The sequence below is a fragment of the Bartonella sp. B12(2025) genome, from assembly GCF_053795135.1.
In genome coordinates this window covers 230686-346028 of sequence record NZ_CP200031.1, presented here as the reverse complement: position 1 = coordinate 346028, position 115343 = coordinate 230686, and the positions used below count along the sequence as shown (strand labels likewise).

Annotated in this window: 87 protein-coding genes, 3 tRNA genes and 5 pseudogenes (2 of these 95 only partly in view); 36 read left to right on the top strand and 59 right to left on the bottom strand. The window is 37.4% G+C overall.

What is annotated here, in order from left to right:
- Window positions 1-118, top strand: the end of a protein-coding gene (locus V3564_RS01450; RefSeq protein ID WP_455481077.1) for a DUF1214 domain-containing protein. The gene continues 479 nt to the left of window position 1, outside the view; only the last 118 of its 597 coding nucleotides appear in the window; its start codon lies beyond the left edge, outside the window; its stop codon occupies window positions 116-118.
- A complete protein-coding gene (locus V3564_RS01445) occupies window positions 111-650 on the top strand; it encodes a DUF1254 domain-containing protein (protein ID WP_455481076.1) in 540 nt (179 codons plus the stop codon). Before V3564_RS01450 ends, V3564_RS01445 begins: the two co-directional genes overlap by 8 nt.
- On the opposite strand, the gene V3564_RS01440 is transcribed toward V3564_RS01445, so the two are convergent.
- Window positions 640-822: a hypothetical protein gene (locus tag V3564_RS01440; RefSeq protein ID WP_455481075.1), complete on the bottom strand. Its 183-nt coding sequence runs from the start codon at window positions 820-822 to the stop codon at window positions 640-642. The two genes, V3564_RS01445 and V3564_RS01440, sit on opposite strands and share 11 nt — an antisense overlap.
- A gap of 969 nt (window positions 823-1791) precedes the next feature.
- On the opposite strand from V3564_RS01440, the gene V3564_RS01435 reads away from it, so the two are divergent.
- Window positions 1792-2577 (top strand): DUF1499 domain-containing protein, encoded by a 786-nt coding sequence (locus tag V3564_RS01435; protein WP_455481074.1) that lies wholly within the window; start codon window positions 1792-1794, stop codon window positions 2575-2577.
- A gap of 1198 nt (window positions 2578-3775) precedes the next feature.
- Here V3564_RS01435 and V3564_RS01430 read toward each other — a convergent pair.
- Window positions 3776-3850, bottom strand: a tRNA-Gln gene (locus V3564_RS01430).
- Window positions 3851-4821: 971 nt separating this feature from the next.
- Between V3564_RS01430 and V3564_RS01425 the strand changes: the two genes are divergently transcribed.
- Window positions 4822-5424, top strand: a complete 603-nt coding sequence (locus V3564_RS01425; protein WP_455481073.1) for a superoxide dismutase — start codon at window positions 4822-4824, stop codon at window positions 5422-5424.
- 85 nt (window positions 5425-5509) lie between these two features.
- On the opposite strand, the gene V3564_RS01420 is transcribed toward V3564_RS01425, so the two are convergent.
- On the bottom strand, window positions 5510-7603 hold the full coding sequence (locus V3564_RS01420; protein WP_455481072.1) for a S9 family peptidase: 2094 nt from the start codon (window positions 7601-7603) through the stop codon (window positions 5510-5512).
- 962 nt (window positions 7604-8565) lie between these two features.
- On the opposite strand from V3564_RS01420, the gene V3564_RS01415 reads away from it, so the two are divergent.
- The gene (locus tag V3564_RS01415; protein WP_455481071.1) at window positions 8566-9003 is read left to right on the top strand and encodes a MucR family transcriptional regulator; all 438 of its coding nucleotides are present in this window, start codon (window positions 8566-8568) and stop codon (window positions 9001-9003) included.
- A gap of 100 nt (window positions 9004-9103) precedes the next feature.
- Here V3564_RS01415 and V3564_RS01410 read toward each other — a convergent pair whose 3' ends face one another.
- Both V3564_RS01410 and V3564_RS01405 read right to left on the bottom strand, forming a co-directional pair.
- Window positions 9104-9514 carry a SufE family protein gene (locus tag V3564_RS01410; RefSeq protein ID WP_455481070.1) on the bottom strand — a complete coding sequence of 137 codons (411 nt, stop codon included), beginning with the start codon at window positions 9512-9514 and terminating at the stop codon, window positions 9104-9106.
- Window positions 9515-9623: 109 nt separating this feature from the next.
- Complete coding sequence (locus V3564_RS01405; RefSeq protein WP_455481069.1) at window positions 9624-9983, bottom strand: DUF5330 domain-containing protein; 360 nt, start codon at window positions 9981-9983, stop codon at window positions 9624-9626.
- 910 nt (window positions 9984-10893) lie between these two features.
- Between V3564_RS01405 and V3564_RS01400 the strand changes: the two genes are divergently transcribed.
- On the top strand, window positions 10894-11736 hold the full coding sequence (locus tag V3564_RS01400) for a peptidoglycan-binding domain-containing protein (RefSeq protein ID WP_455481068.1): 843 nt from the start codon (window positions 10894-10896) through the stop codon (window positions 11734-11736).
- Between the two features lie 233 nt (window positions 11737-11969).
- Here the strand turns inward: V3564_RS01400 and ppdK are convergent, their stop codons facing one another.
- From ppdK to V3564_RS01385, 3 genes are all read right to left on the bottom strand, one after another.
- Window positions 11970-14636, bottom strand: coding sequence for a pyruvate, phosphate dikinase (gene ppdK, locus V3564_RS01395; protein ID WP_455481067.1), 2667 nt, complete (start codon window positions 14634-14636; stop codon window positions 11970-11972).
- A gap of 180 nt (window positions 14637-14816) precedes the next feature.
- The gene (locus V3564_RS01390; protein ID WP_455481066.1) at window positions 14817-15473 is read right to left on the bottom strand and encodes a DsbA family protein; all 657 of its coding nucleotides are present in this window, start codon (window positions 15471-15473) and stop codon (window positions 14817-14819) included.
- A gap of 90 nt (window positions 15474-15563) precedes the next feature.
- Window positions 15564-16058 (bottom strand): DUF721 domain-containing protein, encoded by a 495-nt coding sequence (locus V3564_RS01385; RefSeq protein ID WP_455481065.1) that lies wholly within the window; start codon window positions 16056-16058, stop codon window positions 15564-15566.
- A 210-nt stretch (window positions 16059-16268) separates the two neighbouring features.
- Here V3564_RS01385 and mutY point away from each other — a divergent pair, with 210 nt between their 5' ends.
- Complete coding sequence (mutY, locus tag V3564_RS01380) at window positions 16269-17327, top strand: A/G-specific adenine glycosylase (RefSeq protein WP_455481064.1); 1059 nt, start codon at window positions 16269-16271, stop codon at window positions 17325-17327.
- A gap of 51 nt (window positions 17328-17378) precedes the next feature.
- Here mutY and V3564_RS01375 read toward each other — a convergent pair whose 3' ends face one another.
- The gene (locus V3564_RS01375; RefSeq protein WP_455481063.1) at window positions 17379-18515 is read right to left on the bottom strand and encodes a DNA methyltransferase; all 1137 of its coding nucleotides are present in this window, start codon (window positions 18513-18515) and stop codon (window positions 17379-17381) included.
- Window positions 18516-18845: 330 nt separating this feature from the next.
- Here V3564_RS01375 and V3564_RS01370 point away from each other — a divergent pair, with 330 nt between their 5' ends.
- From V3564_RS01370 to V3564_RS01340, 7 genes are all read left to right on the top strand, one after another.
- Window positions 18846-19547 carry an HAD family hydrolase gene (locus tag V3564_RS01370; RefSeq protein WP_455481062.1) on the top strand — a complete coding sequence of 234 codons (702 nt, stop codon included), beginning with the start codon at window positions 18846-18848 and terminating at the stop codon, window positions 19545-19547.
- A 974-nt stretch (window positions 19548-20521) separates the two neighbouring features.
- Window positions 20522-20878: a hypothetical protein gene (locus V3564_RS01365; RefSeq protein WP_455481061.1), complete on the top strand. Its 357-nt coding sequence runs from the start codon at window positions 20522-20524 to the stop codon at window positions 20876-20878.
- Window positions 20879-21070: 192 nt separating this feature from the next.
- Entirely contained in the window at window positions 21071-21439 is a 369-nt protein-coding gene (locus V3564_RS01360) for a hypothetical protein (protein ID WP_455481060.1), read from the top strand.
- A 203-nt stretch (window positions 21440-21642) separates the two neighbouring features.
- The gene (locus V3564_RS01355; protein WP_455481059.1) at window positions 21643-22011 is read left to right on the top strand and encodes a hypothetical protein; all 369 of its coding nucleotides are present in this window, start codon (window positions 21643-21645) and stop codon (window positions 22009-22011) included.
- 597 nt (window positions 22012-22608) lie between these two features.
- Window positions 22609-24006, top strand: coding sequence for a threonine synthase (gene thrC, locus V3564_RS01350; RefSeq protein ID WP_455481058.1), 1398 nt, complete (start codon window positions 22609-22611; stop codon window positions 24004-24006).
- Between the two features lie 83 nt (window positions 24007-24089).
- Entirely contained in the window at window positions 24090-25352 is a 1263-nt protein-coding gene (locus V3564_RS01345) for a M16 family metallopeptidase (protein WP_455481057.1), read from the top strand.
- A gap of 462 nt (window positions 25353-25814) precedes the next feature.
- Complete coding sequence (locus tag V3564_RS01340; protein ID WP_455481056.1) at window positions 25815-28700, top strand: EAL domain-containing protein; 2886 nt, start codon at window positions 25815-25817, stop codon at window positions 28698-28700.
- 45 nt (window positions 28701-28745) lie between these two features.
- Here V3564_RS01340 and V3564_RS01335 read toward each other — a convergent pair whose 3' ends face one another.
- The gene (locus V3564_RS01335) at window positions 28746-29330 is read right to left on the bottom strand and encodes a YqgE/AlgH family protein (RefSeq protein ID WP_455481055.1); all 585 of its coding nucleotides are present in this window, start codon (window positions 29328-29330) and stop codon (window positions 28746-28748) included.
- 70 nt (window positions 29331-29400) lie between these two features.
- On the opposite strand from V3564_RS01335, the gene V3564_RS01330 reads away from it, so the two are divergent.
- Window positions 29401-30282, top strand: a complete 882-nt coding sequence (locus V3564_RS01330; protein WP_455481054.1) for a protein-disulfide reductase DsbD domain-containing protein — start codon at window positions 29401-29403, stop codon at window positions 30280-30282.
- 23 nt (window positions 30283-30305) lie between these two features.
- On the opposite strand, the gene rnhA is transcribed toward V3564_RS01330, so the two are convergent.
- From rnhA to cyoE, 4 genes are all read right to left on the bottom strand, one after another.
- Window positions 30306-30773 carry a ribonuclease HI gene (rnhA, locus tag V3564_RS01325; protein ID WP_455481053.1) on the bottom strand — a complete coding sequence of 156 codons (468 nt, stop codon included), beginning with the start codon at window positions 30771-30773 and terminating at the stop codon, window positions 30306-30308.
- 4 nt (window positions 30774-30777) lie between these two features.
- Entirely contained in the window at window positions 30778-31737 is a 960-nt protein-coding gene (locus tag V3564_RS01320; protein ID WP_455481052.1) for a homoserine kinase, read from the bottom strand.
- A 23-nt stretch (window positions 31738-31760) separates the two neighbouring features.
- Window positions 31761-32792, bottom strand: coding sequence for a 4-hydroxy-3-methylbut-2-enyl diphosphate reductase (ispH, locus tag V3564_RS01315; protein ID WP_455481051.1), 1032 nt, complete (start codon window positions 32790-32792; stop codon window positions 31761-31763).
- A gap of 189 nt (window positions 32793-32981) precedes the next feature.
- Complete coding sequence (gene cyoE / locus V3564_RS01310) at window positions 32982-33899, bottom strand: heme o synthase (RefSeq protein WP_455481050.1); 918 nt, start codon at window positions 33897-33899, stop codon at window positions 32982-32984.
- Window positions 33900-34298: 399 nt separating this feature from the next.
- On the opposite strand from cyoE, the gene V3564_RS01305 reads away from it, so the two are divergent.
- The gene (locus tag V3564_RS01305; RefSeq protein ID WP_455481049.1) at window positions 34299-34841 is read left to right on the top strand and encodes an invasion associated locus B family protein; all 543 of its coding nucleotides are present in this window, start codon (window positions 34299-34301) and stop codon (window positions 34839-34841) included.
- A gap of 103 nt (window positions 34842-34944) precedes the next feature.
- Complete coding sequence (tldD, locus tag V3564_RS01300) at window positions 34945-36363, top strand: metalloprotease TldD (RefSeq protein WP_455481048.1); 1419 nt, start codon at window positions 34945-34947, stop codon at window positions 36361-36363.
- 65 nt (window positions 36364-36428) lie between these two features.
- Here the strand turns inward: tldD and V3564_RS01295 are convergent.
- The 9 genes and pseudogenes from V3564_RS01295 to V3564_RS01255 form a co-directional block, all read right to left on the bottom strand.
- Window positions 36429-37614, bottom strand: a pseudogene (locus V3564_RS01295) (class I SAM-dependent RNA methyltransferase).
- Window positions 37611-38354 carry a TlyA family RNA methyltransferase gene (locus tag V3564_RS01290; protein ID WP_455481047.1) on the bottom strand — a complete coding sequence of 248 codons (744 nt, stop codon included), beginning with the start codon at window positions 38352-38354 and terminating at the stop codon, window positions 37611-37613. The pseudogene V3564_RS01295 and the gene V3564_RS01290 overlap by 4 nt, the downstream one beginning before the upstream one ends.
- Window position 38355: 1 nt before the next feature.
- The gene (gene dxs, locus V3564_RS01285) at window positions 38356-40278 is read right to left on the bottom strand and encodes a 1-deoxy-D-xylulose-5-phosphate synthase (RefSeq protein ID WP_455481046.1); all 1923 of its coding nucleotides are present in this window, start codon (window positions 40276-40278) and stop codon (window positions 38356-38358) included.
- A 31-nt stretch (window positions 40279-40309) separates the two neighbouring features.
- Window positions 40310-40595, bottom strand: a pseudogene (locus V3564_RS01280) (1-deoxy-D-xylulose-5-phosphate synthase N-terminal domain-containing protein); the annotation flags it as partial.
- Between the two features lie 160 nt (window positions 40596-40755).
- Window positions 40756-41010 carry an exodeoxyribonuclease VII small subunit gene (locus V3564_RS01275; protein WP_455481045.1) on the bottom strand — a complete coding sequence of 85 codons (255 nt, stop codon included), beginning with the start codon at window positions 41008-41010 and terminating at the stop codon, window positions 40756-40758.
- 7 nt (window positions 41011-41017) lie between these two features.
- The gene (ribB, locus tag V3564_RS01270) at window positions 41018-42124 is read right to left on the bottom strand and encodes a 3,4-dihydroxy-2-butanone-4-phosphate synthase (protein WP_455481044.1); all 1107 of its coding nucleotides are present in this window, start codon (window positions 42122-42124) and stop codon (window positions 41018-41020) included.
- A 15-nt stretch (window positions 42125-42139) separates the two neighbouring features.
- Window positions 42140-43228 carry a chorismate synthase gene (aroC, locus tag V3564_RS01265; protein WP_455481043.1) on the bottom strand — a complete coding sequence of 363 codons (1089 nt, stop codon included), beginning with the start codon at window positions 43226-43228 and terminating at the stop codon, window positions 42140-42142.
- A gap of 132 nt (window positions 43229-43360) precedes the next feature.
- Window positions 43361-44179 (bottom strand): enoyl-ACP reductase FabI, encoded by an 819-nt coding sequence (gene fabI, locus V3564_RS01260; RefSeq protein ID WP_455481042.1) that lies wholly within the window; start codon window positions 44177-44179, stop codon window positions 43361-43363.
- A gap of 122 nt (window positions 44180-44301) precedes the next feature.
- The gene (locus V3564_RS01255; RefSeq protein ID WP_455481041.1) at window positions 44302-45204 is read right to left on the bottom strand and encodes a DnaJ C-terminal domain-containing protein; all 903 of its coding nucleotides are present in this window, start codon (window positions 45202-45204) and stop codon (window positions 44302-44304) included.
- 317 nt (window positions 45205-45521) lie between these two features.
- On the opposite strand from V3564_RS01255, the gene pdxH reads away from it, so the two are divergent.
- Complete coding sequence (gene pdxH, locus V3564_RS01250; protein WP_455481040.1) at window positions 45522-46145, top strand: pyridoxamine 5'-phosphate oxidase; 624 nt, start codon at window positions 45522-45524, stop codon at window positions 46143-46145.
- 513 nt (window positions 46146-46658) lie between these two features.
- On the opposite strand, the gene ubiA is transcribed toward pdxH, so the two are convergent.
- Window positions 46659-47663 carry a 4-hydroxybenzoate octaprenyltransferase gene (ubiA, locus tag V3564_RS01245; RefSeq protein ID WP_455481039.1) on the bottom strand — a complete coding sequence of 335 codons (1005 nt, stop codon included), beginning with the start codon at window positions 47661-47663 and terminating at the stop codon, window positions 46659-46661.
- A gap of 91 nt (window positions 47664-47754) precedes the next feature.
- On the opposite strand from ubiA, the gene purD reads away from it, so the two are divergent.
- Window positions 47755-49029, top strand: coding sequence for a phosphoribosylamine--glycine ligase (purD, locus tag V3564_RS01240; RefSeq protein WP_455481038.1), 1275 nt, complete (start codon window positions 47755-47757; stop codon window positions 49027-49029).
- Window positions 49030-49542: 513 nt separating this feature from the next.
- Here purD and V3564_RS01235 read toward each other — a convergent pair.
- The 7 genes from V3564_RS01235 to V3564_RS01205 all read right to left on the bottom strand — a co-directional run bounded on the left by V3564_RS01235 (window position 49543) and on the right by V3564_RS01205 (window position 56467).
- Window positions 49543-50076, bottom strand: coding sequence for a DUF6101 family protein (locus V3564_RS01235; RefSeq protein ID WP_455481037.1), 534 nt, complete (start codon window positions 50074-50076; stop codon window positions 49543-49545).
- A 147-nt stretch (window positions 50077-50223) separates the two neighbouring features.
- Window positions 50224-51633 (bottom strand): FAD-binding oxidoreductase, encoded by a 1410-nt coding sequence (locus V3564_RS01230; RefSeq protein ID WP_455481036.1) that lies wholly within the window; start codon window positions 51631-51633, stop codon window positions 50224-50226.
- A gap of 2 nt (window positions 51634-51635) precedes the next feature.
- Complete coding sequence (locus V3564_RS01225; protein ID WP_455481035.1) at window positions 51636-52598, bottom strand: L-threonylcarbamoyladenylate synthase; 963 nt, start codon at window positions 52596-52598, stop codon at window positions 51636-51638.
- Entirely contained in the window at window positions 52595-53236 is a 642-nt protein-coding gene (locus V3564_RS01220) for a ribonuclease HII (RefSeq protein WP_455481034.1), read from the bottom strand. The genes V3564_RS01225 and V3564_RS01220 overlap by 4 nt, the downstream gene beginning before the upstream one ends.
- A 210-nt stretch (window positions 53237-53446) precedes the next feature.
- A complete protein-coding gene (locus V3564_RS01215) occupies window positions 53447-54355 on the bottom strand; it encodes a 4-(cytidine 5'-diphospho)-2-C-methyl-D-erythritol kinase (RefSeq protein WP_455481033.1) in 909 nt (302 codons plus the stop codon).
- 254 nt (window positions 54356-54609) lie between these two features.
- A complete protein-coding gene (locus V3564_RS01210) occupies window positions 54610-55458 on the bottom strand; it encodes a S49 family peptidase (RefSeq protein ID WP_455481032.1) in 849 nt (282 codons plus the stop codon).
- A 217-nt stretch (window positions 55459-55675) separates the two neighbouring features.
- Window positions 55676-56467 (bottom strand): tRNA1(Val) (adenine(37)-N6)-methyltransferase, encoded by a 792-nt coding sequence (locus V3564_RS01205; protein ID WP_455481031.1) that lies wholly within the window; start codon window positions 56465-56467, stop codon window positions 55676-55678.
- Window positions 56468-56647: 180 nt separating this feature from the next.
- Between V3564_RS01205 and V3564_RS01200 the strand changes: the two genes are divergently transcribed.
- The 4 genes from V3564_RS01200 to glyS all read left to right on the top strand — a co-directional run bounded on the left by V3564_RS01200 (window position 56648) and on the right by glyS (window position 62778).
- On the top strand, window positions 56648-57724 hold the full coding sequence (locus V3564_RS01200) for a polyprenyl synthetase family protein (protein ID WP_455481427.1): 1077 nt from the start codon (window positions 56648-56650) through the stop codon (window positions 57722-57724).
- A gap of 94 nt (window positions 57725-57818) precedes the next feature.
- A complete protein-coding gene (locus tag V3564_RS01195) occupies window positions 57819-59507 on the top strand; it encodes a tetratricopeptide repeat protein (RefSeq protein WP_455481030.1) in 1689 nt (562 codons plus the stop codon).
- 104 nt (window positions 59508-59611) lie between these two features.
- Entirely contained in the window at window positions 59612-60556 is a 945-nt protein-coding gene (locus V3564_RS01190; RefSeq protein ID WP_455481029.1) for a glycine--tRNA ligase subunit alpha, read from the top strand.
- Window positions 60556-62778 (top strand): glycine--tRNA ligase subunit beta, encoded by a 2223-nt coding sequence (gene glyS, locus V3564_RS01185; protein WP_455481028.1) that lies wholly within the window; start codon window positions 60556-60558, stop codon window positions 62776-62778. Before V3564_RS01190 ends, glyS begins: the two co-directional genes overlap by 1 nt.
- 653 nt (window positions 62779-63431) lie before the next feature.
- Here glyS and V3564_RS01180 read toward each other — a convergent pair.
- The 8 genes from V3564_RS01180 to V3564_RS01145 all read right to left on the bottom strand — a co-directional run bounded on the left by V3564_RS01180 (window position 63432) and on the right by V3564_RS01145 (window position 71391).
- Window positions 63432-63926, bottom strand: a complete 495-nt coding sequence (locus tag V3564_RS01180; protein WP_455481027.1) for a F0F1 ATP synthase subunit B — start codon at window positions 63924-63926, stop codon at window positions 63432-63434.
- Between the two features lie 11 nt (window positions 63927-63937).
- Window positions 63938-64504: a F0F1 ATP synthase subunit B gene (locus V3564_RS01175; protein WP_455481026.1), complete on the bottom strand. Its 567-nt coding sequence runs from the start codon at window positions 64502-64504 to the stop codon at window positions 63938-63940.
- 136 nt (window positions 64505-64640) lie between these two features.
- Window positions 64641-64871 (bottom strand): F0F1 ATP synthase subunit C, encoded by a 231-nt coding sequence (locus V3564_RS01170; protein WP_004860748.1) that lies wholly within the window; start codon window positions 64869-64871, stop codon window positions 64641-64643.
- A gap of 54 nt (window positions 64872-64925) precedes the next feature.
- Complete coding sequence (locus V3564_RS01165; RefSeq protein ID WP_455481025.1) at window positions 64926-65684, bottom strand: F0F1 ATP synthase subunit A; 759 nt, start codon at window positions 65682-65684, stop codon at window positions 64926-64928.
- 7 nt (window positions 65685-65691) lie between these two features.
- Window positions 65692-66117: an AtpZ/AtpI family protein gene (locus tag V3564_RS01160; RefSeq protein ID WP_455481024.1), complete on the bottom strand. Its 426-nt coding sequence runs from the start codon at window positions 66115-66117 to the stop codon at window positions 65692-65694.
- A 961-nt stretch (window positions 66118-67078) separates the two neighbouring features.
- Window positions 67079-68503, bottom strand: coding sequence for a ribosome biogenesis GTPase Der (gene der / locus V3564_RS01155; protein WP_455481023.1), 1425 nt, complete (start codon window positions 68501-68503; stop codon window positions 67079-67081).
- Window positions 68504-68507: 4 nt separating this feature from the next.
- Window positions 68508-69179: a DUF2659 family protein gene (locus V3564_RS01150; RefSeq protein WP_455481022.1), complete on the bottom strand. Its 672-nt coding sequence runs from the start codon at window positions 69177-69179 to the stop codon at window positions 68508-68510.
- Between the two features lie 439 nt (window positions 69180-69618).
- Window positions 69619-71391: an SLC13 family permease gene (locus tag V3564_RS01145; RefSeq protein WP_455481021.1), complete on the bottom strand. Its 1773-nt coding sequence runs from the start codon at window positions 71389-71391 to the stop codon at window positions 69619-69621.
- Between the two features lie 367 nt (window positions 71392-71758).
- On the opposite strand from V3564_RS01145, the gene V3564_RS01140 reads away from it, so the two are divergent.
- Window positions 71759-73444, top strand: a complete 1686-nt coding sequence (locus V3564_RS01140; protein WP_455481020.1) for a hypothetical protein — start codon at window positions 71759-71761, stop codon at window positions 73442-73444.
- A 144-nt stretch (window positions 73445-73588) separates the two neighbouring features.
- On the top strand, window positions 73589-74941 hold the full coding sequence (nhaA, locus tag V3564_RS01135; protein ID WP_455481019.1) for a Na+/H+ antiporter NhaA: 1353 nt from the start codon (window positions 73589-73591) through the stop codon (window positions 74939-74941).
- 906 nt (window positions 74942-75847) lie between these two features.
- Here nhaA and V3564_RS01130 read toward each other — a convergent pair.
- Window positions 75848-77104, bottom strand: coding sequence for an aspartate kinase (locus tag V3564_RS01130; protein ID WP_455481018.1), 1257 nt, complete (start codon window positions 77102-77104; stop codon window positions 75848-75850).
- 193 nt (window positions 77105-77297) lie between these two features.
- Here V3564_RS01130 and ubiG point away from each other — a divergent pair, with 193 nt between their 5' ends.
- On the top strand, window positions 77298-78044 hold the full coding sequence (gene ubiG / locus V3564_RS01125; RefSeq protein WP_455481017.1) for a bifunctional 2-polyprenyl-6-hydroxyphenol methylase/3-demethylubiquinol 3-O-methyltransferase UbiG: 747 nt from the start codon (window positions 77298-77300) through the stop codon (window positions 78042-78044).
- Window positions 78045-78060: 16 nt separating this feature from the next.
- On the opposite strand, the gene grxC is transcribed toward ubiG, so the two are convergent.
- Window positions 78061-78318 (bottom strand): glutaredoxin 3, encoded by a 258-nt coding sequence (gene grxC, locus V3564_RS01120; protein WP_455481016.1) that lies wholly within the window; start codon window positions 78316-78318, stop codon window positions 78061-78063.
- A 48-nt stretch (window positions 78319-78366) separates the two neighbouring features.
- Complete coding sequence (locus V3564_RS01115) at window positions 78367-79134, bottom strand: ComF family protein (protein ID WP_455481015.1); 768 nt, start codon at window positions 79132-79134, stop codon at window positions 78367-78369.
- A 214-nt stretch (window positions 79135-79348) separates the two neighbouring features.
- Here V3564_RS01115 and V3564_RS01110 point away from each other — a divergent pair, with 214 nt between their 5' ends.
- Window positions 79349-80227 (top strand): methyltransferase domain-containing protein, encoded by an 879-nt coding sequence (locus tag V3564_RS01110; protein WP_455481014.1) that lies wholly within the window; start codon window positions 79349-79351, stop codon window positions 80225-80227.
- Between the two features lie 10 nt (window positions 80228-80237).
- Here V3564_RS01110 and V3564_RS01105 read toward each other — a convergent pair whose 3' ends face one another.
- Window positions 80238-81593 carry an L-cystine transporter gene (locus tag V3564_RS01105; RefSeq protein WP_455481013.1) on the bottom strand — a complete coding sequence of 452 codons (1356 nt, stop codon included), beginning with the start codon at window positions 81591-81593 and terminating at the stop codon, window positions 80238-80240.
- A gap of 740 nt (window positions 81594-82333) precedes the next feature.
- Between V3564_RS01105 and V3564_RS01100 the strand changes: the two genes are divergently transcribed.
- The gene (locus V3564_RS01100; protein ID WP_455481012.1) at window positions 82334-82990 is read left to right on the top strand and encodes a hypothetical protein; all 657 of its coding nucleotides are present in this window, start codon (window positions 82334-82336) and stop codon (window positions 82988-82990) included.
- Window positions 82991-83564: 574 nt separating this feature from the next.
- Here the strand turns inward: V3564_RS01100 and V3564_RS01095 are convergent.
- Together V3564_RS01095 and V3564_RS01090 are read right to left on the bottom strand one after the other, a co-directional pair.
- Window positions 83565-84938, bottom strand: a complete 1374-nt coding sequence (locus V3564_RS01095; protein WP_455481011.1) for a glutamate--cysteine ligase — start codon at window positions 84936-84938, stop codon at window positions 83565-83567.
- Window positions 84939-85006: 68 nt separating this feature from the next.
- On the bottom strand, window positions 85007-85750 hold the full coding sequence (locus V3564_RS01090; protein ID WP_455481010.1) for a 16S rRNA (uracil(1498)-N(3))-methyltransferase: 744 nt from the start codon (window positions 85748-85750) through the stop codon (window positions 85007-85009).
- Between the two features lie 236 nt (window positions 85751-85986).
- Between V3564_RS01090 and V3564_RS01085 the strand changes: the two genes are divergently transcribed.
- A complete protein-coding gene (locus V3564_RS01085) occupies window positions 85987-86130 on the top strand; it encodes a hypothetical protein (protein ID WP_455481009.1) in 144 nt (47 codons plus the stop codon).
- A 283-nt stretch (window positions 86131-86413) separates the two neighbouring features.
- Here the strand turns inward: V3564_RS01085 and V3564_RS01080 are convergent.
- Window positions 86414-87910, bottom strand: a pseudogene (locus V3564_RS01080) (AsmA family protein); the annotation flags it as partial.
- Window positions 87911-88230: 320 nt separating this feature from the next.
- On the opposite strand from V3564_RS01080, the gene folD reads away from it, so the two are divergent.
- Entirely contained in the window at window positions 88231-89130 is a 900-nt protein-coding gene (gene folD / locus V3564_RS01075; RefSeq protein ID WP_455481008.1) for a bifunctional methylenetetrahydrofolate dehydrogenase/methenyltetrahydrofolate cyclohydrolase FolD, read from the top strand.
- A 1900-nt stretch (window positions 89131-91030) separates the two neighbouring features.
- On the opposite strand, the gene pgl is transcribed toward folD, so the two are convergent.
- From pgl to V3564_RS01045, 6 genes and pseudogenes are all read right to left on the bottom strand, one after another.
- The gene (gene pgl / locus V3564_RS01070; protein WP_455481007.1) at window positions 91031-91789 is read right to left on the bottom strand and encodes a 6-phosphogluconolactonase; all 759 of its coding nucleotides are present in this window, start codon (window positions 91787-91789) and stop codon (window positions 91031-91033) included.
- 10 nt (window positions 91790-91799) lie between these two features.
- Window positions 91800-93277 (bottom strand): annotated as a pseudogene (zwf, locus tag V3564_RS01065) (glucose-6-phosphate dehydrogenase).
- A 119-nt stretch (window positions 93278-93396) separates the two neighbouring features.
- Complete coding sequence (locus V3564_RS01060) at window positions 93397-94680, bottom strand: NAD(P)/FAD-dependent oxidoreductase (RefSeq protein ID WP_455481006.1); 1284 nt, start codon at window positions 94678-94680, stop codon at window positions 93397-93399.
- Between the two features lie 11 nt (window positions 94681-94691).
- On the bottom strand, window positions 94692-96113 hold the full coding sequence (locus V3564_RS01055; protein ID WP_455481005.1) for a glutamine synthetase family protein: 1422 nt from the start codon (window positions 96111-96113) through the stop codon (window positions 94692-94694).
- Window positions 96114-96293: 180 nt separating this feature from the next.
- Window positions 96294-96370, bottom strand: a tRNA-His gene (locus tag V3564_RS01050).
- A 137-nt stretch (window positions 96371-96507) separates the two neighbouring features.
- A complete protein-coding gene (locus V3564_RS01045) occupies window positions 96508-97596 on the bottom strand; it encodes a quinone-dependent dihydroorotate dehydrogenase (protein ID WP_455481426.1) in 1089 nt (362 codons plus the stop codon).
- Window positions 97597-98189: 593 nt separating this feature from the next.
- Here V3564_RS01045 and mscL point away from each other — a divergent pair.
- The gene (gene mscL, locus V3564_RS01040) at window positions 98190-98603 is read left to right on the top strand and encodes a large conductance mechanosensitive channel protein MscL (RefSeq protein WP_455481004.1); all 414 of its coding nucleotides are present in this window, start codon (window positions 98190-98192) and stop codon (window positions 98601-98603) included.
- Between the two features lie 14 nt (window positions 98604-98617).
- Here the strand turns inward: mscL and V3564_RS01035 are convergent, their stop codons facing one another.
- On the bottom strand, window positions 98618-99928 hold the full coding sequence (locus V3564_RS01035) for an ATP-binding protein (RefSeq protein WP_455481425.1): 1311 nt from the start codon (window positions 99926-99928) through the stop codon (window positions 98618-98620).
- A 1028-nt stretch (window positions 99929-100956) separates the two neighbouring features.
- Complete coding sequence (locus tag V3564_RS01030) at window positions 100957-103509, bottom strand: DNA translocase FtsK (RefSeq protein ID WP_455481003.1); 2553 nt, start codon at window positions 103507-103509, stop codon at window positions 100957-100959.
- Between the two features lie 458 nt (window positions 103510-103967).
- Here V3564_RS01030 and V3564_RS01025 point away from each other — a divergent pair, with 458 nt between their 5' ends.
- From V3564_RS01025 to rpoH, 3 genes are all read left to right on the top strand, one after another.
- Window positions 103968-105398, top strand: a complete 1431-nt coding sequence (locus tag V3564_RS01025; protein WP_455481002.1) for an aldehyde dehydrogenase family protein — start codon at window positions 103968-103970, stop codon at window positions 105396-105398.
- Between the two features lie 27 nt (window positions 105399-105425).
- A complete protein-coding gene (locus V3564_RS01020) occupies window positions 105426-106424 on the top strand; it encodes an RluA family pseudouridine synthase (protein WP_455481001.1) in 999 nt (332 codons plus the stop codon).
- A 153-nt stretch (window positions 106425-106577) separates the two neighbouring features.
- Window positions 106578-107462 (top strand): RNA polymerase sigma factor RpoH, encoded by an 885-nt coding sequence (gene rpoH / locus V3564_RS01015; protein ID WP_455481000.1) that lies wholly within the window; start codon window positions 106578-106580, stop codon window positions 107460-107462.
- Window positions 107463-107596: 134 nt separating this feature from the next.
- On the opposite strand, the gene V3564_RS01010 is transcribed toward rpoH, so the two are convergent.
- The 3 genes from V3564_RS01010 to V3564_RS01000 all read right to left on the bottom strand — a co-directional run bounded on the left by V3564_RS01010 (window position 107597) and on the right by V3564_RS01000 (window position 112069).
- Window positions 107597-109024: a hypothetical protein gene (locus V3564_RS01010; RefSeq protein WP_455480999.1), complete on the bottom strand. Its 1428-nt coding sequence runs from the start codon at window positions 109022-109024 to the stop codon at window positions 107597-107599.
- A 226-nt stretch (window positions 109025-109250) separates the two neighbouring features.
- The gene (locus tag V3564_RS01005; protein ID WP_455480998.1) at window positions 109251-110540 is read right to left on the bottom strand and encodes an adenylosuccinate synthase; all 1290 of its coding nucleotides are present in this window, start codon (window positions 110538-110540) and stop codon (window positions 109251-109253) included.
- A 371-nt stretch (window positions 110541-110911) separates the two neighbouring features.
- The gene (locus tag V3564_RS01000; RefSeq protein ID WP_455480997.1) at window positions 110912-112069 is read right to left on the bottom strand and encodes a phosphoserine transaminase; all 1158 of its coding nucleotides are present in this window, start codon (window positions 112067-112069) and stop codon (window positions 110912-110914) included.
- 406 nt (window positions 112070-112475) lie between these two features.
- Here V3564_RS01000 and V3564_RS00995 point away from each other — a divergent pair.
- Window positions 112476-112551, top strand: a tRNA-Phe gene (locus V3564_RS00995).
- A 193-nt stretch (window positions 112552-112744) separates the two neighbouring features.
- Here the strand turns inward: V3564_RS00995 and V3564_RS00990 are convergent.
- Window positions 112745-113149: pseudogene (locus tag V3564_RS00990) on the bottom strand (DNA adenine methylase); the annotation flags it as partial.
- Between the two features lie 499 nt (window positions 113150-113648).
- Between V3564_RS00990 and V3564_RS00985 the strand changes: the two are divergent.
- On the top strand, window positions 113649-114248 hold the full coding sequence (locus tag V3564_RS00985; RefSeq protein WP_455480996.1) for a nitroreductase family protein: 600 nt from the start codon (window positions 113649-113651) through the stop codon (window positions 114246-114248).
- A 743-nt stretch (window positions 114249-114991) separates the two neighbouring features.
- On the opposite strand, the gene V3564_RS00980 is transcribed toward V3564_RS00985, so the two are convergent.
- A protein-coding gene (locus V3564_RS00980; protein WP_455480995.1) for an XRE family transcriptional regulator crosses the window boundary here: on the bottom strand, window positions 114992-115343 show its 3' portion. 5 nt of this gene lie beyond the right edge of the window; 352 of the gene's 357 nt are visible here — the last part of the coding sequence; its start codon lies off the right edge, out of view; the stop codon is at window positions 114992-114994.

Below are 115343 nucleotides of genomic sequence, written 5' to 3'. Positions count from 1 at the left end.
AGAATTCGGACTTATTCTTACTTTATATGATACCTCAATCATCTCCGCAACGGCACTGCAAAAGCTCACAATGCCATCTGTAGAACAAATTTCATCAGGACAAAAAAACTGTGGCTAGATTCATTCACACCGGACTTCTTGTGGGTATTGGTGCTATTATTGTTCATATTTGCGTTTTATTTTTAACGCCCTATTGGACACAAAATAATATATGGATAGGACTTAAAAAATCGGGACCTCCTTATCAATTCGTTGACTTGAATGCCGATAATCCTATTCAGCAATCTACTGATCCGTTCTTCCTTCTTAAAGTCTGCAGATTTAATCTTGAAAATGGCCCTGTTCATTTAAAGGCTTTAAAGACAACACAACTTTGGTCACTAGCAGCCTACACGCACGACGGAATTATTTTCTACAGTCTTAATGATCGAACAGCTCCTGATGCTACACTCGATCTCATCATTGGAAAACCGATACAAATAATAGAGCTCAAACAATCAAAGCCTAAAAACAATGCCAATTCAGTTTTGGTCGCTCAAAACTTGAATAAAGGTTTTGCTATCTTACGCATTTTTGCCCCTTCTTTACTTGCAAAGAAAGAAAGCGAAACCTTTTTTTCATCCGCAACCTGTCACATGTTTAATGGATAAAAGCACAACGATCTCTAATCTCTAACTGCACAAATGCTTTCCTTCTATAAGAGGGAATAAAATCATTAAAAGTGATACCTATAAAGATAGTTACAAACTCAACCCTTAATGATGTACCCGGTATATTTAAATTAGCGCCAAAATGGGCAGCACCATCACCAATAATTACCATAGCTGAGCTCTTCCTTGAATACTCGACAAAAACTACGTCTCGTGAAATTGTAACTGAGAAATGAGCGCTATAATAAAATAAACTTTGCTTATCACTGCTAGTAATGTTGGAGTTGTTATACCGCCTTCCTAAATTTTGCTAATCTTTGTAACCAATTTCTATCCATTCACCTCACCGTTAATTAGTATATAGGTACAATCAGTCCTTTAATGTTTGGATTAAAAATCTCATTTTAAAATTTAAAACATACCACTGCAATAATACAATAGCTACCGTAAGTATAACATTTTTCATTATGGAAAGAGCCCCCTATTGAATCAACCAAACGCCCCCACCCTCTCAATTAGGGTTTAGACAGAATTTAATTTTTTTATCAAAGCAGCAACGTCAATTAATGCCCATTCAGCACTTGTTACATAATATTATAATTGTCAAAAACAAACTCGTTTTTTTCATTAAATATAACAAAATATACGATGCCATACCTCCTACACCATTGGTAAATTTAACATTTTTCTATTGGTATATAAATCTTCTATACAAATATATGGAACACACCAATACATTAATTATAAATATGAAACCAAATAGGCTCCCATTGTACCAAAATCGTATTATTTACAATAGAAAAACTCAACTTCGGCCAAAATATAATAAAAATGCAATTCAACAAAAATAGATAATCAAAAGTTCTGGACTAAGAACATACATATAAACCGTAAAGTTTATCATCTGCATTTATTCTTACGTGATTAAAACCATTACCCATAAAATTCAATCAACCTATAGAAAAGGTGAAATTTCCCACATAAATTACTAGCATAATTACCGAAAGTTGGTAAGACACAGAGTGTCCTTGACCTTAAAAGTAAGTGCTTTACTTTTGTCATATGACCAGAAGCTTTTTGTAAGATATGAAATCTGAAGAGAATTTTGCTTATGGTTTAGAATCGAGGAAAAGAGAACTTCATGAAAAAAAAATATGTTCGGTTAATTTCAAGGACAGCGGTATGGTCCCCTCGTTTTGGTGGATTAGCGTTCTTTATCTTGTTATTTTCAATAATTTTGCAGCGCTTTTCCGTAATTGACGTTGTCGATTTCATAATTTTAATAGTAATTTCTGCCTGCTGTGTTACTGTTTCTCTTTTTTTTGCTATCAAAGCACTTTACAGTTTGTGGATATATGGTGCTCTAGGAGGAATGAAAGCTCTAAAAGGGATCCTTTATTCGTTGATCACTGCCACACCATTAGTGTTATTTTTTGGATTTTGGTTTGCCTTTCCAGCTCTTCATGATATTTCGACGGATACACGAAGACCACCAGCTTTTTTTCGCACGACACGTCCCAGAGATGCTTTACCACTTAAGAGTGTTTTGATTGAACAAACGGCACTACAAATGTCGCAATGGCCGAAAATATCTGGACGTCGTTATGATGGCTCACCTGATCGTATTCGCAATTCAGTTCTCAATGTTTTAGCTGCTTACGGTTGGCCTGTTGTAGCTCAACGAGAAGTTACAGGTGAAGAAAATGAGATTTATATTGAAACGATAGCAAAAACTTTTTACCTTGGTTTTATTTCAGACATTGTAATACGTTTAACCAATGAAAACGATACAACTTTTGTTGATATGCGCTCTGCTTCACGCTATTTGCCAAGAGATTTTGGTACCAATGCTGCATTTATTATCGATTTTATGGATGCGCTTGACACAGAAATAGCTTCACTACCTCTTTCTCAAGATGATGAGTAAAAAATTAAAAGTATTGCGCGCTATATTTAGCAACGCAGGATTACTCCTAAAATAAAATTTTCAACGTACGGAAACAAACAAATACTGCCTCTCAACTCCCTAAGCATATTGACAAGCCCTTACCAATCCCAGAGAAATCTATAAAAAATTTCCAGCGCGTGGACTACGCTTAAGATACCTGAATTCGAATTCTAAATTTAAAAGCTATAATAAATTGAATTTAATTATATTGTGAAAGGTCTTATCACAAAATTAAGGAATGGGGCTTCTACAATAATATACACTTTAAGCATCTTATACAGGTTTACTTTTTGCAACGAAAAAAATAAACTTATAACTTAATCAATACATTACAATATATTTATATAAAAAATTATGTAAAGTAATGTATTAAAATAAATAATGAAAAATTATAATATAATAAATATTATAATCATATTGCAATGTTATATTTATATTATACTTAAATTTATAGTTAATATAACTTTTAAATATATTACTACAGCATTATATTATCTCAAAGAGATATTTAATTTAATATTTTATAAATACCACAAGACCCCGTAGATTTTATATACAATACATGCAAATTCCCCTGTTCCGTATCCAACGATTCCATCCATTACAGCCTCGCAAACTATAGCTGCTAGTCCATCAGCTATACCTCTTGAAATTATCCCGATAATCAATCCTATACATTGTGCTCCATGTTTCCCATTAAATTCATTTTATGTAAATAATCCTAAACTGAACACTGTACGCCTTACATAAATTTCCTATATGAATTCTTCTTAATTAGCTGTTCATGGAAAAAGCGTATCACACTTTCCTTTTAATAAAATAAAATGAGCAACTCATCCGAAAAGTTGACATCCTTCCCTTGATTCACAAAGCCACAAAAAATATTACTATGTTATTAAAATTAGTCTTGTTGCAATTGTCTTGCGCTTACTTGGCTTGATGAGCTTATTTATTCTTCAGGCGATTATCGACCGCATCTTACCCTTCCAGCGCACGGAAAGCTTTTATGCCATAATTATCCCTTATGGCTACCATGCTGTTCAGCTCGGCTGATAGAAAGCAGCTAGCAATGGAATCAATCAAAAAAACAAGATAGGAAAAATAAATTAACAGTGTCAAAGAATTAAAGATTTCCAGGGTTTAAAATTCTTATTCTCTATTTTAATTTACTAAACCTTGGCTGGGGTACCTGGATTCGAACCAGGGAATGCCGGTACCAAAAACCGGTGCCTTACCGCTTGGCTATACCCCAAAAAATATGTTCACAGCTACTTTTGCACTTTATAACGATTCCCATGATGATGCGCAATATCTGAAAATTAAAGCCCTCACTTTTTATTATAAAGTTTTGATATTTCACTCGTATCACGTTGATGCAAATTTTATAACAGAAAATCCTATTTCTTTACAACTTTAACACAAGTAATAGCTATTTATCCATCGATTATTTTACATTTTTCATATTTTTCTATTTTATTTATTCAATTTATAGCTGCATAAAATGTAGATTTTGCACTTTACAATATATTTAATAGATCATCATTAACCGCATTTTTCTTGATGTATTCAAATCTAAACTCTTTCAATAGGACAAAAGAAAAGAGGAACTTTGCGTGTCAAGGATTTTTGTCTTCTTAATCGCATTCTTGATTTTTGGTTGTCCAGTCTAAAACAATTCATCTTCCCTCACTTACAGATTGAGGCAATAATGCGTGACAAACATAATTAACTTAACATGAAAAATCTTACTTTTGTCGATATAGGCAAACTACGAGTTGTAATTGACTTATAAAATGTTTCTAAATTCTGTGCAAAAACAATATATCTGCACCGCCAGTACTCCGTTGCAAACACCGTGATAAAAGCAACGATACACTCATACGAATAAGCTGGGAAACTTTTGCAAAAATTGAAGACATTTTGTATCATATTTTAGGTAACAAAAACAAAAACTAATAGCTATCTAAATCTACTTTTCATTCTTAAAAAAGATAATCGCATTTTTTCTAGCCTACAGCTATAAATTTTTTGCAGAAACAGTATTATATAAACCAATGATATTTTGATTGATTAAGCGTATATTCAGAAAAAGCACCTTTATGAAGAGATGATTATCAAAATTAAATTAATACAAATAAGCATTCAACATTTGCTTTTAGAAGCTATAAATGGCAGACTAGTTTCGTGGAATGAGCTTAACAATTAGAATCGAGGAGATTTTAAATGGCTTTTGAATTGGCTGCTTTACCTTATGATTATGATTCCCTTTCGCCTTATATGTCACGCGAAACACTAGAATATCACCATGATAAGCATCATCTTGCTTATCTTACAAATACTAACAATTTTGTGAAAGATTTAGGCTTAGAAAATAAAAGCCTTGAAGATATTATTAAAAAAAGTTTTGGAAAAAATACTGCTTTGTTTAATAATGCAGCACAATGTTACAATCATAATCATTTTTGGTATTGGATGAAAAAAGATGGTGGCGGTCAAAAGCTTCCTGAAAAATTAGCAAAGGCTGTTGAAGCTGATTTAGGTGGTTATGACAAATTCCGCGCTGATTTTATTACTGCTGCCAGTACCCAATTTGGCTCTGGATGGGCATGGGTTGCTGTTAAAGATAGCAAACTTGAAATTATGAAAACATCTAATGGTGAAAATCCTTTAGTTCATGGTGCTCAACCTATTCTAGGTGTTGATGTGTGGGAGCATTCTTATTACATTGACTACCGCAATGCACGCCCGAAATATCTCGAAGCTTTCGTAGACCATTTAATTAATTGGGACTATGTTTTGAAGCTTTATGAAGATTATGGATTTTAAGCTGTCTGGACGGTTTTTCATTTTATACTCAAGGCTCCATAATCTAATGAATTATGGAGCCTTTCAAAAAGAAAAGATGTTTAAATTAACAGCAGTTTTTTTCCGCTATTTTTAGGATATATGCATAGATATATGCGATTTCTTCTAGCTTTGAAAAACGTCCAGTCGCACCTGCATGGCCTGAGTCCATATTAATGCGTAATAAAATCGCGTTATCGTCTGTTTTTAAGTCCCGTAATTTTGCCACCCATTTTGCAGACTCCCAATAGGTTACACGAGGATCTGTTAATCCTGCAATTACAAGTATAGGGGGATATTTTTGAGCTTTAACGTTATCGTAGGGGGAATAGGAAGCGATAAGGTTATAATCCTCTTCTGACTCAAGAGGATTCCCCCATTCAGGCCATTCTGGAGGCGTTAGTGGCAGTGAAGCATCTAACATAGTTGTTAAAACATCAACAAAAGGAACATTTGCTACGATTCCAGCAAAATCCTGTGGAGCTATATTAGCGATAGCACCCATTAACATTCCTCCCGCTGAACCACCATGAGCGATAAGTCGGTCATGAGAAGTGAATTTATTGTTTACAAGGTAGCGCCCACAAGCAATAAAATCTGTAAATGTATTGTGTTTAAAGAGGTGTTTTCCTTTCTCATACCATTCGACTCCCTTTTCTTTTCCTCCACGAATATGAGCAATGGCATAAATAAAACCTCTGTTAACTAAAGAAAGTACATTGCTATTAAAACTGGCTGGAATAGCAATTCCATAGGCGCCATAGCCGTAAAGCAAACAAGGTGCACTGCCATTAAGAGCAGTAGTCTTGTGATAAAAAAGCGAAATAGGGATTTCCTCACCATCGTCTGCTATTGCTGTAATACGCCGTGTTACATACTCATCTTTATTATGCCCAGAAGGAATTATTTGCGTTTTTAAAAGCATTCGTTTGCGACTTTTCATTTCATACTCAAACACTTGCTCAGGTGTTGTCATCGATGAATAAGAAAAGCGGATGGTTTGACTGTTATATTCTGCAGCACCCTGCAAACCTAAAGAATAAGCCTCTTCAATAAAAGCAATAGAATGGATTTGTTTAGTGGTACGTTCCATTACTTTTATGCGAGGAAGCCCCTCAAAACGTTCGAGCCAGATAAAAAAATCTTGATAAGCATCATGGGATAATATCAGGCACCCAAGCTGATGTGGCACAAATTCAGACCAATTTTCTGATTGTGGAGATGTGTAGGGTGCTACCATAATTTTGAAGTCTTTTGCGTTATCCAGATTGGTCAGAATATAAAAGACATCACTACCTTCTGTCAGTGAATATTCAATACCTTTTTGTCTCTTCCGTACACATTGGGGAACAGTAAGAGGTGCTTCAGCAGGGATTAACCAAATCTCTGACGTTTCATGATTATGAATATTAATATAAATAACGTCATTAAGCTTAGAGCCACTTACGTATAAGAAAAACCCTGGATTATCTTCACGAAAAATAAGCTTATCTTGCGATTGGTCAGTGTTTAATCGGTGATAATAGAGCTCTGAAGGCCGATGGCTTTCATCCATCTTAGTATAGAAAAAACCTTCAGATTTAGCATCCCACACAATCTGTCCGGATGTATCAGTAATTACGTCCTTACAGTCAGACAATGTTTCCAAATTACGAATTTTAGCTCTGTAGAATTCTGATCCTTTGTCATCATAGGTCCATACAACATGTTTGTGATCAGGAGATTCTTGAACTGAACCGAAACTGAAATATTCTTTACCTTCAGCCAAAGCATCACCATTAAGGTAAACGTTTTTTTCTCCACCATTCCTTGGTGTACGAAAATAATGTAGTTGCTGACCTCCAGTAACATAAGAGAATCCATAAGCAAAAGGTCCATGTTTTATAGGAATGGAACTGTCATTCTCCTGGATACGGCTTTTCATTTCGTTAAAAAGCAAATTTTGCAATGACTTTGTATCAGCCATTTGAGCAGCCTGATAAGCATTTTCCTTTTCGAGATGATGTCGAATATTTGCATCAAGACAGTTAGGATTTTTAAAAACATCTTGCCAATTATATGCACGTAACCAATGATAGGGATCATCACGACAAACACCGTGATACATTTCTTTATGAAGAATTTTTGATGCTTTGGGAGGAATTACAGAAGAGCCAGTCATGCACAATCCTATGTTAAAAGATATTGATAGTTTCGTTTATATATTAGAATCACATTATTTATGTAAGTTTGTAAATCTGAAATTTCTGCTCACTTGCAAAAATACAGCTGCGATAGTTTCCACAATTACATTATGCGCTTCTGTCTATCATATATCACAGGCATAATCTTCTATTAGTATAATGCCACTTTCTATAAAATATAAACAAGCTAAGAAAACTGGACTATTTGGTAGAAAAATTGGAATTTTCTTTAAATGGTAGAACTAACTTTTGGAGATACACCATAAAATTCAATTTAAGAATATATTGAGAATATTGGTATCACGTGCTGAAAAGAAAAAGATCTTTCTGTACCATAATGACATGTGATAGTTTCATAATTTTTTGTTTTAGTATTTTACTTTTATAAAAAAGTTCTCTCTTTTTTTGTAGATGTATATTATTCCATGATATTATGTGTATCTTACATATGTTGTGTCTTTTATTTTATTCACCGACTTTTTGAATTTTAAAAATCATTTAAACTACTTTTTATACTCAGAAAAGATACTATTACTATACAAAATTTAAATTCTTCATGAATAATACTAAATTATAAATATATAAAATAAAATTCTTAATTTATAGATTACATTTTTATATTTAATAGTTTTATTTCTAAATTTGCTAAAAAATAAATAACTTTACGATTATATTATTTTTTTATATTTATGATATGTTTTAAATTATGCATGATGTTTTATAGAACAATATTATATTTTAATATGTAAAAAGTTGGTTTTTCTTATTGAATATTATGACCAAAAATAGGTATTTATTTGATTTTTTTGTGTTTTTACAATTTTATAGAATAATTGAATTGACAAAAAAGATTTTTGTACAATATGAAATCTATACACATAAGATCTCTGCATCATGATTATATACACCATATCTCGATTTTAAATTAAAGGAAACAAGAATGGAACATCGTCCAGTCTTAGAGACTGAAAGCAATTTAGTTATTACATTGGTTGCTGATATTGTTGCTGCCTACGTGAGTAATAATTCTATCCGACCGACTGAAGTGCCAAGTTTAATTGCCGATGTTCATGCCGCTTTTCGTAAAGCGGGGAATGTGGAGTTAACAGAAGTCGAAGTTGAGAAGCAAAGGCCTGCCGTTAACCCAAAACGTTCAGTTTTTCCAGATTATCTCATCTGCCTTGAAGATGGGAAAAAGTTTAAATCTTTAAAGCGTCATCTTATGACACATTATGGGATGTTGCCAGAAGAATATCGTGAAAAATGGCAATTGGACAGTTCTTATCCTATGGTAGCGCCTAATTATGCAAAAGCACGTTCAGCTTTGGCAAAAGAAATGGGCCTTGGGCGTAAAAGCAAACGGAAGAAAACAAAGTAATCGCTTTTTTGAAAAAGTATACAACTCTGATATATAAAGGTGCTTTAATAGGCGTGTTTTTGTGGGGATTTTATATAGCTTTTTCTACAAGAGATTAATTTTATACATAGCTCTCGTTACGAATCCGTTCAATCATTGATTTAAGACCGTTCGATCGTTGTGGCGTAAGGTTTTCGTTTAAACCAAGTGTCTCAAAGAGTCCTTCAGCATCGGCATTGCGAATTTCAGAGGCTTTTTTACCTGAATAGAAAGCAATAAGAATGTAGATAAGCCCACGCACAATATGAGCATCAGAATCACCTTGAAACGTTAATGTTGGATTTTCTGAATTATCACGTGAAGATAAAAACCATACTTGACTAACACAGCCAGGAACTTTGTGCTCATCATTTCGAGCACTTTCAGGAAAAGGTGGTAGTTCGTAGCCAAGTTCAATCACATAACGATAACGATCTTCCCAATTATCCAAAAGAGAAAAGTTTTCTATAATATTATCGATTGTTTCTACCATATTTTCAGTCCTGTTTTGTTTTTATAATCATGTTGAATGCAATTGGTGGACAGATAAGTGCTTATTCTTCTTAGCATAATACCAATCATGAAGGTTAAAAGCTTTTATTTCAAGGTAACATCATATGTTTCTGTTTTGGTATAGACTTTTGTGTCTCTACCTTGGGAGTAACATTTTTGGAATCCAATACACGTCCCCAATATTCATAAGCTGCTCTTGCACCATAATGTGCACGTTCACCAAGTGAATTTAAAAAGGACTTTCCAACTTTGCAGGCTTTTATATTACGGTCACAGAATGCTCCAAAATCATTTAAAGCTTCCTTAAAAGCAACAATCACATCACTCGTTGCTGTCTCACTATTTCTTTGGGTAAAGGAATAATCACTATTCGGTTTTGTTACAAAAAATGAAATGATGACAAAGATAAAAAACAAAAAAAACAACAATTTGATCAAAAAACGTATCATGGGCAGCCAACGTACCGCAATTGTAAATGGAACAAAAGTAGTAGTCTATGTTCTTCTTCTTTATAAAAGATTTATAAAATTAGTATTTTATGAAACTGCGTATTTGTTTATCAACTTTGTATCATTAATTATGTTACAATAATATATGATGAGGCTGTACAAAAATGAGATGTATTATCCTTTCGTTAAAAATTAACGTCAAAATCGCACAGTAAAATAAGAAGCGTTGAAGATATACAAGCTTGCACTCTTATTGCTTATAATGAGGAAAAACGCACTGCTACAGAAAAAACTATGAGTAATAACAATGATAATGCGTGAAAGTTACGATACTGTACAGCACATATTGCAATTTTTTTGTTTCATAAAAACGCACAATAAAATTACAAAGGCTAAGCAGGTAGCTTATTCTCTTGCACATATTGTCAAAATCACTACCATTAATATTTATAAAATTAATCACATATTAATAGGACAGATTTATACTAGAATACATATGATATATTTGGAAGGGATACGCACTGCTATCAACTCTGTAGCGCAGTAAATAAATGTGTTTCAGCTTTGATTTCAAGCACTACCCAATATATGCAGAAAAATGATGAAATAACGTTGCACTTCTAATTTACACGATGATATGTGACAACGTGGCTTATAAGTGCAAAAATGATGTCGCATAGTTGGAAGCTCTTTTTATACATACCCAAAATGTTATAGAATATTAAAGTATGAAAAGTAGATGAGGACTCTTGCTGATTTATCAGCTTATAAATTTATATAACACGCTTATTCATTTTAGCAATTGGAAAGGAGAAAGCAACAACATAAATACATCTCTCTCACTGAAAATGAATATAATTTATGCGTTTCTATGTAGAAAACGATTGCAATTGAACTTAAAATAAGAATAATGACAAAAATAAAGACGTACAAAACAAAAAACATAAAACAGCGTAAACAATATAGTAGTATTGTTATAACAATTATTCTTATAATTTTCTGTTTTATTTTTTGGATAGTAAAAACACTTTATTTTTACACACGCAAAAACACTTTATTTTTCGTTGGATTCCTTCTCTTTGCCATTAGTTTTGGATTTTTTTCGTTTAATGCTTTATTTTCACAAAGAACAATGCATGAGGATGTCTTTACTAAAATAAGATTCACATTCTCTCCAGATGTAGAGAAAAGCTCTACTCTGTCCCAAAAAAAAGACAAACTTCATACAGCTTCTCATGTCGCTTCTGTGCCTTTTTCAAACCACCTGCATAAAAATCCATCTTCACATTTTCCGTCAGAAAAAACGCTAAAAGTGCAAAAGAAGCTGGCAAAACTAAGACTTTATGATGGTCCTTTAGACGGATTGGAAGGACCTAAAATGCGTCGTGCCATAGCACTATGGAAACAACAAACCGCTCATGGAATGCAAAATAATATTTTATCCAATCCCGCAACAGATAAGATTGCGCTATTAATTAAGCAGAGCGAAATGGAAATGGCAAATGAGACAACAAAGAAAAAAGATATGCCACGCTCAAAAGAAACTGCTTCAGCCGCTCCTGTTGCAGATATTATACAAGTGCAAAAAGCTTTACGTATTTTTGGTCATCAGGAGGTTATTATCACAGGTGTAGAAGATCAAAAGACAACAGAAGCCTTAAAACAGTTTCAAAAAATGTTTGATCTTCCCACAACAGGTAAGGTTAATCGCACAGTTTTGATGAAAATGCGTGAAGTTGGGTTGTTGAATTGAAAGTAACTATCTGCCTTATAAAGAAAACGTTCAAAACATCTAAATAATATACTATCCTATTTTATGCTTTTTCTCATAAACACATCAAAGACATGCTTTCATCTCTCCTAAGCATAAAGCTCAATAATGTATCCTAAAAGAATTTTCTTTTTCCTTTTAATGGAAAAATAAAGAGCACGTATAATTTATTCTGCGTACTGTTGCAATCACATAATGAGAATAGTTTTAAAGCTTTATGTCTTTTTTGCAATTGCCGACTGCGCTGCTGCTAAACGTGCAATTGGCACCCGAAAAGGAGAACATGAAACATAATCCAGATTATTTTCTTCACATAAAGTAATAGAGGAAGGATCGCCCCCATGTTCACCACAAATTCCCAGTTTAATTTTTCCACGCTGTGAACGACCACGCTGTGCAGCAATAGCAATGAGCTCCCCTACTCCATCACGATCAATGGATACGAAAGGATCTTGTTCTAAAAGACCTTTTTGGAAATACGTTGTCAAAAAAGGAGCAGCATCATCACGTGAAATTCCAAAAGTTGTTTGTGTCAGATCGTTTGTTCCAAATGAAAAAAATTCTGCAGTTTCTGCAATTTCATCTGCCCGAAGAGCTGCCCTTGGAAGCTCAATCATCGTCCCCACCATGTACTGAATATTGCTTCCCTTTTCCTTCATCACTTCACCAGCTACCTGATCAATACGAGATTTTACAAAATCAAGTTCAGATTTAAGCGCAACAAGTGGCACCATAATTTCAAGCATAACAGGAGATCCAAATTTTTGAGAAGTTTCTGCTGCTGCTTCAAAAATAGCTCGCGCCTGCATTTCTGCAATTTCGGGATAAGTAATCGCTAAACGGCATCCCCGTAACCCAAGCATAGGGTTAAATTCATGCAACTTCTGCGCACGTTCAGCGAGCATTTCAGCAGAAACTCCCATAGCCGTTGCAACATCAAGAATTTCTGTATCCGTTTTTGGCAAAAATTCATGTAATGGTGGATCTAGCAAGCGGATAGTAACAGGTAAACCACGCATAATTTCAAACAGTTCTCTAAAGTCTAAACGCTGCATTGGCAAAAGTTTATCCAATGCTTTACGACGGCCGCTTTCATCATTACTTAAAATCATTTCACGCATAGCAACAATACGTTCACCAGAAAAAAACATATGTTCCGTACGGCAAAGTCCAATACCTTCAGCTCCAAAAGAACGCCCCGTACGTGCATCAGACGGTGTTTCAGCATTGACGCGAACTCTTATACGTCGCAGTTCATCAGCCCACTCCATCAATTTTGCAAAATCTCCACAAAGCTCAGGTTGCAACATCGCAACCTCTCCTTTGAAAATTTCTCCGCTTCCACCATCAATCGTAATGACTTCGCCCTTTTTAAAGCTTTGCCCTGAAGCAAACATTGTGTTTGTATTATAATCAATCCGCACACTACCAGCACCAGAAATACACGGCTTTCCCATACCACGCGCTACAACAGCAGCATGGCTTGTCATACCACCGCGCGTTGTTAAGATCCCTTCTGCAGCGTGCATACCATGAATATCTTCTGGACTTGTTTCTATGCGTACCAAAATAACTTTGCGGCCTTCTGCCAATGCAATTTCTGCCTCCTCTGAAGTAAAAACAATTTCACCAGTTGCCGCTCCTGGAGAAGCAGGTAAACCACGTGCGATAACAAAACGTGCTGCTTTTGGATCAAGTGTCGGATGTAAAAGTTGGTCAAGCGATTTTGCATCAATGCGCATCACCGCCTCTTCACGATTTATTAATCCCTCCTCAACCATTTCAATCGCCATCTTTAAAGCTGCACGAGCCGTTCGTTTTCCTGAGCGAGTTTGCAATATCCATAATTTACCTTTTTCAATTGTAAATTCAAGGTCTTGCATATCCTGATAATGCCGTTCAAGCTTCTGCGCGATCTGACACAAATCCCCAAAAGCCTCTGGCATAATCTTTTCTAAAGATGGCTTATTTGAAGCTGCAACGATACGCGCATTTTCTGTAATATTTTGGGGAGTTCGGATACCCGCCACAACATCTTCACCCTGCGCATCCACTAAAAATTCACCGTAAAGCTCTTTTTGCCCAGTTGATGGATTGCGTGTAAAAGCAACACCCGTTGCCGAATCTTCACCCATATTGCCAAAAACCATAGCTTGCACATTAACTGCCGTTCCCCAACTTTCAGGAATGCTATGTAAACGGCGATAAGTAACCGCACGTGCTGTCATCCAACTTGAAAAAACTGCTCCAATTGCCTCCCACAACTGTTGTTCAGGATCTTGCGGAAAAGGCTCCCCTAACTTTTCTTCAACATATGCTTTATAAGAAATAATAATATCTTTCCAATCATCTGCTGTCATTTCTGTATCAGTAGCATAACCATTGCGCAGTTTTGACTCATCAAGAATCTTTTCAAAATACGAATGATCTAACCCCAGAACAACACTAGAATACATTTGAATAAAACGACGATAACTGTCACAAGCAAAACGTTCATTATTGGCTTGTAAAGCAATTGCTTTTACAGTCTCATCATTCATACCAAGGTTAAGAACTGTATCCATCATCCCTGGCATAGAAACCCGAGAACCTGAACGAACAGAGAGTAAAAGTGGCCTTTCTTTATTACCAAATTCACGCCCTGTTTGCTCACCAATACACTTAAGTGCTTGCTTAACAACTTCTCCTAATTCTTCTGGATATGACCTGTCATGTGCATAATAAAAATTACAAACTTCCGCTGTAAGGGTAAATCCGGGAGGGACAGGCAAACCAAGATTACTCATTTCCGCTAAATTAGCCCCTTTGCCACCGAGAAGATCGCGCTTACTCACACTTCCTTCTGCACTGCCATCCCCAAAACTATAAACCCATTTCGCCATCGCACAAGTCCTCTCATATCAGTATAAAAACATTACTTTGTTCGAGTTAATCATCAAAAGTAATAACTTGATTCAAAATTAACCTAACAAAAAAAAATACTGCTTCACAAATGCGCAAAACTAACTCTCCCAAAAGGGAAATGAGCACATGTATTAATACCCATTTTCTGTAGGAAAAATTTAGTTTTTAAGAAAACTATCAATCACCGAAGAGAAAGCTTCTACTGACATGGCACCTTCATACTTATTACCATTGATAAAGAAGGTAGGTGTTGCTTTAACACCAAGTTTTTTACCACGCTCAAAAGATGCGTTTACTTCATCTAAAATGCTCTGATTTTGCAGACAAGCATTAAAACTTTCATCCGTAAGTCCTGCCATTAAGCTAATTTTCTTCAACGGTGTCAGAGCATCTTTCTCCCAAACCCACTCATGTTGTTTCTGAAATAAAACTTCTATCACAGGGAAATAGCGATCTTCTGGAACACATCGCGCCAACATAAAACCTGCTGTTGCACGAGGATCAAAAGCATACTCCCGGAAAATAAGTTTAACTTTTCCCGTTTTGATATATTCTTTACGAATTTTGGGAAATATATCATTATAAAAATGCTTACAATGAATACATGTCAACGAAGCATATTCAACAATTGTTACCGGTGCATCCGCCTCACCCTCAAACCGATCCTTCACTCTTCCTGATTGAAGAACCTCAGCCATATCGACAGTTGCAACTGGTTTAATGCTACTAGTTGAAGCAATAGCTGTACTGATTTGTACGGTTACTGTTAAAAGAAAAATTATCCCGAAAGACAAAAAAGAACGGCATTTTATCATAAATAATACTTTTCTACTGTTATTAAACGAATAAGAATCCAAACTTCTCTCATATACTAAAGAAAAATATATAAGTTAACTTGCTAATTATTATTTTTTTTCTGCAAAAATGCAACAGCCAAGTTTGTAAAGTGATTGGCGTAAGTTTTCATTTTCAACTTCCTCTAGCATCTTTTCTATACGCTTTTTATCTTTTTCATTCAGGTTTGACTTTACCGGAAAATGATTTGTCAAAGCAGACACGCACCTTTGCTCAATCTTGATGCGATCAATAGCAATATACCCAAAAAAAACATTAATTCTATGGAGCAATTCATCTGTTTCATGCATCAATTTTAATGCAGTAAACCCTTCACACGCTATAACAAGTGTTGCAGGTTGGAAAATTTCATCTTGAGCTGCCCGACGTTTCCAAATAATTTTAAGCGGCATTGTGTATTCACCGATATCATAACCTACAATCTGTGGCCAATGCTCTATAAGCGCGACATTAAGCCCTGTTCGTTTACGTAAAACCGGATCAAGTATCTTGGATACCGTCTCAGAAAGAGAATAAAAAGAGCGCTTTTTAAATTGTTTTCTCATTTTTCTAGGTCACATCGTTCCGTCATGTATTAAATTATAATAATTTTTTCCTTCATCTAAAAGCTATGACCAAAAAATTCATCAAATATCAACAAAGTCCAACCCTTATCCAATCAGAGTCTCTGCAATAAAGAGACAAAATAAACTATGAATTGCAAAACAAATGCTTTTTTTTTTGCATTTTATATCTCCTTGTGATTGAAAACAATCATGTATGAGATTTCTTCGCGCCTCCTTTCTTGGTACGATCAAAAGCATCGACATTTACCATGGCGGATTACCCCCGAAAAACGAATACAAGGTATCAGCCCTGATCCTTATCAAGTTTGGCTTTCTGAAGTCATGCTTCAGCAAACAACTGTCAAAGCCGTTAAACCTTATTTTCAAAAATTTCTGAAACTTTGGCCTGATCTCTCTTCTTTAGCAAAAGCCTCTCAAGACGATATCATGAAAGCATGGGCTGGCCTTGGCTATTATTCACGCGCACGAAACCTTAAACATTGCGCCCAACAGCTAATTGAAAACTACGGAGGGCAATTTCCACAATCCGTAAAAGCATTGCGTACCCTATCCGGTATTGGAGATTACACTGCCGCAGCTATTGCCGCAATTGCTTTTAACCATCCTGTAGCAGTTGTTGATAGCAATGTTGAACGCGTGGTAACCCGCTTATTTGCTATCACCTCAACATTGCCAAAAGCAAAAACCGAAATTAAAGAAAAAACACAAAAAATTACTGCCTTAGATCGCCCTGGCGACTTTGCTCAAGCGATGATGGATCTGGGGGCAACTATTTGTACACCGCGCAAACCATCTTGTCCACTCTGTCCTCTTCAAAGTTTGTGCAAAGCAGAAAAGATGCAAATAACAGAGTCTTTTCCAGTTAAAGTCCCTAAAAAAGAACGCCCTTCAAAAACTGCTGCTGCTTTTGTTGTACTTAATGAAAATAGGCAAATTTATTTGGAAAAACGACAAGGAAAAAAATTACTCAGCGGAATGACTCAAATTCCCAACAATATTGGAATAAACGAAGAGAACGGACTCCAAAATGCACCCTTTACTGCCAATTGGCAGTTCAAAGGGCAAATTACGCATGTTTTCACCCACTTTTCTCTGAAACTTGACGTTTACTATATCGACAGTATTCGCGAAATGAATTGTGAAAATGGCTGGTGGTGCGACATCCATCACCTTGCCGAGGAAGCACTCCCGACTGTTATGAAAAAGGCTATTTCCATAGCGATTCCTAATTCTTTTAGATTTAAATAACTTTCCTCTGAAAAAATGAGTTTTTCATTTCAGCGCGAACTAATTTATCTTTCATAGAACACCAGTTTTTAACATCTGTGAACGTATTATCATTCTTAAGTTATCTATTGACCTCAATCGTCCGTTTTCCTCATAATACCAAAAAGCCCAACCATTACAGCTCTGTGAATCTTGAGCCTTTCGCCCCATTGCATGAATAGAACCAGCTTCACCACCATGCATAACCGTACCGTCTGCCCTTATAATAGCAGATACTTGTTTCTTCCGATCATAAAGAACTTCTCCAGGATGGAGTAAACCAGCTTCAAGCAAACTGTTGAATGCTACACGCGGCTCTGCTCTTTTTCTATCCGAAATCGCTAATTCTGGTTTCTCTAAAGGTTTAACCGCAGCGATCCTCTCACATGCCGCGTCAATGTAGTGTTGCTCACGTTCAATACCCACAAAATCACGCCTTAAAAGTTTAGCAACAGCACCTGTCGTTCCTGAACCAAAAAACGGATCAAGAATGACATCACCAGGCTTACTAGAAGCCATAATAATGCGGGCTAATAATGCTTGTGGTTTTTGTGTGGGATGTAATTTACGCCCTGACTTATCTTTTAAACGTTCAGCGCCAGTACAGAGAGGGAAAAGCCAATCTGAACGCATTTGTAAATCTTCATTTGCAGCTTTTAAGGCATCATAATTAAATGTATACTTTTTATCCTTTTGATCTCGAACAGCCCAAATAAGCGTCTCATGAGCATTTTGAAAGCGACGCCCCCGAAAATTAGGCATAGGATTATTTTTACGCCAAATAATATCATTAAGCATCCAAAAACCTAAATCTTGTAATGCTGTACCAACCCGAAAAATATTATGGTAAGACCCAATAACCCAAAGTGTCCCGTTAGGTTTCAAAACACGACGACAAGCAAGCAACCATGCGCGCGTAAAAGCGTCATAAGCAGCAAAACTCTCAAACTGATCCCATGCATCATCAACCGCATCAACAAGCGAATGATCTGGACGATATAAAGCACTATCCAACTGCAAATTATAAGGAGGATCTGCAAAAATCATATCAACGGAATGTTTTGGAAGTTTTTCCAATACTGCAACACAATCCCCCTTGAAAATTTTATTGCGCCATGGCGTCTGTGAGGGAGTACGAACGAAATCTTTTTGAAGTTGAATAACTGTCATGAAAAACCCAACGAAATAAACCGAATTTACCTTATAATCAATCAGAATGGTTTGTAGACCCGCATTAGCACTCCATATTCACAAAATAGAGTAAATGTATCGTTAAACTCCTGCAAAATTGATATTTGTTTTTGCTCTTTCAAGGAAAATAAAGAAATTGCATACTGATAAATTCTTATTTTTCTTTTCTTCAACATGCTGTTCACATATTCTTTATTACATAAAATAAATTAAGAATCATTGTTGAAGCGTATTTTTATAAAATAAAGCCTTTCAATATCCTCTTCGTGCTAATTCTCACGCCATAAACAACAAATAAAGGAATATCTTATGCCTCAGATAGATCTCGTTATTTTTGATTGTGATGGAGTTCTGGTAGACTCTGAATATCTCGCAGCAAAAATTGGATCTCAATTACTTAAACAAACAGGATATGAAATATCACCTGAAGAATTAAGTGAACATTACGCAGGACTAGTCTTTGTTGATATCCTCAAAAGAGTCGAACAGGAAACAGGAAAACCAATTTCTGCTCATCTCATAGATCAAATGTCAGATCTTTTTCGAGCACAAATAAAAACTGAATTACATGCTATCGATAGTATAAGGGAAGTGCTAGAAATCATTCGAACTCGCTACCCTTATTGTATTTGTTCCAACGCAGCAAGTATAGAGCTTAAAGAAATGCTTACCATCGTTAATCTCTACGATTTTTTTGATGATAAAGATAAAATATTTTCTGCCCCTGAAGTTGGAACAAAAAAAACTAAACCAGACCCTGATGTTTTTCTTTTTGCCGCACAAAAATTGCACGCAGAGCCAACAAACACGATTGTTATCGAAGATTCTATTCATGGGGTACATGCTGCAACAGCAGCAGGCATGCGCGTCATCGGCTTTACTGGAGGATCACACAGTTATCTTGGCCACTCTAATGCACTTGCAGAGGCTGGTGCTGAAACGGTTATCGCCAAACATGCGCATTTACTAGAAGCCTTAGAGGCAATGGCAATATGGCGAGATGTATCATAAAAAGATCTCTTGGATATATATCCGTTTATAGGCTCTCTCAACAACACTTTTATCAAGATGCCTTACCTCTATATTAAGACATATTTACAAGAGCTAAGACACAACTATATTGGCTACGATAATGATAAACAATCCGTATGCACCATTATCATAATCCATGAAATCTACCCAATTGGGATTCTGCTTATTGTGGAAAAACTATACATTTTGCTTCATATCCATAACAAAACACGAAACTGATTACACTTGAGAAAGAACCACGCTCTTTCCTTCACTAATAAGGGCACGGATAAGAGCAAAATACAGTCTTCAGAGTACACGATCTGTAACAATCATAATCATGGATAAAAATCCACAAATATTTCATTTATAAGAACCTATTGATTAATTAGCCTATCACAATTTTCATATTCCTTCTTTATTACATACCGGATAGTAAACAGAACATCATTCAGCAATTTATCTCATAAAGAACTGGAAAAACAACTTTTAAAAATCCCTTTTATAATTTCTAATTAGGATTTTCTCATTGTCTGCTACTGTTTTTTGATACTAAAGCCTACTAATATGATATACTTATCCATAAAACATAGAAAGAATATTTCAAAAAACGCTGACCATAAGAACAGTACAAAAAGCCTTACCCTGATAGTTTTCTTCTCTTACAAACTCATCTAGCTATCACTTTTAAAATCAGCCTTTTTAATAAATTATACCATTTTTACACATATCCTTAGTAAATTTTCTAACATACTTGTAGTAAATAAAATATAAGTTACAGTTCTATTATGTATTTTTATAAAAATACATAATAGAACATTATTTCTTATTGACTATAAACTCATAATGGAATATTTAATATTACATAATGTGATCTATAGATACGTTTTGTAATTTATTTTATTCAGAAAGCATCTATGGATACACTCAACTATTATATATTAGTAAAGTAGAGAATATTTGAGGTAAAAACTATGGTTAAAATATTTAAAATTTACGTGTTAAATATTTTTATAGCGGCTACTTTTTTTCTTTCACAAGTTGAAAATGTTAATGCAAATCATTTGAAAAACACCCCTCAAAAAGAAGATGCTGCTAATTACGTAATAAAACAAGTCAAAAATGTGAAATCTAAAGCAGTCGGCATAGCTACTCTTTATGTTCCAGCTGTAAGTTACGACGCGGATAATAAAGCTACTGTTGAAGGAAAAGTCGAAAAGGCAGCCGATCCCCTCACAATAGGAATGGGGATATTGGTTACTGGATACGTACTAGACCTTATAGGGACAATAATAGGATGGGTAAAGGACATCGTGTCAATGTTTAAATAAGGCTGCTTAGTGTAAAGTTCTAAAATATACCATCATTATGTTCTTTAATATTTATTAATAAGTACATAAAGAACTTTATTATCGTTACCATAAATAAAAATATAGGCAATACATCTTAGCATCAATGTCTGTCTATTATACTAATGCATTCACTTGCTGATGCTAAGAATAGAAAGCATTTGAGGTAAAGTTATGATCAAAATATTTAAAATTTACGTATTAAATACTTTTATAGTGATTGTTTTTTTTCTTTCACAGATTGTAAATGTTAATGCAAACTATTTGAAAAACAACTCTCAGTCAAACAATATTTCTTTTTCTGTAATGGAACAAGGAAGGAAGAAAACAGTCAATATGTCTGCCTATGTACCAGGCTTAATCCATGAAGCAGAAAACAAAGCTGTTACTGAAGGGAAAATTGAAAAAGTACTTGAGCCCGTTACACTAGGGACTTTTGGTCTTGGAGTATTTATTGGATATGCATCAAGTGCAACAGGCATGCTGATAGGATTGATAGTAGGCAAAATAGTAAAACTTATCAAATCCTCTATTAAAAGTTGAAATTTCATAAGAATAAGATCTTTTAGTATAAAATGTAAGCAGTAAATGCAATTATATATTTGTCAATTATCAATAATAAAAAACGTTAACTATCATAATACAATAAGAGCTTTAAACACTTCTGTCTTTCTCAGTACATTCACTGCTTCCACTGATGCGTTTACTCATCTTATGCTAAAATAGAAAATATTTGAGGTAAAATTATGATCAAAATATTTAAAAATCACGTGTTCAGTATTTTTATAGTACTTGCTTTTTTTCTTTCACAGATTGTACATGTTAATGCAAACTATTTGAAAAACAGCCCTCAACCGAAGAGTGCTTCTTTTTCTGTAATGAAACAAGGAAAAAAAGAAACAGTCAATATGGCAGCTCTCCATGTACCAAGTTTCATACATGGAGAAAAAAATGAAATCGCCATTGAAGGGAAAATTGAGAAGGTGTTTGAACCTATTACAATAGGAGTTTTTACTACAGTGGGAGCTTTGGGTTTTGGAACCTTAATTGGATCTGTTATGGCTATAGTTACTGCGATAATCGGGTGGGCAATAGGTAAAACTCAAAGCAATTAATTCAAAGTTATTCAGTTACTTTCTCTGTTTTAAAAGTAGTATTTAAATTGCAGTCTGCCTCATACAGTTGAGCAGACTGTTCTTGTGTTTTCTGCGGATAACCTGGCTCATTAACCAATAATACTGTGTAGCATAAATATAATACCTATTAGCATGAAAACTGATAATTCAAGCTGAACAAAGATTACTCCAGATGCACCGTTTATGCACAAAACTCCATGAAATTATCTCATAAAATATTCAACGTAAATCATAGTATGCTATTTTGGAGAGATTAATGTCATATGAGCTTTTGCAAGAAAGATTTTTGATAAATACTGTCCTGTATATTAATACCAATATTCAAGTAGGTGCATAAGTTAATACAAATTATAAAATAAGCGAATAAATAAAAAAGAAAAGCTTCTTAATTATAACAAATTTTTCATAAATATTCAATCTATTATATCTCAAAACCTGAAAAGGTTAATAGTATTGCTTTTCATTATTCATAGGAATAAGCAACAAATCTCTATTCATTTAATAATTTAAGTATTATTAAAAACATGAAATAAATAACTTCACCAACTTGCCGGAAATAAATGAAGGAAAAGACTTATGAAATATATCAGCACGAGAGGTGAAGCTCCTGCTTTAGGCTTTACTGAAACTATCATGACGGGATTGGCTAGTGATGGTGGACTTTATCTGCCAGAAAAATTTCCCCAATTATCATTCGATGCATTAAGAGCACTCCGCGGTCAGTCCTATATGACAATCGCTAAAACCGTTCTTTGGCCTTTTGTGAATAACGAGATCAAATACACTTCTTTTGAAAATATGATTGCTGAATCTTATTCTTCCTTTCATCATCCAGCAATCTGTCCGTTACTGCAAACTGGAGAAGATGAATTTATCCTTGAGCTTTTTTACGGACCTACTTTGGCATTTAAAGATGTCGCAATGCAATTGCTTTCTCGACTGATGGATTATATTCTGATTAAAAAAAATAGGTACGCAACGATTATTGCTGCCACATCAGGTGATACAGGTGGCGCTGCAATACAAGCCTTTGCTGGAAGAGAATACTCAGATGTTTTTATTTTATTTCCTAAAGGACGCATATCACCAGTTCAGCAGCGGCAAATAACCACCAATCAAAGCACAAATGTTCATGCCATTGCCATTGAAGGAAATTTTGATGATTGCCAAGCACTCGTCAAAGCAATGTTTAATGACCATAATTTCCGTCAAAAAAGAGCTCTTTCAGGAGTTAATTCTATAAATTGGGCACGTATCATGGCGCAAATTGTGTACTATTTCTCATCTGCACTTTCCCTAGGTGCTCCTGATAGATCTGTTTCATTTACTGTTCCTACTGGAAATTTTGGTGATATTTTTGCAGGTTATGTCGCTGCTCGTATGGGACTGCCCATTGCGCAACTGATCATTGCAACGAATGACAATGACATCCTCGCACGCACATTAGCCAGCGGCACTTACGAAACACGACCGATAACCCACACAACATCACCCTCTATGGATATTCAAGTCTCTTCTAACTTTGAACGCTTGCTGTTTGAAAGTAGTGATCGTGATCCAATGTGGATTCGGAATGCGATGGAAAACTTGAGAAAAACAGGATGTTTTAACCTTAATAAAAAGCAGCTCAAGAATATCCGTTCTCTATTTTCTGCTGGAACGAGCAATATAGCTGAAACAGCAAAAACAATTGATAGTGTTTATAAGGAAAGTGGCTATCTCGCTGATCCACATACAGCTGTTGCGCTTAAAGTAGCGCGCGAAAACAAGCAGCCACACATTCCAATGATCGTCCTTGCCACCGCTCATCCTGCAAAATTTCCTGATACCATCAAAAGTGCCTGCGGATTTAATGTCCCATGGCCTTCTTGTCTCAACGATTTAATGGAACGCGAAGAACATTTTATAGGTCTTGCTAATGATGAAAAAATAGTCAAAGATTATATTTCTTTAAAATCACGTGCATCTTATTAAATTTAGCTGCATTAATTCAAATCAAGAACATTCCAATACCCTTTAAATAAGGTATTTGGCTCGTTTAATGGAGTCGTAAACACATGGGTGTAGATATCAGTCGCCTTAGTAACGGTTTGACGATCGCCACACATACAATGCAACAAATTGACAGTGTAGCACTCGGAATATGGGTTAAAGTTGGCTCACGCAATGAGACCTCCACACAACACGGTACCGCCCATCTTCTTGAACATATGGCTTTCAAAGGAACCGAAAACCGTACAGCCTTTCAGATTGCAGCCGATATTGAAGATGTTGGCGGTGAAATCAATGCCACGACTAGCACTGAAACAACTGCCTATTTTGCGCGCGTACTCAAAAGCGATATCCCACTTGCTATTGACATTCTGGCCGATATTTTAATGCATTCAAAATTCGACGAAGATGAACTAGAACGAGAAAAACAAGTAATTCTTCAGGAAATTGGTGCTGCTCATGATGTTCCCGATGATATTGTTTTTGATCACTTTACTGAAACAGCCTTTCGTCACCAGTCGCTCGGTCGCTCTATTCTAGGAACACCAAAAACAATTCAATCATTTACATCTGCTGACCTTCATAATTTTATGAATAAGCAATACAGTGCTGACCGTATGATCGTAGTTGCGGCAGGGGCTGTGCAGCACGAAAACTTTCTGCAAGAGGTTGAAAGCCGTCTTAGCACTTTTCGTTCCCATTCCACAGCGCCCCTCACCAACCTTGCAAATTATGTCGGCGGTGATTTTCGTGAATATCGCGATTTAATGGATACACAAGTTGTTCTGGGTTTTGAAGGACGCGCTTATCATGCACATGACTTTTATATTGCCCAAGTTCTTTCTATTATTCTTGGTGGAGGCATGTCATCACGCCTCTTCCAAGAAGTAAGAGAGAAACGTGGATTATGCTATTCTATTTATGCTTTTCATTGGGGGTTTTCAGATACTGGGCTCTTTGGAGTCCATGCCGCCACAGGACAAAAAGGACTAAAAGAACTACTTCCTGTCATTCTTGATGAACTTTCTAAGGCAAGCAAAAATATTCACGCCAATGAACTTCAACGAGCACAAGCGCAATATCGTGCTAACCTTACAATGTCGCAGGAAAATCCATCTAGCAAAGCGCATCTCATTGCCCGCCAAATGCTTCTTTACGGTCGACCAATTCCAATATCTGAAACAATTGAATGCTTAGATCTCATTACTCCTGAAAGATTAACTGATTTAGCTCATCGTCTTTTTATTAATTCCACTCCAACATTAGCCGCTGTCGGACCTGTTGGCCCCCTCATGAATTTTGATGATTTAACATCAATTCTTTCATAAACAGCAAAATAAGATTAAACAAAATTTTCCCAGAATGCTTTTGTGCATATTGGAGATATAAAAAATTGTTTTTAAAAGCAGTAGCATAATAACGTGTACAGGTTTTATAATAAAATTTACCACAAAAGTTCTTTTCGCTAAATAAGTTTAGAAAATATTTATCAAAGTAGGTGTACAAAACTATCCAATTCCCACTTCATATGATAAAGTTTTTGATAAGCAAAGGTATATCTGTGAAATCTGAAAACTCATGGTTTATTTTTGCCTCACAAAAATATAAAACTCTATCAGCTTCAAGCTTCATTGAGGCAAATGAGGGTTTGATCTATTTTTGTATAAAATCGTACAACTTTTCAAAAAAACATGATAACCGCTTTGTTATACAGAACAAATTAAATGAACATTTTTTCTTGAAAGTCTAAATTAAAATTAAACACCCTAAAATACTGAGAGTGCGACATTGTGAAGAGTTTGCGTAAAATAATTGGCATCATTTTTATTGTAGCCATCAGTTCCTTTATCCACCTTACGTCAGCACAGGCAATTGAGCCAGTTAAAATTTCTTCTCAAGATGCAGCTCTTGACCTTTCAAAAGCAATCAAAATTTACCATACAAACAACTCTATCTTTCAAACAAGTACAGCACCAGGACCAGATGGTATTGTATGGCGCATTGAAGTGCAGGCAAAAAGTGAAAAATTTTCTGGAAACTGGGCAGTGTTTTCTCTTGCAAACCCAACAGACGAACAAATCGACCGTCTTATCGTTGCACCACATTATCGCATGGCTTATTCAGGCTTCCTTTGGCCAGATCTTGGATCAGCCCGGATTCAATCCATAACTCCAAGTGAAGGTTTTTCTCTCGATCGTCAAGCTAGTGCAAACTCTGATATCTTTCGTATTACACTTAATCCTGGTGCTGTCGTTACGTTTGTTGCCGAACTTAACTCTGCAAATTTACCACAAATTTATTTATGGCAACCTGAAGCCTATAAGAGTGCAATAAATTCTTATACGCTTTATCATGGTATTCTTCTTGGTATATCAGGTCTTTTAGCACTCTTGTTAACTGTTCTCTTCGTCGTTCGTGGAACAGGCCTCTTTCCTGCAACAGCAGCTGTCGCTTGGGCGGTACTCTTTTATATTGGCATTGACTTTAACTTTTTAAACAAATTCTTTGCAGTTACTCTAACAACGCAACCGATTTGGCGTGCTAGCACAGAAGTAGCGCTTGCTGCTACACTCTTCATTTTCCTTTTTACCTATTTATGCCTTAACCGTTGGCATTATCACTTCAGTTATGGTGCAATTATATGGACTATCGCTCTTTGTGGTTTGGGAACATTTGCTATTTATGACCCAACCAGAGCAGCTGGAATTGCTCGTTTGTCATTTGGTCTCACTGCTGTGCTTGGTATAATTTTAATTAGCTATTTTGCGATCCGAAGCTATGACCGTGCAATCATGCTTATCCCAACATGGTTGCTCATTAGCTTCTGGTGTGTTGGAGCTTATGCCTGCATAGAAGGATATTTAAACAACGATATTATCCAGCCAGCATTAGCAGGGGGACTGGTGCTCATTGTTCTGCTTATCAGCTTTACTGTTATGCAACAAACTTTTTCTAATGATGCTTTCCATGAAGGAATATTTTCCGACCTTGAACAACAAGTGCTTGCAGCAAAAGGAGCTGGAAATATTATTTGGGACTGGAACGTTGAACGTGACCGCATTGTTGTACACCCAAACATGTCAACCCTTTTTGGCACTGAAATCCACAAACTCAATGGTTCTATGCACAACTGGATTTCAGCCTTGCACCATGATGATCGTGAACGCTTTCAAGCCATATTGGATATCATTCTTAAAAACAAAAAAGGACGTATCGATCAAGTTTTTCGACTGTCTTCTGGTGGTGGCTACTATCATTGGTTTTCTCTCCGCGCACGCCCAGCTATGCAAAAAGATGGGAAAATTACGCGTGTCATTGGAACCATTGTCAATATTACCAATCACAAAAAAGCCGAAGAACGCTTATTGCATGATGCAATTCACGACAGCCTAACGGGTCTCCCTAACCAACAAATTTTCTTCGACAGATTACAAAACTATACCTCTTTGGCTAAAGCGAATATCAAAATTAAACCAACCGTCTTTATGATTGACTTTGACAATTTCCGTCAAATTAATCGCAAGTTAGGCATAGCTGTTGGTGACACTGTACTGCTCATCATAGCACGCCGTTTGAGCCGCCTTATTAACTTTCAAGATACCTTATCACGTCTTTCTGCAGACCGTTTTGCAATCATTTTACTCAGTGAAACTGAACCACAGAAGATTGCAGCATTTGCAGATTCTCTGCACAAAACAATCTCAGCACCTATTGCACTTACAGAAAAAAGAATCACGCTTTCAACATCAATTGGACTGGTCACATGGAGTGAAAATAGATCGACCGCTCAAGATATTTTAAATGATAGCGAACTGGCAATGATCCGCGCAAAACAAATGGGTGGCAACCACATTGAACCTTTTCGCCCCAATTTCCGTACTTTGGGTATTGAGCATAACACTATGGGGAAAGATATTCATTATGCCATAAAACGCAATGAAATAAAAATCCTCTACCATCCTATTCTTAATTTATCAGATGGACAAATTATTGGTTTTGAAACGATTGTAGAATGGCATCATCCAAATTATGGAGTTTTAAGTATTTCTGACTTTATAAAGATTGTAGAAAATGAACAAACCGTTATGGATTTAGCACAATTCATCATCGAGAATGCCGTTATTGACCTTACAAATGTACAAGAAAAATTTTCCCAACAATCTTTCTTTATTTCAATCAATTTACCAAGCGCGGAAATGATTCATCCTAGCGTCATCAGTCAATTGCGCTCCACTTTACTTCGCTACCCACTCAAAAAAGGGAGATTGATGATAGAAATATCCGAATTTGTCTTAAGAAAAAATCCGGAACAATCAGCACACTTTCTTGAACAAATTAAAGCACTTGGAATGGATCTCGCACTAGATAATTTTGGAACAGGTTATTCGTCACTTGCCTATCTCGTGCGTTATCCATTTGACATAGTTAAATTGGATCGTTCACTTATCTCGATCGACTCTCTCAAGAAAAAGCTTGTTCTCAAGTCCATTATTAATATGGCAACTGACCTTAATTTGCAAATCATCGCAGAAGGTGTTGAAAATGAGAAAGAAGCGATTTTCCTACGCCAAGAAGGCTGTAAATATGTTCAAAGCACACTCGTTACTAAGCCAATTGCCATCGGAGAGTTAATCAGTCTCGTTCAAAATCATTTTCCTTATACAATTAAAACATAGCAGATAAGATATTCTAGAATAAAAAACTCGGAAAATAGTGAAACTCTACGCGTGCCCCATTTCAGAAGTGAGATAGGCTGGATCTATCCCCATGCGAATTAAGCTTTCATCATATTTGCGATTTAAATCACTTTCAAAAAGAAAACTAGGTGACGTAGAACTGATAAGCCAACCGTTTGCAGAGATTTCTGCCTCGAGCTGTCCCGCTTTCCATCCAGCGTAACCTAATGCTATCAATGCATGTTTTGGACCTTGTTCACAACTGATCGCTTTTAATATATCAATTGTTGCAGTAAAACAGATCTCATTTGCAATAGAAACAGTTTCTTTACAAATATAATCATCTGAATGAAGTACAAAACCACGCGAAGGATCAACAGGTCCACCATGACGTACTGGAAACTTTTTTATTGGTTCAGAAAGAGTTTTTCTTTGTTCACTGTTTATGACCCCGAGATGAAGCAAAAGCTCTGGAAAGTCAATATGATGCAATTGATTGAGAATAATCCCCATAGCACCAGCATCAGAATGCGCACAAACATAAATAACAGAACGAATAAAGCGTCGGTCATTCATTCCAGGCATTGCTATGAGCAACTGTCCACCTAAAAAGCCATTACACTGCTTCATCAATCTGCTACTCTCCATAATTACATGATAAAATTTAATTCAGTTAGTATAAAAGGAAATTAAATCTCCAATGAAAAAAATTCAAATATTTACAAAATTACAATATATCGTAACTTTCTTTTATAAAAAACTTTTAGTTATTTTAAGCTTAACATGCATAATGTTAGAATTACTTAACATCCCTATCAAAGCTCAAACAAAACAGAACTCATATCTTTCTGCAACATCTTGGTATGAATCAGATGGTGGCCGTATCAGATTAGCTATTACCGAACCATCTCTTTCTGGAATAAGGGACGGAATTATTGAAATTGTTCTTAAACCAGGATGGAAAACCTACTGGCGTAACCCGGGTAATTCAGGCATGGCACCATTTTTTAACTTCAATCAACAGATTTCTTATGAAATCTTTTATCCCACACCACAACTTTATAAAACAGAAAATGACTGGTCATTAGGCTATAAAGATAAAGTAGTATTGCCTTTCACTATTTCTGGTTCAAACGAAAGTTTAAGTGGTGCGTTAACTCTTGGATTGTGTAATAAAATCTGTCTTCCGTTTACTGTTAACTTTGATTTTTCATCACCTGCACTCAAGAACAAACGTCTTCCTGCTTCCTTATTAAAAAACGCCCAAACTGCTCTACCTGATACAACACACAATGAATTTAAAATAACTGCTCAAAAAGATACAAATAATCTTTTCATAAAAATACAGAATAACAACAAACTCACACCTACTTCTCTCTTTTTAGATGGAGGAGAAATGCAAATTGGGCCAGCAAAAAAAGTAAGTGAGAACACAGAGTATACACTTTTTAGCGCTCCACTCTATTTCATACCAGATGAAGAAAACCACACAATTTTTTATACAGTTTCCTTTAAAAGTCATGCTTTAAGTGGAAAATTCACACTCTATACGCAACCAACCCCTCTTTCTAATCCACTATAAAAGAGAAAGTCTTGCAAAAAAGATTATTTCGAAAACCATCCGTTTTCACGGTACTCAGTAATTGCTTTCCGAGCAAGTGCATCCGCACGCTCATTATCGGGATGGCCAGCATGTCCTTTTACCCAATGCCACCTGATAGTGTGACAAGAACATGCATCCTCAAGAGCTTGCCATAACTCCATATTTTTCACAGGCTTTTTTGATGCAGTACGCCAATTATTTTTTTTCCAACCTTCAAGCCATTTACATATACCGTTGCGCACATAAACTGAATCTGTATAAAGTTCGACCAAACAAGCTTCTTTAAGTGCTTTTAATGCGCAAATTGCCGCCATCAATTCCATTTGATTGTTTGTCGTATACACTTCTCCACCACGAAGCTCACGTTCATGGCCATTCCAGCGTAAAATTGCCCCCCACCCTCCAACTCCAGGATTTCCTGAGCAAGCACCATCTGTATAAATTTCAACGACTTTTTGCTGATTTAACATACAATCAAAAACCTAACTCACTTAATGAAACTATACTACTAAAAAAACAAAGTTTATGCCAATATTCCCATGGATCTTTCTTAATTACAAAACTATCAGGCGGTGTATTGAACCAATCATAAAGACGTGTAAGTAAAAAACGTAAAGACGCACCACGTGCCAATAGAATAATTGCATTCAATTCTAAGGGAAGCAATGGCCTTATTTTTTGATAATTTTCCAATAACCTACGTGCTTTGGTAAGATTATAGGAATGATCATGTTCAAAACACCAAGCATTCAAGCAAATAGCCAAATCATAAGCAAAAAAATCATTACACGCAAAATAGAAGTCTATAATACCAGAAAGACGATGGTTCAAAAAAAACACGTTATCATTAAATAAATCCGCGTGAATAATGCCTGTTGGTAAATTTGACGGCCAATTTTCTTGTAAAAAAGCCAATTCTATATCAATTTTTTTCCCAAACTCCTTTAACAACGCATCTTTATTCGTTTGACAATGTTCCCACAATAACTTCCAGTCCATAACAGAAAGAGTATTTTTACGGCTGAGTGTAAAATCCTGCCCCGCTAAATGCAACTGTGCTAAACTAGTCCCCACTTCTCCACAATGATATATATTAGGCTGACGAATCCACATTCCTTCCAAAAAAGTAATAATAGCAGCGGAACGTCCTGATAATTCACCGATTGTTGTTCCATCATTTTGCACTACTGGTTCAGGACAAAGAATTCCACGCCGCCTTAAGTGCTGCATAAGACTGCAAAAAAAAGGCAAATCATTTTTTAAAATACGTTTTTCATAAAGTGTTAGAATAAACCTCCCTTCTGTCGTATACAGTATGAAATTAGAATTCTCGATCCCCTCCGCTATGCCTTGATAGGATAAAAGCGAACCTATCGAATAACGTGTCAAAAATACCTTCAAATCATTTGGATGAACATCTGTATGAACTGCCATGTTTCTATTTCATTTTCAGCCTTTTATGTATCATCATGTTCATTTGTTAATTTCTCTACTTGACCATTAACAAAAGCCATATCTTCAGGGGCTAAAATGACATCGCGTAATTCACGATTAACTAAGAATGTCTCTGTTTCTACTGCAGTTTCAGTTAATTCTATTTTAACGTTATAACGCTTACGAAAAGCTGTAATAATTTCATGAACAATAATTTCAGGAGCAGATGCCCCAGCTGAAAGGCTTACAACAAAAAGAGCTCCAAGGCAGTCAAAATCAATGTCATCAACCCCTTGCACTAGTATAGCCTGCTTCGCCCCAGATCTCTCAGCAACCTCGACCAAACGTCGTGAATTAGAAGAGTTTGGTGCACCAACAATCAAAAATAGATCGCTCCCCAACGCCGCCGCCTTAACAGCATTTTGGCGATTAGTAGTAGCATAGCAAATTGATTCGGCAGTTGGTGCCTCCAACGTAGGAAAACGTCTCTGTAATACAGAGAGAATCCCTGCTGTATCCGCAACAGAAAGTGTTGTTTGCGTTACAAATCCTAATTTATCTGGATCATCCGGCTGATAATGCAAAGCATCTTCTATCGTTTCAATCAACGTAACAGCCCCTTTTTCAAGTTGTCCCATTGTTCCTACCACTTCAGGATGACCAGAGTGACCAATCAATATAACATGACGACCATAACGTTGATGTCGTATCGCTTGTTTATGAACCTTAGAAACCAAAGGACATGTAGCATCAAGATAAAATAAATTATAATGACGAACCTCTTTTAGTACAGATTTTGGCACACCATGGGCAGAAAATACAACAGGTTGACCACGATGTTCTTCTGGAATCTCATCAAGTTCTTCAATAAAAATGGCTCCCCGTTGCTGCAAACCCTCAACTACATAACGGTTGTGCACAATTTCATGACGAACATACACTGGAGCTCCATATTTTTTTAATGCAAGTAGAACAATCTGAATAGCACGATCAACCCCAGCACAAAATCCACGAGGATTACAAAGACGCATCGTTAAAAGGGGAAGTGCAGACATAAACCATCCTTAATATCTATGACTCTTACCACAATTTCAAACAGGCTATCGTTATACTCACACAAGCAGTGTAAAGAGAAAACTAGAAATACCATCCTTTATAATAACATTATACTTATGGTATTTTTCCATGCAAAGTTAATTTAGCTTTTATCTTTAATTTTACTGCACCAGGGGATTAATAAAATATTAAACAAGCCATTCAATCAAAAGAATTCCAAATACGGCAGCTAAATAAAATAACGAAAAGAAAAACGTTTTTTTTGCCATAAGAACAGTTGCGTCATGCGTATTAGCTTTCCACAAACGATAGGAGAAATAAACAAAGATAACGCTCAAAATTGTCGAGAAAATACCATAGAAAATTCCTGCAAAACCAGTAATGCATGGTCCAGAAGCACATATTGCCATAAGAATAGTATACAATAAGATCTGTTTTTTTGTTGAGTGCTCGCCCTGTACATTAGGCATCATAGGAATACCCGCTGCATCATAATCAAGAGATGAAAACAAAGAAAGAGACCAAAAATGTGGTGGTGTCCACATAAAAATGATTAAAAATAATAAAAAACTCTCAATACTCACTGTACCTGTTGTAGCAGCCCATCCAATCATTGGTGGGAAGGCTCCCGCTGCACCACCAATCACAATATTTTGTGGCGTTATACGCTTTAGCCAAATTGTATAAATAACGACATAAAAGAAAATTGTGAATGCAAGAAAAAGTGCTGCAAACCAATTAATGAAGATCCCCATAACTAACACGGACAACACGGAAAGAACCATGCCAAAGACAAACGCCTTCTTGGAACTTATTCTACCAGTAGGAATGGGACGATTTTGGGTACGTTTCATCACTGCATCAATGTCAGCATCATACCACATATTAAGTGCTCCTGCACCACCACCACCTACAGCAATACACAAAATTGCTAAAAACCCATAAAACGGATTGATAGGAACAGGCGAAACCACCAATCCAACTAGAGCTGTAAATACAACAAGTGACATAACCCGTGGTTTTAATAACGTGATATAATCACCAATCCCAGATTTTAGCGGAATTGTTTTACCACTTGCAGTCGACAATTCTCCTGAAATAGACATTCCACTCAAAGACCTTTTTCATTTCTGTCATTCACAAAAAATACTGTCTGGCATATGGGAATGACCAATTAATGTAACATGTTTTGAGAACATACAGAATACCTCTCTTGTACGTCCTCCCTAAAAACAGGCAGAAGTATCTGCAACAAAAATATACTTTTTAAACACACATTGCTTTTATACTATAACTCTACCATAAAAAACACATCATACCAAACATTATAAAGCAATGCTACAAATCTTGCCTTATGTGACATATTGTTTTTCTATTTTTTCTTTATTTTGTGCATACAGATTAATATGTTTGGATAGATAATGGTTTTGTGTTATAATTTCACTTTGAGAATTCATTTTTATGCAGAGTTTAATAGTGTAATCCTGATCTAGTTAGAGCTTCCCATGGTACTTTATAAATTGCTAAAAAGAACTTTTTTTGTTGGTGCTGTTATTTATACACTCTATAATATTTCTACCAATCATGCTATCGCACAAACATCTCATGTGCAAAATATCCCTGCTCCACAAACGTACGGCGCGTGGACAAAAGTTTGCTCCCTACCACCAGGCACACCTAATATACAATGTGAAGTTGTACAAAATGTGCATGCAAAAAACCGCCATGACATTACTTTCCGCGTTACATTTTATAAGCTCCCTAAAAATCGAGGAGCTTTGATGCGTGTTTTCACTCCGATCCGCGTTGAGTTGCGTCCCGGTGTTGAATTGAAAATTGACGATAACAATATGGGAAGAATAGAATATCATCGTTGTCTTGGTGATAATTGTGTTGCTGAAGCTTTTCTTAAAGAAGACGCACTACAGCTCTTTTTAAAAGGTAAAATGGTAACTTATTTTATTTTTACAACTCCCGAGCAAGCAGTTGAAGGTCTCATTGATCTCCATGGTCTTAGTGATGCTTATGCAACCTTACCAACACAATGAACTTTACGTGCATCGAATGATTAAGACCCCATAGTATACTTCACAGCTTCTTAAACAAGATAAATGGGAATCTTTCAAGCACCCATCAAATAGGATAACCACTATGAAATCACTGATTGACTATTTTGATATTGCTTCATCTAAAGTGCAATCACTTGTACAAGAAACGCTTCGTCATGCTGATGATGGTGAACTTTACCTAGAGTATACAGAAAGTGAAACCCTTTTATTTGATAATGGACAGCTTAAAAATGGCTCATTTCATCAGGATATGGGATTTGGTCTGCGCGTCGTTGCTGAAGAAGCTACTGGATATGCACACTCTAGTGAATTATCAGCTGCTGCACTCAAACGTGCCAGCGAAGCAGCAAAAGCTGTTACTTATAATAATCATGCAGGACCTTATAACGCAGCACCTCAACACACAAACAAAAGACTTTATCAACCACATAACCCCCTTGATGCTCCATCATTTGAAGAAAAAAGCGCACTTTTGCAAAAAATTGATGCCTATTTACGTGCAAAAAATGATAAATTGCACCAAGTTACTGTTTCTCTTTCCGGTTCATTACAGCATGTTGAAATTTTACGCGCAGATGAGCATCTGGTTCGTGATATTCGTCCTCTTGTACGGCTTTCTATATCTGTAGTTGCTGCTGAAGGAAATCGGCGTGAAAATGGATTCTACGGATGTGGTGGACGGCAAGCATTTAGCCAATTCATTAGTGAAGAAAATTGGAAAAAGGCTGCTGATGAAGCCTTGCGTATGGCTTTAATAAACTTAGAGGCAGAAGCAGCACCAGCAGGAACATTTGATGTTGTCTTAGCTAATGGATGGCCTGGCGTTATGCTTCATGAAGCCGTAGGTCATGGTTTAGAAGGTGATTTCAACCGTAAAAAAACCTCTGCTTTTTCTGGACTTTTGGGTCAACAAGTTGCCGCCAAAGGTGTGACAGTTGTTGATGATGGTACAATCCCTCAGTGTCGTGGCTCACTCACTGTCGATGATGAAGGAACTCCATCAGGGTGTAATGTCCTTATTGAAGATGGAAAACTTATTGGTTTTATGCAGGACAGGCTAAATGCTCGACTTATGGGGGTTAAGTCAACTGGAAATGGACGGCGTGAATCCTATGCACATGCGCCAATGCCGCGAATGACAAATACGATCATGCTAGGAGGAGACAAAACACCTGAAGAAATTCTATCTTCATTAACAAATGGTATCTATGCTGTCTCATTTGGTGGAGGACAAGTTGATATCACTTCTGGAAAATTCGTCTTTGAATGCACCGAAGCTTACAGAATAAAAAATGGCAAAATTGTAGCGCCAATTAAAGGTGCAACCCTTATCGGAAATGGACCAGATGCTATGAAACGTATTACGATGATTGGAAATGACAGCAAACTTGATAACGGTGTTGGTATGTGCGGAAAAGCAGGACAAAACGTTCCTGTTGGTGTCGGACAACCTCATCTGCGAATTAATAATATGACAATTGGTGGAACGGCACTTTCATAAAATATACTAAATCAACGTGGTTTAAAAAACTCTCAACGGAATTCAAAAGAACTCTTCAATTTAGGTTAAAGCTTCCAGCTTTTCTTTGTTTTGCGTTTGCTCAAAACAGCAACAATTTCAACATGTGGTGACCATAAAAATTGATCAATCGGTGTGATTTGTTCTACTGTATAACCACCTGCCACAAGAAGAGATAAATCACGAGCAAATGTAATAGGATTGCATGAAATAGCCACTACACGTGGTATTGTTGCTTTAGCCAATTCACGTACTTGTTCCTCTGCACCAGCGCGTGGAGGATCAAAAATGACACTATCAAAGCACTCAAGTTCCTTCGTAGAAAATGGACGTCGAAAAAGATCACGCTTTTCACAAGTTACTGTTCTTAAACCGGTTGCAATTAGCCATGCGCAATGTGAAGGTTCCAACTCCTGAAAATAAATCAGCAGCATTCTTTACTTTTTTAAAATGAGTCAAAATAATATTGCTTATGATATTCTCAGCTTCATAAGTCGCTTGGAGAAATCCACCAGCCGGAAATTCAACACAAACATCTCCAAAGTAAACCAATGGCTTTTCTTATTCAACCAAAACTTCACCTTCAACAGACAACCGTGTAATCCCGCATGAAAGGGCTGCAGACACCATTTTCTGACGAATAGACTCATGGTGTATAACACAACCACTTAAAGCAACATCTAAACCATTTTCAACGTGTGTTATTGTAACATGAAACCGCTTTACATGATTGCTTAGAAAAGCACATAACATTCTAATATTACTCAACTGAGATATAAGCTCTGGACAGCTCACTGGACATTCCTCAAGAACCACAATATCATGAGAGAGATGACGATTAAAACCGACTCTATAACCTTGTGGTGTCATGGATGCCGTTAAAGTAATTCGCCGGCGGCTATAGAGCTTACATTCAATTAAAGGTGAAACAACAACATCAAGTCCATACCCTTTAAGCACATCAACAACCAATTGCCGTTTCCAAGCACGATAAGCATCAGCGCGCCAATGCTGGAGAACACACCCTCCACAATTCTCAAAATGTTTGCAAACAGCATCAATGCGTTCTAGCGACTTCTTTTCTAAAGCAATAAGTGTTCCATATTTTCCACGAAGAGCGATTGTAGCAACCTCTCCTGGTAAAGTAAAAGGGACATAAATAGGGCCATGCGGTGTGTTGGAAATACCATGACCATTCATGCCAATATGATCGATTGCAACCTCATTGCTCACTCTTTTTCTCCGAATAACAAATATTCTAAATTGCCGTCACTACCTAAAATAGGTGAAGGCAATAAACCTTTTGCAGTCCATCCTGTTTGAGTATTTAGCCAATCAAAAAGCTCTTCAGCGATTTGTTTTGCTGCTGATAGGTTTCTCAATACCCCACCCTTACCAAGGCCTTCTCGACCAATCTCAAATTGTGGTTTTATCAATAAAACCGCTTGAGCTCCATTTTTGGCTAAAGACAAAACAGGAGGTAATGCAAGCTTAAGAGAAATAAAACTGACATCCGATACTACGAGATCAATTTCCCGCCCGTCTAAATGTTTCCGCTTAAAATCTCTAACATTTAAACCTTCTAATAAGGTTATAGCACTATTTCCAAACAAGCGTGCATCAAACTGATGATGACCAACATCAACAGCAATCACATGAGCTGCCCCACGCTCTAAGAGAACCTGTGTAAAACCACCTGTCGACGCACCAATATCAATGGCAGTCACTTTATCCGTTACAATCGGAAATACATCAAGTGCACTGATCAATTTTAACGCTGCACGTGAAACATAATTCTGCGCTAGATCGCAAACTACAATTTTTGCATCATCAGAAATGATCTGTCCAGCTTTTAAAATTATTTCGCCGCCAACTTTAACGGTTTTGCGCACGATAGCATCACGTGCCCGTGAACGAGTCGTAAAAAAGTTTTTTTCAACTAAAAGAATATCAAGCCTTTTCCTAACGGCCATCTCATACTCGAATTTTCTGTACTGTCTGAATCTCGCGTCCCAAAGCAGTAAAAACGGTATTAACAATACCAACAGCATCAAGTCCGATACGCGAAAGAACTTTCTCTGGTGGACCATGGTTTAAATATTCATCAGGAAGTTTTAATGTACGAACTTTCAAACCATGTTCTAAGAGTCCTTCTTGCGCCAAAAATTGTAATAAATGCGCTCCAAATCCGCCTATTGCACCTTCTTCAATTGTTACCAATACCTCATGCTCACGTGCCAAACGACGCATCAAGTCCTTATCCAAAGGCTTTGCAAACCGTGCATCCGCAACTGTTGTAGACAACCCCTCTGCCACCAACTTATCAGCAGCTATCAAAACTTCTGACATCCGCGTTCCAAAACAAACCAAAGCTATCCTAGTTCCCTCACGCAGAACACGTCCTTTTCCAATCTCTAATAGCTCACCGCGCTGCGGTAAATCTATACCAACACCTTCACCACGCGGATAACGAAAAGAAAGTGGTCCCTGATCATAAGCTGCAGCGGTACGTACCATATGCATCAGTTCAACTTCATCAGAAGGCGCCATAACAACAAATTCAGGAAGAGTTGCCAAAAAAACAATATCAAAACTACCTGCATGAGTTGCGCCATCCGCCCCCACAAAACCTGCTCGATCAATTGCAAAACGTACCGGTAATTTTTGAATCGACACATCATGAATAATCTGATCATAAGCACGTTGTAAAAAAGTAGAATAAATCGCGACAAAAGGCTTATACCCTTCACAGGCAATGCCCGCAGCAAAAGTTACAGCATGCTGCTCAGCAATACCAACATCAAACATTCTTTCAGGAAACTTTTCAGCGAAAGCATCAAGACCTGTCCCCGTTGGCATTGCCGCGGTTATACTAACAATCTTATCATCATGCGTAGCTTCTTCTATTAAAGCCTTAGAAAATACCTTAGTATAGGGAAGAGCACCGCTTAGTGCTTTAACCTGTTTTCCTGTTACAATATCAAAACGATTAACACCGTGATATTTATCAGATGATGCTTCTGCAGGTGCATATCCCTTACCTTTATGCGTAACCACATGTACCAAAACAGGACCATTAGGATATTCACGAACATTTTTTAAAACAGGCAATAAATGCTCTAAATTATGGCCATCTATTGGTCCAACATAGTAAAAACCAAGCTCCTCAAACAAAGTTCCCCCAACCAAAAAACCACGTGCAAATTCCTCTGAACGACGTGCTTTATCTAAAAAAAACTTGGGCAGTTTTTCGCCTAATACCTTTACACGTTCGCGCAAACTACGGTAAGCAGGACGAGAAACCAATCGTGCAAGATGAGCACTCATAGCACCTGTAGGAGGTGCAATAGACATATCGTTATCATTAAGAATAACAATCAAACGCGCATCCAAAGCACCAGCATTATTCATCGCTTCATAAGCCATACCAGCAGACATAGCACCATCACCAATCACAGCAATGATGTTCCGCCTTTCCTCTGCTTTCAAAGCACTAGCCACCGCCATGCCAAGGCCAGCTGAAATAGAAGTCGAAGAATGACCTGCACCAAATGGATCATACACACTTTCTGAACGCTTCGTAAAACCTGACAATCCACCCTCTTGACGCAATGTGCGAATTCTATCTCTACGTCCCGTTAAAATTTTGTGTGGATAAGCTTGATGACCAACATCCCAAATAATCTTATCCTCAGGTGTATTAAAAACGTAATGCAATGCAACAGTGAGCTCAATAACACCAAGCCCCGCGCCAAGATGACCACCTGTTACGGAAACCGCATCAATTGTTTCCGTCCGCAATTCATCAGCTAACCTTACCAAATCAGACTCCGGCAATGCCCGCAAATCATGTGGGAAACAAATACGATCAAGTAGTGGCGTCAATATCCGAGACAAAAAAAGCTCCTTAATATTACCTTACCAAAAATGTGCAAATTCTATCTCTATGCTCTGTTAAAATTTTGTGCGGATAAACTTGATGACCAATATCCCAAATAATCTTATCCTCATGCGTATTAAAAACATACTGCAATGCAACAGTGAGCTCAATAACACCAAGCCCTCGCATCAAGATGACCATCTGTTACGGAAACCGCATCAATTGTTTCTATCAGCAACTCATCAGCTAACTTTACTAAATCAGACTCTAGCAATGCCCGCAAACTATGTGGAAAAAAAATACGATCAAGTAGTAGCGTCAATATCCGAGACAAAATATGTCTTCTCCCCTCTTCCATTTATACTTTCACCTAATTTTTACTGAAAAACGTTTTCTATAGGTGATGATTTAAGGAAACCGATAAAATTCGTACCCTTAAATTAAATTACTGCATCTCCTATCTTGCAATAAATATATCAAAATTACTTAAACTATTATTCAGAATCAAGAAGCTCTGTCCCTACTGGAGAACCTCCCTCTGAAAGCTGAATTTTCTCAACTTTAACTTCAGCCATTTTCAAAAGTTTCTCACAATGTTTTTTAAGAGACTCACCACGCTCATAAATCTCGATCGACTGCTCTAAAGGAACATCTCCACGTTCTAAATTCTCTACAATCACTTCAAGTTGCTTAAGCGCTTCCTCAAAACTTAATGCTGTAACATCCCCTTTTTTTATCTCTTGTTTCATGCAATCCTCATAAAATATCTGCTCTGAATATACGAATTCCAAAACCTTCTAAACCTGCATAATGATGCTCTTTAGAAGCGTAAGCAACAATAGAACTAATTCCTAAATGTTTCAAAATTTGTGATCCTAAGCCAATTTGGCGCCATTCTTCTTCACGTTCAATTGCCTGTAAGTGGTTTTCCAAGCCTTCTCTCGCCATCTCTTGAGTGCCAATAGCTGATTGTACAACAGCAGATTCTTCACGCAAATAAACAAACACACCACGTTTTTCTTTTTCTATCATACGCTGCATAATAGCTGTAATATTTGAAGATCGACAAAAAATATCCTTCACAATATTTTCACGATATAAACATACAGGAATATCCTCACCGTCACAGATATCACCAAAAATGATTGCAATATGTTGAATTACTTCCCAAGGGAGTTGATAACTTTGCACAACAGCTGGTCCTATTGGTGTTTCAATATGCATTTCTCCAACATGCCTAATCAACACTTCCTTACGTTGGCGATAAGCAATCAAATCTGCAACCGTTATTATATGCAATTGATTATCTTGTGCAAATTTTGTAATTTCATCCCCATGTTTAACGCTTCCATCATCATTGACCAGCTCACCGATAACACCAACTGGCGATAAACCAGTTAGTTTACATAAATCAACAGCTGCCTCCGTATGCCCTGAACGCATAAGAACTCCCCCGTTATGCGCGATCAAAGGGAAAATATGTCCTGGACGGATAAAATCATTTGCATCAGCATTTGAATTAGCAAGATTACGCACAGCTAATGTACGGTCGTGCGCTGAAATCCCCGTTGTTATGCCATGTTTAAAATCAACACTAACAGTAAATTGAGTACGATGCATGGAATTATTATCTGACACCATAGGAGCAAGATTAAACCGTTGCGCTTCTTCTTTTGGCATAGGTGCACAAATAATGCCTGTTGTATGGCGAATGATAAACGCCATCTTCTCTTCTGTACAATGGGCAGCAGCAACAATCAAATCGCCTTCATTTTCACGGTCATCATCATCGGTAACCACAACAACTTCACCGCGTTTAAAAGCTTGCAATGCAGAAATAATTTTTTTTTCATCATATGCCATTATTCACCTTTTGCATCATCCGACTTGACCGCGATGCCTTAGATAATGATCAGCAATAGCACAAGCGACCATCGCTTCGCCAACAGGAACCGCGCGAATCCCAACACATGGGTCATGACGTCCCTTCGTTGCAACATTTACATCATTACCATCAACATCAACTGAACGACGAGGTGTTAAAATTGATGAAGTAGGCTTTACAGCAAAACGTGCAATAATTGGCTGCCCACTTGATATTCCGCCTAAAACACCACCCGCGTGATTGGATAAAAAGAATGGTTTTCCATCACTTCCCATCCGCATTTCATCTGCATTTTCTTCTCCAGTCAGGCGAGCTGCTGCAAAACCATCACCTATTTCTACCCCCTTTACTGCATTAATCGACATGAGTAATGATGCAATGTCCTGATCAAGTTTTGCATAAATAGGTGCTCCCAAACCTGCCGGAACATTTTCTGCAACAATCTCAACAACAGCACCAACAGATGAACCATCTTTACGTACGTTGTCGATATAATCACTAAAAACCTGTATCATCTCTGCATCAGGGGTAAAAAAAGGGTTGTTATCAACCTCTGACCAATTCCAACGATCGCGATTAATCGTATAAGGACCAATCGCTATCACAGCTCCCCGTACAATCAAACCAGGAACAATTTTACGCGCGAGAGCACCTGCCGCAACACGTGCTACTGTCTCACGCGCTGAAGCACGCCCGCCACCTCGAAAATCACGGATGCCATATTTAACATCATAAGTATAATCTGCATGACCAGGACGATACTGATGAGCAATTTGGGCATAATCCTTAGAACGTTGATCCGTATTTCGAACCAACAGGGAAATTGGTGTACCCGTTGTCACCAATGTCATCCCATCATCCTGAACAATAGTCCCTGAAAGCACCTCTACTTGATCCAATTCTCGACGTTGCGTTGTATATTTGGACTGTCCCGGCCTACGTTTATCAAGATAAGACTGAACATCTAAAAGAGTAAAAACAATTCCTGGAGGGCAGCCATCGATGACGCACCCAAGAGCAGTTCCATGGCTCTCTCCCCATGTCGTTACACGAAACAAATGACCAAATGTATTATGCGACATAAAAAATGCCCCGTTTCTCCGTCAAATATATGCAACCACAGCCTATGTAAAACCGTGCAAATAAACTGTCTCCATCCCAGAATACTGTTTGACCGCTCTAAATTTGGTCAAGCCACCACTATAAACCAAAAGTCATTCTTTAACGACGGAAATATCTGGTGCATCAACAGCCTTCATGCCTATGACGTTATAACCTGAATCCACATGATGCACCTCACCGGTAACAGAACGAGACAGATCTGAAAGAAAGTAAAGCGCAGAATCACCAACCTCTTCAATTGTTACCGTACGACGCAAGGGAGCATTATATTCATTCCATTTTAAAATATAACGGAAATCACCAATGCCAGAAGCAGCCAAGGTTTTTATTGGCCCAGCAGATATGGCATTAACACGAATATGTTTAGGACCTAAATCCACCGCTAAATATTTCACACTCGCTTCAAGAGCCGCTTTAGCAACCCCCATCACATTATAATTGGGGACAACCTTTTCTGCACCATAATAGCTCAATGTCAAAATCGAACCGCCATCTGGCATTAATTTTTCTGCACGCTTCGTCAGAGCTGTTAAGGAATAAACAGAAATATTCATGGTCATCATGAAATTCGACTCGCTAATATCAACAAAACGGCCACTTAATTCGCCCTTATCAGAAAAACCAACAGCATGAACCAAAAAATCTAATTTGCCCCATTTCTTCTCTATTGCTCTAAAGACCGCATCTATAGATGCGCTATCAGAAACATCACAATGACCGCAAACAAACCCTTTTACTTCCTCAGCCAAAGGCTCAACGCGCTTTTTCATCGCCTCACCCTGATAGGTAAAAGCGAGCTCTGCCCCCGCTGCACTCGCTGCTTTAGCGATCCCCCAAGCGATAGAACGATTGTTGGCTAGCCCTAAAATTAAACCACGCTTGCCGTACAATAAACCATTACCTTTAGCCATCAGCACTGCCCTACTGCTCCTTGAAATTAATATTACTTATTTGCCTATGACATAGGTCAACTTTTTCTTCAAGTAATTGGTTTAATATCAAACAAAAATTATGTTTTTATATAACTCAAAAATTAACCTTTCTGCATTTGCAAGAATTGTTCTAATGCAGCGTCTCCATCTTCCGGCAACATGACACGAACATGCACATAAAGATCATCTCTTTTGCCGTTTTTTAAACGAAGTCCTTTCTCTTTCAACCGTAAAACACGATCAGAACTCGACCAAGCAGGAATAGTTAAGACCACACGCCCCTCCAAAGTCTCAACTTCTTCTTTGGCTCCCAGAACTGCATGTTTAAGGGGAACTGGCAAATCAAGATGGAGTGCCCTTCCTTCAACCCGTAAACGAGAATGTTTCTGAATGTGAATGGTTACCAACGCATCTCCCGCTTGACCGTAAGCTACCTCTTCTCCCTGACCTTTTAAACGAATGGTTTGTCCATCTTCAACATAGTCTGGAAGCTTAATTTTTAACTTTTTTCCATTAGGAAAAACAGCTTCTACCTTTTCTGCACCAACCATCTGCTCCAATGTGACGGAAAGATTGGCACGAACATGCGCTCCTTGTTGAGACCGACTATATTGTGCAGAATTCGAAAAGCTCCCTCCTCTCCCAAATAGATCGCGAAAAATATCGCTCGCATCAAAACCTGCACCGCCTGAAGAACCAAAACCAAATCCTTTTGCCCCTCCTGAAAAAGGATTGTGGCTATTGCTAAAATTTTCACCCGCGCCATAGGCTTGATAGAGCGGCTTTCCTTCTATATCAATTTCACCGCGGTCAAATTGTGCTTTTTTGTCTTTATCACCTATAATCTCATACGCTTGATTAATTTCAGAAAATTTCTCTTTAGCCTTTGCATCATCCATATTGTGGTCTGGATGATATTTTTTTGCTAATCTTCTAAATGCCGATTTAATTTCTTGCGGTTTTGCGGTACGTGCCACACCCAGAATCGTGTACGGATCACGCATATTGCCCTCTTTTCATTTTCGTTTTCAAAATATCAACTGAGATGTTATTCAATGTTTTTCACAGCTCCATCAGTCTATCTTAAAGAATGGTTTCTTCTCTTTATATGTCTATCAAGAAACTAAAATACCAGATAAAATAGACAATTTATTTAATATAGCTCATTGCATTCTACGCTAAAAACAAAAATGGTTAAAACACTATAATAGTACATGACAGCATTAGCTTTTTAAAATAAGAAAAAACAGCTCTTTATTGTCTTGGTAACACAGTAAATTAAAGAGTTCCTCACTCATACTCACTAACATTCGGAGATACTATGAGCAATAAAGTACAAACAGACGACGATTTTACGCAAATGCGAAAACCTTTTGCACTTTTTGCAAAGTGGCTTGAAGAGGCAACAATAAGCGAAATAAACGATCCTAACGCTATGGCGTTAGCAACAGTTGATGAAACGGGTTTGCCTAATGTTCGCATAGTTCTTCTAAAAGATTACAACCTCCAAGGCTTCGTCTTCTATACCAACTATGAAAGTCGCAAAGGACAAGAAATTTTAAAATCAATGAAAGCTTCCTTAGCTTTTCACTGGAAATCGCTCTGCCGTCAGGTCAGAATTCGAGGAATTGTTGAAAAAGTTAGTGATCAAGAGGCAGACACATATTTCCAATCGCGACCACGTGGTAGTCAAATTGGTGCATGGGCATCCAAACAATCTCAACCATTAGAGAACCATCTTACCCTCAAAAAGGCAATTGCTCAATATACTACACGTTATGCAGTAGGAAATGTCCCACGCCCACCTTATTGGTCCGGTTTCCGCGTTACCCCCCTTTCTATCGAATTCTGGCGTGATCGCCCGTTTCGTTTACATGACCGCCTGCTCTTTACACGCGATTCCGTTGAAGATAACGGTTGGCGAAAACAAAAACTTTATCCCTGATTTTTCAAACTCTAAAGTATGAGACTTTATCTTTATAATAACGATTAAACAGCCCTTTACAAAATTAAAAGCAGATCATTAAACCAGTTTAAATTGGAGAGTCACATCTGCCTACTATACCACGCGAAAAAAGGTTGCAATTACAAAACCATCGAGACAAAAGTATAGTTCTGAAAAAAACTAGTAAGGTGGTCAGCGATGCTAAAACGAAGCGTAAAAGGTAAAATGGTCTCACACATTTCAACCCTAATGGAATAGCAATTTGGATTAAGGCAAAGGTGGATGAATTCGGACATCCTCACTAAAATCTTTTTTAGTTTATCCTAGAAATAATCAAAATTTGACAAGATTGCAATTTTGTATGGGAAAGAGCTCTAAGGCTGTAATAAAAAAGCTTAATCATAGAATGCGAACAGACTACAAAAATCGCAAAAGACAAGAACCTTTAGGTTTTAATTCCCTTCACTTTCAGCATCATATAGCACATGATTTTGTTTTTTAATTTATTGTTGGTTAAACTATAGGATAAATTATCATCCATATACCACCACATACTAAACCAGCGAAAACCACAAAACCAACAAACGAATTAGATTTGAAAAGCTTTAAGCATTGCAAACTGTCATCTATATCAATAACTTTAATTTGAATAAACATGTGGATACTTGCCGCAAAAAGCCCCAAAAAACTAAGAATGGGAACTCGTGCCAAATAAAATGCCAAGCCGACAAGCACTACAAAACCACCATACAAAAACACTAAAGCACGTTTAGTGCCTTTACCAAAGAGAAGTGCTGTGGAACGTACACCAACAGTAGCATCATCCTCTTTATCTTGATGTGCGTAAATTGTGTCATACCCTATCGTCCACAAGATAGATCCCATATAAAGTAAAATTGGTGCCAAACTCAGACTTCCACACACAACTGCCCAACCCATTAATGCCCCCCAATTAAACGCAATACCTAAAAAAAACTGTGGCCAATATGTCACACGCTTCATAAAAGGATAAAATGCAACCGCTACTAACGACGAAATGCCTAGGAAAAAACTGAACTTATTAAACTGTGATAAGACACCTAAACCAACCAAACATTGCACCAATATAAAAACTTTTGCCTGAAATCGACTCACATGGCCTGTTGGCAATGGACGAGAACGTGTTCTCTCAACTTGAGAATCAATTTTATGGTCAACAAGATCGTTCCAAGTACATCCTGCGCCCCGCATAGCTATGGAACCTAGAAAAAAAAGAAAAAGGTACCAGAACCAATGAAGTAACATTGGTAAAAGAGGCAATCGATGCATTTCATAAGAAAGAAAAGCCATCGTTGCTGACCAAAAACAAGGCCACATCAACAATTGCCATCCGATAGGCCGATCCCAACGTGCCAATTGGGCATAAAACCATAAAGAACACGGAAGAAATTGATAGACCCATTGTTTGGAGGATGCATCCACAACCCGTCCCTGACTCTCACAGGATTGAATATGTGCAATATTTTTACTTTTTTTCATCAAATAATTTTACCTTTAGTCTTGCGATAGAGGCATTTCATTCTTATGACAAGAAAACTCATTTAATCATCTTCTGTGATAGGAGCAAACAATGAACATCCTTCTTATAGGCTCAGGCGGACGAGAACACGCTTTAGCATGGAAAATAGCAGCGTCACCACTGCTAACAAAATTATATTGTGCTCCTGGAAATCCTGCAACAATGGAACTTGGTGAAAATATTGATTTGAACATTGATGACCATCCTCTTGTCATTGAATTTTGTAAAACACATTTTATTGACCTCGTGGTTGTTGGGCCAGAAGCACCTCTTGTTGCAGGTATAACAGACGCCCTTAATAAAGCTAATATCTGTGTATTTGGACCTACTCAAAAAGCTGCTCAGCTAGAAGGTTCAAAGGTTTTTACAAAGGATTTATGCTATAAGAATAACATTCCTACGGCAACTTACCAATGCTTTAATGATGCTTTAAAAGCTAAAGCCTACATTCGTCAACAAGGTATTCCTATTGTTATTAAAGCCGATGGGTTAGCTGCCGGTAAAGGCGTTGTTGTTGCAACGACAATGGAAGAGGCATTTAACGCGGTTGATACCTGCTTCAAAAGTGCCTTTGGTAATACAGAAAAAAAAGTTGTTATAGAATCTTTTCTTGAAGGTGAAGAAGCAAGCTTCTTCTGTCTTTGTGATGGTAAAATTGCTCTCCCCTTTGGATCTGCTCAAGATCATAAACGTGTAGGTGATGGTGACACTGGAGCAAATACCGGCGGCATGGGAGCTTATTCACCAGCTCCCATCATGACCAAGGAAATGATTAACCGTACCCTCAAAGAGATTGTTGAACCAACTCTATACAACATGAACACAATGGGAGCTCCCTTTAAAGGTATTCTCTTCGTTGGATTAATGATAACGCAAAAAGGACCTGAATTAATTGAATTTAATGTACGATTCGGCGATCCTGAATGTCAGGTTTTAATGATGCGTCTCAAAGATGATATTCTTCCAATTCTTCTTGCAGCAGCTCAAGGAAATCTTGAACAGAAACCCCTTCAATGGTCTGAAAAAACTGCTTTAACTGTTGTTATGGCCGCTAAAGGTTACCCAGATTCTCCCAAAAAAGGCACTGTTATCCGCAATCTTGATAAGATAAATGCTCTCCCTGATGTGAAAGTTTTTCAAGCTGGAACAGCATTACGCAATGGAGAACTCATTGCTAATGGTGGACGCGTTTTAAATATAACAGCAACGGGAGAAACTGTTATGCAAGCGCAAAAGCGCGCCTATGAAGCTGTTGATTGTATTGATTGGCCAGAAGGCTTTGTTCGCCGCGATATCGGATGGCGAGCCATTGCGCAAAAAAGCTAAATTTTTTGAATATTCCTTTTTATAATTTAATAATTCCATGTGAATCTGCTAATTGTTCCATATTTTTCATAGTTTTGAAAAAATGTTGTCTGAGTATAACACTGTAATTGCAGCCACGTGATTATCTTGTTGCTATATTTAAACTCATTTGCTCACCACTTTTTACAAACAACCTTTTGCTTATTAAGCTTGAAAACAAGCATCATGTACTGCCATTGCCCTTGCATAGAAAAAACTGTGAAATTTTTTCTATTATAACTTACCAATACTTTAATGATTTCTACAAAATCAAAGCTTACATTAGTCGATAAGGTTCTCTCATTTTCATTAAGACTGAATAGTTTAGCTTCCTTGAAAAAGGCATGTTATTGCAACCACAATGGAAGGAATATCTAACGCAGATGCCTACTGCAAATGTATGTTGTCAAACAAAGCTCTCATTTACAATCAATAAGATGCAAAAATATAGCGAAAACAAACGCGTATGACGGCACAATAGCAAAATGAACTATATCAATACTTCTGTAGCACAATCCGATTTGCGATCACCAAACGCAAACCTAAAGGATTGCTATAACGAAGTAAAAAGCGCTTTTGTTTAGAATGCAGTGTCGTACAAAAAAATCGGCGTAGATCAGAACGATCTTTGACAACTATAACGCGATTATCCTCATTGATCATAAGCATAGGAAGGTCATAAGTATCCGCCCATAGTCTCCAATCCAAAAGAACATTATTCAAATCTCTAGAAACTAAAAGCGGAATGCAAGCTTCCTCATCTGCATGAAACAACTCTAATGCAACAGCTCTTTCTCCTGAAAGAGTTTTTACAGTGCGTGCTGCAATTCCTTTGAAATGATAAGACAGGACTAAACGTGATAAGCTTGAGGGAGTATCCGTTTTTAAAAAAACACCACGCTCACTTAACGAACAAATTATTTGACTGCCCGTTTTTGGTGAAAAATATGCTGTTGTTTGTGGCAAATGGCACGGATCTAACCGAAATTCAAGCACCGCTTTTGCCTGATTAAAGCATTGATTAGCCATATACAATGTCCCAATTTATTTTAATAACATGTACCCTTTAGCAACTTTTCCTAATTGGATTATTAAAATATTGAATAAAAAACAACTGGTTTATTTCTTGGTTATTTAAATCTAAACAAAAACACGTAAAAAATTACCTCTCTTGAACTATAATATTTTTCCAGGATTCATAATCCCTAAAGGGTCGAGCATGTTCTTAATCCCTCGCATAATATCCAACGCAACAGGTGATTTAAAAGTGCGAAGTTCCTCACGCTTAAGCTGACCAATTCCATGCTCAGCAGAAAACGCACCTTGATAGTGCATCACTAAACTATGAATGTGATGATTCATTCGTGACCATAATTGTAAAAATACTGCAGTATCAGCTCCTACGGGCTGTGTAACATTATAATGCAAATTTCCATCACCCATGTGGCCAAAACAAACTACCCGTGAGCCTGGAGCAATATCTTCAACAATACGTGCTGCCTCAGCGATAAAATCAGGAATAGAGGCAATAGGCACCGCAATATCATGTTTTATGGATCCTCCTGCTAACTTCTGTGCGGATGATATACTTTCACGCAATTGCCAAAAAAAATCTTGCTGCTTTAATGATTGTGCAATAACTGCATCCTCTATCACAGCATCCTTTAAAGATTCTTCCAAAATAACACTTAACACTGATAATGCCTCATCATCGTCCTGAAATGATGAAATATTGATTAATACATACCATTCATGCTCGTGCTCAAGAGGAAAACTCTCACACATTTTGTAGTCTAAAGCCATTTGCAAGCTGAGCTTTCCCATAAGCTCAAAACCAGTCAACATCCTCTTTCCATAAGATTGAGCAAGAGATAAAAACTCAAGAGCTCTAGCTGGATTACACAATCCCACCACAGCAACTGCTGTTCCTTTAATCTTTGGAAAAAGCTTTAAAACCGCTGCTGTTATAACTCCTAAAGTACCTTCCGCACCAATAAAAAGATCTTTCAAATCATACCCGCTATTGTCTTTCTTTACAAAACGCAAATCATCCAAAATACGGCCATCGGGTAAAACAACTTCCAAACCAAGACAAAGTTCACGCATATTGCCATAAGCTAAAACAGCTGTCCCTCCAGCATTAGATGAAAGGTTTCCTCCTATCTGGCAGGAACCTTCCGAAGCCAAAGAAAGAGGAAAAAAACGACCTGATTCATCCGTTTTTTTCTGTAAGTCCTGCAAAATAACACCAGCCTCCACCACAGCAAAATCGCCCTCAAGATTAATACATCTAATCTTGTTTAATCTTTCCATGGATAAAAGAACGTTGTCCCCACTCTCATCTGGCTGTTGACCACCTACGAGGCCTGTATTCCCCCCTTGAGGTACAATCGGTGTATGTGTTTGGCTGGCTAACTGCATAATTGATGATACCTCTGCGGGAGAAGATGGCCGTAAAAGTAATGGTGTTTTCCCATGAAAAAATTTGCGTTCTTCAAGCAAATATGGTGCAATCAACGCCTGATCTGTTATAGCGTGCGCAGTACCAACAATTTTTCTAAATCTCTCAATTAACTCCTGCTCCATTTTCATTTCTCCTTTGGAGCCGCAGCACGTATTAAACGATCATTAATAGCCTCACCTAATCCGTATAACGGAATAGGCTCTACCGCAATACATCTCACCTTCAATGAATCCAATTCCTTCATGTATTGAAATAAATGAGAAGCAGCCTCTTCCAACTGCCCATTCTCGCTAAGATTTAAAATAGAAACAGCATTTTCAATACCCATGATGCGTTTGGGACCAAATGCTAAAAGTGCTTCACCGGTTTCCACTTTTTGCACATTCAAACGAATTGCAGCATTAGGTGCATAGTGCGATTTTAACATACCTGGCGCCTCAATCGCAGCCTGCTGATCTATCCGTTTCAGCGATTTCCCCGCAAATTCTTCAATCTCTTCAGCTGCAAGCCCCCCAGGACGCAACAGATAAATATTTTTACCACAAACCTTAATAATTGTTGATTCAAGCCCTATTTTAGAAGGCCCTCCGTCCAGTATCAAAGGAACAGATCCCCCTAAAGATGCCAAAACAGCTTCAGCCGAAGTAGGACTAAGACGTCCAGACTGATTCGCACTAGGAGCAGCAAGAGGTCGACCAAAACATTGTACAACTTCTGCAAAACAACTATCTGGAAAACGAACAGCCAATGTATTCAAACCAGCAGTAGCTAAAGGATGAATATTATGCTGTGCTTTTAAAGGTAGAACTAATGTCAAGGGCCCTGGCCAAAACGCCTCCATTAATCGACGTGAAAGAAAATCAATTTCAACGTAACGTTCCGCCATGACGATGCCACTTACATGAGCAATAAGAGGATTAAATTGCGGACGCTTCTTTGTGGAAAAAATAGAAGATACCGCCCTCCCACTGGTTGCATCACCCGCCAATCCATAGACAGTTTCCGTCGGCAAAGCTACTAACCTCCCCTGTTCAAGAAGTACAACTGCCTCCTTTATTGAAGCGCTACTGAGAGGCAGAGTTGTCATGGCACATCATCCCTGTAGTGCTTTTTGAGCGGTGCAAAACTATAACGATGCAATCTCACAACTGGCCCATATTTATCAAGAGCCGTACGATGTGCTAGCGTTGCATAACCTACATGCTTCTCAAAACCATAACCTTTATAAACTTGCCCAGCACATTCCATCATCCGATCTCGCGTTACTTTTGCAATAATGGATGCAGCAGCAATTGAAACCGAACGCTGATCACCTTTAATCAAAGCAGTTGCCGGACATGGTAACTGAGAGGGGATATCGCATCCATCAATGAGTACATACTTGGCTGGAACTACTAATCCTGCAATACAACGACGCATTGCTTCTAAAGTTGCTTTTCTAATATTAGATTGATCGATCGTACGTGCGCAAAGACTAGCGATTGAAATCGCTAATGCGCTTCGCAAAATTTCATTGTACAGTTTCCTACGTTGTAGGATAGAAAGCTTTTTTGAATCATTCAGCCCATCGGGAATATAGTCTTTATCCAAAATAACTGCTGCTGTTACTACAGGCCCAGCAAGAGGTCCACGTCCTACTTCATCAACGCCCGCTATATGAAAAAACCCCTGTTTCTGCAAATCCAATTCATATGAAAAATCTGGCTGAAGCGGTAAATTAAACATCTTTTATAAATCATAAATACAATAAAACATACACTCATTTTTATAATCTGTCTATTCTTTGCAAGCCCTATAGTAAAAATAGCTTACCAAACATCCTAGTGCACTCTTGCACAAGCACAAAAAAAGGACATTCATTTTATTGATGAATGTTCTTTTTTGCACATAACAGAATCGTCACCAAATAAAATTTTTTACCTTTATGTTTATCTTTCAAATTTTTCCTAAAGTCATGATAGGTTTCACAAACCAATTTGGATGCATTGATTTTATGAAAAAAGCTGCCCGCTGCGCTGCTTGCTGATCTTTAAAAATACCAAAGCAAGTCGCTCCCGCCCCAGACATACGAGAAAAAAGAGAACCACACTCATCTAATGTAGATAACACTTCGGCTAATTGAGGTGCAATTTTTAACGCGGGAGAAAAAAGATCGTTACGTGTTTCTTGTAAAGCTTCAACCAAGGAATAAACTGTTTTCAGAGCTTCTGGATCAATTTTCAAGGGAGGACGATCATGATTCTCCAAAGCCTCAAAAATAGCTTTCGTCGCAATCGGCTGACCATGATTCACTAACACCATTGCAAGAGAACAAGCCTCTTTTAGTCGTATAATATCTTGGCCAATTCCTTTCACAAAAAGCGGCTGTTGATATTCCAATGCAAAAAGACACATTGGCACATCAGCACCAAGGACTAAGCTCATCTCTGCTAATTTCTCAAAAGAACAATCAAGATTCCACTGTTGACGCAATATACTTACAACACCAGCTGCATTACCCGAGCCACCACCAATGCCTGAAGAAACAGGTAACGTTTTAACAAGTTGAAAAAAAGCCGGTTTAGCACTTTCAGGAAAGGTCTCACGCATAAAATCACGCGCTCGAACAATTAAATTGTCTGAATCAGAAGTAAGCCTATTCGCAAACGAGCCCGTTAAAACAAAACGATCACTTCCACAAGGTGCATAGCCTAGACAATCACCGCTGAGACTAAAATAAACCAAACTTTCTATTAAATGATAACCATCAGCGCACTGCCCAACAACATGTAAAGCTAAATTCAACTTAATCGGTGTAAATACATAAGAACGCCCTTTGAACAAAACTCGTACATCCGACATCATCCGACGTAATATTCACCTGTACACACATCTTTTACCAATATGTTCCTTTTTATCATATTTGGCTTAGATTTTGCACGATAAACACCCTGTAATGCTCTCTGTAATCGTTTACTAAACAAACAATAAACATGAAAAGCTATAATACACAATAAACTGAATACAATCATCCGTATCCTTTCGAGCTTTTTCCTTCTAACAACTGTTTTAAGAAAAATTATTAATCCCATTGAGCATCTATCGAATTATAGTTCCAATCATAAACCATAACGCTGCCATAGTGCCCGTTCTTGTGCGGCCATCAACACACCATCAACTGCTGTATAAACCGCATGAGCAGATACTCCTGAAGGAATCTTAGGTCCTAAAAAACTTTTTGGAGGTGTAATTAATCGAAGCTTTGTATCATGACCAAACCGCTCCTTAATAACAGAACTTACATCATTCAATCCATCAATCAAACCAAGTTTAACACCTTTCTTTCCGCTCCAAAACATTCCTGTAAAGATATCCGGATCATCGGATAGTTTCGCTGCACGTCGCTCTTTAACCAAATCAATAAAAGTTTGGTGAACTTCGAGTTGTAGAGATTTCAAATGCTCAACATCTGCCTTCTTTTCTGGCTGAAATGGATCTAATGTAACCTTGTTCTTTCCTGCTGCGTAAACACGCCGCTCAACACCAATTTTCTTCAAAAGTTCAGGGAAACCAAAGGATGCTGAAACAACCCCGATAGAACCAACAATCGAAGAAGGGTCAGCAAAAATCTCATCCCCTGCACAAGCAATCATATAGCCACCTGATGCCGCTATATCTTCAATAAATACAATCACTTGTTTATTTTTTTCCTCTGCCAAATCACGGATACGCTTGAAAATAAAACGTGATTGCACAGGTGAGCCACCAGGAGAATTGATGACAAGTGCAACAGCTGGTGCTTTTTTGTACGAAAAAGCCTTGTCTAAAAGATTCGCACACCTACTTAATGAAAGTGTACGCGCTATCGATGTAGTTGAATCCATAATCATCCCATGAAGACGCACTACAGGAATTTCAAGTTTACTAGAACAAAAACGATGCGGAACAAGATTTTTGATAAAGCCCATCAAAACAAAACCTCCTTATAAATTAAGATAAATCAAATAAGCAAAGAAAAGAGAAAGGAAGAACGTTATAATATTTAAAAACACCAATCAAACCCTACGTTGCAACCATAATAAAACTTCATACAAAGTTAAAGTCTGCCTAAAAAATAAGCTTTTGATTTAAATTTAAGCAATAAACTGGAAAACACAAGATATCATTTAAAAAGTTCCCACAAACTTATACGTCCATTTCCCACAAACTTATACGTCCATTATTGATTGCGTCAATCCGCGGTGAGAAAGTTTGACTATCACCCTCATGCATAATCAATGCTGGTAATACAGATAAAGCCGCTCTGCTTCCCCGCCTTGCATAAATTAAAATACGAATTGCCGCCTTTGTCGCGCGTGCATGAACGGGAATGATACAGATATCACCAAAGCGCCCTTCTAAAGCGTGCAAGATATCAGTCAATGATTGTGGACGTGCGATTAATCCTAAGTATCCACCTGGCTTAACAATTGCTGCTGCACTCCGCAACCAATTATCAAACATAGCTTCAGACATAACATGTGCCTCAGATTTTTGTTTATCAGGTGTTTTGCGATCTGCAGGACTGTTAAAAGGTGGATTCATAATCGCAAAATCAAAAGAGTTGTCTGCCAATCCTACTTTTAAACGATTTTTGCCTTTGAAAGTAACATCTGCTTCTAACAAACAAATCCGCTCAGCAAGTTTTTCATTTTGTTTTAGCATAAGCGTTTTTTGAGCATAAGATACCATAAAAGCTGATCGTTCAACCAATGTAACATGAACTTCCAAACAACGCGAAGCAACAGCTAATCCTGCAGCACCAGCACCAGCACCTAAATCAACGACCTTGCCCTTTAAATTATTGGGAACCAAACTGGCTAATAACATAGCATCCATGCCAGAACGATGACCATGTTTACGTGGTTGAACCAAATAAAACTTCCCACGATGAAACCTGTCAATTGTTTCATCACTATGATTCGTTATTTCATCCATTCGAAAACCTAATGTTCATCTTTATAAATCACACTTTTGTTTATCGGATACTATTCAAACAAAGCTGTTTCAAATTTTTTCCCATACATTTTCATAAAAGAATAACATTGCTTGCCAGTATCATCCAAACTTCTGTTTTAAAGCGGTATCAAAGACTTGTGTCACAACAAAACCCCCTTTATGCTATTTGCAAAAATAAAATTCGTATCTGTCCATTGCAATACTCTGGGAGTAAACACATTGAGCGCTGGCACACAATCAAATCAAACAAGAAATAATCAAATTTCTCTCCAACCCCTCATCAACCTTACCAAAAATGATATGGAGCGCGTTAATCAATTTATCCTCTCTATGGCAAAATCAGAGGTTGAAATGATCCCTGAAATTTCCAACCATCTTATTTCATCGGGAGGAAAAAGATTACGCCCAATGATCACATTGGCTTCCGCTCATATGTTCGATTATCAAAGTAACGGACATATAAAACTTGCAACAGCCGTTGAATTTATGCACACGGCAACCTTGTTGCACGATGATGTGATTGATGAAAGTAATTTACGACGCGGAAAATCTACTGCACGAATGATTTGGGGGAATCAAGCAAGTATACTTGTTGGTGATTTCCTGTTGGGACAAGCTTTTAAAATGATGGTTGATGTTGGTTCTATAGAGGCGCTCTCTGTCCTAGCTAATGCTGCTGCAATTATTGCTGAAGGGGAAGTCATGCAACTTTCTGCTGCAAAAAATATAGAAACCAATACTTCAGACTATCTCAAAATCATCAACGCAAAAACAGCCGCACTTTTTTCAGCTGCCGCTGAAGTCGGGCCAATTATTGCTGGCTATAAAGATAAAGAGCGTTCTGCATTGCGTGAATATGGAGCATTGTTAGGACTAGCTTTCCAATTGATTGATGATGCACTCGACTATGGTGGTACTGCTCAACATTTAGGAAAAAATATAGGGGATGATTTCCGAGAAGGCAAAATCACAATGCCTGTTATCCTCGCATATACACGTAGTAATACAGTAGAAAAAGCATTCTGGAAACAAGCTCTTGAAAACGGCAATAACAATGACGAAGCCTTTGCGTACGCACAACACTTAATGAAAAAATATGGTAGCCTCACAGATACAATAGAACAAGCACGCATCTATGGGAAGCGTGCAATAGATTCTCTTTCTTCAATGAACAAAAGCCCTGCTTACAATGCTCTCATCGAAACTGTTGATTTTTGTATTGCGCGTGTAAACTGATTATTTGTAAGAATTATAATATTTCTCAACAAAGTAATAGAATATGTTCTATAAACCATACAGTCGATTGATTATCTTGAAAAGGATTAACTCTATGTGCAGTGCAACAGTATCCCGCTTTTTTACTCTCTTTATCGCGGGTAACATGCTGATACCACAAGCCGCCTACAGCAAAATAAACGCTACTACAAATTCATTTACAGGCGCCTATTTAGCTGGAAGAGTTGCAAATCATGAAAATAAAACAGATCTTGCCATTAATTATTTTAAACAAGCACTCATTCATAAACCTGATAACATTGAAACACAAAAAGAGCTCCTTGAGGCTATGCTTTCTGTTGGAGCCTTCAAAGAAGCTGTTCAGCAGGCCAAAAAACTAAAAGAGCAAAATGTTATAACTCCCTTTGTTTCCTTGACATTGTCGGTAGAAAGCCTCATCAAAAAAGACTACAAGAATGCCAAGCTTCTTTTGCAATTAAAAAAACATCCTGCTACAAACAATCCAATAAGTGAATTAATCGGTGCGTGGATTACATTCGGATCTGGACAAAAATCTCAAGCAATCGCTGACCTTGAAAAGATCAAAGGACCTATCTGGTATGACCTTTTCATATGTTATCATCTCGCACTTATGAGCGACCTTGCAGAACGTACGCAAGATGCAAAAAAATACTTCATGCAAGCGCTTAATAATAAACAGGGTACTCTTATAGCTCCTAATACCTATGAACGTATTATCATAGCCTACGCCTCATTCCAGTTGCGCCATAACATGCACAATCAAGCTCTTCAAACTATTACGCATGGCGAACAAATGTTGTCAGGCCGAAAAGTACTCAAAAAAATCCGAGAAAAAGTTGAAAAAAGCGCTTCCTTAGAAAGGTTGGTTAAAACACCTCAACAAGGAGCAGGCGAAGTATTGTACAACTTTGGAACAGCACTAAACTATAAAAACTCAGGACGAATTGCACGTATTTTTAAACAATTATCTTTCGCCTTGTACCCTCAAAATGATGCAATATTATTTCATCTAGCACATATTTCTGCTCAATTAGGTGATCCTAATCAAGCAATTAAACTTTACCACGCCTTACCACCTCAATCCCCTTATTATAGAGATGGGCAACTCCAGCTTGCATTTCTTCTTGCAAGTAACAACGATTACAGTGGAGCTATCAAATTACTCACGTCATTAAGAAAAAGATTCCCAAACGACCGCCCTATTCTGATAACGCTAGCTGCTTTTTATATGCAAGACAATAAATTTGTTGAAGCTACCAAAACTCTAGATCATGCTATTGCACAGATAAAAAATTTTCAACGGGATGATTGGAGGCTTTTTTATCAGCGTGGTATCGCTTTCGAGCGTTTACATCAATGGCCAAAGGCTGAAATCAACCTGCGAAAAGCACTTGAATTCTTCCCTAATCAACCGCAAGTCCTTAATTATCTCGGCTATTCACTTGTTGATCGTAATCAAAAACTTGAAGAATCACTCCATATGCTGCAAAAAGCCTCTGCGTTACAGTCGCAAAATGGTTACATCCTAGATTCTCTAGGATGGGCTTATTACAAACTCAAACAGTATAATAAAGCTGTTAAGGTATTGGAAAATGCTGTCAAATTGCAACCTGAAGATCCAACATTAAACGATCATTTAGGCGATGCCTATTGGCAAGTTGGACGTAAACGTGAAGCCATATTTCAATGGAATCATGCAATTGATGGAGAAGCAAAAAATTCCGATAGAATCCGAAAAAAATTGAAATTTGGCTTGCAATAAATAACAATGCTTGACCATAACCCTATGAATAAACAATAACAAGTATAAAGGCTGAAGTTCCTTTAGTTTCTGTCTATTGGTTAAAATATTAAAGAGTATAAAGCGTGAAACTGCCTGAACATCTCAATCCCAAACGTTCTTTTCAGGGACTTATCTTAACTTTGCAAAATTATTGGGCTCATTATGGATGTGCAATTTTGCAACCTTACGATATGGAAGTCGGAGCTGGAACCTTTCATCCGTCCACAACACTGCGTTCATTGGGACCACGTCCTTGGAAAGTAGCTTACGTCCAACCCTCTCGACGCCCAACAGATGGACGATATGGTAAAAATCCAAATCGTTTACAGCACTATTATCAATTCCAAGTGCTTCTCAAACCCTCCCCCCAAAATTTACAAGAGCTTTATATCAAGTCACTACAAACCATCGGTCTTAACACAAAACTTCATGATATTCGCTTTGTTGAAGATGATTGGGAAAGTCCAACCCTCGGCGCTTGGGGACTTGGGTGGGAATGCTGGTGCGACGGAATGGAAATTTCTCAATTTACTTATTTTCAACAGGTTTGTGGCATTGAGTGCGCTCCAGTTTCAGGAGAGCTTACTTATGGACTTGAACGTCTAGCAATGTATATACAAGGTGTTGATAACGTCTATGATCTTAACTTTAATGGTTTAGATGGCGAAAATAAAATAAGTTATGGAGATATTTTTTTACAAGCAGAGCAGGAATATTCATACTATAATTTCGAGTTTGCTGATACCAAATTGCTGCAACAGCATTTTATCGATGTAGAACGTGAATGCATTGCACTTCTTGAAGCTGGAAAACCAAATAAAGAAAATGGCCTACATCTGTGTGTTTTCCCAGCTTATGACCAATGTATTAAAGCCAGCCACATTTTTAATCTTTTGCAGGCACGGGGCGTTATTTCTGTGACTGAACGACAAAGTTATATTCTTCGCGTTCGTGATCTTGCACGCCGCTGCGGAGAAGCTTTCTTACTCACAGAAGCTGGCCAAGTGTGTACTAAAGGAAAAGCCTAATGTCTGATCTTCTTCTTGAACTGTTCAGCGAAGAAATCCCTGCTCGCATGCAACGAAAAGCTGCGTCTGATCTAAAAAAATGTGTTACGAATCAACTTGTGAAAGCAGGCTTGACCTATAAAGCTGCTCGGGAATATTGGACACCCCGTCGACTAACATTGGACGTACGAGGCCTTTCTATATGCTCAAAAGATATCCATGAAGAACGTAAAGGCCCCAGTACAAAATCACCGCAGCATGTGATTGATGGCTTCCTACGAACAACAGGATTGAGCGATATTTCTGAAGCAGATATTGCACATGATAATAAAAAAGGTGATTTTTATATCGCTAAAATCATCAAAAAAGGCCGGAATGCAGAAGAAATTATTGCTGAGATTTTACCAAGTATTATTCATAATTTTCCATGGCCAAAGTCTATGCGTTGGGGAAAAGATTCAGTAAAAAGCGGAGCACTAAAGTGGATTCGACCCTTACAGAACATTCTCTGCGTCTTCGGACCAGAAATTGGTGAAACACATGTTGTTCCATTTACCATTGGTTCTCTTAAAAGCAATAATCTGACTTATGGTCATCGCTTCTTAAGTGACGGAGAACCACTTCAAGTTCGCCGTTTTGATGATTATATTACAAAACTTGAAACCCATAAGGTCATTCTCGACGCGGAAAGGCGAAAGAATATTATTTTGGCAGATGCTCAAAATCTTTGCTTTGCGAACGGTTTAGAACTAGTTCAAGATAACGCCCTCTTAGAAGAGGTCGCAGAACTCGTTGAGTGGCCTGTTGTACTTATGGGAAGTTTTGACAAATCTTTTCTTGATATTCCTCCAGAAATTATTCGCTTGACCATTCGAGCTAATCAAAAATGTTTTGTAACCCGCAAACAAGGCGAAAAAGTCAAACTCTCTCATCATTTTATTCTCGTTTCTAATATCCTTGCAAACGATGAAGGCAAAGAAATTTCTAAGGGAAATAGTAAAGTTGTCTGTGCTCGTCTTTCCGATGCGCTTTATTTTTGGCAAACAGACCAGCATAATTTGCCCAATATAAAATATTTTGAATCCTCTGTAAAAAAATTCGATCTTGATTTAAAGAAACCTCTCGATCAAAGAATGGCGCAACTTGATCATTTGAATGTAACTTTCCATGCAAAATTAGGTACGCAAAGCGCAAGAGTAGAACGCATTGCTGCCCTAGCACAAAAAATTGCTCCTTTGGTGCAAGCAGATCCAAAATTAGCTAAACGTGCAGCAGTACTAGCAAAAGCTGATTTGCAAACAGAAGTTGTCGGAGAGTTTCCTGAACTACAAGGACTAATGGGGCGAAAATACGCCCTTCTTCAAGGAGAAGATCCTCGCGTAGCTGCAGCAATCGAAGACCACTATAAACCCCTAGGACCAACAGATTGTATTCCACAAGAACCTCTTGCTATAACAATTGCGCTGGCTGATAAAATTGACATGCTCGTCTGTTTTTGGCTGATTAATGAAAAACCAACTGGCTCAAAAGATCCTTATGCATTAAGACGAGCAGCATTAGGAATTATTAGACTTGTGCTTTTGCATGATTGGAAAATTAATCTTATGCCACTGTTTAATCTAGCAACGAATCTCTTTTCACAGCAAAAAGCCAAATATGTGACATCCAAAATAGAAAATACACAGTCGCAAAATCTATTTCTGAAAAAAACAGAATATATTCTATCAGATCTGTTACTTTTTTTTCATGAACGTTTGAAAATTTATCTAAAAGAGGAAGACGCTCGTTATGATGCTATTGAAGCAGTCTTAAATAAAGATGCTGATGATTTTTTGTTAGTCGCACGTCATGTTGAGGCACTCATCGCCTTTATCAATACAAATGATGGAAGCAGCTTTTTAGCCGCTATAAAACGCACCGTAAACATCCTTGAGAATGAACTCTCAAAAGGTACAATAATAGCAAACGACATTAACCCTGAACTCTTTATTGGAACAGAAGAAGAACAGCTCTATCAAGCAATCATTGAAGCAGAAAGAAAGATTCGTGGCCATATTAATGCAACAAACTTACCACTTGTACTCAATACGCTAGCTCCACTCGGAAAATTTATCGATACATTTTTTGAAAAAGTACTTGTGAACGATAAAAATCCCAATATTCGTACTAACCGTCTTGCTCTTCTTAAACGTATCCACACCATTACAGAAGCGATAGCAGACTTCTCAAAACTTGTAGTTTAAAACTTAACACGCCCTATAAATTGAAAGAATGATGAAGATAGAATTCTTCTATTTTTAGCACTTTTATCATTGCTCATAAAAAAAATATTATGAGAAAACTTCAGCACGAATCTTGAGAAAATTTTAAGAAGTTGTAGAATTTGTAGCGTAGTAAATGGCTTTATAACAATTGAACAAAAAGTTGAGTAAATCATAAAGCAGAAATACATTGATTCATAATGATAATTTATCGTTTTACATATTGTAATTAAAACATCAAATACAGTAAGCACCTCTCATTATGACTACAAAATCATCTGCCTGCACGTCACAAAAAGGCTTAACATATGTAAAAAAACTGTTTGAGAAAGAAGTAAATCCCGCTCTAATAAACCATCTAAATACAAGAACAGCTGCAACATTTTAAGCTGATAAATAAAATGATAATACCAGCTTATGCTTTCATGATCATAAAGGTGACAGTGTTCCGTCGATCTTGCGTTATACCCTTCATGAACAGCGCCAAAAGATGAGCTTGAAAGTTAGTAGAAATATCTCTCTAGACTAAGTGTATAAATCAGCAGTACAATACAAAGCTGAAATAGATAAAGCTATCACTCTATAAAAGGAGCTGCGCTGCTAAAAATCAGCTCTTTGAACGTCTCAAGCTGCCATTAATTGAGATATGTTTTCATTTTTGCAAGAGATTCTTCATCAAGAGAATCCTTAACGAGTTTATTCGCTTTATCAGAATCTAATTCTTTTGCGATAAGCGTACGTGCAGCAGAAATCGCCAAATCGATAGCAGACGCAGAAACCATATGTATCGCATCAGCTTCTGCTTGAGCAATTTTTTGCTCTGCTAATTTATTGCGATTCTTTACATATTCTTCTGCTTTTGTACGAGCCTCGGCGATAACAGCTGCAACTTCATGCTTAGCTGCTGCAATAATCTCTTGTGCATCCTTCTCTGCTTCCGCATGTCTTCGCTGATATTCAGTTAGCACTTCCTGTGCTTCTTCACGAAGACGAAGAGCTTCATCAAGCTCATCTTTGATACGCTTCGCCCGCGCATCAAGATGGCGTACAGCCATTTGCGGAATTTTGAAATAAACCAAAAGAGCCAAGAAAAGAACTAACCCAACAAAAGCCCAAAAAGTATCAGACATCCTTGTATTCCTCAGTAATCCGCAACTTTAATAACTGAACGAACAGCCTCTTCGTTAACATTAACATCAATCAATTTTTTTACGATTTCAAGAGCTACTCCTTCGGCGATAGAACCAATATTCTGCATAGCCTTATCCCGAATTTTCGTTATCTGTTTTTCAGCATCTGCTAGCTTTTTTCCTAGACTTTCTTCAACTTCCTTTCGTTCAAGCTCAACCTTTTCTTTTAACTCTTCACTAGCTGCTTGCGCCATAGCATGAGCTTGCAAACGAGCTTCTGCTAATTTCCGCTCGTAAGTTTCAACCACAATATCTGCTTCCTGCTTCATACGCATTGCCTGATCCAAATCAGACGCAATCCGATCTCGACGTGTTTCAATAACACCACCAATACGTGGTACAATCACACGAGAGATGAAAAGATAAAAAAAACTGAAAGAAATCACTAACCAAAAAAAGTGCGAACCAAAATGCACAAAGTCAAAAGGCGGAAACATACGATCTGCATGCTCTGCCACATCCTTGATACGTCCTATCGGCATTTCAGTGCTCTGTGCATAAGCGCTGGAAACAAACATCTTCTTTCACCCTTCAAACAACCTACTAAAGCCCCCTACTCAAAACCGATAAAAACTGACTAACGTTCTTTTCGTTAAAAGACAAAAGGGTATCTCCACCTCTCATACAGAAACAGGCATACCCTTTTGACGACAACTAAACCCCAAAAAGAAGCAATAAAGCAATGAGCAATGAAAAAATACCCAAAGCTTCTGTCACAGCAAAACCAAAAACTAGACGACCAAACTGACTATCTGCTGCTGATGGATTGCGTAACGCACCAGAAAGATAGCTACCAAAAATATTTCCAAGGCCCAAAGCTGTCCCCGCCATACCAAAGCAAGCAAGACCAGCACCAATATATTTTGCTGCAAGCACTAATTCCATATTATTCTCCTTTAAAGCAAAATTGCACCATTCGACGGAAAACCGCCAGTTTTGTTAATGTCCTGGATGAACTGCATCATTAAGATACATACAAGTTAAAACCGTAAAGACGTAAGCCTGAAGAAACGCAACCAAAAATTCAAGAGCAGTAATCGCTACAGTCATGATAAGCGGCAAAACTGAACCAGCAACACCTACAATTCCTGCCCCAATCATGGAGACAACAAAACCAGAAAATACTTTGAGGGTAATATGGCCAGCAAGCATATTAGCAAAAAGACGAAGCGAAAGACTAATAGGACGAGAGAGGAAAGAAATAACCTCAATCATTGTAACTAAAGGTAAAACTACAACAGGCACACCACTAGGAACGAAAAGTTTTAAAAAACTAACCCCATGCTTATAAAAACCGTAACCAATTACCGCCAAAATCACCACCATCGCCAATGAAAACGTGATCATAATTTGAGAGGTAATCGTATAAAAATAGGGGAAAAGACCAATAAAATTAGCAACCAAAATAAAAGTAAATAGGGAAAAAACTAAAGGAAAAAACTGCATTCCTTGCACACCAGATGATTCTCGCAAAGTCGACGCCACAAATTCATACGCCATTTCTGAAAGAGACTGCATCCGTGTTGGAACTAACCCACGACTTGATGACGAAATAAAAAGAAAAGCTGAAGTCACAACAACCGTAGCTACTATAAAAAACGATACATTTGTAAACGACAAATCCATATTTCCTATGGAGATCTTAATCAGCCGTGAAACCTCAAATTGATGGATAGGATCTGGAGCGTGCGATGTCACTTCAACCTCATTTATCGGACCCCTTATCGGCCCCTTTATCTTGGCACAATACGCCTTTTTTCCTTAATTGACTGGGAGCAATATACCCCACAGAACGAAGAATACTCAATACACCAGCAGCAAACCCAAAAAAAAGAAAGAACACCAATCCCCATGGCAATGAACCTGCTAGCTTATCAAACCCCAATCCTAAAACAACACCGACAATGATACTTGCCAGAAATTCACTGGAAAGCTTAATCGCACGTGCCATCCTTCCTTGTGGCTCTCTTCCCTCATTCTCGTACCCACACTCCTTTAATGCCTTCTTATGCATTAAAGCCCTACCTAAGTTTTTACTACGACATTCCAAATCCTCTGGATGAAAACAATCTCTTTGCCTTTTTTCTTTATCTTCCTTCAGTGGCACAACGGATCTGCCGCCCTTCGCCATAATTGGCTCCTTAGTCAAAAAGCAAAGTAAAAACGTACCTCATAAAATCGTAAGTATCATATTGTTCCGGAATTTATTCGTCAAGACGCTAAAAGAAATCTATCACAATTTATCGCAATAAATAAAATGTCTTTTAATTTCACGCACCCTAACCCCTAATGCACCTTAAAATAATCATCCCACTTTGCGGTCAAGTCCTTGCTGCTTTACCTTAGTAAACCATATCTGTCCTAATGTCACAACTCTAGAAATACATCGAAAAAATACCTTCTGAAATAAATTAATTGTTGTATATTTTTCCCCACAATTAGTAAATAAAAAATGGCATCAATGAGGCTTTTTTACTTTTAATGTGCAGCATAGACCTACAGTTCAATATCTGTCGTTCAGTAAGACTAGTAAACATGACAACTACACCTCTTTGTGCAACTATAATTAACTTTTTGAGTTTTCTCCTTACACTTAAATATCGGTAGATTGAGCAAATATTTTTCACTTTTTATTTGAATAGACTAACGCAAAATTAGCATTTCTAGTTAATAGGACCTCTTATAGAAAGAGACTCAAAGCTTTCTTTACACAAGCCAGCACCATAATTATCTTCTCCTACCCCAAGTTGCTCCATTTGCTCTTACATTAAAACGATTCATTAAAAGGATTGTGTCCTTTTTTAAACTATTTTTATGCAAACGTTGATTCCTCTTATAATACGTGAGTAAACAATTTTTTGGGAATCTGGATCAGAAAAATTGAAATAAGCAGAGTATTACTGCATCCAATATCTAATTTAATATAATGATAAATTGTTTTTATATTTTTATGTATTGCTCAATAAAAAGTGTTTTGCTTTATTGAAGTAACTAATTAGTTTTCAATATTAAACCGCAATAATTTATGAAAAAGCTTATTTTTAGAACTGTTTTTTAATGTAGACTTTATTCATTAAAAAAATAGAGAAGAATCATTTTTTTCTGGAACGTGCTGCAAAAGGATTATCAGATGCCCGTAATGATATACGAATTGGTACACCAGGCATATCAAACGCATCACGTAATTCATTGGAAAGATAACGCAAATACGATTGAGGCATGACTTTGGGTCGCGCACAAGAAATCACGAAACTAGGAGGACGCGTCTTAACCTGTGTTATATATTTAACTTTAAGTCGGCGCCCTGAAACTGCAGGTGGGGGGTGATGTGCAACGATAGCTTCAAGCCATCGATTCAATTTTCCCGTAGAAACACGGCAATTCCACACACGATGCATCATCGTGATATTTTCCATCAGCTTATCAATCCCTTGACCATATTGACCCGATAAAGGAACAGCTCTCAAACCACGAACTTGAGGAAGAAGACGGGCACATTTTTCATGCAGATCAACCAATGTTACCTGACTATTTTCAATAAGATCCCACTTATTAAAAGCAATAATCGGAACCCGTCCTTCACGAATCACAAGATTAGCAATTTGTAAATCCTGTTTTTCAAAAGGTGCGGTTGCATCAAAAACAATCACCACCACTTCTGCAAAACAAATTGCACGTAAAGTATCTGCAACAGAAAGTTTTTCTAACTTTTCTTGAATTTTCGATTTTCGACGCAGACCTGCAGTATCAAAAAGTTTGATATGACGGCCGCGCCATTTCCAATCTACAGAAATAGAATCACGCGTAAGTCCCGCTTCAGGACCTGTTAACAACCGATCTTGCCTCAACATACTGTTGATGAGGGTTGATTTTCCTGTATTTGGACGACCCGCAATTGCGATCTGAATGGATTTACTTTCATCATAAACAAGTTCCTCCTCCAAATCATCCACATTGTCACCAACGGATGCAGGCTGTACAGCAATATACTCTTTTTCATTCTTGCTCCCAAAAGCGAGTTCTCTACCAACAGCATTCATAATTGCATCACGCAGATCTGTAAGCCCCAGACCATGTTCAGCAGATATTGAGCAAGGCTCCCCAAAACCTAATGACCACGCTTCATATCTTTCCCCTGTAGCTGCTTTTGACTCAGATTTATTGGCAACAAGTACAATCGGTTTTCCTGATCTGCGAACTAATGCAGAAAAATTTAAGTCACTCGTCGTTATTCCGCTCTTCGCATCAAACACAAATAAAATAAGATCCGCTTCATCAATAGCAGCTTTTGTATGAAAACGCATACGACCTTCAAGTGTATGATCACCCGCTTCTTCTAGCCCAGCCGTATCAATCACATCAAAGCGCAAATCTTGAAGTCTAGCCGCATGAATACGCCGATCACGTGTCACGCCTGGCTTATCATCAACCAAAGCCAATTTTTTCCCAACCAAACGATTAAAGAGCGTTGACTTCCCAACATTGGGGCGACCAACTATGGCAATGGTAAGGCTCATAAACTTATTCCTTATTTGCCTTGCCCTCAGCTTGCATAAGCTCAAGCATAATTCGCGCCCGATCCGTTACTTTTAATTCTAGAGCATTTTCTTCAGAAATTTTCTGAAAATAATAAATCGCCTCATCCATCTTATCAGCTTTATATGCAGCTAAACCCAAAGTCTCTCTTGCAGACATACGCATAGGATCAATATCATTTGCCATATCTTTGACGCGCTTTTTAACATCATCGAAGGTTCCTATATCAACCAAAATATATGCTGCCCGAATTCTTGCAACTTTTCGCAAAATTTGCGGTGCTTTTTCATCAGCCGCAACTGAATCAAAAACCTCCACCGATTTAGTAGCATCACCCTTTTCCATGAGCAAAGAAGCCTCACGTAAACGAGCAAGAAATGGATACCCACCAAAGTTAGAGACTTTAACAATTTCCAATTGCTTTATCGCCTCATCAAAATGCCCTGCGTCCCCAAAATCAAGTCCTTTTACGAATACATCACCAATATGAGCAGCTTTCTTTATTTGCTCATGATGGTAAATTTGATAAGCAGTTACCATTAGTATAAAAAGAACAGCTGCCCCAATAGCCCAAAAGCCGTAACGTCTCCAAAAAGCAAGAGCCTTTTCCTGACGGAGTTCTGCATTGAGTTCAGCAATAAAACTATCATACGACATGTATATCATACCTTGGAAAAATTTACTTTCTGTGCTTTTACGCATAAATGGACAAAGATGGTAGCCCTAATTAATTAAAAACCTTAAAATTTATAGCTTATTAGTTTCAAATCAATATGTATCCGAATCGCTTAGACTTTTGCAACTGCATCAATCAAAAGCAACGTAATTATCTTTTTCTTCATATTACAGTTTTTATATCTCTTTGATTTTTCTAAAAAAGTTGTCATTTCCTTCATATCCATCATCCCATGTTTGCCTATAAGAGTTATTAGTAGCTTCCCTCCCTATCTCTACGGCGACTACCTTAGCCCCACGGTAAAACTCAATCCAAACCCAAACTCCAGGCAAAGCTCTTTGCGCAAACTATATCTTTTCAACTTATCTTTATCCAATTGATGGCCTTTTGTGACTGATACTTGCAGTTTCTAAAAATATTCTATTGTAATGGCCAAACCCACATGAGCATTGGAACAGCAACAATAACTATCAATACTGCCAACGGAGCACCAAAGCGTGGGTAATCGCTAAAACGATATCCCCCTGGCGCCATCACAAGCATATTACTTTGATGTCCAATAGGTGTGAGAAACTCACACCCCGCACCAATTGCAACAGCCATCAGAAAGGCCTCAGGTTTATAGTGAAGAGAATGAGCAAAACTTGACGCAATTGGTGCTACCATCATAACTGTTGCTGCATTATTCAAAAATGGCGTTACCAACATAGCTGTAACCAACATAAGTGCTAATGCACCAGATGGTGGAAAAAATACCGCCAATTGGCTCAACCATTGGCCTATGAGATCTGTACACCCCGTTTTTTCTAGCGCTTCACTCACTGGAATAAGAGACGCTAATAATACTAATATTTGGCCATCTAATGCTTGATACAAGTCACGCGCTGGCAAAACTCGAAAGATAACCATTGCAGCAGCAGCAGAAAAAAAAGAAAATGCGACTGGAACGATATGAAAAGCCGTAAAAATGATCGCTATGAATAAAATAGTTAAAGATATTAAACCATGTCGTAAATTACCAAACACAATATTACGTTTTGCTAAGGGCAAACATTTCAGTTCTCGTAATAAATTTGGAATAACTATATCCTGCCCCTGCAAAACAATCACATCTCCAAGATGGAAAACAATATCACCAAGCCTCCCTCGAACCCTTTCGTGCTGACGACTTAACGCAAGCAAATTTACACCATAGCGATCAAATAGCGAAAACTCTTTCGCACTGATGCCAATAAGAGGCGAATTATGTGTAATAACTGCCTCAACAATATCAACCTCACTATCCTTGTCACCCGTAGAAATAGTTCGACCGGTAGAAAACTCTAAACGAGCAGAATTCATCACACTATCTAACCCTGTATGCGAACCTTCCAACAAAACAATATCATTTTCAGACAAAACAAAATCTGGCAATGGTGGAATAGATACTTTGTTTCGGATGACTTGAATCACCATGACATCACCACCTGATGGCTTAACAAAATCAACAATGGTTTTTCCCACAATCGGTGAATTGGTTGAAATACGCACTTCCGAAACATAATTACGAATATCAATAGCATCATCAAACGACACACCTGAACGTATACGCACAGGTAAACACCAAGAAAAAAAGATCAAATACAATACACCAACAGCAGCAACAACTGCACCAACCGGTGTAAAGTCAAACATCGTAAACGGAGCTCCCGCTAAACGTTCTTGCATAGCTGAAACGACAACGTTGGGGGAAGTTCCTATCTGTGTCATAAGACCACCCAATAAAGAACCAAATGCCATTGGCATCAAAAACACAGACGGTGAAACCTGAGAACGACGAGCAAATTGAAAGGCAATAGGAAGCATTATGGCCAAAGCTCCAATGTTTTTAACAAACATTGATAAAAACACTACAGAAAGAACCAAAAAAGCCAGTTGAAGGCGCACTGATTTCACGTCTGGCCAGATCCGTTGGATAATAAACTCCATTATACCAGAACGTGACACAGCCGTACTGACAACAAATACACTCCCCACAATAATAACAATATCATTGCTAAAACCGCTAAATGCCTCCTTCGGGCTAACAAGCCCAACGGCACATGCAATCAATAATGTACAAATAGCGACAAGATCATAACGGAATCGATCCCAAATAAAAACAATCATCATGAGACCAATGATAGAAAAAGCCATTATTTGATTTTCTGTCATGACACTCATCTCTCCCCTTTAAGATTATAATGAACAACAACACATCATTTTATGTTTTAACTATTCATATAAACAGCGGCAAGACAAAAGCAAACATAGGCACACTTTAGAATGATTTAAAGTGATAAAAATGACGATCAGCATATACTTCCCTCTGCTTGTTATTGAATGCTTTTTTTTAAATACTGAAACCAAAGAAAATTGGTGAAAGTTGATAAAAACATATTGCAAAAAAGATTAGCATGACTCTACATGTAAAAGTGGATAACTGTTTGAAATTAATGTATGCTATATCTTATCATTTGTCGTTGTTTAAAGAAATTTATCTCCACTCTCATATAGAATGGTAAAAGTGAAAGAAAAAATAATGGTCAATCTTAATAGGAGGTATCAAGATAATCTAAAATACTGGCTCACATGTATTATTGGATTTGCTGCTATTCTGACAATTATAGTTATCAGTGTTTTTTATATGGCAAAACCCTATCTCGACAATTTTGTAAAACGAGAAATAATGCGCCATGCTATAATAGCAGCGACATCTGAAGTTAGTATCATAGGAAAAGTCAATTTGACGAATGTTACACTACCAGTTCCTGCCGGCACATCGCTTAAAATTGGTGCTATTTCTGCCCGTCCTCCGATTTCCTTTATTCCTGGGAGTTTCACACTTTATGATGTTGATTTAAAGCATAATAATATTCATGTACAAATTCCCAAAATCTCTCTCAAGAGTGTATCCTTAAAAGAAAAGGATACTACGATCACATCACGTCTTTTGCAATCAATTATGCGTATTGAACTAGCCTCAATTGTTGCACCAAGTATATCGCTTTCTGTAAAAAATAAACCAACCGAAAAAGTTGAAGTAAAGAACTTTCAGCTTTCTGATTTTAAAAATGGTTATATTCGTTCTGTTAGCATCAAAAACATGGATCTTACAACAATAGCCGCAAATGGTGACAAGAAGATGTATCTTATTGCCAAAAGTGATATAATAAAAGCGCATAATATCGACATCAATTACGCCTATTCTATCATTTTTGAAAAAAACAACACTTTCAATTTCAATCAAGGAAAAACCGTTACTGGTCCCATTTCTTTGAATGAGGTAAAAGTAAATATTTTTGAAGAAACAGGCAAAAATGCTTCTTTCTCTCTCGGCCAATTTAAAACATCTGGTCTAAAGATGAAACCTCTCGAACAAACACCCGAAAAATTGTTCAAAGCTTACCTTAATGCAAGAAAAAAAAATAATCAGGCTGCTGAAAAAACAGCACGAAATGACATTTTCCTAAACACGCTTCTCGCAATTACTTCAGCTGATGCTAAAGTTGATAATGTCACCGTTGACATACCGCAGTTAAAAGCAACGTTTGAATCATTCCAATTCAAGCCAAGCCTGTGGGAACAAGCTATACCGAAAAAACTTCTTCTTTCTATCGATAACTTTTCGATTTCACCTAAAAAAACAAAAGAAAAATACCTAGGTTTTCTCAAAAAAATGAACTTTGAACACTTGGATGCCTCAGGAAAGCTTGATATTTCTTATGATAAAGGAAAGCGCACGCTCTTTCTTAATGCAATGTCTTTCAACGTAAAAGATATTGGTTCTGGAGAAATATCAGCTAAAGTTATTGATGTTGATGAAAAACTTTTCTCTGGTCAGAAAAACGTAATGATCGCTGCCTCTCAAGACATTGGCATCAATGAAATCAATATACACTATACGGATGCTGGTTTCATTAATAAGCTTTTTTCTTATCTTGCACAGAATCTTAATGACAGAAAACATGATCTCAAAAAGGAACTCTACGATGATTTCTATCTAATAATGACGCAAAGCCCAAAAATATTGTTTAAAAATCGTGATGAAGCTGAAAGTATCTCAAAACCTTTTGGTAACTTTGCTAAAAACCCCCAAACGTTAACCATTAAAATAAAAGCGAAAGACAACAAAGGTCTCACAATAGTTGATCTCGAATCCGTCCTAAAAAATGGTTTGTCCACGGCTTTGAGTAAAGTACATCTAACTGTCAAGAACGAAAAATAACCTTTAAAAACATATTCAACTTTAAACATGGTAATCTTATCATAAATTAGGAGCTTTATTCTCTTTTTCTTTTGTATAAACAACAGGGTACTATGTATAACAGTAAATACATATTAGCAGAATTGTTGATACTTGGAGTTGCTTATGTCTTCAAATCGCTTACCAAATCGCGCCTCTCTTGTTACAAATCGAGCATTTTCTGCTCTTGAGCGCTTTCTTCATATTGAGGCTCTCAGCGGCATTGTTCTTTTATTAGCTGCTGCTGCTGCACTCATTTTTGCAAATTCTGAATACGCTTCTCTCTATGAATCCTTCTGGCATACGCCTTTTGGCTTTAACTTTGGCCATTTCACCCTCTCATGGGATTTACATTTCTGGGTTAATGATGCACTCATGACTATTTTCTTTCTCGTCGCAGGAATGGAAATACGGCGCGAAATTCATGAAGGTGCTCTTGCTGATTTTAAACAGGCAATTTTGCCAATTGTTGCGGCAATAGGTGGGGTCTGTTTTCCTGCAATTATTTACTTTAGCTTTAACTTAAATAGTGGGCATACGCACGGTTGGGCCGTGCCAACAGCCACAGATATTGCCTTTGCTCTAGGCATTCTTGCTCTTCTTGGGAAAAAAGTTCCAGCTAACCTTCATATCATTCTCTTATCCTTAGCAATTATTGATGATATCATCGCTGTTCTTATCATTGCTTTTTTCTACTCAACGAACATCGATCCTAGTGGTTTAGTCACTGCAGCAGCAGGTATTGCGTTGGTATTATTTTTTCAATGGATCGGAATCGCATCAGCATGGCTTTACGTTCTACCTGGTGCAATCATCTGGTGGGGCTTAATGGTAACAGGTGTTCATCCATCACTTGCTGGCGTAATTTTAGGCATGATGACTCCAGTTTTCCCAACTCGTACCCTTGTAGCGCCGCTCACCATGTTAAGCAATGCAATGCAAGTTCTTCAAGAAAAAAACACAAAAACAGACCTGCATCACATCTCGACTGCATTAAAAAAAATGCGCAAAGGACAACGCGATATGATTGCGCCAGTAACGCGTGTTCAGAAAGCATTGCATCCATGGGTCGCGTACGGTGTGATGCCAATTTTTGCCTTTGCAAATGCTGGTGTTAGTTTTGAAAATTTTGACCTTTCTTCTAATGAATCATTTCTAATCGTGCTCGGTGTTGTTATTGGTCTCTTTATTGGTAAACCTTTTGGTATTATCATCACCAGTTATCTAGCAGTAAAATCAGGGTTATGCCGCCTTCCTCCTCATATGACATGGACAGGTGTTTTGTTAATTGGACTTTTAGCAGGAATTGGCTTTACAATGTCTATCTTTGTTTCAATGCTTGCTTTTAAAGATATGATCCTGCTTGATTCTGCAAAAATTGGGGTGCTTTGTGGATCTGGTTTATCTGCTCTTGTTGGCCTTGGATATGGACTCGTTTACATCAAGCACAGCAAAAAAATTTCCCATAGTTCTCAATAAACTAAATGAAAATATACCTTTATGCTAAACTTTTTAAAAGTAACTTGGCTTATTTCTTATGCTATAGTTTACTATAATTATAGAAACAAATAAGAAAAAACATTCTAAAGTACTTTATCTTTTTATCAATGAGTAAAGCTCATTCCCTTTTGAAACCTATTTCACTCCACTGGTAAACTTTATGAAAGGGATTTAATTAAATTAATACGTAATTCGCGTGCAGTAGTACGTCTTTATCTAACTGAAACATTAAAATCTTGATTCGCAAATACAAATGGATAATGCATATCGAGATAATCAACGGACAAGAAATACAAAATAAATTTCTCATTGCAAGTGTTTGTACCAAAATTGTAGATGGAAATTTCAAGCACTTTAGCTCATTTGTCACTATAATTACGCAAATTGTGATTTCCATAACAAAGCGCATGTCATTTGGTTCATTGAGAACTATAAAAAACTTTTTTGCTGTGCTTGATGTAAACGAGTCCATATCCAAAGCCAATAAGAGCAGACAAACCGAGAATCATAAAATCGGGATGCAAAGGGAAAAGAAGGCTCTGGTGTGTTCCCTAAATTGAAAGTATTTCTTTATGAGAAATTGCCGCACCAAATTTTTACTTTAGATTTTTATTCACCCTAACAATAAAGAATAAAATTAAACCCATAGGATACCCATAAAGTTCCAAACAATTATTTGAAAAAAGTACAACATCAATGGAGTGTATCTCATCAACTCTAATTTTGCCAACCATTCATTCACAAAGATACTACGTCACATGCCGTATTTGAACGAGTGGGCACAACTTTCCTTCTCCCACTAAACGCTTAGTAGGGAGCTCTCCATTCCCCTATATATATGAATACTTCATATTATTTGAAAATCTTTTTAGAGTTAAAAAATGCTTAACCTTTATCAAGTCCATAAACAGCATGCAATGTTCTCACTGCAAGTTCAGTATAAGCGCTATCAATCAAAATAGAAATTTTAATCTCTGAAGTAGTGATCGCTTGAATATTAATACCCTTTTCAGCCAAAGCCTTAAATGCTGTCGCCGCAACACCTGCATGGCTGCGCATTCCAATACCAATAACAGATACCTTGGCAAGATCACTTTCAAATTGAATAACATCAAACCCAATCTCTTTACGATTTTTCTCGAGAAGTGCAACAGCCTTATCTACATCCGCTGATGGTACAGTAAAAGTCATATCGGTTTTTGAGCCATCTTCAGAAATATTTTGCACAATCATATCGACATTAATTCGCTCTTCAGCCAAGGGACCAAAAATTGCTGCAGAGATTCCTGGACGATCAGCAAGTCGACGGAGCGAGATTTGCGCTTCATCTTTAGCAAATGCAATACCAGTAACATTTTGTTGTTCCACGATTTCATCCTCATCGCAAATAAGTGTTCCAGAAGAATTCACTAGATCACCCATGCCTAATGCATCGGGATCCTCAAAACTTGAGCGCACGAAGGTACGGACCTTATGAACCATTGCTAATTCAACAGAACGAACCTGTAAAACTTTTGCCCCAAGAGAAGCCATTTCCAACATTTCTTCAAAAGCAACTTTTGGTAAACGACGTGCTTTAGGTTCTATGCGCGGATCCGTTGTATAAACGCCATCTACATCTGTATAAATATCGCAGCGATCAGCTTGTATAGCTGCTGCTATAGCAACAGCGCTCGTATCGGATCCCCCACGCCCCAAGGTAGAAATCCGATTATCTGGAGCTAACCCCTGAAAACCAGCAATAACTGCTACCTGACCTTCCTGAAAACGCTGTATTAAAAAAGATCCATCAATATCTGTAATACGTGCACTACTATGCGCACTATCCGTATGAATAGGAATTTGCCAACCAAGCCATGAACGAGCATTTACTCCCATTGCTTGAAGAGTGAGAGCCAGCAAACCAGCCGTTATCTGCTCACCAGAAGCGACAACTACATCATATTCGTAAACATCTTTATGTATTGGTGAAGCGTCATATGTCCACTGAACAAGCTCATTGGTTTTCCCAGCCATCGCGGACACCACAACCGCAACCTCATTGCCCGCATTCACCTCTCTTTTGACATGCCGTGCAACGTTATGAATACATTCAATGTTTGCTACAGATGTTCCGCCAAATTTCATAACAATTCGCGCCATCAATAACACTCTTACCTTTAGATCTCTTATCTCAAACGACAGTGGGAATAAGGTCTTACTACCGTATCAACAAACCACTTTTCACATATAGAATATCTATCATTTGTGCAAGTTTAGTTATGTTTATGTTAATTTCTCTTGACTTTAGATAAAATCCACCTGACTTGATCATTAAAAATAAAAGGAGAACGACATGATGAATGAAACACAGACCACAATTGATCAGAGTGAAATTGACCACTTTTCGCGTATTGCTGCTGAATGGTGGAATCCACAAGGAAAATTTCGACCACTTCATCAATTTAATCCAACACGTCTTACTTACATCAGAGAAAAAATCTGTTTAGAATTTAATCGTGACCCTATTTCACTTATGCCCTTCAAAAATTTGAAAGTTCTCGACATTGGCTGTGGAGGTGGTTTACTATGCGAACCAATAGCACGTCTTGGTGCTATGGTTGTAGGAGCTGATGCTGCGCAAACTAATATTGAAGTTGCAAAAATCCATGCAATCCAAAATGACCTTTCAATTGATTACCGTACCACTACTGCAGAAGCACTGGCTAATGAGGGGGAACAATTTGATATCATCCTTAATATGGAAGTTGTCGAACATGTGGCTGATGTTAACTTCTTCATAGCGGCTACAGCAAAAATGCTCAAACCACAAGGGTTGATGTTTATCTCAACACTCAACCGCACGTGGAAAGCATGGGGACTAGCTATCGTAGGCGCTGAACACATTTTACGTTGGCTTCCGAAAGGAACCCATGACTATAAGAAGTTCCTAAAACCTCAGGAACTTAAAAAGCTTTTATCAAAAAATGATATGACTATCATTGATGAAATAGGTATTACTTATAATCCATTAAACGACAGTTGGAATCGCTCAAAAGACATGGATGTTAACTATCTTCTTCTTGCAAAACGATCTGAGTAGAACGTAATCTACATAGCTATTGTACACCTTGCAACAAAGCATTGAGCTTTCCCTCAGCTTCTAAAGAGTAAAGATCATCGCAACCACCAACATGATAATCACCTATAAAAATTTGTGGAAATGTATTGCGCCCATTCGCTCGCTGCACCATTTCCTGACGAAGAGAAGTTGATGCATCAATATCTGTGTATTTTACACCTTTTTTATCAAGCAGATCACGTGCTCTCGTGCAATAAGGACAGTTAGGACGTGTATAAAGTGTTATCTCTTTCATAGTGTTATTCTCCAATGTTTGAAAAATAGTGTCAATTTTAAGTTCCTATCAAGAATCAGGAAATACAGAGGCTTCTTTTAGCACACGCGAAAATGTTAGCACATCAACCTGCCGCGCACCTGCATGTTTTAATGTTGTAGCAGCTGCGGTAACGGTTGCACCCGTTGTAAAAACATCATCAATCAGCAAAACAGAACATCCTTTTAGGTACTTTTTAACTTCATGGGAAACCTTGAAAGCATTCTGTACATTAAGCTTTCGTTCTTTCGAAGAGAGATTCACCTGCGGACGTGTATATCGACAACGAACAAGCCAGCCAGGTTTTAAAAGTTTTTTTCGTGATGCTGCAATATAACGAGCAAGTTCCGCAGATTGGTTATAACGTCTCCCCCAAAAACGACGAAAATGCAATGGAATGGGAATAATAACATCACAATCATCAATAATTTCGCGTCCAGCAAAAACCATCCAATTAGCCATAAAAGATGCCAATTCCACACGATCACCATATTTCAACCACGTCACTAAAGTTCGTGCAAGCCCCTTATGAACAATAGCAGAGCGAACACGCGAAAAAGGAGGGGAGTTTTGAATAGCTTCACCACTGAGAAAACCATCCCCCATATCACAAACAAAAGGAATCCCCATAACAGGACAATAAGGTTTTGTAATAAATTGAAGATCTTTCCAACATTCAGAACAAACCGTACCGTAAGCAGAAACTCTTTGTTTACATCCAGGGCAAACTGGCGGATATAAAACTGTTATCAAACGCTTAATGAACTTACTCAATATACCCCCGCTATTTAAAGCCATTTCTCAAAAGCACAGTATTATCAATTTAGGCTTTTATAATTTTCCTATGCAAGAAAATCTTTTTACATTTTTTAATATATAAAACTTCACTCCTCTCAAAGCCCTTACTGTTTATAAATCTGCATTTCTTTTACATGATAAACTTGATATAACTTAATATAAAAATAAACCTTCTTAAAATATACCATATTACAGATCGAAAGTAGTAAACGATATGTCACATCAGTCCATTTTTGATCATAACCGCATTGAACAATTCCGCAAACGTGCTTTCCAAAAAGCAAAAGAGGGATATGACTTTTTACTATCCCATATGGCCGAAGATCTCTGTGAACGTCTTAGTACTGTTGATCGTATCTTTCCATTAGCTCTAGATTTACACAGTCATACAGATCTTGCAGCGCAAACTTTACTACAATCTGGAAAAGTTCATTCCATAGAACGCGTTGAAACTGACATGCTTTATCAAAGCCATAACAAAAAATTTCATTTACGCCATCGAGAGTTTCTTGATTTCCCTCAAAACTATTGTGACCTTATAGTTTCACTTCTTTCATTACAATTAACTAATGATACCCCTGGTGTTCTTAGTCAAATAAAAAATATCCTTAAACCAGATGGCTTATTTTTAGCTGTTATGGTTGGAGCTGGTACGCTAGTAGAATTACGTGAATGCTTACTACAAGCTGAAATTGAAATCTATGACGGAGCAAGCCCTAGGATATATCCTTTTGCCGACATTCGTGATGTAGGTGCTCTTTTACAGCGTGTTGGTTTTGCCCTACCTGTAGCAGATATTGAAGATATCACAATACGCTACAATACAATGTTTGACCTTATACATGACCTTAAAGCTATGGGAATGCAAAATGCACTCATCAATCGCTCACGACGCCCTGTATCCAAACGCTTTTTTATCCGCGCAGCTGAAATTTATGCACAACGATTTAGCGATCCTGATGGCCGTATTCGCGCACATTTTTCTTTCATCTGGCTCTCTGGTTGGGCTCCTCACCCAAATCAGCAGAAACCTATACAACCAGGCTCAGCACAAATATCTCTTGCAAATGTTTTACAATCGAAAAAAACATAGCTTCATAAAATTATTTTTCAAAAACACTTTTATCCGTTGTCCGTAACATCTGGCTAGTTATAACTCCAGCTAACATTGAGTCACTTACGTTTAGAGCTGTACGCCCCATATCAATGAGAGGCTCAATAGAAATAAGTACAGCAACTAAAGAAACAGGAAGTCCCATAATTGGCAACACAATTAATGCAGCAAAAATAGCACCGCCACCAACACCAGCAACACCTATAGAGCTCAATGTTACAACACCAACAAGAATAGCAATCCAGGCAGGATCGAGAGGATTAATACCCATAGTTGGTGCTATCATGGTCGCAAGCATCGCTGGATAAAGACCTGCACAGCCATTTTGTCCAATCGTTGCCCCAAAAGAGGCTGCAAAACTCGCAATTGATTGCGGTACACCAATCCACTGGGTCTGCGCTTCAATATTCAAAGGAATACTTGCAACACTCGAACGACTGCTAAAAGCAAATGTCAAAACTGGAAAAATCTTTTTGAAAAAACGAAACGGGTTAATCCCTGATATGCCAAGTAACAGGCCATGAATTCCAAACATAAAGATAATACCAACATAGGAAGCGATAACAAAAACCAATAAATTTAAAATATCTGCAATATGGGAAGTTGCTCCTACCTTCGCCATAAGCGCAAAAATACCATAAGGTGTAAAAGAAATCACAATACGAACTAAGTGCGTAATCCAAGATTGTGCAACCTGAATAAATAAAAGCGCCTTTTCCCCTTTATCTGGATCATCTTTTTTTAAAAGAATAACTGCAGCCCCTAAAAATGCCGAAAAAATAACAACACTGATAATTGATGTACGCTTAACTCCACTTAACTCAGCAAATGGATTTTGAGGAATAAAAGATAAAATCATCTTTGGGATACTCATATTTCCAAGCTGAAAAACATGAAAACCAGGAATAGAAGAAGCATTGTGCCCTTCATGTACCAAACCGTTCGCTGTTAATCCAAAGAAGTTAACCACAAAAACGCCAACTAACGCTGAAAGAGCAGTTGTAAAGAGCAAGATTGAAATTGTCATTATACTTATTTTGCCAACACCATAAACAGAATGCAAATGACCGACTGCTGAAACGATAGAGATAAAAACCAGTGGCATAACAATCATTTGTAGCAACAAGAGATAACCATCACCAACAATGTTAAACCATTTTACAGATTTCAACAAAGTAGTGTCACCCTCTCCATAAATAACTTGCAAAACACTTCCAAAACCCAAACCAAGGATAAGCCCCAGCATAACACGTAGTGAAAGGCTCCATTTCATTCTCTTACTTTGAGCAAGCCATAACAAAAAAATAACAAATAGAAATAAATTGATGAAAAAATTAAATGTCATTGTTTATGCTCACTGTTATTATGCTTGATATTGAATAATACACATAGCTCAAACTCAATGTGTGATATCTAGAATAAGATATAAAGCTTACGAGAATTTTACAAAATCATTATTTTTTAATTTATGGGTTCAAAAAGAATTTTTTATCTACAAATAACTGTTTAAATAAATTTAAAAATTAAATTGAAATTATTTTCCTATTATTCATAAAATTCTATTCTAATTTAAAACGTTTCCAACACGAAATAAAATATAAAAAGTTCCTATTAAATTTCCATATTATAAGGAATAATTTAAGTATATCTTATTATGTGAATGATGTTATCATTCCATCCTGCTACTTGTACTTGAAAAAATAAATAAGCTTCTAGCCAATCGACTTATTTTTTAAATTACAATACCGAACCACCATTGCCAGTTTTGTTATTGACATTCTCAAAAGCTTTTATCACAGCTTCTTTTAAAGTAGCTCTCATCTTATCACACGTCCTTTCCACGCTTTTGATGGTATTCATTTTCTATTGTTTTAAACGTACGCTGTGAATTCTCTGCTGTTATAACATATTCTTTCCAGACAATAAAAAAACACAAATGCAAAGTTTTTGGAATTAATAATGCCACGTTAGAACGCAATACGATATGCTGCACCATGCATATCATTAAATATAATTTGGAACATACTATCAACAAAAACAATACATATCTTATGATTAGTATAAGTTAATTAAGCGACATTCATCATGCGTTCTATATTTATAGCTTTATCTTTTGTATTAATGTCATTTGGATGTACTAAAGTGAACGATCTCAATCAGTATGATAAGCTTTATCAAACATATATAAATAAAAACTACAACAATTTAGAGTACGGCGAAAAAGTGAAAATAGCAACAGAATACATAAAATTGTATTCGAGCGATATAAAACCTGTCACACCTACAGAATATGATAATGGGAAGTTTTGGAGATATTTAATAGAATTGCGAATTGATCCCCCAGAATTCGATATTTTAAAGCACTATCATATAATGCTTGTTTTTTGTGGGCGCTTTGCCGATTTGTGGCAAGGAGATAGGAAAAGACCAACGCTAGTGTCTAACAACTTAAAAACTAAACTTAAGACTTTTCAAGCTAATGCAATCAAATACAATGCTGATTGGGATAATTTAGAGGGACCTTTTTTCCTAGCAAAATTTGCGATAGACTTTTACGATCCAATGTTTGAGCATGCAAGAAAGTTTCTAGATTCTCCAACTGGTATTAGCCAAAAAGAGCAAATTATGAGTGCAGAGAGAATGGTAGCACGCAATTCTATTATCCGTTTAAAAAATACAGCTACTGTTTGCGCTCTTGCTGTACAGGTATACCGTATCATAGCGCAAGATAATTCCAAGTAAGATTGCTATTTAAAAGATGGAAGCAGCGGTCAATATATGTCTTTAGCAAACAACAGAAGTGTTTGATGGCCTCATCAGTATAAATCTAAATCTTGTGGTTTTATTTCAAATAACAGAACATCTTATATTCATAACGGCATGAAAAAATACGTCCGATTTATAATAATAATTCATCGTCTTGCAGCTTAAATGAAAACCTTGAATACAATAAAACTCCCTCATTTCAAATCCATCTTATGGTGAATCAAAAAAATCGTTTGCTTGCACATTACAAACGGAATCAGTGTATGGGTAAACCATTTAAGAAAAGGCTAAATACATCTCTTATGAACCGCCTTAGTGCAAAAATAGATTAATATTGAGATAGGATAAGTATCATGATGATGCTGATTCTGTTATTTCATAAGCGTAAAGATGACAATGCCCAATAACATGCATTATAGCCTTCATGAATGACACTGCGAGATGGGATTAGGATCAAAGTACAATATCTCTTTAAAGAAAGTCTGTGAATGAGTAGCAATAATGGTATGTTCTTCTTCGGAAATGCAAAGTGATTTTTTTGCTTCAAAATTTAATAGGCACATTCTAAAAATAGAGGTTCTACAGCCTCACTCCAAATAGAATGATAAAGAGACAAAAATTTATCAGCATCTGTTTGGCCCATTGCGATTACCTCTTCCAAGGGGGTCAGAAAGTTTGTTTCATCAAAACCATTAGCATCATACTGCCGACGATTTTTTAAGCCCTTGCGTGAAATGGCAACAGCCTGACGGGCTATTTCTAAAATTGTAGTTCGACGAAAAGATGTTTTTAATCCTTCTATTGGAACACGTTTACGCATATCCAAAACCTCTTCAAAATACCAATCTTTTGTCAAAGCCTCTGCTTCATTAAGCGCTTCACTATCATAAAGAAGCCCAACCCAAAAAGCTGATAACGCACAGATGTTCTTCCAAGAACCGCAATCAGCGCCTCTCATTTCTAAAAATCGTTTCAAGCGCACTTCGGGAAACAAGGTCGATAGATGATTAATCCAATCTCCCATGTTTGGTATTGAATTTGCAATCTTCCCTTTTAATGCCCCATTCATAAACTGACGAAAAGTTATATGTGTACAATCGTAATAACGGCCATCACGCACAACAAAATACATTGGTACATTCAGCGCCCATTCAACATAATCCGCAAAACCAAAACGCTCAGAAAATATGAAAGGAAGGATTCCGCACCTCTGATTATCAGTATTGCGCCAAATTTCAGAACGCCAAGATAAAAAGCCATTTGGCCTCCCCTCCGTAAAAGGTGAACTGGCAAATAATGCTGTTGCAATGGACTGTAACTTCATTGATACTTGCATTTTTCGCCGCATATCAGTTTCAGATGAAAAATCAAGATTAACCTGAACAGTCGATGTGCGATACATCATATCAAGACCACTATGACCAACTTTTGGCATATAATCGGTCATAATCTGATAACGTGACTTAGGCATTCGTGGAGTTTCAGCTAAAGTCCACTTTGGACTAGCCCCCATACCGAGAAAACCAATACCCAATGGCTTTGAAATTTTTTTGAGAAGAGCTAAATGCTCCATCACTTCGCAATAAGTATGACCAATCGTTTTCAGCGGTGCACCAGATAATTCAAATTGCCCTCCAGGCTCCAAGGAAATAGCACCTTGAGCAACTGATCCTACAAGCCCAATAATATTCCCCTTATCTAAAATAGGCTTCCATCCTAAAGCTTCTTGCATTCCCTCTAAAAGTGCGCGAATTCCCCTTGAGCCTTCATAAGGAACGGGACGAAAATCATCTATGTAGAATGGAAATTTTTCATGTTCTGTACCAATACGCCAATCATGCTCTGCTTTACACCCCCCTTGGAAATAGCTAACCAAAGAATCTAAGTTATAAACTTCACTTTCATCATTTATATCAAGCGCCATAACTTATTGTATCCTATCATCAATTCCATCATTTTAAATGAATCACTTAAAATGGCTTTACGAATTTCTCAATTAATTGACCAATCCTCTAGGACAACATTAAGAAGAGCTAAAGCAGCAACAGCTGCAGTATCAGCACGTAAAATACGTGGCCCCAAAGATATCGGAACCACAAAAGGATGTTTTTTTAAAAAGTTCCGCTCTTCTTCACTAAACCCACCTTCTGGTCCAATGAGGACACCACACGTAGTAATTTCGCACTTTTTTAAAAAATGTAACGGATTATGCAATTTATGCGCTTCATCACAAAAGAATAAAGGTTGTGTCTCATCCCAACGTGCTAAAAGTTCTGCTAATGAGATAGAAGGTACGCATTCAGGTAGAGATAAAATGCCACACTGTTCAGAAGCTTCAACAACATTAGCCTCCATACGCGTCATATTGATACGCGTAACCTGTGTGTGATGCGTTATAACAGGCTGCAAAACCGATACCCCCATTTCAACAGCTTTCTGCACCATATAATCCAAACGCGCATTTTTGAGTGGAGCAAAGCAGTAAACGATATTCGAATGCGCCGTTTGCAATCTTTCTTGATGGATCAGCTGAACTACAACAAACTTCTTCTCAACGGCAATGAGTTTAGCAAGCCACTCACCATCCTGTCCATTAAAAAGTAAAATTCCGGCCCCTTCTTTCATCCGTAAAACACGTACAAGATAAGAAGCTTGCGCCCCTTTTATCATTATTTCTTCATTCAGAGCAAGTGGCTGTCGGATAAATAATCTTTTAAGTTTATAATTTATACGCATAAAAAACCATGCTAAATCTAGCTATAATTATCGAGGAAATGAAGAAAAACATATAACAAAAAGAAAAAATTATATCTATAAAACTATAACATATTAAAGAATTATAGAGTTTTTTAGCTTTATGAGATAATATACGGAACAAATGAGACACTGAGTGATTCTGCTTTCATATAATTTTATAAAACACACTATTCACCATTTCATTCGGCCATTGATCGCATGATTGGAGGGAAAATATGTCTGCTAAAAACGCCACAATTATTACTGTTACTGCCCTCTTAGCCTTTATTCTAATTACCGTAGGAATTGGCTCTGTTGGAGCAGATGGAAAGCATACAGTCGCTAAAGATGGTTATGGTATTTCTTCTGAATTTCAATGAGTACCGGCCAACTTATTCCTAAAGTTTTATAACAACACAATATTCGTTAGCAGTTTTTTAAAATTCTCACCAGTTCTAATAATAAAGAACAACGATTAATCTGCATCGGTATCTTTTTTAACCAAAAAATTGTCATGATCTTGTCCTTTAGAGTTAAGAAAAAAATAAAAGACCGTGCAAAGGCTTGACTGTTAGCAAAGCATTGAACATTCTACATAAAGTTTCTGAGCTATGGCTTTTCACAATTAGTCTGCACTATGAACTCATTTTGTCAATCTTACATGACAGCATATGTAATTACCTCCAAAATGGACAAACTCCAATCCACCGTACGCGCAATTCTATTATCTTTATCGTACCATCTGAAAAACTTGTTTGAATATCCCAGAGATCAAAGACTGTTGAAAGGGAATTGCAACATATTAAAAAAATTATTTATTTTTTGAAAACCTTATATGTAAACCAGACAAGTCATATCCTAATAGTCAGCCAGAAAACGTACTCATTGCTAATTCCCCCTGCGTTTGCGTAAAGATTTTTAATCAGGAACTGGAAAGCGTTTACACCATCACGGTAAAGTGCGCTTTTATTTGTGCAAGCGGGACAATTACCAGAGCCTCTGAAGCAGCTTGCATGTCAACGGAAGTACTTAAAGCTCATCCTTCAATACGCACTTTCTAACAAACTAGTGTAATTTCGATATTGTTTTGAAGTGATCCACCAAAAACATTTGCATACCCAAGATCAAAAATGCTAAAGATCCAATTACAATCGGTACATAGTCCTGAAAATCAAGCTATAAAGCTCCACACGCATTTGCTAAACCCATAGTAAATGTAACATTATTCATTTGGATATGCATTGGCTACGTTAAAAAACGAGATTTCCATACAATAGGTGCTCTTAATCTATGCCTCAAAAATTGATTGCCCCCAATCCAATTCAATGTCTGCCTCCAATCTGGAAACGCATCGGTACCTTTCCATAAAATATATATTCAGACAATGGTGCCTGCCCTATAAAGGCTACAACACCACCACACACAGAATTAAGACTTGCCTTAACCTAGCCTTTCCTTTCTGCTAAAAGCAGCAACGCTTAATCGGCACCAATTGATAATTTTGTTAACTTTCCGCACCAACGAGCATCCGTACGAAACCGTGCTTCCTGCGTCTATTCAAGCTAATCTAAAATCGCATGTAATTCTTTTATTTTCTATGCTATTCCAAAAATACTATCATGATATACAAGCACACCATTTTCAACCACAATCCACCAAAAGATTGGTTTAAAAAACGCTCTATATCTAGCTAATAAAGATTATGCTCCAATATTTCACGAGCGTTGCATATTGCCAATCCTAATGCATCTTGTGATCACAAAAATCTATCAAAAAAAATCTGCAACTGTTTTAATGGGCTTTTCCATAATAAATTGTGGATGTATGATTTATGTCTTTAAAAAAGAAACATGTTCCCAAAGAAGATCCACTAAAGATAGATCAACTTCTATTGATTCAGCTTCCATAAACAGTACAACATTATTAATTTTTGATGTTCAAGTAATACCAGAAAGATATACTTTAGGATAAGGAAAACATTCAACCGTGCTGGATCACGCAATTGCACACCATATCCGTCCACACACTTAAATCCTGTGCTAAACGAATACAAATCGTATTTGCAAACACAGAATAAGGTAAAACGAGAATACCGACTCTAACTAAAAAAATAATTGTAATAAAAATTTTGCCAAAAAATTTTATTATCTTAGTGCGTATAATGATTCTCTACACTCTCACCCCTATAACAGACTAAAATAAATATTAAGCAATCGTTAAAAAGCTTCTTATAATCCTAAATTTTGCCATGTCTTATTTAATAACTTAATTATTCTTGTTCTTATCTAAAGTTTATTAGAACAACAATGTTGCTACTTCTTTACAAAGCAATTAATTTGAAGCCTTTTAAAAAATATAAAATACACAACACTATCAAGCCGTTCTTACCGTTCTCATATCAATATTGCTATAAAATTCTATTGTATTGTCAACAAATACTTTGCAAGAAAATAAACAGCTCTACCGAAAGGATCTCTCTCATGAATAATATTATTGACGGGAAAAAGCTCGCTGAAGAGATTATTGCGAAAATTAAGACTGAAACAATAAAACTTCGCAATAACTATAATATACAACCTGGTATAGCTGTTATTATTGTTGGAGATGACCCCGCAAGTCAGGTGTATGTCACATCAAAGAATAAAAAAGCTGAAGAATGTGGTTTTTTTTCAATTAAACATATGGTTTCTAAAGAAATACAAGAACAAGAGCTCCTTGAACTCATTGCAACATTAAATTCTGACCCTAAAATCCATGGTATTTTGGTGCAGCTTCCCCTCCCTGACCATATTAATACAAACCGCATAACGCAAGCCATTGCTTTCCAAAAAGATGTTGATGGTTTTCATTATATCAATGTAGGAAAACTTGCAGCCAACGCACTTGAGGACGCCATCATTCCCTGCACACCAGCTGGTGCCATGGTGATGATTGAACAACAATGCGGACGAGATTTATCTGGCCTTGATGCCGTCGTCGTTGGTCGCTCTAACATTGTCGGCAAACCTATGTCTGCTCTCTTAACGGCAGCTAATGCTACTGTAACGATCGCACACAGTCGTACCCGTGACCTTGATGACGTATGTCGTAGCGCTGATATTTTAGTAGCAGCTGTAGGCCGTCCCAAAATGATTAAAAAAAACTGGATTAAAAATGGTGCCATTATTATTGATGTTGGCATTAACCGCATTGCAGCACCAGAAAAAGGTGTGGGAAAAACACGTCTTGTCGGTGATGTTGATTTTGAAAAAATAAAAGAAAAAGCAACCGCTATTACCCCTGTTCCAGGAGGGGTTGGACCTATGACAATTGCTATGCTCATGGTTAATACACTCAAGGCAACTGCTCGAGCACACAATTTGCCCGTACCAAAATTTTAAGAAATTTTACGCATACTCATTGCATAAATCGCCTTAGTTCTTTTCTCACTTTACTCATATCATAATAACATATGCCCCTTGATCTGCACGATTAACTGACTGGTGTAAAACACGAAAAAATTCATACAAAACACTGTATTTATATTATTTAGAAAGATCGGAAAGAATGAGCGTTCATGCGTTAAATTTTATCAAACCGCCCCAAAAGTTAATTTCTACATAAGAGTATCAAAACAAATGATATCATCACTCTGCATGCAAACGCACAAAGGGATCATTACCCAAGGCTTTTGGTATTACGTGTATTGCAGTGGGAATTTTTTCTAATGCACCTGGTATACAACTTCCCGTTACCAAGACTACTTTGATTCCTATCGTAAAAAACATCTAAAATTGTCTTTATTTTATGAAACTCTAGCATACCATTTGCTTTTGACTATTGATAAAGAATGACAGCGATAAAAATTTTTATCATTCAACACTTCACAACCTTAAAAGCCCTTTGTAGTCTATTTTGATCATTAAATACAAAAACCTGGTTTTCAATATGCAAATGCTCAGACTCAACGGATAAAGTTTTAATAATAGCTGTCTCAAGTCTTTCGACAAAACATAGGCCACTATCAAGCTGAAACAGCTTCCTCAAGCTAATAGCGCGTTTATGGTTACCACTTTCATTATAAAACAGACTCATGCACAGTACTACCATAAGGGCAAGACTTTGCTCCAATTGCATAAACATTGAGATCTTTGCTAAAAACTGTACAAACTATCTTCATGCACTAAACCTTCCTCATCAGCTCACTAATAATAAATCCTACACCAACATACATAAGCCGCATTTAAATGATTTAATACCAGCAAAATCAGTAGGATAAATACGTGCAAAAAGAAGAGAAATTGACGGAAATTCTGCAATATCATACTGCGTCAATCAAATATTGTAAGTAGCAGCTATAACAATCGAATGAATCGCATAATTGAAAATCACTCCCACTGCTTAACCCTACAATAGCATTAACAAAAGACATTCATTGATAGTATATCAATAGGTGTATAATTATCACCAAAAACTGTAATTTCAAGTACACATTTGGTTAGCTTTATGTTTTATAGAATCACGTAAAGTTCTGTTAATGTTGATAAAAATAACTCAAAGCATATGTAGCCCCACCATGTTTAGCATCACCTGATTTGAATTAAAAACTCCATAGAACTTACATATTCCTAGCTCGTGATAAGAGCATGCTTCCAATTCCAGAAATATCTGCTAATTTATCTTATTTTCCAAGTAAAGCTGGTGTATTTTTACTTTTCCGTCATTCCCTTGACTGCTTGTCACGAGAACCTATGGGAAAAAATTTCCTAGTAAAAAAGCAAATGTTAGTAACCAATCATCAAATAAAGTATGATTTTATCATACTCCCCTGAGATACAATATCGCATCAAACATATTATGTGATAGCCTTATAACTTTCACTATACAATCACTTCAGGGAAAAAAGGGAAAATTTTTATCCTGGCAGACCCTTTGTTATACCGCCACACATCGCAAGCACATCGCCTGCCACCTGTGGCAACCATACGGGCAGCCTCTTTAATTAAAGATAAATCTCAAAAAAATTGAAGTGTCAACAGTATATCATTATATGTAAAAATAGTGTCAATATTCCCAACAATATCACGCTTCAAACGCTCTTTGCCTATTGGAATGCAGGCAACATACCTATAGGGTCTGTAGCATATTCTCAAAAAAACTGTGCTTGGGATGGTTTTTTGTATCTTTGTAATAAATCTCCTGCATTTCTAGAGAACACTCATAAATTCTTCCCATGACCTTAGAAATTATCTTTGAAAGCACCATCTTTATTTATGTGCATCTCCCTTCACTAAAGGGAGATTAATTATCTCCTGCACCCGTATCATGTTCTTCTTCACTTATTTCATTTTCTGCAGGCGACCAATAAACCTGAACAAGATGATGGGCATTCTGTAAAACTGCCCGAATAGGCATTTCCATTTCAGACCCGTCCCGACAAACCGCTTCAAAACAATCACGTTTCTGAAAACCTTCAAAATGAAGCACAATGAAACGAGATTGCATTATGACTGGCAAAGTCAGCGTAAGTCTTGGCTCAAGAGCACTCTTCGCATGAATAGGTAAAACGATTGCCTGCGTTTGAAGATCAAGCGCTTGCTTCAAGCGATCAGCATCAGGAAAAAAGGAAGCTGTATGTCCATCAGCACCCATTCCCAAAACAACCACATCAAATGGCCTCGGCAACGTATTTATACGATTAGCTGCTGAAAAGGCTGCAAGCTCAGCAGTAATTGCCTTATGATACAGTCCTACAAAGCGTGCTTTAGCCGCAAAATTTTGTAACAAATAGCGCCGAACTATATGCTCATTTGAGCGCTCATGATTAGCAGGTACAAAGCGTTCATCTACCAAAGTGATGATAATATTTTGCCAGTCGATATCAGCTTTTGACAAATAATGAAAAAACAGTTCTGGTGTTTTACCACCGGAAACTGCTAAAATTGCTCGTTTACGCTCAAGAACAGATACACTAAGCTCTGCCGCAACTCGATCAGCCAATGCCAAAGCTAAAGCAGTAGGTGTTTCAAAATTTAAACGGTCGATATTCATTCCATGCATTATTATTGCTCTAAACTAAATTTTTCCATATATGCCCATCACTTCCATCAAAGCAGTCGAAACATATAACCTCCATGTATCAGCGCTATACTTAAGAACAGACTGCTTTATTGCTTGCCATCCCTTAAAAATCGGATCAATCCAACGCCAAGCAGCTACAACTTCGTTACGAAGTATCAACAGTGTTTGATCTCCGCGAATAACATCCATCAATAATCGCCCATAAGCGTCGAGATTACGTTCAAAAAACGCGGATGCAAAACTCATGTCTAATATAATATGATGCAATTGCATACCGCCAGAACCTGAATCCTTAATCATAAGCCATTGTTTTACACTTTCATCAGGTTGAAGATGAACAACTAGCCAATTAGAAAAAACTTTATCTGGATCCGCATCAAAAATATTATAAGGTATAGGTTTGAAAACGACAATAATTTCAGACTTTCGCACGGGTATGCGCTTACCAGTTCGTAAATAAAAAAGCGTATCTGCCCAGCGCCAATTATCAATTTTAACCTTAAATGCTACAAACATTTCTCTCTTACTGAGCTTTTTTCTCAGATCATCAAGATAAAATCCCACAGAAACGCCATCCGATATACCAGCAATATACTGCCCACGCACAGTATATTGCCCAATATTATGAACATCGAGAAACATTAAAGAATGCAAGACTTTAAGTTTTTCATCACATACAGCATTTGCACTATTGGTAAATGGTATTTCCATGGCAATAAAAAAGGGTAATTGCAGCATATAGTTCTGTATCATATCGCATAGCACACCTGCACTATCATAATATTCTACACACTCCTCCGCTCTTAAAGACTCGGCAACCGTTATCTGAACATGATCAACATAGTTGGAATTCCATAACGGCTTATAAAGTAGTGTATTAACAAACCGCAATACCATCAAATTTTGAACAGCTTCTTTGCCAAGATAATAATCAATGCAGAAAATTTTATTTTTATCAAATACTCCTGCAAATATACCATTGAGTTCAACTACTGTTTTTACATCATGGCCAATGATTTTTTTAATGATAATCCGTATTTTCTGCATCACCACGCTATTTTGCCCTAACCTCATTACGATATCACCATAAAGCAGTGAACTAACCGCTAAGTAGAAAGATCGAATATCAGCGGAATCTTTCGATAGAAGTAGAACTAACTCTTTCCATCCCCAGTTTGATGCGACATCAACAGAAACATAGGTTAAACGTGCAGGAAAACGATTAAGTTCAACTCGGTTGAGATATTTTGGGTGAACATATTTTTCCAGAGAAGCACAAACAAAATTTTGATACTCTTCACTACTCAATAAAAAGCCAGAAACCCCAATAATACGTGTTGGCTCACTCACTTTCCCAACACACTGACAACGATATAAAGCGGATATAAGTTTGCGTGATATTAAATCGCCACTAGCACCAAAAACAATACAATCAAAGGAAGAGACTGGAATAATTTCACTCACCATGAACTCGTCTGTCTTCCCATTCAATTTTAAAAGCTTAAACAATTTATAGAAGCTACAATCATTAAAGCAGATAAATACTAAACAAGCCATTAATTTTCTTCATTTCAAACAGTGTCCAGTTAAAAATGATCCATTAAAGAAAACCAGTGCATTGCAAAAAATACAAGCGGGTAACGCAAAAGTTTTCCACCTGGAAAAGACGAAATTTTTAAGTCTTGAAAATACGCAAAACGCTCACGCTTCCCCATCAACCATTCAGCGTACAATTTTCCCATAAAAGGAGCAAGCATAACTCCATGACCCGAATAACCACCACAATAAGTTATACTCGAGAAAAGTTGGCGAACATAGGGCATACGTTCAACCGTGATAGCGACCGTTGCTCCCCAACGATGTGTCAGATTTATAGACTGCAAATGAGGATAAATTTCAGTAATCTGCCGTCGTATACGTTCATCTAAATTTGCAGGATGCTGATTATCGTAACTTTCTACTCCGCCAAATAATAAACGATTATCAATGCTTTTGCGAAAATAGCGAACCATAAAACGAGAATCATCTACCGATTCGCCCCCCCGAAGAATCGGACTATCTTTTGATAACGGTTCAGTTGCTCCAATATAAGAACGGATAGAAAAAATATTTTTCTCAACAAAGCGCTGAAGTCCAAGCTTATACGCATTGGTCGCCAACAAAACATGCTCAGCCGTTATATTGCCCCGTTCTGTTATCACTATACGATGGCTACCATTACTATCTACAGCAGTTACTTGTGTCATCTCATAAAGTTTAGCGCCAGCATTTTTTGCTTTTTTTGCCAACCAAACAATCAGCTTTAAGGGATTTATATGTCCAGTGTCCGCATCATAAATACCACCATAATAAAAAGACGATCCAAGCCGCTTAGCTGTTTCATCCCTGTCCATAAAAGTAAGACCATAATAGCCATAACGCTGCATTGCCTCAATATGTCGTTGATAAAATACAACCTCACGTCTTTTATGGATCACGGAAAGCTGTCCTTCCATAAAGTCGCACTGACAATCAGGCATAGCACACCAAGATAAAATATCCCTTTTAGCTTCTTCAGCTAAATCAAACAGTGCCTTGCTTCGCTCAAAACCATACTTTTTCTCTAATGTTTCTACCCATTGTCGTTGCCCCGTTCCCAGTTGCCCACCATTGCGCCCCGAAGCACCATCACCGAAACGTGAAGCTTCAAGCAAAACAACACTCACTCCAGCATTAGCTAAATGATAGGCAGCTGAAAGCCCGGTAAAACCACCTCCAATAATAACCACATCACACTGTATCTTTTCACTACAAAATGGATAAGAAGGGCGTTCTTCTAAAGTATCTTCATACCAAGAAATTCCTGGAGAAATCGAATTATGCTCAACCATCGTGATAAACCTCAAACATTAAGCAAGAGATATTCGCGCTCCCACGGGCTAATCACTTCCATAAAAGTTTCAAACTCTTGTCGTTTGATTGCAGCATAAGTACTCACAAATACATCTCCTAGAATAGCACGTATCGCTGCATCTTGTTCAAATAAGCTGACCGCTTCAATAAGTCCACGCGGTAATTCAATATTATCAGCATTCACATTACTTGTGGTTGGCTCATCAGGTTCAAGCTTTTGCTGCAACCCAATGAGACCGCAAGCCAAAGAAGCCGCAAGAGCTAAATAAGGATTAGCATCTGACGAAGGAATCCTATTCTCAACACGTCGTCCCTGTGGAGAAGAACGTGGCACACGAAAAGCTGCAGTACGATTATCATATCCCCATCGCAAATTAACAGGTGCTGAAATATTAGGCATGAGACGTCTATAAGAATTCACATAAGGCGCAAGCATTACAAGCACCCCCGCCATATGTCTTTGTAATCCACCAATAAAATGGCGAAAACAGATGCTTTCTCCACCATCCTTTTTTGTAAAAATGTTCATGCCTGTTTTTTTATCAACAACTGATTGGTGAATATGCATAGCAGAACCCGGCTGCCCTTGAATAGGCTTTGCCATAAAAGTTGCATACATATCGTGCTTAAGCGCTGCTTCACGAATGGTTCGTTTAAACATAAAAACTTGATCAGCTAATTCAATCGGATCACCATGACGTAAATTGATTTCAAACTGACCTGCCCCTTCCTCATGAATGAGTGTATCAATTTCTAGCCCCTGCGCTTCTGAAAAATGGTAAATATCATCAATCAGATCATCAAATTCATTCACACCAGCAATCGAATAGCCCTGCCCCCCACCAATTGAGCGTCCAGAACGACCAACCGGCGGATCTAAAGGATAATCAGGATCGGGATTTTTCTGTACTAAATAAAACTCGATTTCTGGTGAAACAACTGCTTCTAAACCCATTTGCGTATAACAATCAATCACTTTTCGCAAAACATTTCGTGGTGTATAATCTACAACTTTCCCATCTTGATATACAAGATCACAAATCACCTGTGCAGTAGGGGCATCTTCCCATGGCACAATGCTTAACGTAGAAAGATCAGGCTCCAGCCGTAGATCACCATCTGTTTTTGGGTATTCAAAACCATGACCATCTTCAGGATAATCTCCTGAAATTGTTGTCATAAAAACAGCTGATGGTAATGCCAACGATGTTTCCGATATAAATTTTTTAGAAAGCATCATCTTGCCACGTGCCACACCCGCTTGATCGGGCGTAATACATTCAATATCTTCTACATTACGGAAAGCAAGCCACTGCGAAACTTGCTCCCAATTAGTTACACCACGTAAATTTTTGAGAAAACCAGAAACAGACTTAGAATCCTTGCTTTTTATTCGTTTACCACTTTTCATAGCCGTAACACACCAACTTTAAAAACAATCAAGAGCCGCCATCATGGTATTATCCCACACATAAATATCACGAAAAAACTTTATCAACTTGACTTTAAAGAATGCCACAACTTCTATCAAGGTAAAATAGACCTTGAGATCATTATAAGCTGCTTATCATATCAAATCACAGTGAAAAATTGGTACGGTTGGTGGGGTTCGAACCTACGACCTCTGGTGCCACAAACCAGCGCTCTAACCAACTGAGCTACAACCGCATAAAGATAAATGTATCATAACTGTTCAATATTTCATAAACACTTATTCTTTGTTTGTGTGACATAAGGAAGATCAGAAGAGTTTGCAAGCCCCTTAAAAAAAATCTCGCACTTTTTATTAAGAAAAAACAGTTTTGTCACACAGGAAGCGCGCGTTTTGCCCAATACTCAACACGATGGTCACGATAAGTTTGTATAGTATCAACACCATCTTGCTGCATAACCTGCAAAATCCCTTCCAGAATAGTTACAGCAAGATCTGAACCTTCATAAACCATCCCACTATATAATTGAATCAAGTCCGCACCAGCTTTAACTTTTTCCAAAGCCGTTTGTGCATCCTTTACACCCCCAGTGCCAATGATTGCAATCTCCTTACCTAATTTTTGACGCATTTTTGCAAGCACAATAGTAGAAAGCGCGAAAAGTGGACTCCCAGAAAGCCCTCCCTCCTCAGCACTCAGTGAGCTATTTGTAAGGCCTTGGCGCGAAAGAGTGGTATTAGAAATAATTAAACCATCAAAATCAGAAAGTTTCATTTCTTCAGCCACATCATCTAATTCGTTCTCTGATAAATCGGGCGCAATTTTTAAAAAAATGGGAACGGAAAATCCATACTTTTTCTTTTGCTCATTCCGTACTTGCGAAACTTCATTAATTAAAAGATGCAAACTGTTACGAGCCTGTAAATCTCGTAACCCCGGCGTATTAGGCGAAGAAATATTAACTGTAAAATAATCAGCAATATCATAAAAACAAGCAATACCCGCAGTGTAATCATCAATCCGATTAACCGTATCCTTATTGGCACCAATATTGATTCCTACAATACCAAGTTTTTTACACGCGCGAAGTCTGCTGTAAACAACCCGGTGCCCATCATTATTAAAACCCATCCTATTAATAATCGCTTTATCTTCTCTTAAACGAAAAAGCCGTGGTTTAGGGTTTCCGACCTGAGGTTTTGGCGTAACTGTACCAATTTCAGTAAAACCAAATCCTAAACGAAAAACAGCATCGACAACCTCTGCATTCTTATCAAAACCCGCAGCAAGGCCTACAAAATTTTCAAACTCAAGACCTGCAACAGTCACACACAAACGTTTATCAACGACCTTTCGATAACTTTTCAATCCACTTTTCAGCCCAACAATCGCTAAATGGTGTGCGTGCTCTGGGTCCAACATAAATAAAGCAGAACGACCAATACAACGAAAAAAACTCATCAACCCTTCTCCAAACATAAAACTGATCCACTGCACCTTACGTAAATCTTTTAACACAAAAGATCACCCATAAAGATAGCACATCATCAAAATAAGAACGTCCCACTACTACAAGAAAGTTTACCATATAATAAGCCATTCACATTTATGTTTACATACACTGATCAGAAAAAGAGTTTTTTGGTCTTGCAAAAACTTTCTTTACTTTTTCGCAATTGCTCAGACATTAAAAATTGAAATTATCTGCAAACTAAAGAAACAAATGTCCCATAAAATAGCGTTCCTTTTCCAATATTTTGTCATAAAGACTTTGTGATGATCTTATAAATCAAGCACTGTTTTCCGCTTTTAGTTGAAAAGCAGACACCGTTTTTATTTAAAAAGCTTTCCACCACTCCAAACTTTACGAGATGCTCCTGCATCAGGTCAAACAGAACCCTTCGTTAAGCTTTTTAACATGTTATAATACTCTTGGAAAAGAACTTTAGTCTTTGCAATATAACACTACAAGAAAATAAAAACCGCCCTTTCCTTTTTCCTCAAAAGCGATAACTAAAGCTATCGTATATCTTTTATATAAAGGGGAAAATGCAATGCTTAAAGAATTCAAAGAATTTGCCCTAAAAGGAAATATGATTGATCTCGCTATCGGCGTGATTATAGGGGGAGCTTTTGGTGGTTTGGTCAATTCAATTGTTAATGATATTTTTATGCCAATCATTGGCCTCATTACAGGTGGGATTGACTTTTCCAACATGTTTATTCAGCTTGCTGGTGAAAAACAAGCTACACTGAGTGCTGCTAAAGCAGCTGGAGCGACTATCAGCTATGGAAATTTTATAACTTTACTTATTAATTTTCTTATTATTGCTTGGGTTCTTTTCCTATTTGTTAAAGGTATGAATAAAGTACGCCGAAAACAAGAAGAAGAAAAAAATCTCCCAAAAATGTCTCTAGAAGAACAGTTTCTAAAAGAAATCAGGGATCTGTTAGCTAAGAAAAAATGAATTGATGCGTAGCCTTATTCATGGAGCACAGGAAAAAACATTTCTACAGTTGTTCCATGATTGCGTTTTGAAAATAACAAAAATTGGCCACCACTTTCTTCCACCATTGTCTTACACATCGGTAACCCCAAACCAGTTCCAATAAAAGCGCTATCACCAGATCGACCATCTTTGCGCTCTACCTGGCCATAAGGTTGCAGTGCCTGTACAATCTCTTCATCGTTCATTCCTACACCGTTATCACTTACTGAAATCTTTACACGCTCTTTTTTTCCATAAGAAACATGAACAATAATTTGCCCACCCGATGGTGTAAAACGAATGGCATTGGAAAGAAGATTCCATATAATTTGCCGAAATACTTGTTGGGATACACGAATCAATGGCACATGAACTGGAGCGACAATACGCATGATAATGCCATTATGATTAGCCTGTGTTTCAAGAAAAGCCATACTAGCACGCAAACAAGATATCACATCAAATGCCTCAGCTATAAGAGACGTACTGATCTGGTTATTTGAACCAGAATAATTTGCTTTCGAGCATTCCAGTAATTGATTAACCAACGATAATATATGTTTTCCAGAAGAAATAATATCACGCAAATATCCACGATAACGCTCATTATCTATCACACCAAAACGGCCATCTCTCATAATTTCTGCAAAACCAATAAGAGCATTCAAAGGTGTCCGCATTTCATGAACAACCCCAACTGTTTTATTCTCTTCTTCTTTTTTAACAGGTAGAGCCGTTCCTGTCATATCATGCAGCATAACAGCATAATTGTCTTGTCGTACCAAAGGTACAATCGTCATAGAAACCGTTATATTTTTATTATTTTTCGTCACCAAATCAACTATTTCACCGCGATTAAAAATTTGACTCTTTCCCTTTACACGGATCAATTCAAAATATTTTTTAACCAAAAACTGACTTTGCAAAGTAAACAATGACGATAATGGCTGTGCCAATAATTCATTTATTTCATAACAAGTTAATGCCAAAGCAGCACTGCTGACCGATTGAATAAGACCCTGTCTATCCAACCAAAAAACACCATCAGTTGCCGTATCCAACAATGATAAAACCACTGCTGGTTCTTTTATGAGAGTTTGTTCTATAGCATTTTCCGGCAATGTCTGTACACCCGGCAACTGAACCGCCGTTTCTTCAACCAAATGACCAGATCCTAGAGATGAGTGTAATTCTCCGCGCAATCGTTCTGCAATCTCACGAAAAGCTGAGCGCTCTATCTCCGAAAGGTTCAATGTTTTTGTATCTGACTTTTCGTCTTTTTTCTCTTGTCCTTTTTCCTGCATCTTCAAAACACCAAAACCACAAAGCTCCTTAAACCACTGTTTAGCTTTCAAAACTGGCAAAGCAGAAAATTCAACATCAAGCCATTCTGAACAATCATCAACAGATCACTGAAAAACTCTTTGTCTCCAAGACAAAGCTGCTTCAATAAAACCGCTGAATACTTGATACCACTCATCATTAAATCTATTGGTAAGTTCATGAAAATCAGATCCTAAAAATAGAGGAAGATAAACGAAAAGATTCTTGGACACTCTTCAACTTATCCAATTTTAATAGCACACATAAAATCGAAAAACTTACGGCTTTCATCTTTAAGCGAATAATGCCAGCTTGTATACTAACACATGCTGTGAATAAAATGGTTTTGACTGGCATCTTATTATCAATTATCTGTAGCAGAATTTTGAACGTCTCATCAACAAAATAAAAATGATATGAAGCCTCCAACACCGTTGTGTGTTCATTAATTACTGCAACGAATATTGTTTCATCATCCAAACTGGCGATAAGAGAAATATTTTCCTCCAGAAAAAAAGGCCTTGCCTAAACCAATAAGATCAACAGAAACTACAAAATTCAGCGTAGCGCTCTAAACCATCAAGTACAATAGAATTGCACACTGAACACCCTTCAATATCTTGTGATACTCCACTTGGCCAAAAAAACTGTTCTTTAACCACAACTGCCACAGAAGAAAAGCCTAAAAATACGCCACAGCCCCATCTGACCAAAGAATATTTCTACAATCAGAGGAAAAGATAAAAGCCACCTCTCATCACATGAAGGCTTATTTAATTTCTTTTCATTCTAGATAATCTAAAAATGTCTAAGACATCTCCAACTCTTCTTTGATTACCCTATTCTACGCACCATCAACCTTAATAAAAAATATCGCTTCTATTTTGTAACTCCCCATTCAATATTTCTAATATTTCACAGTAAAAACACAAGTACGGGACAACATGTGTGCTCATAAAATAGAGCAAGCATTACCCACTAAAATAATAACTGTCAGATACTTTAAAAGTCACGTATTTTTAAAATTGTCTTGATCATTATTGTACTCATTGAGCAAAATCTCACGTTTCCCAACATGATTAGCTGCTCCAACAATACCTTTTTCTTCCATTCGCTCAACGAGAGAAGCTGCTTTATTATAACCAATTGCAAGTCGACGCTGAATATAAGATGTCGAACATTTTTTATCACGCATGACAATCTTTACAGCTTGCATATAAAGTTCCTCACCATCTTCACCAAGATTTTTTGCCGTAGAAATTCTAGCAACTGAATCAACAGACTCATCTTCTTTGTTATCGTCTTCACTATCCGTCACTGTTGCTAAATAATCAGGTTTTCCTTGTACTTTAAGATGTGCAACCACGGATTCAACTTCTTCGTCAGACACAAAAGGCCCATGAATGCGTACAATGCGTCCACCACCCGCCATATGAAGCATATCTCCCTGACCCAAAAGTGTTTCAGCGCCTTGTTCTCCCAAAATTGTACGACTGTCTATTTTTGATGTTACCTGAAAAGAAATACGGGTAGGAAAATTCGCTTTAATCGTACCAGTGATAACATCAACAGAAGGACGCTGCGTGGCCATAATAAGATGAATACCTGCCGCACGCGCCATTTGCGATAAACGCTGAATGGCGTTCTCAATTTCTTTACCAGCTACCATCATGAGATCGGCCATTTCATCGACAATCACAACAATATAAGGAAGCTGTGTTAAATCCATTGCTTCTTCATGATAAAGCATTTCCCCACTTTCTTTATCAAAACCCGATTGTACAGTACACATAATCGTTTCGCCTTTTTGTGCTGCGAGCGCAACTCGTGCATTAAAACCATCAATATTACGTACACCTAACTTAGCCATTTTGCGATAACGCTCTTCCATTTCTCGAACGGCCCATTTTAAAGCTGTTACCGCTTTCTTTGGATCAGTCACAACAGGCGTTAAAAGATGTGGAATGCCATCATAAACAGAGAGTTCTAACATTTTAGGATCAACCATGATCAAACGGCACTGCTTTGGTGTCATTCGATAAAGAATAGACAAAATCATTGTATTAATCGCAACAGATTTTCCCGACCCTGTTGTTCCTGCAACCAATAAATGAGGCATTTTCGCTAATTCTGCAATTATAGGCTTACCATTAATCCCCTTCCCCAAAGCAAGAGCTAATTTAAATTGACTTTCACGAAAAGAATTTGATTGGATTAATTCCCGTAAATAAACAGTTTCACGAACCGCATTTGGCAACTCAATTCCAATAACATTACGTCCAGGAATCACAGCAACGCGTGTAGAAATAGCAGACATAGAACGAGCAATATCATCAGAAAGATTAATGACCCGGGATGACTTTACCCCAGCTGCAGGCTCAAATTCATACATTGTCACCACTGGCCCTGGATGAACATGGATAATTTCACCCTTAATTCCAAAGTCTTCCAAAATATTTTCCAAAAGCCCAGCACCACGCTCTAATGTTTCCTGTGGAATCATCGTACCTTCATGAAAAACAGGTTCCTGCAATAAATTGATCGGAGGAAATTCATAAGTGCCGTAATCAAGAGATTGAGTATTTAATGTAAGAGCAGAATCATAATTGCCTAACGATGCGCTAACGGATCGCAATGCTTTGCCTTTCTGTTCTATTACAGAAAAACCTTCTGAATTCTTTGCAATACCTTTTGTTGCACAACCAACAGCATTGTTGTTATTTTGGGTTTCTATAGTAGCCTCTACACTGCTTAACGTATCCGCAAAATCTTCAACAGCAAACTCAGAATGACACATTGGAGTTTCTTTAACAGTATCATTCTTTGCGTGCACTAAATCAGAAGTTTGTTCAATTTTCTGAATCTCTTCTGCTGGAGATTCTGATGTAATAGAATCGTAAAATTGTGGAAAGCGGTACTCAAGAACACGGTAAAGAGCAGTAATTGACTCATCAAAGGCAGAACTAACATCAGATGTAATCTCATTACTCTTGCAATCAATTGATGTTACATCTCCTCCTGAAATTTTAATATCAACCTGTTCTAACATAAAGGATTCACACTCAAAAAATGCGTCATCAGAAAGATGAAAAACAGGCTTTGTTTTTTTCACCACATTTTCTGCTTGTAATTTATGCTCCCCTATATCCTCCTCAAGCGGTGCATTAATAGCTTTCTGTGACACCTGCTTCAAAACCGTTGAATAACAAATTGACGCTTTATTCTCTATTGATTGAGGATTAACGACTCTTTTTGTCGATGAGAGATTTGTTGTTTTCTTGTTATGCTGTATAATGTTTTTAAGATTTTTTTGCTCTTGCTTCGTATAAACTTTAAACTGTTTTGCAAAAACTGGATCCGTTTCTATGCGACGACGCAAAATCTCAACTTCTGGCGTTCGCGTAAAACGTACATTTTGTCCGAGGGTGAATGCCTTTTTCCATACTTCCGGATAAGGAAATATCTCAATAATCTTAGTAGATGAATTCCCTTCTAATGCACTTTGTGCACTCTCATCAGAAAAAGAAGATGTAGAAATGGATTTTGTTTTCGAATTATGCATGGCACCCAACAAACTTATAGCAATGAGAACAATTACCTCTTCAAAAAGAATGCATGGATATTATAATACGAAAGTTAATAACCTTTTGCTAACTATCGCTTTTAAACGAAAAAAATAATGCCATAATTCCTCTCAATAAGATTTTCTCTACGAATATTGAGTAAACTACAAAATTCACGGTGTCATACAGCTGTATTCCGTGCATTTTGAAGAAAATTTTATGATAAAAATTTATAGGAAAATTGCTAATTACTCTCTTTTTCATTTTTATTTTATAAAAATGATTATTACAAATAGTACAAACTGTTAGTAATAAGAAATACTCTTTCAATTCTCCGTGCTTTGTTGTCATAAAACGAAGCAATCCCCTTACCTTGGATAAGATTATCCTTGTTATTCTTGTTTAAAAAGACTCAAATATGACAAAATCTAATAACACAAAAAATAGGGAGTGAATCATGTTTAATAAGCGGACATTTTATATCAATGGTCTATGGGAAAATCCAAGCATTCCTCATGATCTGCATGTCATTGATCCATCAACAGAAGAGGCTTGTGCTGTCATTAGCCTTGGCAGCATAAAAGACGCAGATAAAGCAATTAACGCTGCTAAAAAAGCTTTTCAAACTTGGAAAACAACCCTGCCTAGTGAACGTCTTAGCTTCGTTGAAAAAATTTTAGAAATCTATGAAAAACGCTCAGAAGATATGGCAAAAACCATTTCAATGGAAATGGGAGCACCTATTGATATGGCGCTCAATGCACAGACAGCAAGCGGCAGTTCCCATATCCGCAACTTTATTAAAGCTTACAAAGAGTTCTCATTCCAAGAAGTTTTAATAAAGGGAAACGAGCAAGCGATTCTTCATTACGACCCTATCGGCGTTGTAGGGTTGATTACTCCATGGAATTGGCCCATGAACCAAGTGACTCTTAAAGTTATCCCTGCTCTCTTAGCTGGCTGTACTATGGTCTTAAAACCTTCTGAAATTGCTCCTCTTTCTGCTATGCTCTTTGCTGAAATTTTAGATGAAGCTGCCATACCAGCCGGCGTTTTTAATTTAATTAACGGTGATGGTGCCACCGTTGGCTCTTACCTCTCTTCTCATCCAGATCTGGAAATGATCAGCTTTACCGGATCAACAAGAGCAGGAAAAGATATTTCTAAAAATGCCAGTAGCACTTTAAAACGAGTCTCTCTGGAACTTGGAGGGAAAGGAGCTAACATCATCTTTGCTGATGCCGATACAGATGCTATTCAACGTGGTGTAAATAAGTGCTTTTATAATAGTGGCCAAAGTTGTAATGCGCCAACACGTATGTTTGTGGAAAAATCTATATACGACAAAGCCATCGAAATAGCTAAAGATGTTGCAGTAAAAACAAGAGTAGGCCCAAACCATCAAACAGGAAATCATATTGGTCCTGTAGTTTCAAAACAACAATACGAAAAAATTCAAGAACTTATTCAATCTGGAATTGATGAAGGTGCAACACTTGTCGCAGGTGGGACTGGTTTGCCGATGGGGATGGAACGCGGTTATTATGTACGCCCAACAGTCTTTGCCGATGTGAAACCTAACATGCGTATTTTCCGAGAAGAAATCTTTGGTCCAGTCCTCTCGATTATTCCTTTTAATACAGAAGATGAAGCCGTAGCATTAGCCAATAACACCGAGTATGGTCTCACAAACTATATACAATCGCAAGATCGCAACAAATGTCGTCGTATTGCTGCGCAAATACGATCTGGTATGGTAGAAGTTAACGGACACAGTTTACCTGATGGTAGTTACTTTGGAGGCGTAAAATTTTCTGGACGTGCTCGTGAAGGAGGTCACTGGGGAATTAAAGAATTTCTTGATAGCAAAGCAATTTCATACTGGTAACAAATCTTAAAGCTTCATAGGAATTGTATGATAACACAGCGAATAACGGATGAGAGTGCTCTTGGGCAACGGGTTGATCAGTGGCTTGCTAAACAATATCACAACGCCCTGTCACGTTCACGTCTGCAAACTCTCATCCGTGAAGGCTATCTTAAAATTGATGATCAGTTAATAAAAGAGCCGAAAACAAAATTAAAACCCAACCAAATGATCGAATTGACAATGCCTATCCTTCGTGATGCAGAACCTAGCGGTGAAGCCATTGCATTGGACATTCTCTTTGAAGATGATCACGTCATTGTTATCAATAAACCAGCTGGTATCGTTGTTCATCCCGGCAATGGTAATTGGAGCGGAACATTAGTTAACGCTCTTATTTATCACTGTGGAAATAGTTTGTCTGGTATCGGCGGTGTTAAGCGTCCCGGCATTGTCCATCGTCTCGATAAAAATACAAGTGGAGTCATGGTTGTCGCCAAAAATGACCTTGCTCATAAAAGCCTCAGTGCCCAATTTTCTGACCATGGACGTACCAGCGCATTAGATCGACGGTATCACGCCTTGATTTGGGGAACTCCCAGTCGCAATGTTTGGACAATTAATGCATCTCTTGGCCGTTCCCCCCATAACCGAACAAAGCAAGCTGTCATCCATAATCAAAATCCTTATGCTCGCCATGCTGTTACGCATTTTTCTTTACTTGAAAAATATGGAACCTGTGCAGATACAACATCTTGTGCCAGTCTTCTGGAATGCCGTTTGGAAACCGGACGTACCCACCAAATTCGTGTACATATGGCTTATATCGGACACCCGCTCATAGGTGATACTGTCTATGGAAATTCTTTTAAAACAAAATCAAATACACTTGATCCCGTAATTAAAAATGCTGTTGATCAATTCAACCGACAAGCACTCCATGCAGTTAGTCTTACTTTTGAACATCCTTCTACAGGAAAAATTATGTCTTTTTCTTCACCACTTCCCCAAGATATGGCTGAACTTATCAAGAATTTTAAAAAATGAATTGAAACTTTTAGCCTTTTCAGGATTTCACAATAAAATATCTCTTTTTGAACAAAATTGAAAATTATGCTAGGATAAATTTAGAGAGATATTTATAATGTCTCAAAGTAGAATTTGCCTTATTAGGGAATTCATGCAAAAGGAGGGTGCTATATGGCCCATATGAATCTGCTATCAGTGACAACAGGTGACGGAGGATTAAATCGTTACCTAGAGGAAATACGTCGTTTTCCAATGCTTGAGCCCAAAGAAGAATATATGCTCGCTCAGCGTTATCGTAAACATAACGATCTAAAAGCCGCGCATAGATTGGTAACCAGTCACTTGCGCCTCGTAGCCAAAATCGCAATGGGATATCGGGGCTACGGACTGCCCATTGGAGAAGTCATCTCAGAAGGCAACGTTGGACTTATGCAGGCTGTTAAGCGTTTCGAGCCAGAACGTGGTTTCCGTCTTGCAACCTATGCAATATGGTGGATTAAAGCATCAATCCAAGAATATGTATTGCGGTCTTGGAGTTTGGTAAAAATGGGAACAACCGCCAATCAAAAGCGTTTGTTTTTTAATCTTCGTAAGTTAAAGAGTAGACTTCAAGCACTTGACAGTGGTGATCTCAATGCAGAACAAGTAAAAGAAATTGCAACCCAGTTAAATGTCACAGAAGATGAAGTCATCTCAATGAATCGCCGACTTGGGGGTGATACTTCGCTCAATGCACCTCTTCGTACAAAAGAAGGGGAAAACAGTGAATGGCAAGAGTGGTTGGTGGATGATTCCAACAATCAGGAACAGACTTTGATTGAGCAAAATGAATTAGAAAATCGTCGTTCCATGCTAATAAGTGCTATGGACAACCTAAATGAACGTGAAAAACGTATATTCAAAGCTCGTCGTTTAAGCGATAAACCATTGACACTAGAAGAACTCTCAAGTGAATTTAACATCAGTCGGGAACGTGTAAGACAAATTGAAATGCGTGCATTTGAAAAAGTACAAAATTTTATAAAAGCTTTTGTTTTATCCCAAGGTCAAGTGTAAGGCTGATTATTTGTGCATTCTTAGGAGGGGATGAGAGTAAGTGCAATTGGTTTTATATTATTGAATTGATCCACAAAACTCTTTTGACGGTGAAAGTTCTTTTTATAGCCTTTTTACTTACCTGTATCGGTGTTTTATTTTTTCTGATCGAGAACTGTTAGCTTATCTGATTGCGCAAGCCATTGTCCAATAACTTCATTAAAAATAGACTTACCTGTTGAACCTTTTGCAAAGGTTAATTCATTTATACGCCCGTTTTTATCGGTTAACACCAAACGTACCCAACCTAATTCCCGCATTAATTGTAAATTTCTGTCAAGAAATGGATGATTTCTGCTCAACGCAACCAGAAAAAAACCATCATCAATCTTCGCTGTAACAGTCCGTGTTAAAGTCTGCCCAATAGACTGTTCACTTGCTTTAAAAGTTAATGCCTGAATATTGCTTATAGCCTTACCTGAAAATTTATCAGAAAGAATAAAAATAAGATCCATAATATACGCAGCAGGAAAAGACGAATCGGTATTACGACGTAAAATTAACCGTAACGATAATCCTTCATCTGGAATTGTTATATCACCTTGTATAGCTGATTCTTCTGGAGCACCCTTTATACGAGACTCTTTTATCAGCGTCCAACGAACACTCCCCGTTGCCACTTTTTCTGTATCATAATTTGTACGCGCTTGATAAAAAACAGCTTCACCCAATTGCTCAAGCGGCTGCAAATTGTTAGCAACAACTGTTGAAGTTCCTTCTTCATTGGGAGAATCTGCTGTTTGATCTAAACCGACATCAACTTCACTTCCATTCTCTAATAAACGTTGTGTTAACTTTCGATTAACCGAAAGTGCCTTTGGTAACACATGAGAAGCTTGAAGATTTTCCCCTGGCAACTGATGATCGTTTGAAATAAACACACGTCCACCAACGAAACAAATACCAACAATTAAGACGGTAAAACTGACAACAACAGCAACACTTATCACAATACGCTTGTGCATCGACGTCCGATTAGCACGACGCAAAGCCTGAGAAAAAATATGCGAAACAATGTGCGGGTTATCTCCTTGCGAAGAAGAATCTGAAGTAGTAGCTTTTAACATACTGTCATCAACATGCTGAGAGACCAAATATGCTTCCATCTTGACAATCTCTGCGTCTGGCACAACTGTTACACAAGCCTTATCAAACGCCTTATTATCCTTTAAACTTGTAATAGAATTCTGTCTTCTTTTTGTTTCTACCACTGAAAACTCGTTACCTTGTGGTAATACAGAGCTTTGTGCACACTTGTCATCTTCAGCTATACTTATAGATTTCCATCCAATAACTGAAGAAAGCAACTTCTTTTCAACCGCTAAATATTCTTCTTCAACAGTTGTAATAGCACTTTGCAAAGTCTTTCTTTGCTCATCTGCCATTGCTTGCGGTATTGTCGCCGCTACAAACTGGTGCTCTAGTGTTTCGATAGCCCGTTTATAAATCCGCTTACGCACTTGTGGTGTAACATTACTTTGTGCATTGATTGCTTTTTTTAAGATTCCAACGAAATCTATCATATCCTCTATAATCTTTCTCAAACTAAAAAAAGAAATCCCAGCCGTAAAATCAAAAACGCCTTTATTTTAACCTTTTAAATTGATTGTCATTTATACTGATACAGCTATCGTAATCATTTAAATTGAATATGGAAAATAAACAATGCTATTTTGCACCTTTCTCTTACTCGACCTTACGTTTCTCTTTGTAGAAAAACACAAAAATAAAAAAATCTAAAAATAATGATTAATTTGCAAAAGGATCAGTAATAAGGATAGTATCTTCACGCTCAGGACTAGTGGATAACAAAGCCACCCGTGTGTTTATCAGTTTTTCAATATAGCATATATATTTGACAGCCTGTATCGGCAAATCGTCCCAGTTCAATGCATGTGCTGTTTCTTCCTTCCAACCTTCCAATGTCTCATAAATAGGTTTTACACGAGCCTGGACTCCCATCGAGGATGGTAAATAATTGATTCTTTTACCATCAAGCTCATAGCCAATGCAGATTTTAATTTCATCCAAACCATCCAAAACATCAAGCTTTGTCAGCGCTATGCCCTGAACACCACAAATCGTTACCATCTGACGTACTAAGACAGCATCAAACCAACCACATCGACGTTTTCGGCCAGTTACAACACCAAATTCTTTGCCACGCATTCCAATCAACGTTCCAATATCATTTATCTGCTCTGTCGGAAATGGCCCTTCTCCAACACGTGTTGTATAAGCTTTTGCAATACCCAAAACATAATGAATCGAACCAGGTCCCATGCCTGAGCCAGTACATGCCTGTCCAGCAACTGTGTTGGATGACGTCACATAAGGATAAGTTCCAAAATCATTATCTAATAAAGCACCTTGTGCACCTTCAAAAAGAACGTGCTTTCCTATCCGATTACTTTCATCTAAAAGACGCCACGTACAATCCATAAAAGGTAGAATTTCATCCGCTACTTGCACCAACTCATTGTAAAGCGTGCGAGAATCAATCTCTGCAACGCCCATCCCACGACGCAAAGCATTATGATGCCCCAAAAGTCGTTCGATTTTAGCCATAAGCGTATCAGGTTCCGCCAAATCCATCACTCTGATAGCACGACGCCCCACCTTATCTTCATAAGCCGGACCAATACCGCGCTTTGTCGTACCAATTTTTAAGCCCGATAAACCGCTTTCCCGAGTTGCATCAAGATCGCGATGCAAAGAAAGAATCAATGGAGCATTTTCAGCAATACGTAAAATTTCTGGTGTAATTTTCACACCTTGATTACGTAGTGTTTTTAATTCTGCTACAAAGTGATGGGGATCAACCACAACACCATTACCGATAATTGATAACTTCCCACGAACCAAACCAGACGGTAAAAGCGATAATTTATAACTAATCCCATCAACAACTAATGTATGACCTGCATTATGACCACCCTGATATCTCACCACGATATCTGCCCGCTCAGACAACCAATCTACAACTTTACCTTTTCCTTCATCGCCCCATTGTGTGCCAACAACTACTACATTGGTCATAACTTTCTCCGTCGTGTTTGCTCAAATAAAACCGCATTCAAAAACAAATACCTCTTTATAACGAAACCTTAGAGCAAGCGCGACTCTTCATTTCAGCTTTTCCCAATCTTCAAATTCATGATAATAAGGGCGAACAAATTACCAAGATATAAAATATATCTTCATTCTAAATCAGTCATTTTGCCGCAAAAAGTAAAAAAATTTAGAGCTTTTAGTTATTGCATTAGCAAACATCTGACAAATCGCGCATATCCCTTTGCGATTTGTGTAACAGTTGAAACTTTCTTGCTTGATGCAAGAATACGAAAGAACATCATAATCTCCCGTATTCTTTGTCTAAAAAACGCGTTATAAAAATCACCAAAACTTACTTAAAGCCGAGCTTTTTCGGCCTGAAATGCCCATTCAAGCCATTGCGTTAAAATTTCAAGATCGGAAGCTTCAATGGTTATACCTGTCCAAATCCGAAGCCCTGGAGGAGCATCTCTATACGAACCAATATCATAAGCAACTCCTTCTTCATCAAGACGATTTACTACCGCTTTTATAAAAGAGGCTCGCTTTTCAACATCCAAAGCAGTAATAACTGGATCCACAATATCTAAACAAACAGATGTATTAGAACGTACTTGAGGATCTTTTGCCAAATATTCTAACCAAGGTGTTTTGCGAACAAAAACATCAAGTACAGAAAAGTTTTTCTCAACTCGCGCCATTAATGCCTGCAAACCACCCTGCGACTTTGCCCACTTTAACCCATCGAGAAAATCTTCAACACACAGCAGAGAAGGTGTATTGATTGTTACCCCCTTAAAGATATTTTCCTTCAATTTTCTATCTTTTGTCATACAGAAAATTTGGGGTATGGGCCAAGAAGGAACATAATTCTCAAGCCGCTCAACAGCACGAGGACTTAAAATTAACATACCATGTGCTGCTTCCCCTCCTAAAACTTTTTGCCATGAAAAAGTAACAGCATCTAATTTTAGAAAATCAAGATTTTGTGCAAAGGCTGCTGATGTTGCATCACAAATTGTCAATCCTGCTCGCTTATCTGGAATAAAATCTGCATTAGGAATACGCACGCCAGAAGTTGTTCCATTCCATGTAAAAACAACATCACGATCAAAGTCCATTTGTGTTAAGTCTGGCAGTTCACCATAAGGAGCTTCGAAACGACGCACATCAGAAAGCTTTAATTGCTCAACAACATCTGCAATCCACCCTGATCCAAAACTTTCCCACGCCGCCATATCGACGCCACGCTCACCTAATAAAGACCATAGAGACATCTCAACAGCACCAGTATCTGAAGCAGGAACAATCCCTATACGGTAATCAGAAGGTACTTCAAGAATCTCACGGGTTAAATCAACGACTTCAGCAAGTCTTAATTCTGCTACTCTAGATCGATGCGAACGCCCAACTAATGCATTTTTAAGAACTTCAGGAGTCCAGCCAGGTCGCTTGCTACAAGGCCCTGAAGAAAAATTAGGATTTTTGGGACGATAACTTGGTTTTTCTAACATTATTTTCTCCCCTTTTAGATGGCTTGCCTTTCTTTAAAGAAAAACAATTATTATTAAAGACTGTGCCAATAGTCCCCTTAAGATAAAATCAAAAATGTTTTTTATTTATTTCATAAGCTTAAAATACGCGGAAACCTTATAAAAAATCCCTCTTAACTAGCTTATAGATTGATCTTTAAAAAGTTTCCCTCGCCTTACCACCATGATAAAATAGCATTCTGATAACGATACGTTATCATTAACGTATCGTAATACACCTATCAAGTTTATTTTATGAAAAGGGTAGTTACAGTTGCCTAGAATAGGAAGATAAACTTATAAAAAATCAATTATTTTTCTCTTGATGACTGGACAGAGAAAATTTTAATGTTATAACCGCACACGTTTCACGTATTTTGTGAAGCGTGCCCAGATAGCTCAGTTGGTAGAGCAGCGGACTGAAAATCCGCGTGTCCGTGGTTCGAATCCGCGTCTGGGCACCATGCTCTTTTTTATGACGTACAGCTTGTTGATTTTATTTGTTTTTTCAACGTGAGGGATACGTAAATAAAGGTGAGGGAATAGGATTTTCAAATGTGCATAGCTTGGCACATAATTTTGCGTTTTGCACAAATTTATTTTCTAAAAAGATCTTCAAAAAGACTTTAAAAAGTCCCTCAAAGGTTATTTTTTCTGTTAAAAATCGCAATTTGTGATGATCAGTTCTTTGGCAATAGCATTATTTGGACTGCCACATGAATAAAGTGTAGTGACCTCTTTTATATGAAACTGACTAAAGGTTTTCCAAATCTCTGGTACGTCATTTAGAGAAAGAAGAAACTTGCCCTTTAATTGCGCAAGAATCGCGGTCATCGCCTGATAATCTTCCCGCCTAAACAAATCCTTTCCATAGTAATCCTCAACATCCCAATAAGGAGGATAAAGGTAAAACAAAACGTTTGATTTATCATAGCACAGCATAAAGTCTGACCAGTTTAAGTGTTCAAGGGTAACCCCTGCTAAGCGGCAGTAAAGAGACTCTAACAACGCTTCAACCTTCAAAGTATTAAACCGTGCACTACGATCAAGTGAAACTCCAAACCCGTAATATTTACCACCTTACCGCTATCATCAAACCCTGCTTCAAAATTATTGGATTCATTCCTCGCATGATCGATAATGGTTGCTGTTAAAAGACGTTGGTAAAAAACCTAAAACATGAAGCGTGTCACCTACTTTTATCACAATGAAGAGCCGTGCATGCTAAGACTCTACTTTTAAAATGCAAAACAGAAAGCTACTGTCTCCCAACACGCACAAAAAGCAATATACGCTGAGAGATCACATTAATACAGCAACCTCTCTAATTAAATTACCGCAGATTGTTCTTGAGGAAAGCAATAGTAAACATGCTTCATCTATTACCAACTATACTTACAAGTCAAACGGATACCTGTACAAATGGAATGGCAGCCCTTTTCTGAGTACAATCAGCATTTATTATGAATCTGAATATGTTTTCTTATAAAAAATATTTACCCCCTAGAATATTTGTTATATTAACTTATTCATCTAATAAAATTACTAATGGAAGCAAAATATGAGCAATATCCTTATCGAAAATATAAAAAAACGCCGTACACAATACAGTTTAGGAAAAAACCTTCCAGTTTCTAAGCTTGAAGTCGAAACCCTGATTAAGGAGGCTATCCGCTATGCACCGTCTTCTTTTAATTCTCAAAGTTCCCGTGTTGTGATCCTGTTTGGAAATGAAAGTGAAAAACTCTGGGATATAACAAAAAATGCTTTACGCAAAGTCGTTCCAGCTGAGTCTTTTTCGCAAAGTGAAGCTAAAATTAATGGCTTTTCTGCTGGCGCTGGTACTGTACTATTTTATGAAGATCAGGATGTTATCAAAAATCTGCAAGATAAATTTTCTCTCTACGCCAACAATTTCCCAATTTGGTCGGAACAATCAGGTGGCATGGCACAATTTGCAGTCTGGACAGCGTTAGCCAATGCTAATGTCGGTGCTAGTCTACAGCACTATAATCCACTAATCGATGTTGATGTCGCTAACACATGGAATATCCCTGCCAATTGGAAACTATGCGCGCAGATGCCATTTGGCTCTAATGAACAACCTTTCTCCGAAAAAACCTTCATCGACAATGACATTCGTTTTAAAGTGTTTGGATGAAACTTTTGAATAAAAATGATCAGCCTAGATGAAGAATTCATCATGTCTTTAGTAATTGAGAGAATTCTTGTCCTCAAGCAGATGCATTTTTATTACACAAGTAGCTTTTTGTATCATTGCCATTGAGCACTAACTGTTCTCCAAAATAAAAAATACTATTATGATGGTGGGAATCTTTAAGATATTCAGCGTTTAGAATATTCTAACCGCCATCGTAATTTTTTTGGCTATATCTTGCTAAAACTGATGGGTATACTCAAACAAGATGCCATTGGTCATTGTGGCTTGCCACCCGATTTTGTACTATTATTTATAACCTAATTTTGCATCAATTTATTTTTTTCAAAGGATTTTGAGGGGATCTCAAAGGGACTTCAAAAGGATTTTTAAAAAGCTTTTAAAGTTCCTTTATGAGTCTTTCTTCTCTTCTGCATAATGGAATAAACAAATTTTAATATTTCAGAGTAGATTGTGTCCATATTTTATTAACTTCTTCCATCCATGATAGCCACCTTCTCATTGCTTTCAGTGATAAGAAGTAGCTGCGATATTATGTCTTTTGGTATCGGAAGGGTTGGTCGCTAACTTATCCCCGTTGGCTGGATAACTAGCTCAACCTCTATTGCTTACTGTTTCCCCTTTCCTTTTCTGGCACTTCTAAGATAATTTCTTTTGTACAACCGTTGGCTTTCTCGTAGCGATGAGTGACTGTGAAAACTATCCTCTAGTCTCTAGCTTCTCCATTAACGCTTTGATTTTTTTAAGCCCTGTTTTGAAAAGCTAGACAGCACTCTATCAAACATGTCATAAGTTTTGCGGTTAAATGGATCAGAAGGCCTTATTGTAAAACTCGTACGGCAAGCATCAGCTGCTTTTCTTAAAAGAGAAGCAGTATCTTGATCTAAAGCATAGAGTTCAATAATTTTTTCTGCCATACGAGCTGGTGCAGACTTTTTTCCAATTTCCACAAAAGATAGAAATGCTGACGAAATACTTAATTTTCCAGCCATATCGAAAAAGCGCTCTGCACGATCAATACGAAGCTTACATAAAATTTTACCAAAATGACGTAAGCATCTGAATAGAATTCCTTTG

What these genes read in the sequence shown, in the direction of transcription:
- V3564_RS01440 (WP_455481075.1), bottom strand. Translation starts at nt 822, where the DNA reads ATGGTAATTATTGGTGATGGTGCTGCCCATTTTGGCGCTAATTTAAAT.
- V3564_RS01435 (WP_455481074.1), top strand. Translation starts at nt 1,792, where the DNA reads ATGAAAAAAAAATATGTTCGGTTAATTTCAAGGACAGCGGTATGGTCC.
- V3564_RS01425 (WP_455481073.1), top strand. Translation starts at nt 4,822, where the DNA reads ATGGCTTTTGAATTGGCTGCTTTACCTTATGATTATGATTCCCTTTCG.
- V3564_RS01420 (WP_455481072.1), bottom strand. Translation starts at nt 7,603, where the DNA reads ATGACTGGCTCTTCTGTAATTCCTCCCAAAGCATCAAAAATTCTTCAT.
- V3564_RS01415 (WP_455481071.1), top strand. Translation starts at nt 8,566, where the DNA reads ATGGAACATCGTCCAGTCTTAGAGACTGAAAGCAATTTAGTTATTACA.
- V3564_RS01410 (WP_455481070.1), bottom strand. Translation starts at nt 9,514, where the DNA reads ATGGTAGAAACAATCGATAATATTATAGAAAACTTTTCTCTTTTGGAT.
- V3564_RS01405 (WP_455481069.1), bottom strand. Translation starts at nt 9,983, where the DNA reads ATGATACGTTTTTTGATCAAATTGTTGTTTTTTTTGTTTTTTATCTTT.
- V3564_RS01400 (WP_455481068.1), top strand. Translation starts at nt 10,894, where the DNA reads ATGACAAAAATAAAGACGTACAAAACAAAAAACATAAAACAGCGTAAA.
- ppdK (WP_455481067.1), bottom strand. Translation starts at nt 14,636, where the DNA reads ATGGCGAAATGGGTTTATAGTTTTGGGGATGGCAGTGCAGAAGGAAGT.
- V3564_RS01390 (WP_455481066.1), bottom strand. Translation starts at nt 15,473, where the DNA reads ATGATAAAATGCCGTTCTTTTTTGTCTTTCGGGATAATTTTTCTTTTA.
- V3564_RS01385 (WP_455481065.1), bottom strand. Translation starts at nt 16,058, where the DNA reads ATGAGAAAACAATTTAAAAAGCGCTCTTTTTATTCTCTTTCTGAGACG.
- mutY (WP_455481064.1), top strand. Translation starts at nt 16,269, where the DNA reads ATGTATGAGATTTCTTCGCGCCTCCTTTCTTGGTACGATCAAAAGCAT.
- V3564_RS01375 (WP_455481063.1), bottom strand. Translation starts at nt 18,515, where the DNA reads ATGACAGTTATTCAACTTCAAAAAGATTTCGTTCGTACTCCCTCACAG.
- V3564_RS01370 (WP_455481062.1), top strand. Translation starts at nt 18,846, where the DNA reads ATGCCTCAGATAGATCTCGTTATTTTTGATTGTGATGGAGTTCTGGTA.
- V3564_RS01365 (WP_455481061.1), top strand. Translation starts at nt 20,522, where the DNA reads ATGGTTAAAATATTTAAAATTTACGTGTTAAATATTTTTATAGCGGCT.
- V3564_RS01360 (WP_455481060.1), top strand. Translation starts at nt 21,071, where the DNA reads ATGATCAAAATATTTAAAATTTACGTATTAAATACTTTTATAGTGATT.
- V3564_RS01355 (WP_455481059.1), top strand. Translation starts at nt 21,643, where the DNA reads ATGATCAAAATATTTAAAAATCACGTGTTCAGTATTTTTATAGTACTT.
- thrC (WP_455481058.1), top strand. Translation starts at nt 22,609, where the DNA reads ATGAAATATATCAGCACGAGAGGTGAAGCTCCTGCTTTAGGCTTTACT.
- V3564_RS01345 (WP_455481057.1), top strand. Translation starts at nt 24,090, where the DNA reads ATGGGTGTAGATATCAGTCGCCTTAGTAACGGTTTGACGATCGCCACA.
- V3564_RS01335 (WP_455481055.1), bottom strand. Translation starts at nt 29,330, where the DNA reads ATGAAGCAGTGTAATGGCTTTTTAGGTGGACAGTTGCTCATAGCAATG.
- V3564_RS01330 (WP_455481054.1), top strand. Translation starts at nt 29,401, where the DNA reads ATGAAAAAAATTCAAATATTTACAAAATTACAATATATCGTAACTTTC.
- rnhA (WP_455481053.1), bottom strand. Translation starts at nt 30,773, where the DNA reads ATGTTAAATCAGCAAAAAGTCGTTGAAATTTATACAGATGGTGCTTGC.
- V3564_RS01320 (WP_455481052.1), bottom strand. Translation starts at nt 31,737, where the DNA reads ATGGCAGTTCATACAGATGTTCATCCAAATGATTTGAAGGTATTTTTG.
- ispH (WP_455481051.1), bottom strand. Translation starts at nt 32,792, where the DNA reads ATGTCTGCACTTCCCCTTTTAACGATGCGTCTTTGTAATCCTCGTGGA.
- cyoE (WP_455481050.1), bottom strand. Translation starts at nt 33,899, where the DNA reads ATGTCTATTTCAGGAGAATTGTCGACTGCAAGTGGTAAAACAATTCCG.
- V3564_RS01305 (WP_455481049.1), top strand. Translation starts at nt 34,299, where the DNA reads ATGGTACTTTATAAATTGCTAAAAAGAACTTTTTTTGTTGGTGCTGTT.
- tldD (WP_455481048.1), top strand. Translation starts at nt 34,945, where the DNA reads ATGAAATCACTGATTGACTATTTTGATATTGCTTCATCTAAAGTGCAA.
- V3564_RS01290 (WP_455481047.1), bottom strand. Translation starts at nt 38,354, where the DNA reads ATGGCCGTTAGGAAAAGGCTTGATATTCTTTTAGTTGAAAAAAACTTT.
- V3564_RS01275 (WP_455481045.1), bottom strand. Translation starts at nt 41,010, where the DNA reads ATGAAACAAGAGATAAAAAAAGGGGATGTTACAGCATTAAGTTTTGAG.
- ribB (WP_455481044.1), bottom strand. Translation starts at nt 42,124, where the DNA reads ATGGCATATGATGAAAAAAAAATTATTTCTGCATTGCAAGCTTTTAAA.
- aroC (WP_455481043.1), bottom strand. Translation starts at nt 43,228, where the DNA reads ATGTCGCATAATACATTTGGTCATTTGTTTCGTGTAACGACATGGGGA.
- fabI (WP_455481042.1), bottom strand. Translation starts at nt 44,179, where the DNA reads ATGGCTAAAGGTAATGGTTTATTGTACGGCAAGCGTGGTTTAATTTTA.
- V3564_RS01255 (WP_455481041.1), bottom strand. Translation starts at nt 45,204, where the DNA reads ATGCGTGATCCGTACACGATTCTGGGTGTGGCACGTACCGCAAAACCG.
- pdxH (WP_455481040.1), top strand. Translation starts at nt 45,522, where the DNA reads ATGAGCAATAAAGTACAAACAGACGACGATTTTACGCAAATGCGAAAA.
- ubiA (WP_455481039.1), bottom strand. Translation starts at nt 47,663, where the DNA reads ATGAAAAAAAGTAAAAATATTGCACATATTCAATCCTGTGAGAGTCAG.
- purD (WP_455481038.1), top strand. Translation starts at nt 47,755, where the DNA reads ATGAACATCCTTCTTATAGGCTCAGGCGGACGAGAACACGCTTTAGCA.
- V3564_RS01235 (WP_455481037.1), bottom strand. Translation starts at nt 50,076, where the DNA reads ATGGCTAATCAATGCTTTAATCAGGCAAAAGCGGTGCTTGAATTTCGG.
- V3564_RS01230 (WP_455481036.1), bottom strand. Translation starts at nt 51,633, where the DNA reads ATGGAGCAGGAGTTAATTGAGAGATTTAGAAAAATTGTTGGTACTGCG.
- V3564_RS01225 (WP_455481035.1), bottom strand. Translation starts at nt 52,598, where the DNA reads ATGACAACTCTGCCTCTCAGTAGCGCTTCAATAAAGGAGGCAGTTGTA.
- V3564_RS01220 (WP_455481034.1), bottom strand. Translation starts at nt 53,236, where the DNA reads ATGTTTAATTTACCGCTTCAGCCAGATTTTTCATATGAATTGGATTTG.
- V3564_RS01215 (WP_455481033.1), bottom strand. Translation starts at nt 54,355, where the DNA reads ATGATGTCGGATGTACGAGTTTTGTTCAAAGGGCGTTCTTATGTATTT.
- V3564_RS01210 (WP_455481032.1), bottom strand. Translation starts at nt 55,458, where the DNA reads ATGGGCTTTATCAAAAATCTTGTTCCGCATCGTTTTTGTTCTAGTAAA.
- V3564_RS01205 (WP_455481031.1), bottom strand. Translation starts at nt 56,467, where the DNA reads ATGGATGAAATAACGAATCATAGTGATGAAACAATTGACAGGTTTCAT.
- V3564_RS01200 (WP_455481427.1), top strand. Translation starts at nt 56,648, where the DNA reads ATGCTATTTGCAAAAATAAAATTCGTATCTGTCCATTGCAATACTCTG.
- V3564_RS01195 (WP_455481030.1), top strand. Translation starts at nt 57,819, where the DNA reads ATGTGCAGTGCAACAGTATCCCGCTTTTTTACTCTCTTTATCGCGGGT.
- glyS (WP_455481028.1), top strand. Translation starts at nt 60,556, where the DNA reads ATGTCTGATCTTCTTCTTGAACTGTTCAGCGAAGAAATCCCTGCTCGC.
- V3564_RS01180 (WP_455481027.1), bottom strand. Translation starts at nt 63,926, where the DNA reads ATGTCTGATACTTTTTGGGCTTTTGTTGGGTTAGTTCTTTTCTTGGCT.
- V3564_RS01175 (WP_455481026.1), bottom strand. Translation starts at nt 64,504, where the DNA reads ATGTTTGTTTCCAGCGCTTATGCACAGAGCACTGAAATGCCGATAGGA.
- V3564_RS01170 (WP_004860748.1), bottom strand. Translation starts at nt 64,871, where the DNA reads ATGGAATTAGTGCTTGCAGCAAAATATATTGGTGCTGGTCTTGCTTGC.
- V3564_RS01160 (WP_455481024.1), bottom strand. Translation starts at nt 66,117, where the DNA reads ATGGCGAAGGGCGGCAGATCCGTTGTGCCACTGAAGGAAGATAAAGAA.
- der (WP_455481023.1), bottom strand. Translation starts at nt 68,503, where the DNA reads ATGAGCCTTACCATTGCCATAGTTGGTCGCCCCAATGTTGGGAAGTCA.
- V3564_RS01150 (WP_455481022.1), bottom strand. Translation starts at nt 69,179, where the DNA reads ATGTCGTATGATAGTTTTATTGCTGAACTCAATGCAGAACTCCGTCAG.
- V3564_RS01145 (WP_455481021.1), bottom strand. Translation starts at nt 71,391, where the DNA reads ATGACAGAAAATCAAATAATGGCTTTTTCTATCATTGGTCTCATGATG.
- V3564_RS01140 (WP_455481020.1), top strand. Translation starts at nt 71,759, where the DNA reads ATGGTCAATCTTAATAGGAGGTATCAAGATAATCTAAAATACTGGCTC.
- nhaA (WP_455481019.1), top strand. Translation starts at nt 73,589, where the DNA reads ATGTCTTCAAATCGCTTACCAAATCGCGCCTCTCTTGTTACAAATCGA.
- V3564_RS01130 (WP_455481018.1), bottom strand. Translation starts at nt 77,104, where the DNA reads ATGGCGCGAATTGTTATGAAATTTGGCGGAACATCTGTAGCAAACATT.
- ubiG (WP_455481017.1), top strand. Translation starts at nt 77,298, where the DNA reads ATGATGAATGAAACACAGACCACAATTGATCAGAGTGAAATTGACCAC.
- grxC (WP_455481016.1), bottom strand. Translation starts at nt 78,318, where the DNA reads ATGAAAGAGATAACACTTTATACACGTCCTAACTGTCCTTATTGCACG.
- V3564_RS01115 (WP_455481015.1), bottom strand. Translation starts at nt 79,134, where the DNA reads ATGGCTTTAAATAGCGGGGGTATATTGAGTAAGTTCATTAAGCGTTTG.
- V3564_RS01110 (WP_455481014.1), top strand. Translation starts at nt 79,349, where the DNA reads ATGTCACATCAGTCCATTTTTGATCATAACCGCATTGAACAATTCCGC.
- V3564_RS01105 (WP_455481013.1), bottom strand. Translation starts at nt 81,593, where the DNA reads ATGACATTTAATTTTTTCATCAATTTATTTCTATTTGTTATTTTTTTG.
- V3564_RS01100 (WP_455481012.1), top strand. Translation starts at nt 82,334, where the DNA reads ATGCGTTCTATATTTATAGCTTTATCTTTTGTATTAATGTCATTTGGA.
- V3564_RS01095 (WP_455481011.1), bottom strand. Translation starts at nt 84,938, where the DNA reads ATGGCGCTTGATATAAATGATGAAAGTGAAGTTTATAACTTAGATTCT.
- V3564_RS01090 (WP_455481010.1), bottom strand. Translation starts at nt 85,750, where the DNA reads ATGCGTATAAATTATAAACTTAAAAGATTATTTATCCGACAGCCACTT.
- V3564_RS01085 (WP_455481009.1), top strand. Translation starts at nt 85,987, where the DNA reads ATGTCTGCTAAAAACGCCACAATTATTACTGTTACTGCCCTCTTAGCC.
- folD (WP_455481008.1), top strand. Translation starts at nt 88,231, where the DNA reads ATGAATAATATTATTGACGGGAAAAAGCTCGCTGAAGAGATTATTGCG.
- pgl (WP_455481007.1), bottom strand. Translation starts at nt 91,789, where the DNA reads ATGCATGGAATGAATATCGACCGTTTAAATTTTGAAACACCTACTGCT.
- V3564_RS01060 (WP_455481006.1), bottom strand. Translation starts at nt 94,680, where the DNA reads ATGGTTGAGCATAATTCGATTTCTCCAGGAATTTCTTGGTATGAAGAT.
- V3564_RS01055 (WP_455481005.1), bottom strand. Translation starts at nt 96,113, where the DNA reads ATGAAAAGTGGTAAACGAATAAAAAGCAAGGATTCTAAGTCTGTTTCT.
- V3564_RS01045 (WP_455481426.1), bottom strand. Translation starts at nt 97,596, where the DNA reads ATGAGTTTTTTTCGTTGTATTGGTCGTTCTGCTTTATTTATGTTGGAC.
- mscL (WP_455481004.1), top strand. Translation starts at nt 98,190, where the DNA reads ATGCTTAAAGAATTCAAAGAATTTGCCCTAAAAGGAAATATGATTGAT.
- V3564_RS01035 (WP_455481425.1), bottom strand. Translation starts at nt 99,928, where the DNA reads ATGCAGGAAAAAGGACAAGAGAAAAAAGACGAAAAGTCAGATACAAAA.
- V3564_RS01030 (WP_455481003.1), bottom strand. Translation starts at nt 103,509, where the DNA reads ATGCATAATTCGAAAACAAAATCCATTTCTACATCTTCTTTTTCTGAT.
- V3564_RS01025 (WP_455481002.1), top strand. Translation starts at nt 103,968, where the DNA reads ATGTTTAATAAGCGGACATTTTATATCAATGGTCTATGGGAAAATCCA.
- V3564_RS01020 (WP_455481001.1), top strand. Translation starts at nt 105,426, where the DNA reads ATGATAACACAGCGAATAACGGATGAGAGTGCTCTTGGGCAACGGGTT.
- rpoH (WP_455481000.1), top strand. Translation starts at nt 106,578, where the DNA reads ATGGCCCATATGAATCTGCTATCAGTGACAACAGGTGACGGAGGATTA.
- V3564_RS01010 (WP_455480999.1), bottom strand. Translation starts at nt 109,024, where the DNA reads ATGATAGATTTCGTTGGAATCTTAAAAAAAGCAATCAATGCACAAAGT.
- V3564_RS01005 (WP_455480998.1), bottom strand. Translation starts at nt 110,540, where the DNA reads ATGACCAATGTAGTAGTTGTTGGCACACAATGGGGCGATGAAGGAAAA.
- V3564_RS01000 (WP_455480997.1), bottom strand. Translation starts at nt 112,069, where the DNA reads ATGTTAGAAAAACCAAGTTATCGTCCCAAAAATCCTAATTTTTCTTCA.
- V3564_RS00985 (WP_455480996.1), top strand. Translation starts at nt 113,649, where the DNA reads ATGAGCAATATCCTTATCGAAAATATAAAAAAACGCCGTACACAATAC.